This is a genomic window from Clostridium sp. OM05-5BH, assembly GCF_003481505.1.
Lineage (GTDB): Bacteria > Bacillota > Clostridia > Lachnospirales > Lachnospiraceae > Otoolea > Otoolea fessa.
On record NZ_QULJ01000001.1, the window covers coordinates 60172 to 175514 of the forward strand.

A 115343-nucleotide genomic window follows, 5' to 3' on the forward strand; every position below is an offset into this window, starting at 1 on the left:
TGATGAGCGCCATGTCGTAGGCGCTGACATAGTGTTCCTCGTTATTCAGACCGCTCGGATTTGCAAAATGCGAATCCTGGCACCCAAGCTCGGCGGCTTTTTCATTCATCAAAACAGCAAATGCATCAGCGGAGCCAGCTACGTGCTCGGCGAGTGCGTTGGCAGCCTCATTGGCTGATTTTAAAAGCAGGGCGTAGAGGCAGTCCTTGACGCTGGCAGTATCGCCTGTATCGTATCCGGCGCTGCTGCTGTTGGATTCCACGTTGTAGACCGCGCTCTCGGAAAAGGTGACTGTCTCATCGAGGGAACAGTGCTCCAGAACGATGAGGGAGGTCAGAACCTTCGTGATACTGGCAGGAGAGTAGGTTTCGTGGATGTTTTTTCCATATAAAACGACTCCAGTGTTGGCGTCCATGACGATCCCGGCATCGGAGTCAATCGAAATGTCCGACGGCCATTCAGTGGAGGCAAGCGCCTGCATCGGGGCGGCGAGCAGGGACAGCAAAAGTGTACCAATTAAAAACAAGGACAACTTGCTGCCTGTGCTGCCAGCTATTTTCGTCTTCAAATCCGGAGCAGCCGGGTGGCTGGAACTACCTGGAGAGCTGACACCTCCGGAATTTCCGGAATTTTCTGCCCCTGATTTGCCCCTGCGGTGTTCCCGCAGGATACATGCAAGGCAGAGAAGAAACAGGGCGCCGGTCATCAGGCAGAAGGTGATGCCGATCCGGGCGGCGGTGTCCATGAAAAATGGTTCCGGCACGATGTTGATCAGAAGATCGGTCCGCGGATCGAGCTGCCAGAGATCGTTGGTAAAGAAGATTTTGTGGAAAATAATAAAATATTTCGTAAAATCAGTGGAAATGATCCCGGCAAGCAGGGCGGTCACGCCCAGAAATAAAACCGTCCCGGCGCAGAGCATCCGTGGCAGCAGGTGTTTTAACGGAACCTTTAAAAGTGCCAGCAGTGCAACCGATGCCGCTGCCAGAAACAGGCAGAGGCGGCGCAGCGCCAGTCCTCCGAGAAAGAGGTTGCGGACATCCGCCATGTGCGCCTTTTCCCTGGCGTTGAAAAATTCGCGCGGCGTCCCGTCTACGACGGTGTCAATGTTCAGATCGTCGCGGCTGCCGCGCAGATACGCCATCATCTCGTCCGTCACGTAAAGCAGGTCGTCCATCTCCATATGGACATCATCGGCAACCTGGTAGCGGGTGTATTCATTTTCATAATAATGCGGCGTCCAGTAAGCGACGGCTTCCACCGAGGTGATCAGAAACATGATCATCAGACTGAAAGCACAGATAAGCCCCAGAAGCCAGCTTAAATATGTTTTTTTCTGTGTCATATAAAACCTTTCGCGGCTGTCAGATTGTGGTACAGCTGCAGCCTTTCATTTTATGTGATAAATTTGTAAAGAGGTCGTTTGTTTTATTTTCCTTGAAACGGCTCTGTATGTTAAAGTTTCCGTTTCGTTATCCAGTATAACAGTTTCGGGGAAGCATGAAAAGGCGCGAAATGGAAAAATATGTGAAATTTTTGTTACTGTTTACGGGTAGGCACTTTTGGAACCGAAAGTGCCGTAAGAAAACATGGTGGCAGCAGGAATTTGCCATATTTAAATGCGAAGCCACGGCAAATTCCGTTACTGGGCACGATGCGTGAACAGTAATAAATTTTTCGAAAGAATGGCGGGAGGGTGGAATAGGGGCTTGTCAGCTGGCGGGGGATTCCTGTATACTGGGGGAAGATGTTATAATCTGGAGCAGAAAGAGAGAGGATACGAATATGATAAAGGCAGTCATCTTTGATATGGATGGGGTCATCATTGACAGTGAAGGAATTTATCTGAATTATCTGTATGAATATGCAAAAACGAAAAATCCGGAGGTGACTCTGGAGAGTCTGCACGGGACGGTGGGGACGACGAAGCAGGACTGCTGGATGGTTGTGGAGAAGGCGATCCACAATGGTCAGACCTGGCAGGAGCTGCATGACGAGTATCTGGGGCGCTGGACGGACATTTTTAATTCGATTGATTATCTCTCGATCTTCCGCCCGGAGATTCTGGATGTGATGGATCGCCTGAAAGCAGAGGGCTTCCGGCTGGCGGTCGCATCCGCGACGAATATTGAGCAGGTGGAGCGCATTTTAAAGGAAAATGGCGTGGCGTCCCGTCTGGAGCGGATGATCAGTGCGAGTACGTTCAAGCGCAGCAAGCCGGATCCGGCGGTTTACCTCTATACGGCGGAGCAGATGGGCCTGCAGCCGGAGGAGTGCCTTGTGATTGAGGATTCGACGGTCGGCATCACGGCGGGGCACTGCGCGGGAATGACAGTGGCGGCGCTCATCGATAACCGTTTTTCCTTTGACCGGAGTCTGGCGGACTATGAGTTAAATTCGCTGGAGGAGATTGTGCCGCTGGCGGAGAAAATTCGGGATTTGAAGTAAAATTTGAGTTGAGTAAATTCAGGGATTCATTGCGGAAAGTATAATTGCGAAAGTGATGAACCATTGTACAAAGAAAATGAAAAGGAACCATGTATGTCAGGGAGAAGAATCACTGCATGTATGGTTCCTTTTTTGGCTGATTACTGCGAAACCTGCCGGATAAAGTCTCTGGAAACGTAGGCTTCCTGTCCGTTGTAGCTGATTACCGCCCATTTTTCGTCGTAATCACGGAGATATTCCACATCGGTATCTGGTGCCAGAACGCCAATCCTGTCAGTGTCGGTGGATGGTTCCGGACGGACATTGACTGTATCGGTGGTCCGGTAAACGGTCGATTCTGCGGCAACGGTCTCTGCCTCGGTTTCTGGAGCCAGCGATTCGGTGCTGACGGCTGCAGTAGAATCCGGTTTGGCATCCGTCGCAGGGCGTATCATCTTGATGATCAAAAGCAGCAGGATGATAATAATAATCAGAAGCACTGGTTTAATAATGCTTCGAAATTCAAAAGACGGACCGCCTGCATAGGCGCGCGGACGGCGTCCCCCGGAGCTGCCGGAACGTGTGCCGGCAGGTTTTCCGTTTCCAGAGCCGGCAGAGGGATGGCGGCTGTTCCCGCGGAGGCGGGAAGAAGCGGAGGTTGGAGCTGCACTTCGGGAAGCCCGGGTGGATTTTTTTGTGTCATTGTAGTCATTTGCGAAGGTGTAGACCTCCTGCGACAGAAGGTGATGCGCCTGATTGGCGTTGTAGGCGCTGTTGTCTCCCTCATGGATCGCCTTGTTGCCGATCGTGCGGATCTTGTGGTAATGTTCGCAGGTGGTCTTGCTGATTTTTCCGGCGCTGTAGAGGGCGTCGATCATCTCCAGAAGACCGGTTTCCAGAATGCCATACCGCTCGCAGAGGCATTTGACCATGTATTCAAGGGTCTGGCGGGCTTTCACCATCGCCAGGTTATAATTCTTCTGTCCGATCAGGCGCTCGGTCTCGCGGACCCCGCCGTGGATCTGTTCCCAGGTGCTCTGACCTGTGTTAGCTGTTGTTCCCATAGGCATATCCTCCTGTGTATATGATGCAGGTCCGAAACCGGCGTGCCGGCGTCTGTTCCCGGACGGATACTGACTTTTGAATGTCCGGCGAAGGGGTGAAAAGACGGCAGCCATTTCGTGACCGTATGTTTGGTTTTGTTCTAAAATTATTATAATATAATCGCTTGAATTATTCATCTATAAAATGATAAAAATTGGAAAAGTTATGAAATTCGTAAGAAAAGGACACAAAGTCGGACGGATTAGAAAGGACGGCATGGAGGAGAGTGGAGGCTGTTTATGGGCAGGCATTTTTGGAGTCGAAAGTGCCGCAAGAAAACGTGGGGGCAGCAGGAATTTGCCGTATTTAAATGCGAAGCCACGGCGAATTCCGTTACTGGGCACGTATGCGTGAACAGTAACACGGGGATCGTAAAATGGTGTGAAAATAGAGCACCTTTGCTTGCGAAATGGGGGCTTCAATGGTAAGATAAGGATAGATCCGGCGGGTAAGCCGGGGCGTCTCAACGGAATGATACGGTACGGAAGAAAGTCCATCCGGGACGGCGCAGATTGTAGACAGCAGGAGGAACGAAGATGAGATTACGCCATATACCGGGCGCAGAGCAGATGATAGAAGAAACCCCGCATGTGGTTCATGGGGCGAAGGAGAAGAAGGGAACCTGGCAGCAGATTTTTGGAAATGACCATCCGATCCGTATCGAGGTGGGTATGGGTAAAGGTCAGTTTATTTTGGAGCAGGCGTCCCGCAACCCGGATGTGAATTTTGTGGGTATTGAGAAATATTCGACGGTTCTTTTAAAGGCGATCCGCAAGAGAGAACAGATGGAACTGTCCAATATCTATTTCTTATGTGAGGATGCCAGAGAACTGGCAGAGATTTTTGGACCGGGGGAAGTAGAGCGGATTTATTTGAATTTTTCGGATCCGTGGCCGAAGGACCGACATGCGAGACGGAGACTGACCTCGCCGCCATTTATGGCAGTGTACGATCAGATTCTCCAGAAGGATGGAAGAGTCGAGTTCAAGACGGACAACCAGGATTTATTTTCCTATTCCCTGGAAGCCATCCCGGAGGCGGGCTGGCGCATCACAGAATATACCCGTGACCTGCACCACAGCGAGATGGCAGAGGGCAACGTCATGACCGAGTACGAGGCAAAGTTCTCGGCGCAGGGCAAGCCGATCTGCAAGCTGGTGGCAGTGCGGTAGGAAAATCATTACTGTACACGGGTAGGCACTTTTGGAACCGAAAGTGCCGTAAGAAAACGTGGTGGTAGCAGGAATTTGCCGTATTTAACGGTTATCTGAGCTGGCAGAGCCGGAATAAAGAAAATAAAAGCTGCATATATTTACTATAATATAAAGAAGGATGGCTGGATGCGCGGCGGTGCTTTTTGTGAGAAACCTGGACTCACATGAATGGTAACGAGGTGCGCAGAGCGTTTGCCAGAAGTCAGGAATGGATATTAAAAAGCAGCTTACACGGAAACTCATTCAGGCGACCAGCGATAAGGTGGAACTGAATAAACAGGCGTTAAAATGGAAAAAATCGATGGAAGAGGCAGCAAAGGCACTGGGAGGCGGTAAAAAGAAGCCGTCGTAAAGAGAAACAGGGCATTTCTGTTGACTGCCTGTATGGATAGAACGAAAGGAGGAAATGAGTGATGGAGATGAAGTTTACGACCGCGAATTTTGAGGAGGAGGTACTGAAATCGGAGATTCCGGTACTGGTTGATTTTTATGCAGATTGGTGCGGTCCGTGCCAGATGATGGCGCCGGTGATCGGGCAGTTGGCGGGCGAGTATGAGGGAAGAGTGAAGATTGGCAAGCTGAATGTCGATGAGAACCCGGATATTGCAGTCCAGTATAAGGTTATGTCGATCCCGACGATGATTATTTTCCGGAATGGGGAAGTATTCAGCAAGGAAGTCGGCGCTAGTTCAAAGAAAGAAGTGGAGAAGGCGATTGGGCGGGCACTGTAAAAGCTGCGTCTTTGGAGTCCGGCGTGGGGCAGTTTGAAAAGAGTCGCATCTTTGAAATCCGGCGTGCGGCAGCTCGAAAAAGCTGGCGCTTTTCCTCGCTGTCGGGCATTCGCCCTACAAAGAAAAAAAGAGATAACGGATGCTGCTTATGTGCAAGCACAACGCGTCATCCGCCATCTCTTTTTTTCTTTGCACGCCTCATTGCTAACGCACAAAGTGCCTGCCCCACAGCTCTCGGTCTGCGAAACAAGCACTTGATAGTGCGCCTTCAGGGACTCGAACCCTGGACAAATAGATTAAGAGTCTACTGCTCTACCAACTGAGCTAAAGGCGCTTATTTTGTTTCCTTGCGGATGCCTCATCCGTAAGACATGAGTTATTCTACTCCATCCAGAATAAAATGTCAACAGTTTTTTAAATATTTTTAAAAATATTTTAAAAAGCATTATTTTCGGTATTTTTAAAACAGATAAGGGTATGGGCGAAGGAGACTCAGAGGGTATATGGGATGCAGCCATGGGAGAAATGACGAGGTGGGTTTTGCACATGGGACGGTGGATAAGTCTGGAAAGAACGTCGTGGAAAGGGGATCACAGATTTGGGTGTTTGTAAAGGGAGAAAATGATTTTTGTGCAAAATTCTGATTCGAAAAAATATAGGGGAATCCTCTTCCATTTTTAATCTAATTGGTGTATGCTTAAATACGTCACGACAAACACACTATATATTGTGTTATGAAAGAAAACGAGTTCAATATTTTGTGTGTAATTCTAAAAATTACCTAAATACAAATCAAAAATAAAGCCAATCGTAAGACAAGTCGGAACGGAAAAGAATCCTGTCAGTGAAGGCATCCGGACATGAAAAATAGCCTGTCAGAAGAAGGCGCTGCTCTCATGAATGAGGAAATGAGAGTAAGCTGGGGGACGGGAAATGGATACAGATGGATGTTCGATGTATGCCATAAAAGTAGAAAGAGAAATCACAGAAACAGGAACCGGCGAGTCAATTTATAGATTATAGAAGACAAGTCATAAAACGGGCTTAAGGGTAAGGAGAGGGAACAGGGATGGAAGACACAGTAACAACCAATGTAATCAAACGAAATGGAGAAGAAGTACATTTTGACCGGGCGAAGATCGTAAATGCGATCACGAAAGCAAACGGCAATGTGGAGCGTATTCACCAGATGAACCCGTACCAGATTGAAGCGATTGCAGATACGATCGCCGAGCAGGTGCAGGAGATGCCGCACGCGGTGAATGTGGAAGATATCCAGGATATGGTAGAGACCAGCATTATGGAGATGCGTGGTTATGAGGTTGCACAGAAATATGTGCGCTACCGCTACCGCAGGGAGTTAAAACGCAAGTCCAACACGACCGATAACGGCATCCTGGCACTTTTGGACCATATTAATGAAGAAGTGAATCAGGAAAACTCCAACAAGAACCCGGTCATCAACTCGACCCAGCGTGACTACATGGCGGGCGAGGTCAGCAAGGACTTATCCAAGCGTGTGCTGCTGCCGGAGGAGATCGTCCGCGCGCATGAGGAAGGCATCATCCATTTCCATGATACCGACTATTTTGCACAGAAGGAGCACAACTGCGACCTGATCAATCTGGAGGATATGCTGCAGAATGGCACTGTGATCAGTGAGACGATGATCGAGAAGCCGCACAGTTTCTTTACGGCCTGCAACGTGACCACCCAGATCGTGGCGCAGGTAGCCAGCAACCAGTATGGCGGACAGTCCTTTACTCTGGCGCATCTGGCACCGTTTGTGGACATCAGCCGTCAGAAGCTGCGCAAGAACGTGATTGCAGAGCGCACCGAGTGCGGCGAGGCACTGGATGAGGATATCATCAACCGCGTGACCGAACGCCGTCTGCGCGAGGAGGTTAAGAGCGGCATCCAGACGATCCAGTACCAGCTTATCACCCTGATGACCTGTAACGGACAGGCTCCGTTTGTCACGGTATTTATGTATCTGGACGAAGTTCCGGAGGGACGGACCAGAGATGACCTTGCGATGATCATCGAGGAAGTGATGCTGCAGAGAATGCAGGGCGTCAAGAATGAAAAGGGCGTCTGGATTACACCGGCGTTCCCGAAGCTTATCTATGTGCTGGATGAGGACAATATTACGGAAGGTTCGAAATATTGGCACCTGACTGAGCTGGCAGCGAAATGTACCGCGAAACGGATGGTTCCGGACTACATTTCCGCTAAGATTATGAAAGAATTAAAGAAGGGCGAGGTTTACCCGTGCATGGGCTGCCGTTCTTTCCTGACGGTAGAGGATTCCCAGATGCTGCCGAACGGCAGGCATAAATTCTATGGACGTTTCAACCAGGGGGTTGTCACGATTAACTTGGTCGATGTGGCTTGTTCTTCGGAGGGAGATATGGACCGTTTCTGGCAGATTCTCGATGAGAGACTGGAACTGTGCCATCGTGCGCTCCGCTGCCGTCATGAGAGGCTGCTCGGCACGATCTCCGATGTGGCGCCGATTCTGTGGCAGAATGGTGCGCTTGCCCGCCTGAAAAAGGGTGAGACGATCGACAAACTCCTGTACAACGGCTATTCTACGATTTCTCTGGGATATGCAGGTCTGTATGAGATGTGTATGCGGATGTTAGGAAAATCCCACACCGATCCGGAGGCGAAGCCATTTGCACTGAAAGTTATGCAACGTCTGAATGATAAATGCAAAGAGTGGAGAGAGGCGGAGAACATCAGCTATTCTGTATACGGCACGCCGATGGAGTCTACGACTTATAAATTTGCAAAATGCCTGCAGAAGCGCTTCGGTATCATTCCGGGCGTTACGGATAAGAACTATATCACGAACAGCTACCATGTACACGTATCCGAGAAGATTGATGCGTTCAGTAAGCTGAAATTTGAGGCAGAGTTTCAGAAGCTCTCCCCGGGCGGTGCGATCAGCTACATCGAGGTGCCGAATATGCAGACTAATATTCCGGCAGTTCTCTCTGTAATGCAGTTTATCTACAATAACATTATGTACGCGGAGCTGAACACCAAGAGTGATTTCTGTGAGAAGTGTGGCTATGACGGCGAGATCAAGATTGTTGAGGATGAGGCTGGCAAGCTGGTGTGGGAGTGCCCGAACTGCGGCAACCGCGACCAGAACAAGCTCTTTGTCGCACGTCGTACCTGCGGCTACATCGGAACTCAGTTCTGGAATCAGGGACGTACCCAGGAGATCCGCGATCGGGTGCTGCATCTGTAGGATGTGGTGAAAGCCTCCGAGAGTACATTGGTCTAGGGGAGGAAGATATGTATTACGGAACCATTAAAAAGCATGATATTGCCAACGGTCCTGGCGTGCGCGTCAGCTTGTTTGTGTCGGGCTGCCGCCATCACTGCAAGGGCTGTTTCAATGCGGAGACGTGGGATTTCCGATATGGACAGTTATATACAGAAGAGACGGAGAAAGAGATTTTAGCGGCATTGGAGCCGGGATATATACAGGGCTTTACGCTGCTCGGCGGAGAACCGTTTGAGCCGGAAAACCAGGTGGAGCTGGTACATTTACTTCAGAAGGTGCGCGAGACGTATCCGGAGAAGGATATCTGGTGCTACAGCGGCTATCTGTGGGATCGGGATCTGGCAGCCGGCGGCGTGGTCCATACAGAGGTGACAGACGAGATGCTGTCCTATGTGGATGTGCTGGTGGACGGAGAGTTCGTGGAAGCGGAGAAGGATCTGACCCTGCAGTTTCGCGGAAGCCGGAACCAGAGGATTCTGGAGCTTAAGAGAATAGGAAGAAAATAATAAGAATGAGATAAAAAGCTGCTGCAGATCGGAAAAAACTTTCTGATCTGCGGCAGCTTTTTGCATTACAAGGGAGATACAGCAAGCATATACGTGCCTTTGTAATCCGGGGCAGGCTATCATAAGTGGATATTTTCTTCAAGGGGCATAAATAACCCACCTAAGCATCCGCATTTGTGGTAAGATGGACTTAATAGGGGGTATAGCTATGGAGTCTGGAATTCTGATGATTGTGATAGTGGTTATTGGTGTCTTTTATCCGGTATATACAGCCTGGATTTCTCTGGTGGCGGCACCGGTGTATCTAAAGATAGGTTTCCTGTTTGCGATGGCAGGAGCACTTCTCGTCATGAGAATCCTGCGGAAAGAAAAGCAGATAAAATGGATAGTTCTGATCGGCATTCTGGGGGCATATGCCTGGAGTCTGTATAGTTGGTATGACGAAGAGTGCCATTACCAGTATGCGAGAAGCGTGCATGGAGATTCGGGCAATGCTTTGATGCTGTTTGTTGGCACCTTTACATGTCTGATACCGTTGTTTTTGCTGGATGCCGAACTGACCTGGTGGATGGAGTCCCGGAAGAAAAAGAAAGAAGAGAGTCCTGAATCTGAGAAGGAAACAGAGAAAAAAGAAAACCGTCTGGCAGCAGGAATGAAAAACTGGTTTGGAAAGCATCGCCAGACTCTCTGTACGCTGCTTATCTGTGCGATGGGCTGTGGACTTCTCGTGGTTCTGCTATATCCGTATAAGTGCTGGGAGGAAGGATGTTACAATCTGGCCTTTGATGGCATATACTGTGAACAGCACAGGGCAGAGAAGATAGAAGAAAGTAAACGGGAAGAAGAGGAACGTAAAAAAAGAGAACGGGCTGAGCTGATAGAATTACAGAAGAAAAAAGAAGAAGAGGAATCCAGAAGCCATGAGGAATATCTTAAACGGATAGAAGAGGATCCCTTGTGGGAACTGAAACAACGGAGTCGTAAAAACACACCTGCGCAGAGGGGAATACCACCGGTGCAAAAGAATCTCCAGAATCCCTATGCAGCGTATGATGCAGGATATGATGATGTTATGGAAGGTGATGATTATGACTGGGATCGCTACCGCCGGGATTCAGAATATGCCGATGGTGTAGATGATGCCCTGGATGAGCGGGAAGAGTATGGACGGGATGACTGGTAAGGTATCTTGCTGGTGGACACCTTATATATAATATTCGGATAGGTTAAGCGGTACTGTCTTTTCAGAGGCGGTACCGCTTCTGTTTTTAAAAATAGGATCACCAAAAAGAGCTGTCACAAAAGCCGGTGCAAACCGTCGGTTGACAGCTCTTTTTTGGCGTGCGATCCGCACATGAAATCACTTGTTTCCGAATGTTTAATACATTCCATCGTAAGGATCTTCTTCCTCATGAACTTCAAATAGATCGCCGGGCGTACAGTCCAGTGCGGAGCAGATGCGGGCGATGGTGCTGAAGCGGATGGATTCAGTTTCATTGTCCAGAATTCGGCTGGCATTTTTATAGCCAAGCCCGGTCATGGCGATAAAACGGTATTTCGTCAGACGTTTTTCAGCCAAAAGTTTATGAATGCGAAGTTTAATCGTGACAGTTTTCAATTCGGAATTTCCTCCTTTGTATACACACAGTGTCACATTAAATATAAAGGATTTTCAATGTGCGGATAACTGGCTTAAACAATAGCTGATGTAAAGAAACTGATAGATACATTAAAAAACTGTTCACTGGTTTGTGTAAAAAAAAGAACTGCCACGCTCATGACAGTTCTTACGAAAACAAATAGATAGTAAAAAACATCAGCTGTGAATCGCCTCTAAGGCGCCTCACTCCCCCCATTCTCTTCTGCGTAAAACATCCGGTACTGCGCCGGGGTGATGCCGATCTCCTGCTTAAATACGCGGATAAAATAGGATGGGATCCGCAGTCCTACCATCTCACCGACCGACTGGATCGTGGCGTCGGAGTGGAGGAGAAGCTGGGAGGCGTGTTCGATGCGTAGTTTTTTCAGGTACTGCATCGGGCTGGCACCGTATGCCTGGTGGAAGCTGCGGATTAAGTGGGACGGGCTGTAGGAATACTGGCGCGCCAGATCGTTTAAGGAGATCTCCTCCGTGTAGTGGGCATCCAGATAGTCGCGCAGCGTCCGGGCGATGCTTTCCTTCTCGCGGCTGTAGCAGTACGGCGCATAGAGAACCTGGAGAAATTCAATGAAATCATTCTGGAGCTCAAACGGCGTCCGCACGGAGGACGGAAAGCTCTTTTTCTGTGTGTATTTGCTGAAAGAAACCAGGTTCATCCGCTGCAGGTACTTTTCCAGCTTCTCCCGGTTGGCTTCCGGCACGGTGCCGGTGCGCGGCAGGGAGAGAATGAAATTCTGCGGCGAATAGTAAAATTTCGGCGCGGCGCGCCGGGTTACGTTGTCCGGGTAAAATTCATCGGACAGGCTGTATTTGCCGTTGGTATAGAAATGCACCCAGCTCGTCGTGGTCTTTTCCTGGCAGACGCGGCTGCCGCGGTGCGGGGTATCGGGGGTAATGATAAAAAACTGCCCGGCATTCAGTTCAACGCGGAACGGATCCTGTTCGAGATATAAAGTTCCGCTGTGAACATAGATAAGATCAAAGACATTTCGGATCGTCCGGCGCTCATGGATATCGCCGGGGCGGTAAACACATCCGCCTCCGACGATAAAATAAGGAAGGGGCGGACAGTTTAAATTAATAAAATTCATGATGTATGTACTCCCGTTTAAATAAAAACAGCCACGTAACAGGAATCCTGTCTGAACCGCAGAGAAGCAAACGAAAAACAGGACAACTTTGTCAGGTTGTTAAACAAATTTAAAATATCAATTTTATTATATCAAATAGAGAGAAAAACAGCAAGAATCTGTTTGGAAAATCCCTTGTATTTGCAGAAATAAAACACTCTACTTGGGAAAATAAGAGGGGATGAATGAAAAATAAAGAAAAATCAGAGAAAAAGAAAGAATGAAATCAGGCTGATTTTGTTCTATAAAAATACGCGTATTCTTTTCTATAATATGCAAAATGTGTTAGATCGCTTTTCTACTATTTGAATGGTATACTTATAAGAAAACATACAAAAAAAGAAGTCTTTTTCAGATTATTAATAGGCGCTTACGGATAAGTGAATAATAAATCAGGAGGTTTTCTGTGAATGATAAAAAAGGAGACAAGTTTCATTGATTTGAAACAGGTAAAGATAGACGACCCGTTCTTTTCGCGGGTACAGAATGTGGTAATTCACACGATGCTTCCGTATCAGGAACGGGTGCTTCACGATGAGGTGTCCGGAATCCGAAAGAGCCATGTGATTAAAAACTTCCGCATTGCAGCGGGAGATGAGAAAGGAACGTATTACGGGCGTGTATTTCAGGACAGCGATCTGGCGAAATGGCTGGAGGCGGTGGCGTACTCACTGACCGTCGAGGCAAATCCAGAGCTGGAGGCGCGTGCCGATGCGATCATCGACCTGATCGGGCGGGCGCAGCAGCCGGACGGCTACCTGGATACTTATTTCATTGCGGCGGAGCCGGAACATAGGTGGCAGAACCTGACGGACTGCCATGAGATGTACTGTGCCGGACATATGACGGAGGCAGGTGTCGCGTACTATCAGGCGACGGGAAAGACGAAGCTTTTAGATATCTGCTGCAAGCTGTGCGATCATATCGATCGGCGGTTCGGACGGGAAGCAGGCAAAGTAACCGGCATTCCGGGACATGAGGAGATCGAGCTGGCGCTGATGCGGCTTTATCAGGCAACCGGGGAAGAGAGATACCGGAAGCTGGCGGCATATTTTATCGATGAGCGCGGGCGGGATCCGGAGTTCTTCCATAAAGAAGCGGCGGCTAGAAGCTGGAGCCGCACCGATTACATGGACAAGCAGCCGCCGTCCTACATGCAGAACCACAAGCCGGTGCGTGAGCAGGATACGGTGGAAGGACACGCGGTCCGTTGTATGTATCTTCTGACGGCGGCGGCAAACCTGGCAGCGCAGAATCACGATGAGGCGCTGATGGCAGCCTGCCGGAAGATGTGGGACAACATGGTAGACCGGCGGATGTACATAACGGGTGGAATCGGTTCCACCTATTACGGCGAGGCATTTACCGTGGATTATGATTTGCCGAATGATACCGCTTACGCGGAAACGTGTGCGGCGGTGGGGGTCTGCTTCTTCGCGAAACAGATGCTGGAGACGGATCCGGACGCGCGGTATGCAGATATTCTGGAGCGGGAGATTTACAACGGAACCATCAGCGGCATGCAGTTAGACGGAACGAAATTCTTTTATATCAATCAGCTTGAAGCCAATCCGGGCATGCCGACCAACGCATATGGCGAAGAAGAATACACACCGGAGCGGATCGGCTGGTATGACTGTGCATGCTGTCCTCCGAACCTGGCGCGTCTGATGACCTCACTTGGTTCCTATGTATGGTCTTCAAGTGAAGATACGATCTATTCCCACCTGTTTGTCGGGGGAACGGCTTCCTTTGAAACAGCGGGCGGCGTGAAGATAGCGCTTACATCGAAATATCCGTGGAACGGCTCCGTTACCTACACGGTAGAACCGGAGCAGGCGGGAGCAGAATTTACTTTGGCAGTCCGTTATCCGGGCTGGTGCCATCAGATGCAGGTGAAGGTCAATGGCATACCGGTTTCCGGGGCAGTCAAGACAGACAAGGGCTACTGGATGATCCAGAGAAGCTGGCAGCCTGGTGATACTGTTTCCTGCGAGATGGAGATGGAGCCGGAGCGGGTCTATGCACACCCGATGGTGCGGGCGGATGCCGGATGCGTGGCACTCAGACGCGGACCAATCATCTACACCTTTGAGGGCGTGGACAACGGAGAGGATCTTCAGACACTGCGGATTCCGCGGGAGGCGAAGATTGAAGTGCTTCCGTATCAGGCGGATCTGCTGGAAGGTATCGTGGCGCTGCGCGTGACGGGCTGCCGGAAGAAAGCGGCGGTTAATCTGGCGCTTTATGCAGAAGATGCGGCACCGGAAGAGGTGGTAACCCTGCAGGCAATTCCGTACTATGCATGGTGCAACCGCGGCATGACGCATATGCGCGTGTGGATGCAGGAATAGAGAGATAAAACCGTTTGTCTTATTTTATACTTCGGAGTTGAAAGAATATCCGGGCTATAAGAGAAGGAGAGAGACGTATTATATAAGAAAGAAGGGAGTACGGACATGAAGAAATATATCGGAAAACGTATCATGATTTCTCTTGTCACGCTTCTGATCATCATCCTGGTACTTTTTATGCTGCTGCAGCTGATGCCGGGATCTCCGTTCAACGATGAAAAGCTGACCGCGGATCAGATTGCGATGATGTCGAAGAAATATGGACTGGACAAACCGTTGATCGTACAGTTTTTCACGTATGTGAAGAACCTGCTGCAGGGCGATTTTGGTGTATCGTATGTTATCTCCAAGGATACCTCCATCTCGGTTCTGTTAAAGAACCGTGTGCCGGTCAGCTTTGGAATCGGACTGGAGGCAGTTTCCTTCGGTGCGGTAGTCGGACTGATTTTAGGTATTCTGGCAGCGCTCAAGAAAAATAGCTGGCTTGATACCATCTGTACTGTGATTTCAGTTCTGGGCGTCAGCCTTCCGTCCTATGTTTTTGCATTGGTTATGGCATATTTCATCGGCTACAAGGCACAGTGGCTGCCGCTTCTGTTTGACGGCAAGAGGTTCTTCGCATCGTCGATCATGCCGATGCTGGCGCTGTCGATGTTTACGGTAGCGACGGTGGCTCGATTTACGAGAACCTCCCTTCTGGAGGTGCTGGACAGCGACTACATGCTGCTTGCGGAGAGCAAGGGAATCACGGGACGCCCGCTTCTGGTGCGCCATGCACTTCGAAACGCGCTGATCCCGATCATTACGGTACTGGCGCCGCTGGTTGTCGATCTGATGATTGGTTCCCTGGTTATCGAGAAGATCTTCTCGATTCCGGGCATCGGAAGTTTAATGATTGCAGCGATTCAGTCCAACGATTACAACGTGACGATTTCGCTGGCATTTATCTACAGTGTCATGTACATTGTCCTGATGCTGGTGGTTGACGTCCTGTACGGAATTATCGACCCGAGAATCCGTCTGGCGAAGAAATCGGATTGAGAGGTGATGGCATGAAAAAACGGAGTGACGAAAAGACAGATGAGAAAATGACAGGTGGGGATGCGGCTTCCGTTCGGGAGCATGTGTTATCACCCGAAGAATATTTAAGCCAGATCGAATTCCTGGACGATGATTTTGAATTCCAGCACAAAGACGGCTTTGAACATGTCGATACAAACTTTGCAAGCCAGAGCTACTGGAAAGAGGCAATTGCACGGTTTAAGAAAAATAAGGGCGCAATGTTCAGCTTTGTCTGTATTCTGTTTCTGATTGTGATGGCGCTTGTCGGACCTCACATGAACCAGTTTACCTACGATCAGCAGATTATTACCAACCAGAACATGGCGCCGAGAGTGCCGGGACTGGAAAATATGGGTATCTTAGATGGTTCTGAGACGATCCGTACATCCACCGGAAGTAAAGAAATCAACTATTATGAGAGCAACGATCTGACCGATACCTACTACTGGTTTGGTTCCGATTCGCTGGGACGCGACCTCTGGACCAGGACCTGGAGCGGAACGCGGATCAGCCTCTATGTAGCGGTTCTGGCGGTATTCATTGACCTTGCGTTTGGTCTGACGTATGGACTTGTATCCGGATATTTCGGCGGAAAAGTCGATATGATCATGCAGCGTATCGTCGAGATACTAAACAGTATTCCGTACCTGATCACGGTTACCCTGCTTTTGTTAGTCATGAAACCGGGGCTTATGTCCATCACGTTCGCCCTGATGTTTTCCGGGTGGCTGGGCATGAGCCGAATCGCCCGCGCGGAGGTCTTAAAGCTGAAAGAGCAGGAATATGTGCTTGCTGCCCGGACGCTGGGAGCAAAGAGTTTCCGCATTATTTTCAAAGAGATTTTACCAAATATTTTTGGTCCTCTGATTACACAGACGATGTTCTCGATCCCGCATGCGATCTTTACCGAGGCATTCTTAGCCTTTATTGGGTTGGGTGTGCCGGAGCCGATGGCTTCGCTGGGTTCCCTGATTTCGAGTGGATATCAGAACTTTACAAGCCATCCGTACATGATCGTGTTCCCGTTAATTGTCATGGGACTTCTGATGCTGTGCTTTAACATGCTGGCGGATGGTCTGCGTGATGCATTGGATCCGAAGATGAAGGATATGTAGGAGGAAATGGCATGGAGAAAAAAGAAGAAATTTTACGAGTGCGGAATCTGGACATTTCCTTCGAGACGACAGCCGGAGTGGTCAATGCCGTCCGGGGCGTCAACCTGACGGTAAACCGGGGCGAGACGGTTGCAATCGTTGGGGAATCCGGTTCCGGTAAATCGGTTTCTGCGAAGGCAATCATGGGAATCCTGGCAAAGAACGGAACGATCGACCGCGGACAGATCACATTTTCATATTACCGTAACCCGGAGGAACGGGTCACCAGAGAAATTCTGCAGATGAAAAAAGAGGAAATCCGCCGCCATATCAACGGAAAACGGATCGCGATGGTCTTCCAGGATCCGATGACCTCCTTAAACCCGCTGATGCCGGTTGGGAAACAGATCATGGAAGGCATGATCTGGCATTACCATACACCGAAGGAAGAGGCATATAAGAAGGCGCTGGAGCTGATGAAGCTGGTCGGCATCACCGACGCGGAGAAGCGAATCAAAAACTATCCGCACCAGCTCTCCGGTGGTATGCGCCAGAGAATCGTCATTGCGATTGCACTGGCGTGCGATCCGGAACTTTTAATCTGCGACGAGCCGACGACGGCGCTGGACGTTACGATTCAGTCGAAGATTCTGGAGCTGATTCAGGAGATTCAGAAAAAACGGCAGCTGTCGGTTATCTATATCACGCACGATCTGGGCGTCGTTGCGAAGGTTGCCGATTATGTCAACGTCATGTATGCAGGCAAGATCGTCGAGAGCGGCACGGTCGAGGATGTATTCTACGATCCGCGCCACCCGTACACATGGGGACTTCTCTCCGCGATGCCAGATTTGGGAACGGACGACGAACGTCTTTACACAATCCCGGGCAGCCCGCCAAACCTGCTTCACAAGGTAACGGGCGATGCGTTTGCACCGCGGAATAAATATGCGTTAAACATTGACAGTCGTTTGGAGCCGCCGATGTTCAAGATATCGGAGACACACAGCGCCGCGACTTGGCTGCTGCATCCGAAGGCGCCGAAGGTCGATATGCCGCCGGAGCTTCGGGATCGAATTGAGAGAATGAAGAAAGAGGGGGGAATCGCATGAGTACAGTGACAGAGACAAACAAAAAGCCCCTTCTGGAAGTAAAAGGACTCAAGCAATACTTTCCGGTCAGCCGGAAATTTACCGTAAAAGCGGTTGAGGATGTCAGTTTTTATATCAATCCGGGCGAGACCTATGGTCTTGTGGGGGAATCCGGATCGGGAAAGACGACGATCGGGCGGGCGCTGATCCGCCTCTACGATCCGACCGCAGGACAAATTACCTTTGACGGGATGGATATTTCCGGAAAAATGAGCCGCCAGACAGAGGCGAGACTCAGAAGTGATATGCAGATGATTTTCCAGGATCCGATGGCATGTTTAAATCCGCGCCAGAAAGTAGCGGATATCATTGCACAGGGGCTGGATATCCATCACCGGTACCATTCCCAGAAAGAGCGGACCGAGATGGTGGCAGACATCCTCCACAAGGTAGGTCTGGCGCCGGAACATGCAAACCGGTACCCGCATCAGTTTTCCGGTGGTCAGCGGCAGCGTGTCGGCATCGCCCGGGCGCTTGTCATGAACCCGAAGCTGATCATTGCCGATGAGTGTATCTCGGCGCTCGATATGTCCATTCAGGCGCAGGTTGTCAACTTGATGAAGGACATCCAGGACGAGACGGGGCTTGCATACCTCTTCATCGCCCACGACCTCTCGATGGTTAAATATATTTCCGACCGCATCGGCGTTCTTCATCTGGGCTACCTTCTGGAGACGGGCACGACGGAGGAGATCTTCTCCCATCCGGTACATCCGTACACCCGAAGCCTGATTTCGGCGATCCCGAACCCGAACCCGGTGGTAGAGCGCAGCCGGATTGCACTGCACTATGATTATAAGACGAGCGGTCTGGATTACGGCGCAGGTACGATGCATCAGATTGAGGGCACACATTTTGTGCGCGGAACCGATGCAGATTTGGAAAAATGGGTGTAGATTTAAAAGAAAGCCGATGCATTCCGGCACAAAATCAACCATAATAAATGTGATAAAATGACCTGTTTAGCGGGTGATTTTATAGATGAGCCGAACCAGCAGACAACTGAGGATAGACAGCCGGGACCAGGAAATGCAGCATGAAACGGGAATGGTTTGGTTTTATTAAAAAACAAAAAAGGAGGAAGTATTATGAAGCTAAGAAAAGTAATGGCGTGGACGCTGGCTTCTGCCATGTTTGCTGGACTTTTGGCAGGCTGCGGCGGCTCGACCCAGACAACAGAGACAGCAGCGGCTGAATCTGGAAGCGAAGAGGGCGGCAGCTCGGCTGAGGGCGGCAAGGTGCTTCGCTATCAGGCAAGCACTCTGGTAGACTCCCTGGATCCGGCACTTTCCAACGACTACACATCCAGTGGTGTTATCTCCCAGTTTATGATGGGTCTGATGACCAAGGATGAGTCAGGTGCTCCGGTTTATGGCGTGGCGGAGAGTGAGGAGAAGTCCGAGGATGGTCTGACCCTGACCTTCAAGATCCGTGACGACGCAAAATGGTCCAACGGCGATCCGGTAACGGCAAACGATTTCGTTTACGCATGGAGACGAGTAGCCGATCCGGCAACTGCAAGTGATTACCAGTTCTTTATCACAACTGCCTGCATCGCAAATGCAGAAGAGGTAACAACAGGTGAAAAACCGGTTGAGGAACTGGGTGTAGAGGCAGCGGACGATAAGACATTAGTCGTAACTTTAAGCTCCCCGTGTGCTATCTTTGATTACCTGATGGCATCCGGCGCATGCTTCCTGCCTTTAAATCAGAAATTTGTAGAGAGCTGCGGCGGCAACTTTGCAACTTCCGCAGATACCCTGTTAGCAGATGGTCCGTTCAAGGTATCTTCCTATGAGCCGTCTGCCATGAAGGTAGAATTAGTAAAGAATGATCAGTTCTTCGGTGCATCCGATGTCAAACTGGATGGTGTTGAGTTCTCGATCATTACCGACAGCCAGACAGCAGCCCTTTCTTTTGAGAATGGTGATCTGGACGTTGTAACCTTAAGCGGTAACCTGGTAGAGCAGTATGAGGATGATCCGAGATTCTCAACCAGAAGTGACGGTTACAACTGGTATCTGACCCCGAACATGAAGAAAGAGGGGCTTGACAATGTAAATATCCGTAAGGCACTGGCAAAATCGTATGACAAAGAAGCGATCACAACCCGTGTTCTGAAAGATGGTTCCACACCGATGGATTACTTCGTACCGCAGGGCCTTGCAACCAATGAAAAGGGCGAAGATTTCCGTGAGGCAGCAGGCAGCGCATACGACAGCTGGACCTACGATGTAGAGGCAGCAAAAGATCTGTGGAAGACAGGTCTTGGCGAGCTTGGCAAAGATTCCTTATCCTTCACTTTAATGTGCGAAGATACTGATTCTGCACAGGCTGTTGCACAGTTCTTACAGAGCGAGTGGCAGAACAACCTGCCGGGTCTGACCATCGAACTTCAGGTACTTCCGAAGAAAGCCCGTCTGGAATACATGCAGAAAGGTGAATATGATATCGGTCTTACCCGCTGGGGTCCGGACTACGCAGATCCGATGACTGATCTGGATATGTGGATAACCGGCAGCTCCACCAACTACTCCCAGTTCTCCGATGCAGACTACGATGCAACCATCCAGTCCGCAAAGAAGGGCGATCTGGCACTCGACCAGGATGCTCGTTGGGAAGCTTTAGTTGGCTGTGAGAAGACGCTGGCAGATCAGTGTGTTCTGTTCCCGATTTACGGACAGTCTGTAGCCGTTATGACCAATCCGGATGTAAGCGGTATCCAGTACTACTCCGTAGGACTTCCTTATCTGTTCATCAATGTAGATAAAAAGTAATAAATAAAAACAGATGGATCAAAATCTGAAATGATTTTAGATTCGAAGCGGACCGCAGGGCAAGAAAATATACCCTGCGGTTCGCTTTTTTCTGTCATAGAAGTATTTAAAGGGATGATTTACACGAATCGGAAATGATGATACAATCATAGAAATGGGTAGTGTGATGCTGCCAAGGTAGAGATTATATCGATGGATGTGTGTGGTCCATTGTGAAATATGAGAATAAAAATGGATGTTAGGAGCATGAGGATTTACAGCTTAAAATGGGTTAGAGCATAAGGGAGGAAAAATGGCAGGGAAAAAACGAAACAGCAGCTTTGAAATACTGACAGCCATGCAGGAATTAAACACCCCGGCGGGAGCGCTCCAGCTGGCGCAGATCCTGCATCTTCCGTCCGCCAGCATCGGGCGGGAGCTTCTGGATTTGGAGAAAGCAGGGCTGCTTGTCAAGGTGCAGAATAAGGGGCGGATCCTGACGCCGCAGGGCGAACGCTTTCTGGAAGAAGAACGGTCACGCCGGGAGAAGATGAAGGCGGCGAATGAGCTTATCGAGGCGGCGTCGATGGAGACAGAAAGCGGTCTGGAGGATATTCTTTTAGTGCGGAAACTCCTGGAGGGATATGCGGCGGAGGCGTGTGCAGAGCGGATTGATCCGAAGGAATTGCAGAAATTAAAAGATCTGCAGGCAGACTATCTCTATGCAATCCGCCATGGAAGGGCGGGAAGCGAGGAGGATCTGGCGTTCCATCTGAAGATCGCGCATCTCTCAGGCAGTCCGTCTATCCTGCGGATGTTAAAGCTCATCCTGACCGATCAGGACGCGTATGCGCGCTTCAACCAGGCGGCAGTCCGCTCTGATGAAGTCCGGGAAAATGAACACGAAAGCCTTCTGGCAGCGATCGAAGCCAGAGACGGGGCGCTGGCGCGCCGGGAGATGGAGCGGCATCTGGAGCATGTAGGGGAGAACCTGCAGGCGTATTTTGCGGGGAGAAAGTAGGATTTGTACGGATTATAAATAAGAAAAAATTTATGCAAATCACATTTTCGATGCGGAATTTGTATGTGCAAGAATTCTGTTCTTAAATATGCTTGCGTTATCTGAAATAAAAAATAATGGTTTGCAGAATAAAATTTAAAACAGAAAAAGAAAATGAAAAAAGGATACTTAAAAATGTGAGGATTTATAGCGGATAAATAACAGATATTCATGTTTGATTATGAATCAAAAAGATATAAATTTCATATAATTGAAATCCAAGTGAACAAAATTCACGTTTAAACAAATGAAAATGAAAAATTATGAAAGCGTGTGAACCGTTATTTTTTTAAAAAATACTCGATCAAATAGTAGAAAGGAAGAATACAAATCTTCAAATAATACAACATTTGAACGGAAGTTATGCTGAAATTCTGTAAGTAAACAGATATTACAAGGGTAAAATAGCATGTTGAAAATCCCGTATTGAGGTAAAATAAGGGGCGAACAAGTGTCCTGTCGATGTAAAAAATTTCAAAATTATGAAAAATGAGATTGACTTTCGATGAAAAGCAGAGTACCATAGAGGTATCAAAACCAAAATAGAAACAATCTGTTTTTCGAGCCGAAATTGCTAAGCGGGAAACCGTATGCAGTCAGGCCAATGGGTACATCTGGAAATGGAAGTGCCTTCCGCATTTGAAAAGAAAGAGAGATTCGCTTTACATCGATGGATACGGGAAGCTGTCAGGCTTCTTGTATAGATAGGGTATATATGTGCTGACAGATAGGTATAGATATAGGTGTATCCATATCTATAGGTGCAGATGTATATACAAACTCGGATACGTTAAGCGGTACTGTCTTTTCAGAGGCGGTGCCGCTTTTCTTTTTGTGTTTCTAAGAACAGGAGGTGCGGATGGAGCCGGATATTAAAAAACTGAACCAGCTGCTTTTATCGGGAAGCTGCTGCAGTCAGGCACTTGTATCACTGGGACTTACCCTTAAGGGTGAGGAGAACCCGAGCTTTCTGAAGGCATCTGCAGCACTCTGTCTGGGAGTCAGAAGCGGGCTTACCTGCGGAGCTTTGACCGGTGCGGCGATGATGATGGCGCTCTTTGAGCCGGAAGCAGCATACAGCGAGATGATACCGGAACTGGCAGACTGGTTTCAGGAAAACTATGGTGAAATCTATGGAGGAAGTGATTGTCATTCGATTTTAGGAGATAACATGGCCAACAAGGCACTTCGGTGTCCCCAGGTGGTAGAGAATACCTACCGCAAGGCCAGAGAACTTCTGGAGGACTATGGCGTGGATCTGGCGGATCTGGCAGAGATGCTGGAAAACGCGGATGACTAAGGAATCGTAAGTATTGGGTATGATGTGGAAGGATAGTCGGAAGCATCAGGGCTCTATTTATTTTAAAGAAGGAGGACTAAGCAGCATGAAATTAAGAAAAATGATGTTGAACATCAACGGTGTTGATCGTATGTTTATGTGCGATCCGGAAAACGATAAACTGTCAGATGTTCTGCGCCGGATCGGTCTGACCGGTGTTAAGGTTGGATGTGGAACCGGTGTCTGCGGTTCATGTTCCATCATTCTGAACGGACAGGTAATCCGTTCCTGTACCAAGAAAATCAGCCAGGTAGAAGAGTATTCCAAGATTACCACCATCGAGGGTATCGGTACTCCGCAGCATCTGCATCCGTTACAGGTTGCATGGATGAACTGCGGTGCTGTACAGTGTGGTTTCTGTGTACCAGGCTTCATCGTTTCCGCATATGCTCTGTTAGAGCAGAACCCGGATCCGACCCGTGAAGAGGTTCGTGACTGGTTCCAGAAGACAAGAAACGTATGCCGTTGTACCGGATACAAACAGATTGTAGATGCAGTTATGGCTGCAGCTAAGGTTATGCGTGGCGAGTGCAGCATCGAGGATATCAAGTTCCACAATCCGGAAGATGGCAACTACTACGGAAAACCGGTTGTTCGTCAGGATGCACTTGGTAAAGTCTGTGGCCTGACCGACTACGGCGATGATCAGGCTCTTAAGATGCCGCAGGGCGTTTTATATGCAGCTATCGTTCAGCCGAAGGTTACCCATCATGCAAAGATTCTGGCTATCCATACTGAGGAAGCTGAGAAGATGCCGGGCGTTGTTAAGGTTATCACAGCAAAAGATCTTATCGCAGCAGGCGGAACTAACATCATGGCTGAGGGTCAGTTCCATGAGAGAAGTACTGTTATGACACCATCCCGTAAAGTTCTTCAGGATGAGAAGATCTATCGTTACGGTGATGTTATCGCTATGGTAGTAGCTCATACACATCGTCAGGCTCGTGCAGCAGCCGCTAAGGTTACGATGGAATACGAGCAGCTGCCAGAGTATCTGACATATCTGGATGCAGTTATGCCGGATGCTATCCGTATCCATGAGGATACTCCGAACATCTTCTGCGAGCAGCCGGTATTAAAGGGAGCAGGTCTGGAAGATGCAGAAGAGGTAAGAGACTTAATCGACAAAGCACCGCATGTAGTAGAAGGAAGCTTCTCCTCCTCCCGTGAGCCGCATCTTTCCATCGAGGGTTGTGTACTTCAGTCTTACTGGGGCGATGATGGCCTGCTGACCATTCAGTGTAAATCCCAGTGTGTATACTCCTCTATCGGACGTCTGGGTAACTGCCTTGGTGTACCGAAGGATAAATACCGTATCATCATGAACCCGACCGGCGCAAGCTTTGGATGGTCTACCAACGCAGGCGATATCGCACTGTGTGCTGCTTGTACCGTAGTTACCGGCGAGCCGGTATCCCTGTCCATGTCCTATGAAGAGCATCAGCACTTCAGCGGCAAACGCTGCCCGGCATACTCCAATGGCCGTCTGGCATGTGATAACGAAGGTAAGATCCTGGCTGCTGAGTTTGATATCGGTATGGACCACGGCGCTTACTCCTGGGGCGGTGACGACGTTATGACCAAACCGGCACGTTTCACCTTCTTCCCGTACAATGTACCGAACGTAGCAGGTCTGGTTCGTGTAGCCAACGTAAACCATGCATTTGGTACTGCTTACAGAAGCTACGGTTCTCCGCAGGCATATACACTCAGTGAACCGCTGATGGATATGATGGCAGAAGAACTGGGCATGGATCCGTTCGAGTTCCGTTATAAGAATATCTGCCGTGAAGGCGATAAGAATATCAACAGCTATGTATATCCGCAGTATCCGATGGAGAAGATCATGGATACCATGCGTCCAATCTATGAGAAGGCGGTGGCTGATGCGAAAGCAGCTGACACACCGGAGAAGAGAAGAGGCGTTGGTATCGCATGGGGCGGCTTCAACGTTACTGAGGGCGGCGGCGACAGCGCTGAGGTTGCTCTTGAGCTTATGCCGGGCAACAAGATCCGCAAATACGACACATGGCATGCAATGGGCCAGGGTGCTACAACCGGTTCTCTGGTAGTAACACTGGAAGCTCTGAAAGAAATGCATCTGACACCGGAAGATATCCAGCTGATTCAGAATGATACCAAGACCTGTCCGGATACCGGTATGGCTGGTGCCAGCCGTTCCCTGTACATGGATGGTAATGCAACCATCATCGCAGCTAACAAGCTTCTGGCAGCTATGAGAAAAGAAGATGGTACACTTCGTACCTATGATGAGATGAAGGCAGAAGGCATCGAGACCAAGTATCTCGGCCGTTACGAGACCAACACAACTCCGGGTCTGTGCCGTCTGGATCCGAATACCGGTATCGGCGACCCGACTCCGGCATTCACATACTGCCTGAACCTGGCAGAGGTTGAGGTTGATACTAAGACCGGTAAGACTACCGTTCTGAAATTCACCTGTGTTGACTTCGTTGGACGTATCGGTAATATCGATGCTGTTAACGGTCAGGCATACAGCGGTATCATGCATGGTATCGGCTTCGCCCTGAAAGAGGACTACGCAGACGTTAAGAAACATGCGAACATGTTTGGCGCTGGTACTTCCTACATCAAGGATGTTCCGGATGATATCAACCTGATTCATATCGATGGCGCTATCTCTGATGGTCCGTTCGGTTCTTCAGGTGCTTCTGAGGCATTCCAGGCATCTGGCCACTGTGCAGTTCTGAATGGTATCTACAATGCCTGCGGCGTACGTATCCATGAGATCCCGGCACTTCCGGAGAAGGTAAAAGCTGGTCTGGATGCAATCGCAAAGGGCGAGAAACCGTACGAGCCGAAGAAATACTTCCTTGGTTCCGATATGTATGAGGAACTGGAGAACATCAAAGAGAATCCGGTACAGGTAGGAACCCAGAGCTTCTACGTATCCCTGGATGATCCGACAGCTGAGCGTCCGTTCTAATCCGATTCGGAAGAGGAATGCGTGGCTGCACATGAAGCGGGCAGCTGCGGCAAGGCGTATCGCGTGATTGTAAATAAGAATTAAATAAAAGCTGCTGCGAACCTGCAGAATCTATGTTTAGAGAGGTAGGTTTTGCAGCGGCTTTTTTGTGTAATAGGAAATTCCTTGGAATTCCCTATTACGCAAAAAGGCACTAACGTGCCAATGAGGCGCACTCGCGCGAAGATGTAGGTTGTCGCAAGCGACCGCGCTCGGCGCGAGAATGTGCCAAGACATATTCTTTGGTTATGGTGTATAATAAAAAGTATTAAAATGGGCTCCTGGAATTTTTACTTATCGATTGAGGACGGGATAAATGATTCTGGGAGAGGATAAATGGTTACTGTTCACGGGTAGGCACTTTTGGAACCGAAAGTGCCGTAAGAAAACGTGGTGGCAGCAGGGATTTGCCGTATTTAAATGCGAAGCCACGGCAAATTCCGTTACTGGGCACGTATGCGTGAACAGTAACGTTAAATGCAGGAGAAAAGAAGGGAGGTCCGCCCTGTGAGCTATTTGGAAGATTTTGAGAAGACGCTGGCGGAGAAATGCCATCAGAACGAGCCGCCGTTCTGCCAGGCAGCCTGTCCGTTCCGGCTGGATATCAAGGGGCTGGAAGAAAAGTGGAAAAAGGGACGTTTCAACGCGGCGTACCGGACCTATCAGAATACGGTGGGATTTCCGGATATTGTGTCGAAGATGTGCAGCCATCCGTGCGAGAAGGCATGTCTGCGTGCGAAGCTGGACGGGGGGATCGCGATCGGGCTTTTAGAGCGGGCGACTGTCGAGTACGCGAAGCGGAAAGCACCGAATGCGTATAACCTGCCGTCGAAAGGAAAAAAGATCGCGATCGTCGGAGGCGGTCTTTCGGGGCTTGGCTGTGCACTGCGTCTCTGCAATAAAAAGTACGAGGTAACGATTTATGAGCGGGAAATGGTTCTGGGCGGTCAGGCGAGAAACCAGATGGATCCGGCGGAATTTGATGCGGAGATCGAGGCACAGTTCCAGTTTGAGGAATTTTCACGCCATCTCGGTGAAACGGTAACGGATCTGGAGGCACTCCGGGCGGACTATGATGCCGTGTATGTGGCAACTGGGGCAGATGGAGCGGACTTTGGTCTGGAAATGGACCCGGACGGCGCATTTGCAACCCGGACACCGGGCGTTTTCATTGGAGGTTCCCTGACAGGCGGCGACAGCATGAAGGCGCTGGCAGATGGGCTGGCAGTTTCGCTTGCGATCGAACGGTATCTGAAAACGGGCGGTATGAATGAGCCATTTCGAAAGGAAGGGACACTTTTAAATCTTCAAACGAATGGGATCGAGCGTGCCGATCGGGTGGTTCCGGCAAACGGGGAATCGTATACGGAGGAAGAGGCGATACAGGAGATCACGCGCTGCCAGAAGTGTTCGTGTGATGCTTGTATGCGTGCCTGTGATCTGATGCGCCTGCATGAGAAAACACCGCGCCGTTTGTATGAAGAAGTTTACATAACAATCCATCCCGGTACGTTATCGCGCGATGGTACGTGGGCGACCAGACTGATCAGCACCTGCGACCACTGCGGGCTTTGCAAGGAAGTCTGTCCGCAGCATATCGATTTCAGCCAGTTTCTGCTTGACAGTATGCGGGCAATGCAAAAAAAAGGCGCGATGCCGTGGCCATTCCACGATTTCTGGCTGCGCGACATGGCGTATGCCTCCGGAAAAGCGGGGCTTACGCGGAAACCGGAGAATGTTAAGAAGAGTTCCTATGCATTCTTTCCGGGATGCCAGCTCGCCGGTTCGGATCCGCGCTATGTGACGCGGACGTATGAGTGGCTGCGTTCCAAAAAGCCGGATGCGGCGATCTGGATGACCTGCTGCGGTGCGCCTGCCGAGTGGGCAGGCGAAGTGGACATCCACGCGGCACATCTGGAGGAAATGCGGCGGCAGTGGAGAGAGCTTGGCGAACCGACAGTGGTTTTAGCATGCCCGAACTGCCGGAAGATGTTTGAAGAATACCTGCCGGAGCTTCCGGTTGTCTTTCTGGCGGAAGTGATGGAAGAGTGGGGCGTGGAGAAAGATGCTGCTTTGGAACCGGACAATGCTGAAAAGGGTGAAATGGAAGCAGGAAGTGCCCAGCAAGCGCAGCCGTATGCCTTGTTTGATCCCTGCGCCAGCCGCTATTACCCGGAATTGCAGGAGAGTGTACGCCATCTGGCGGATGCGGCGGGGATTACGTGGGAAAATCTGCCGTATGACGGGAAAAAGGCGCGCTGCTGCGGATACGGCGGGCATATCGGGATTGCTTCTCCGAGCCACACAAGCTATATGACAACTTCCCGTGCAAAAGAGGAGGAACTGCCGTATGTGACCTACTGCGTCAACTGCCGGGAGTCCTTTGCCGGACAGGGCAAGGAGGCGGTTCATATCCTCGATCTGTTGTTTGGGTTAAATGGCGCGGGACGTCCGGCGGCGACGGTGACAGAGCGCTGGCACAACCGCCTGGCGGCAAAACGGGAACTGCTTAAGACGTATTGGAATGAGACGATCGAAGAGGAAACACATATGAAATTAGAGGTTGAGAAGGAACTGGAACGCAAATTGTCAGCGGGTCAGATTTTGATCGAAGATATGGAACAGGTCATTGAACACTGTGAGCGGGAAGACCGCGGTATCATCGACCCGGAGACGGGACATCGGATCGGGCATCTGAAGATCCAGCATATGACCTACTGGGCAGAGTACGAGGTGCTGCCGGACGGCGGTTATAAGCTCTGGAATGGCTACAGCCACCGCATGAATCTGGAAGGAGAGTGATGAGTATGCCGACGATCGATGGAGGCGGAAGAGATCAGCGGATCAAAGAGGCATTGGAAAAAAAAGTCATCTGCCGCCGGTGTCAGGTGGAAATGGTGCCGAAATCCACATTTTTTGACTATCTGGGGCACAATTTCCACACCGAGATCCTGTGCTGCCCGAAGTGCGGCGAGGTATATCTGCCGGAAGCGCTGGTAAAAGGGCGTATGGCGGATGTGGAGAGAGAGCTGGAAGATAAATAGAGGATATATAGAAGATATATAGATTAAGGGGATGCAGGAAGATGATAATGGATTCGCAGGATAGAGGCGTCCTGCCGGAAGAAATGCGCCATACATACAGTGTTTGTCCGGTCTGTTTAAAACGGATTCCGGCAAAGCGGGAAGAGCGGGACGGACAGATATATCTGGTAAAAACCTGCCCGGATCACGGGACGTTTTCCAGTGTAATCTGGAGAAATAAGCGTAAGTTTGCCGACTGGCGCGGGGAACGTCCGGCGGTGGGAGAAAATGAAAATCTAAATTGCCCGGCGGGCTGCGGTCTGTGTGCGGAGCACAGACGCGCCACCTGCTGTACCCTGCTGGAGATCACAGCGCGGTGCAATATGAACTGTACCTTCTGTTTTGCGGAGCCGGACGGGGCCAAGGATCCGTCCTTAGACATGGTAAAACGCTGGATCGACGATCTGACGGATCCGGGAAAGACACTTTTGCAGCTTTCCGGCGGGGAACCGACAGTGCGGGACGACCTGCCGGAGATTGTGGCGTATGCGAAGCAGGCGGGCTGTAAATATGTGCAGTTAAACAGCAACGGTCTGCGCCTGGCGGAGGACGAGGCGTTTGTAAAGCGTCTGGCAGATGCGGGACTTTCGTTTGTATTTATGCAGTTTGACGGCGTGGACGATGCCGTATATGAAAAACTGCGCCGCCGCCCGATGCTGGAAGTGAAAAAACGGGCGATCGAGCAGTGCGGTCGGTATGGAATCGGCGTGACGCTTGTTCCGGTCGTTGTTCCGGGGGTCAATACGGAGCAGATCGGGGACATCCTCCGGTTTGCCATTCAGCGGTCGCCGTATGTGCGGGGCGTGCATTTCCAGCCGGTCAGCTATTTTGGGCGTATCCCGGAGCTTCCGGCGGATGATGACCGCTATACGCTGGATGAACTTTTGGAGGCGGTTGTCAGCCAGAGCGGGGGGCTTATCAAAGAGGAACAGATCGCGCCATCCTGCTGCGATCACCCGATGTGTGGATTTCACGGGGATTTCATTGTGATGCCTGGGGATAAATTGATGCCGCTGACAAATTATAGTGGAAAAACCGAGACAGAACCGGAGGGCGAAGGCTGCTGCTGCGGTCCGGATCCGGCGGAGAAGAACCGTGAATTTGTCGGACGCCGCTGGGAACGGCGCGATTTGGAAGAGACGTGCTGCTGTGGAGAAAGCCAGCCGGAACCAGAAAGCTGCTGCTGTGGCGGAACTCAGCCCGAACCAGAATCCTGCTGCTGTGAAGAAGAGTCGGTTGACATAACAAATATGGAGGACTTCTTAAAGCGTGCAAAAAGCCATGGCTTCACGATCACATCTATGGCGTTTCAGGATGCCGGAAATCTCGATATCGAGCGCCTGCGCCAGTGCAGCCTGCATGTGTATAAAGACGGGAAGAAGATTCCGTTCTGTGCATACTACTTGTCTCCGATGGAAAGAGGCAGATAATAGAAGCGCAGAAAGGAGAGGTGCAAAAAATGGATACAAATGAGAGCAGTCTCTGCCGACCGGGCGGATTTGCGCTGACGAGGCAGATGTTCCAGTTTGCGGGAATTGAGATACCGGAGGCGGGAGCGGCAGAGACGGAGTCTACAGACCCTGTAGTGCCGCTTCGCGTCATCGACATCGGCTGCGGAACCGGCGGCACGATGCGAGGGCTTTCTGAGCATTTCCCAGACTGGCAGATTTCCGGCTTGGATAAGAATCCGGATGTGCATGAACCTGGCTGGATAGAGACTGGATGTGCGGAGAAACTGCCATATCCAGATCAGACGGCGGATATCATTCTGATGGAATGCAGTTGTTCCAAGGCTGCGGAACCGGCGGCGGCGCTCCGGGAGGCGTACCGGGTGTTAAAACCGGAAGGATGGCTTTTGATGAGCGATATGTATGCCCGGAAGAAAGAGCTTTTCTTAGACGGGATGCTGGGACGGCTGGAGTCTGCTAAAACAATCCGTGACCGGCTGGCGGAGGCGGGATTTGTGCTTGCAAAGATGCAGGACGCGTCGGGAACATTGGCGGAGTGGATCGGGCAGCAGATCTTCGATGGAAATCTGGAATCCGTCTGCGCGGCGCTGGGGGCGGAACGGAAGATTTTAAAAGAAGCGGGCTGCGGTTATTTTATTGCAGCGGCGCAGCCGTCCGGGTTATGGCGGACACTTTCGTATGTAAAGGAGAAAAGTCCATTTTATCAGAAGAAATTTACATCCGTCTGGGGACAGCTTGGGGAAATGGCAGGTTCCGATGTACGGCTCGCGCCGGATTCGTTTTCATGGGCGGATTTCCGCACACTTCCCCTCACAACCCCGGAGGAACTGAAAGCGGAGCCGGAAACATTTTTATGTGTTCCAGCCAAGGAGATCGCGCGGATCATCACGCTGAAAACCTCCGGCAGTACAGGGGCACCGAAGCGCCTGTTTTTTACCGAAGATGATCTGATGCAGACGGCGGATTTCTTTGAAACAGGGATGCAGTACATGGTAAAGCCGGGCGATCGGGTCACGGTTTATATGGAAGGACCGGGATTTTTTTCGATTGGAGGACTTTTAAAAGAGGGATTGGGGCGCATCCGGGTGGAGACGAAGGTTCACGGACTGATTCACGATATGGAAGCGGCAGCGCGGGACGGCGAGGGGGCAGACTGCCTGATCGGTGTCCCAAGCCAGATGTATGCGCTGGCAGCCCATGCGCCGGGACTCCGCCCGAAAACAGTGCTCTTAAGTGCTGATTATGTGCCGGTCAGCGTGCAGCGTTTTTTGGAAAGAACCTGGAACTGCCGGGTCTTTACGCACTGGGGTATGACGGAAACTGGTTACGGCGGCGGCGTACAGTGTGGGGCGCGCGCGGGTTACCATATGCGGGACCGGGACCTTTTGATTGAGATTCTGGATCCGGAGACGGGACAGCCGGTTCCGGAAGGGCAATACGGCGAGCTGGTTCTGACAACGCTTCGGCGGCGGGGAATGCCGCTTGTGCGCTATCGGACCGGCGATCTGGGGCGGATGATTGCAGAACCGTGTGCCTGCGGATGTTTAAAGCCTAGACTTGATAAGGTTGAGGGACGGCTGGATGACAGCGTCCGGCTGTCCGGCGGCAAGGTGCTTTCCATGCACCTATTAGATGAGCTTTTATTTGCCCTGGATGAGGTGGAAGATTTTCAGGCATCTTACAATGCGGCGCAGAAGCATCTGACGGTGGCTGTTATGAAGAAAGCGGGTTATGCAGATACGGTAGGAAGCAGAGTGAAAAATGTCAAAGCAGCATTAACGGAATACTTTGGGAACTGCCTGACCGTCTCAGTGATAGAAAAAGAAATTTCCCCCTATATCGGTTCGGGAAAAAGGCGGCTGATCATCGAGGAAAAATGAAAAATGAGTGGTAAAATTCAATATCATGAAAAACTTGACGATAAGTTTTAATTGCAGTATCATAAAATTAAAAATAATCGAGAAATTTTGAAAAAAATCAGTAAAATTTGACAAGAACAAGGAGAAAAAAATGAACATAGCGATTGCATCAGAGACAGAGGAGATCGACGGACTGGTGCCGGCGACTTTTAAGGAGAGTCCGTTTTTGATGATTATTGACGCGGACAAGAACCAGATTTTCCATGTCTATGGAAAACAGGATCCGGACAATCTGGTATTTGCGAAGAAGGTGGTAGAACATGACTGTGAGGCAGTCATCTGCGGACCGATCGAGAAAGAACCGTTTGAGATACTGGTAAAGGCGGGCGTGACCCGTTATCTGGGAAGCGGGCATACGGTTCAGAAGGCATATAGCTATATGAACCGTTATAAACTGGAGCTGATCCGCGATTACATCGGCGGACCGGGACCATTTGGACACAGCCATGATTTCAGCTGCGAGTGTGGGGAAGAAGAGGAACACGAGCACTAGGAAAGGATAGAATGCGGACGATTTATTTGATCAGGCATGGAAAGCCGGAATTTCCAGATGAACGGAAATATTGCATCGGGCGGACGGATCTGCCGCTTTCAGAGGAAGGGCGGACACAGATTCGGGCGCTGGGGGAGACATTTGCGGGACGCAGAATTGAAAAGATTTATACCAGCCCGTTAAAGCGCTGCCGGGAGTCAGCCGCGATCCTGCAGGAAGTGATTGACAGAAGTATTCCGATTGAGGTCGTAGATGGTCTGGCGGAGATTGACATGGGGGAATGGGATGGTCATTCCTTCGATGAAATCCGGGAACAGTTTCCAGCGGAGTATGTGGCACGAGGGGCAGATATGTACGATTTCCGACCGCCGCAGGGAGAGAGTTTTGCAGATTGTGCAGGGCGCGCCAGGACAACCTGGAATGAACTCCGGATGAAGAGCCGGGGTGATATTCTGGTGATCGGGCACGCGGGCTGGTTCCGGACATTGATCTGCGGCTGGGAGAAGCGGAAAAAGGCAGAACTTCTGCAGATTCCCTTTGGCTACGGACAGGTGTATGAAAGAAAGGATCTTGTATTTGACGCCTTGATCTCGGCGGCGGGGCGATCCTCGCGGATGGGGGATTTCAAACCGCTCATGAAGCTCGGCGCCCAGACGGTTCTGGAACGTGAGATACAGACGCTGCGGGCGTGCGGCGTACATGAAATCACGATCATTACCGGACGCCGGGCGGAAGATATACGCGCGGCGGCTGCGGGACCGGGAATCCATTTCATCCACAATCCGGCGTATGCGGAGACGAAAATGTTTGATTCCGTCTGCCTGGGGCTTTCCTATTATGAGAAAAAGCGGAAAACGGCAGGAAAAGAGACGCTGGATGGCATTTTCTTTTTCCCGGTGGATGTGCCGCTGTTTACGCCATTTACGCTGGAATATGAAAAATACCGGTTTGCGGAAGGCGATTGGGATGTCTATCTCCCGGAGTATGAGAAAACACCGGGGCATCCGCTTCTGATCCGTGCAGATGTGATCGCAAAACTGCTGCAGCATGACGGGACGATGGGGCTTAAAGGTGCTTGTGAACAGCCGGGAATCCGCCGGATTTCCCTGGATGTGCCGGATCCGGGCTGCGCGTTTGATGCGGATACCCAGGAAGAGTTTCAGAAATTGCGTGACTGGGAGAGAAAACGACCTGTCCCGGACAAAGAGGAGTGTGAACGTCTGCTTGCATGGTTCCGCACGCCGGAGGCGACGGTGCGCCATAGCCGGGTGGTTGCGGAGCTGGCCGTGAAATTGGCAGATAGAGTTCTAAAGCATAGGGCGGAAACGTGTGTGGAGATGACATACAAAAGCCCCCCAATTGATAAATATAAAATCTACGCGGCGGCGCTTCTTCACGACATCGCCAAAGCATATCCCGAACATCCGGAAACAGGGGCGAGATGGCTGCGGCTTCTGGGACATACCGGGATCGCGGATATCGTTGCGGATCATATGGATCTGCCGGAAGAAAAGCTGGGATATCTGAATGAAAGCCTGATTGTGTACCTGGCGGACAAGCAGGTACAGGGAGAACGGCGTGTAACGATCGAAGAACGGTTTGCGGCAAAACGGGAGAAATTTAAGGATAACCCGGAGGCGCTGGAGGGCGTGAAACGGCGGTATCAGCTGGCAAAGCGTGCGGAGGCATTACTGTAAAAAGGAAAAGAGGAAAATCATATGAAATTAATGAAAACAACCGAGGCAGTCGGACAGGTACTCTGCCATGACATGACGCAGATTATTCCGGACGTGACGAAGGACGCCGTATTCCGCAAGGGACATATCGTGCGTGAGGAGGACATCCCGGTACTGCTTTCGATTGGAAAAGATCATATTTATGTCTGGGAAAAGGACGATACAAAATATCATGAGGACGAGGCGGCGGACATTCTGCGCGGCATCTGCCAGAATGAGTATATGCGTGCAACCGATCCGAAGGAAGGCAAGATTGAGCTGATTGCGGAGTCGGACGGTCTGTTTCAGGTCGATGAAGAACGCCTCTTAAAGGTCAACAGCCTGCCGGAGATGATGATCGCGACCCGCCGGACGAATTTCCCGGTAAAAAAAGGTGATAAGTTAGCCGGAACCCGTGTGATCCCGCTGGTAATTGAAAAAGAAAAAATGGAAGAGGCGAAGAAGGTAGCGGGTTCAGAGCCGCTGTTAAAGCTGCTTCCGTATAAAAATAAGAAAGCAGGCATTGTGACGACCGGAAATGAAGTGTTCTATGGACGGATTGAGGATAAATTTGGCCCGGTCATCCGGGAAAAGCTTCAGGAATTTGGTGTGGAAGTTCTGGGACAGAAGATTATAGGGGACAATCCGGATAAAATCACGGAGGCAATCCAGGAATGGCTGGATCAGGGCGCCGATTTTGTTGTCTGTACCGGCGGCATGAGCGTCGATCCGGATGATACGACACCGAGCGCGATCAAGCAGACCGGAGCGGAGGTTGTCTCCTACGGCGCGCCGGTACTTCCGGGAGCGATGTTCTTGTTGGCATATACGAAGGACGGAAAGCCGATCATGGGACTTCCGGGCTGCGTGATGTATGCGAAGAGGACCATCTTTGATCTGGTGCTGCCGCGTGTGATGGCAGATGTGCCAGTGACAAAAGCGGATCTGGCGAAAATGGGCGCAGGTGGTCTGTGCTTAAATTGTCCAACCTGTATTTTCCCGAACTGCGGTTTTGGTAAATAATCGAGCCAGAGAGAGGCGATGAGGAAGCAACCGCGATGGCACAACTGCGAAATGAGAAATGGATGGCTCATGCAGTATAAAAGAGAGGAAGTGCGTGATATGAATCTGTATGGGGAGATTCTGAAAAAACTGGAAGGGACGCCGTGTCTGGCGCTCGAGAGAAGCTTTGTGGGAGAAGAGGGAAATCTCACAGATATGCGCTGTGAACTGAAAGAAGGCGCAGAGGCGTCGGAGATTGGAAAAGAAGCCCTGACACAGGGGCAGCCGGTCTGTGGGCGCGCCGGAAGCAGTTGGAATGTGGCGGAACCATTTTTCCCGAAAGAGCGCCTGATTATTCTCGGAGGCGGCCATGTGGCTCTTCCAGTGGCAGAATTTGGCGCGCGCGTCGGATTCCTGGTAACTGTGGTGGACGACCGCCTTTCCTTCGCGAATCCGGGACGTTTCCCGATGGCAGAGAAGGTGATCTGTGATGACTTTGGGCATGCGATCAAAGAACTCAAGATTCAGGAGAGCGACTATATCTGTATCGTTACGCGCGGACACCGCCACGATGCGGACTGCCTGCGGATGATTGGAAAAGGAAAAGAACCGGCGTATCTCGGCATGATTGGTTCGAGACGCCGCGTCGGTATCGTGAAACAGGAGCTTCTGGAAGAAGGTTACGATCCAGAGCGGATGAGCCGTTTAAAGAGCCCGATCGGTTTAAAGATCGGCGGTGTGACACCGGAGGAGATCGCGATCTCGATTCTGGCGGAGATCATACAGGTAAAGCGCATGGATCGGGAAGACAAACGTGTGAAAAACCGTTCCGATCTGGATTTTGATGTGCTGAAACGCCTGGCAGAGGAGCCGGATGAGCCGAAAGCAGTGGTCACGGTGATTGAATCAAAGGGTTCCTCCCCGCGCGGGGCAGGCGCGAAGATGATTGTCTACCGGGACGGACGGATTCTCGGCAGCATCGGCGGCGGCTGCAGCGAGGCGGCCGTGCTGGGCGAGGCACGTTCTCTGATCGGAAGCGGCAGGTACAAAGTAGTTCATGTAGATCTGACCGGCGAGGCGGCGGAAGATGAAGGAATGGTCTGCGGCGGCATTATGGATGTGCTGGTGGAAGACTTTGCCACGGATCGGGAACCGTGTGACCGGTAAGGAAACCGAAGCACCGGTGTATTTGGATACAAAATTTCAAATAAATGAAAAATAAAAAGATAAAAATAAAATATATGAAAAATCATCATAATAATTTCACGAAAATAGACGGAAGGGTTTGGAAAGAACAACTGGAAAATTCATAAGAATAAAGGGAAAATGCAGAAAAAAGCCACGTTATTTTTTGGTGCACATAATGACCATGTGCATTCAATAAGAATCATTGTAAAGATTGACAAAAAAAGTGCCACGTGCTACTATTTGATTAGCAAATATCATTATAATTTTCCGAAAATAACGAAAGGGTAAAAACCACATTGCTATGGCGTGAGGAATCGAAACGAGGAGGATGCCGGAAACGTGTGCGTGAAATGAGGGAGAAACCAAGATATGAGAAAAACGTGGGCACTTGTAATGGCAGCAGCGATGGCGGCAGCATCCCTGACCGCATGTTCATCCAGCAAACCGGCTGAGACAGCAGCACCGGAAACGGAGGCAGAGGCAGCTGAGACAGAAGAGACCGAAGCAGAAGCAGAGGCAACCGGCGACCAGCAGGAGATTCTGGTAGCGGCAGCAGCTAGCCTTCAGTACGTTATGGAAGACAAGATTCAGCCGGCATTTGAGAAAGAGAATCCGGACATCAAGCTGAGCTTTACTTTTGACAGTTCAGGAAAGCTGCAGACCCAGATCGAAGAGGGCGCGGATGCAGACGTATTCTTCTCCGCAGCGATGAAGCAGATGAACGCGCTGGAGGACGAGGGACTGGTTGATGCAGATTCTGTCGTAGAACTTCTGGAAAATAAGATCGCCCTGATCGTTCCAAAGGATTCCACACTGGGAATTACCGGTTTTGAGGATATCACAAAGGCAGAGAAGATTGCACTCGGCGATCCGGAGAGTGTTCCGGTTGGACAGTACGCCAAGGAAGCCTTTGAGAACCTGGGTATGTGGGATGATGTAGAGGCTAAGACAAGCTTTGGTACCAACGTAACCGAGGTTTTAAGCTGGGTAGCAGCCGGAAGCGCAGATGCAGGTATCGTATACCTGACCGATGCAACCACCAGCGATCAGTTTGACCAGGTAAAGGTTATCGGATATGCACCGGAAGGAAGCGTATCGAAGGTTATCTATCCGGTTGGTGTTGTAAGCGCAAGCACAAAGAAAGATGCAGCACAGAAGTTTGTAGATTATCTGGGAACCGATGATGCGCTCTCCTTCTTTGCGGAGTATGGCTTCACAGCAAATAAATAAGCCGGGAGTGATAACTGTCTGGGATATGCAGCTGACTGGGTGAATAGAAAGCAGGACAGCGAAGGACAGACAGTGAACCATGTATGGAATAAAATCCGCCGCAGAATACAGGGTCCGTTGAAAACCAGGTGTTCTGCGGCAGTTTTTATCTCAGTCGAGAAGACTCCCACCTCTTTAGGTGGCGTATAATAGCAAATTTGTCTCAGTGGGAGTTGGGTCTCACGGACGTTCGACTTGATTCATAGGAAAGGAGGGGAAGAAAGATGGACTGGTCTCCGATATGGATATCGATGAAAACAGCAACGCTGTCGATCATTATTACGTTTTTTCTGGGAGTCTGGATGGCGCGGCTGGTGGTATCGGCACGCTCTGAGAAAGTGAAAATGGTGCTGGACGGCATCCTGACGCTTCCGATGGTCCTGCCGCCGACGGTAGCAGGCTTCTTCCTGCTGATGATTTTCGGTGTAAAACGACCGCTCGGACAGCTGTTTCTGGAATTGTTTGGCGTCAAGATTGTATTTTCATGGGCGGCAACGGTGATCGCGGCGGTGGCGATCTCATTTCCGCTTATGTACCGGGCAGCGCGCGGCGCGTTTGAACAGGTCGATGTGACGCTTATCTATGCGGCTCGGACGCTGGGATTTTCCGAAAGCCGCATTTTCTGGAGGGTGATTCTGCCGTCGGCGATGCCGGGCGTCCTCAGCGGCGCGATCCTTGCCTTTGCGAGAGGACTGGGCGAGTTCGGTGCGACCGCGATGCTGGCGGGCAATATTGCCGGAAAGACGCAGACACTGCCGCTTGCCATCTATTCACAGGTGGCGGCTGGAAAAATGTCGATGGCATACCAGTATGTGTGGATCATCGTGGTGATTTCCTTCCTGGTCGTCGTGCTGATGAATGTGCTGTCGCGGCGGGATATGCGCGGAAGCAGCAATCATAAAAAGAAAGATAACAGTGTGGAAGCGGGCGGTCAGGATGCAAAGGTTTCGGTGGAACTGTTTGCGGACAGGGAAGCGGATGCACAGAAGGGAGGCGCGCGATGAGCCTGCAGGTGGCAATCAAAAAGAGATTTTCCGGCTTTTCGCTGGACGTATCGCTTAACACCGATGGCGGCGTCATGGGCATTCTCGGCGCTTCCGGAAGCGGCAAGAGCATGACGCTCAAGTGTATCGCCGGAATTGAGACGCCGGACGAAGGGCGGATCGTGTTAAACGGCAGGGTGCTCTTTGATTCGGAAAAGCACATCAACCTGGCGCCGCAGAAGCGGAAAGTCGGTTATTTATTCCAAAATTATGCATTGTTTCCGAATATGACCGTAGAAACCAACATTGCAGCGGGGCTTTCGGGCAGCAAGGAGGAAAAACAGGAGGCAGTTGCCCGCATGATCCGTCTCTTTAAATTAGAAGGGCTTGAAAAAAGGTATCCGTCCCAGCTTTCCGGCGGACAGCAGCAGCGTGTGGCGCTGGCGCGCATTCTCGTCTATGAGCCGGATGTGATCATGCTGGATGAACCATTTTCGGCGCTTGATTATTATCTGAAGGAACAACTGCAGTTCCAGGTGCGCGAGGTACTCCGCGGGTACACGGGCGATGTGCTGATGGTCAGCCACAGCCGGGACGAGGTCTATCGGTTCTGCGAAAAGAGCATCATCTTAAACCGCGGACAGGTGGCGATGAAGGGAGAGACGCGGGCGATTTTTCAGAAACCGGAAAATGTCACTGCGGCACGCCTGACAGGCTGTAAAAACTTCAGCCGGATCCGGCGGATCGGCGAATATGAGGTGGAGGCGCTAGACTGGGGACTCACGTTTCAGACCGAAGAAGCAGTTGCCGCGGAGCATGCCTATATCGGCATCCGGGCGCATCAGTTTTATCCGGCGCGCGGCAGTGCGAATGAATTTACGTGCGAGTGGGGGGACACACTCTGCCAGCCATTTGAGTGGGATGTTTTGCTGCGTCCGGTGGAAAATGCAGGGGCAGCGGGTGACAAAGAAAATGCACTGGAACGCGAGGTGATCTGGTGGAAGGTAGACTATAAGCAGAGTGATTCACTAAACCAGTATCAGCGCGGAGACCGCGTCCGGCTGGGAATTGCACCGGGAGATATCATGCTTTTAAAAGAAGGTTAGAATGATAGAAAAGGGGATATGTATGGCAGATGGGAAAACAGGCGCGATCATCCTGGCGGCGGGGCGGTCGGCGCACATGGAAGAATTAAAGCCGATGCTCCGGATGGGGCAGACCACGATGATACAGAGGGAGATCGACACGATCCGGCAGGTGGGGATCTCGCCGATCGTTGTCGTGACCGGGTATCAGGCAGATGTGCTGGAACGTCATATTTCACACCGTGGTGCGGTCTGTATCCGAAACAAGCGGTATGAGACATCGCAGATGTACGGCTCAATCTGCATGGGACTGCGCCATATCCAGAAAAAAGCCGATCGGGTGCTGTTGTTCCCTGCCGACGTGCCGATGATCACGGCGGACACAATCGAGAAGATGGCGCAGGCGCCCGGAAGCATGGCAGTACCGGTCTGTCAGGGAAAAAAAGGACACCCGGTCATGCTGTCGAAGGAAGTGTTTGGACATATCTTAACGTACCGGGGCGGAAAAGGACTCCGCGGCGCAATGGATGCGTGGGGCGAAGGTGTCCGGGAGATCGAGGTTGAAGATCCGGGTGTTTTACTGGACACCAACACGAAAATGGACTACGAATCGCTGCTTGCCTACGAAAAAGACAGGCAGAGGCGCGGGGAGCTGGCATTTCAGGCGTCGATTTCGCTGAGCCGCGAGGAAGAATGCTTCAGCGCGCTGACGGCGGATTTTCTGGAGGCAGTTGCTGAGAGCGGTTCAATGCTCGGTGCCTGTCAGATCCGGGATATTTCCTACAGCAAGGGTTGGAAAATGCTCAAGATCGCGGAGGCGCAGCTGGGAATCCAGTTTTTAGAGCGCCAGACGGGCGGAAGCAAGGGCGGATTTTCTGTGCTGACGCCGGAGGGAAAGGCGTTTTTAGAAAAATTCCGCCGGATGGAAGCAGCAGTGCAGGCGGCAGCAGAAGCAGCGTTTGAGAAAATCTTTCTGGAGCCGGAAGAAGAGGAAAAGGAGGATACAGATGGAAGAGAAATTAACGCATTTTGATGAAAAGGGAAATGCGATCATGGTAGATGTAACGGAAAAGAAGATTACCAGCCGGACGGCGACGGCATCCGGCAAGATTCACGTCAATGAAGCTGTCATGAAGGCGGTTCTGGAGGGAACGGTTGCCAAGGGCGATGTGTTGGGGGTGGCGCGCGTGGCGGGAATCATGGCGGTGAAGCAGACCGCACACCTGATCCCGATGTGCCACACACTTCTCATCACGAAATGCAGCGTGGATTTTGAGGTGGATGAAAAAGAGCTGACGATCAAGGCACTTTGTACTGCTAAGCTAGAAGGAAAGACCGGCGTCGAGATGGAGGCGCTGACCGGCGTCAGCGTGGCGCTTCTGACCATTTATGATATGTGCAAGGCGATCGACAAGCGGATGGAGATCGGAGAGATACATCTCGATGCAAAATCGGGAGGAAAGAGCGGGGAATTTGTGCGATGATAGACGGATACGGCAGAACGATCGACTACGTCCGGATCTCCGTGACCGACCGATGCAACCTGCGCTGTGTGTACTGTATGCCGGAGGAAGGCATCGGCAGCATTTCCCATGAAGAGATCCTGCGGTTTGGTGAGATCGAGAGGGTCTGCCAGATTCTGGCAGAGAACGGCATTCAGAAAATCAAGCTGACCGGAGGCGAACCGCTGGTGCGCCGGAGACTGCCGGAGTTAGCAGCAGCGTTAAAACAGATTCCGGGAATCAAGAGCCTGACGATCACGACGAACGGTGTTTTATTAGAAGAAATGTACGATGCGCTGGCGGACGCGGGGGTTGATTCAGTCACGATCAGCCTGGATACGCTGGATGCGTCGGTGTACCGGCAGCTCACACGCCGGGATGAGATCGAAGCGGTCAGACGCGGCCTTCGGATGGCGATCCAGAAAGGCAGGATGCAGATCAAGATAAATTGTGTGCCGGTGCTTGGGATCGAGGAGCAAAAGCTTTTAGAGGTGGCGGAACTGGCGAAAAACCATAATGTGCACGTGCGTTTCATCGAAATGATGCCGATCGGCATGGGAACGCAGTTTGCCTTTGTGAAAGAGGATGCATTGAAGCATGCGCTGGAAGAGGCATTTGGAACCTTTACCCCGTGCGGGGACGTGGCAGGAAATGGCCCGTGCCATTATTTCGCAGTCCCTGGCTTTCAGGGACGGATCGGTTTTATCAGCGCGGTCAGCCATAAATTCTGTTCCGAATGCAATCGGATCCGGCTGACATCGGAAGGATTCTTAAAGACCTGTCTCCAGTATGACAATGGGGTGGAATTAAAGACCATTCTGCGCGGCGGCGGTACCGATGAAGACCTGCGCCGGGCGATCGGACAGGCGCTTGCGGAAAAGCCGAAGGGACATAATTTTGAGAAAAAGACGGAATTTACGGATCGGGAACACCGGGGAATGTCCCAGATAGGCGGATAAGCAGGGTGTTTGTGAGGATTATGATTATGGTTTCTGCGGTGAAAGTGTGAGCCGGCGGAATGTTACAAGTGAAATATCGTATATGAAATATGAAATCGGAAAATTTATGGATAAAGAAAAGGGGAAACAATCATGGGAAAAGTAATCGCAACGTGTACCAGTGAAATCAAAGGTGTTCAGAAGAAAAATGTCCATCAGGTCTGTCTTATCGAGGACTATGGAATCGAGGGTGACGCCCATGCGGGCAAATGGCACCGTCAGGTCAGCCTTCTTTCATATGACCGGATTCAGGAATTCCGCGCGCGCGGTGCAAAGGTCGAGGACGGCGCATTCGGCGAAAATCTGGTCGTGGAAGGAATCGATTTCAAGACGCTCCCGATCGGGACAAAATTTAAATGCAACGACGTCGTGCTGGAATTGACACAGATCGGAAAAGAATGCCACCATGGATGCGCGATCTTCCAGGCGATGGGCGATTGTATCATGCCGCGCGAGGGCGTATTTACGAAGGTGCTGCACGGCGGCGTGATCAAAGAGGGAGATAATCTGGAGATTCTGGAAGAAGCGTAGGAAAGAGATCAAAGAGAGGTGGGAAACCAATGAGAGCAGCAATTATTACATCCAGTGACTCTGGGTACGCGGGAAAACGGGAGGATGTGAGTGGTCCGGTAATCGCAGAAATGGTGAGAGAGGCTGGTTATGAGGTGGTCTGGCAGAAGGTGCTGCCGGATGACCAGGCGATGTTGGAAGAGGCGATGAAGGAGATCTGCGATGAGGGAAAGGCCGATCTGCTCTTAACAACGGGCGGAACGGGATTTTCTCCGCGCGACGTGATGCCGGAGGCGACTCTGGCGGTCGCGGAACGGATGGTTCCGGGTATCCCGGAGGCGATGCGGGCATACAGCTTACAATTTACAAAGCGGACGATGTTAAGCCGAGCGGCAAGTGGGATCCGTAAACGCACGCTGATCGTCAACCTGCCGGGCAGTCCGAAGGCGGTGCGGGAGTGTCTGGAGTACATTCTGCCGCAGCTGGATCATGGATTAAAAATCCTTTTGGGGCTTGATGGGGAGTGTGCTAGAAAGTAGGGAAAGCAGCAAAAACGAAGATGGAAAAACAGATATAATATGTAAGACGATGTATGCTAATAGCGAGGACTTTCAAGTCCTCGCTATTTCAACGATGGTCAGCTTATTTGGGGCAGAATGGAATGACCACAAGAAATCTACTCCATTCAGTCATGAATGTTCAGTTCAGGAATTACTTACTCGATGCGGAGCATCCGATAGCCGATTCCGATGTGTGTTTGTATGTATTGCTGCCCGTCTTTTCCGCGTTCCAGCTTTTTGCGCAGGGTCGCCATGAACACCCGCAGAGAAGCGATATCGTTTTCCCAACTGCTGCCCCAAATCTGCTGCGTGATATAGGTGTGTGTCAGAACCTTACCAACATTTTTGGAGAGCAGGCACAGCAGCTTGTATTCGATGGGTGTCAGGTGTAGCTCTGTGCCGTCAAGATATGCGCAGCCTGCCGCATAGTCGATTTTCAGCGCACCATTCGTAAAAATCGGAGAATCCTGCACGGAGTCTGTTTTCATCATCGACAGTCTCCGCTGCGTCACCCGCAGTCGTGCCAACAGTTCGTCCACGGAAAAAGGCTTCGTTAGATAATCATCCGCCCCAGCATCCAGCGCCCCGATTTTATCGGAATCCTCTGTTCTGGCGCTGATCACAATGATCGGCATATTCGACCACGACCGGATTTTTTGGATGACTTCCACGCCGTCCATATCCGGCAGCCCCAGATCAAGCAGTACAATGTCCGGGTTGTGAGACAGCGCTTCCATCACGGCACTTGCGCCGTTTTGCGCCGAAAGATACCTATATTCGTGAGTTTTTAGTGTCATCGTTATTAAATTTCGCACCGGGGTATCATCTTCTACAACGAGGATGAGCGGCTTATTCATTTAAGTTCACCTCACTAAGTGGTATTGTAAAGGAAAAGATGCAGCCATGCGGCGAATTGTCTTTCAACGTCATTTCACCATGATGTGCATGGACAATAGTTTGACAGAGCGTAAGTCCAAGTCCAAGACTTCGGCGGCTGTCGCCAATTGGATTGCCCCCAGTAAAGAACATTTCAAAAACACGTTCCTTCAGTTCATTCGGAATACCGGGACCGTTATCGCTGACACATATTTCAGCCATATTTTCTCGCGGGATTGCCGTGATCCGGATGTTCGAGCCAACTGGAGTATATTTGACTGCGTTATTCACCAGATTGATGAGCACCTGCATGATGAGTCCTGCGTCCATCCGTGCCAGCAACAGTACGTCTCCGCAATCTACTGCGATGTGATGTTCTGCCGCTCTTCGGTCAATATGCCTGAGTGCTTCCGATATGATGTCATCCACGACCTGATCAGAAAGGTGCAGCTTTACGCTGCCGTCTACAATTTTCGTAATGGAAAGCAAGTTCTCAACCAGTCCCGTCAGCCATTGTGCATCGTCATAAATGTCCGTAAAAATCTGTTTCCGTGTCTGCTCATCCAACACGTCATAGCTGTGCAGCAGCGTATCTGCGTTGCCGGAAATCGAGGTCAGTGGTGTCCTGAGATCATGAGAAATCGAACGCAAAAGATTGGCGCGAAGTTGTTCGTTCTTTGCAAGAACGGCAGCTTCTTCCTTTTCTCTGGCATTTCGCAGGTTATCCAACGCCAGAGAGCACTCGCCGAGGATGGAGAACAGAACGCTGGATGTAAATGCGTCAGGCTGCGTTTGCTTTTCCATCGGAATCCCGACAACACCGTAAATCTGCTGCCCGGTACGGATGGCAAGATACAGCCGTTTTGCTTTTGGAAAGTTTTGCGTCGTTGCTCCGGCGCGCTTGCGGTTTTGCCAGACCCATTGAACCACGTTCTGTTCCCGGTCGGTATCTGGGATGCTGTATGGACTACTTCCGTCAGCCGGATAAATGTTCCCATCCAGCAGAGCGTTGCCCTGTGCCGGGTAAATCAGAACGTCTCGCTGCATGAGCTTTTGTATCTGCGTCGCGGTCATCCGATAGACCTCCTCCGGCGTTTCCGCCTTTTGGAGCTGTCTGTTCATATCAAAAAGGAGCTTCGTGCGATAAGCGTCCCGTGCGGATAGCTGTGCGTGGGCTTTGAGCTTGGCCGCAAGTGTACTTGTCAAAAGTGCAGCCGCGAACATGACGGCAAAGGTTATCGGGTATTTGCTGCCATAGGCTGCCAAAGACAGCCGGGGCTCCGTCAGAAAATAATTGAACAGGAGGACACTCAAAAAAGCGGACAGCACACCGCAGGTATATCCGCTGGTAAAAGTGGAAGTCAGAAGCACACCCAGCAGGTAAACCATGATGATATTGGCATTTGCAAAGCTGAGCCGCAGAAAAATCCATCCGATGACCGTCGTAACTGCCAGAATTCCGATGGTCAGAAGTAGTTCCCGGGCGGTCGGAAACGCCGGGCGGATAGTAAGCGGCTGATTTCTGCGGCAGTTTTTATAGGCTTCCACATCCGGAATAATATAAATATCTACCTCCGGTGCAAGCGTAATGAGCTGTTCTGTCAGCGTCGATTCGCTCCAGAAATGCCGCCGCTGTATGCCGCTTCGTCCAATCACAATTTTGGTCACATCAGAGAGCCGCACATATTCCGCGATCTGTGTCGCCACATCTTCACCATGCGTTGTGACAATTTCTGCGCCAAGCTGCTGCCCCAGACGCATATTCGCCTGCAAACGGACGGTATCTTCCGCGTTCATATCAGCGTCTCCGGGGGTCTGCACGTAGAGTGCGGTAAGACTGGCGCAAAATGCCTGTGCCATTTTCCCCGCCATTCGTACAATGCGTTCATTGGATGGAGACGAGGACAGGCACACAAGAATATGTTCTTTTGGTATTTCGCTTCCTTTATTCTGCACATTTTCACCCCCTCTTAAACAATATTATAGCACCAAAATGTGGAGGTTTCTACTGCGCCCAATCGGATTCGTTGTCCGGAAAAGAAATTTGCTCTGAATCATAGATCACGATTTCTACATGGGCATGACTATTGCGAAACTGAGAAAATGTTTCCTCAAGTTCGTCAGGAGAAATATTTCCGACCAGATGCACGCACGGTTCAGCCTGCTGTTGTTCAGACGATTCTTTGATGCGCTTCTGATTTTCGTCCAGAAAGCGATCCAGCCGTTTCATCAAAACCCAGCCGAACAGGAACATTAGCGCCGTCCCAGCGATCAAAACGCTATCTTCCATATACCCTCACCGTCCATTCAGATTCGGAAGCACTTTTGCAGCGCTTTGTATTCGCCCAACGCTAAAATCGTTATTTCCCCGGACAGCACCGTATCCGGCGTAATGGAAGCGTCGATTTTTCCTGAATGTTTGATGCCGAGAATGTTAATGCCATACTTTCTGCGAATATCCAGTTCACCAACACTTTTGCCGATCCACCCGGCCGGAACTTCTACTTCAAAAATGGCGTGCTGCTCGTCGATCTCTATGTAGTCGAAAATATGGTCGGCAGTGTATCGGATCGCTGCCCATTTTGCCACCTGTTTTTCCGGGTAGACTACCTGGTCGGCACCGTTGCGAAGCAGAAACTTTGCCTGCACATCACGCTCGGCACGCGACACCACGCACTTCGCCCCCAGCTCTTTCAGCAGCGAGGTGGTTTCCAGCGAGTTCTGAAAGTTACCGCTGATGGTTACGATGCAGACATCAAAATTTCCGATGCCAAGAGAGCGAAGAAACTCCGCGTTTGTACTGTCGCCAATTTGTGCATTGGTGACATATGGCAGCACATCATTGATTCGTTCCTCGTTTGTATCGACCGCCATGACCTGATGCCCCAGCTGAGAAAGCTGTACTGCAATATGCCGTCCGAAGCGGCCTGTGCCAATCAATAGAATGTTTTTCATGTGAAAAGACTCCTTATCCAATCGTGATTTTTTCCTGCGGCAGCTTTGCATTCCCCACTTTTTTGCTGGAAAATGTCGCATAAATAAGGGTAAGACCGCCGACTCTGCCCAGATACATGAGCGTGATCAACACCATTTGCGATGGAATGTGCAGCTGCGGTGTAATACCAAGTGTCAATCCCACCGTCCCGACCGCCGATGCCGTTTCATACAGGCAGGCAGACAGCGGAAGATTCTCATATGCGCTGATAAAGACAGCACCGCCAAAGAACAGCATCAAGTACATTGTCAGAATGGTCGCGGCGGTCTTGACGGCGCTGCAATCGACTCTGCGTCCGAAAAATCGGGCACTATCGCGCTGGCGGAAGGTTGCAGTGGCATTGGCAAGCAGAACCGCCAGTGTCGTTGTTTTCATACCGCCTGCTGTAGAACCTGGAGAACCGCCGATCAGCATCAAAAGGATCATTACGCCCTGTGATGCACCGGACATCGTGGAAAGATTTACCGTGTTGAAGCCCGCTGTCCTCGGCGTGACAGACTGAAAAAAGGATGCCAGCAGCCGGTTTCCGGCGGGAAGCGCGGAAAAGTCTGAAAAGAAGAAAAACATAGCAGGCAGAAAAATTAAAAAACCTGTCGTGACCAGAATCACCTTGCTCTGCATTCGGTAGCGATGAAACCGCCACTTGTTTTCAAAGATGTCATCCCACGTCAGAAATCCAATACCGCCGATCACGATCAGCAGCATAATCGTGATATTGATTACCGGGCTGTCCGCGTAGCCGGTAAGAGATGGATAGTGGTTGCTTTCTGTCCCAAGAATGTCAAACCCGGCGTTGCAAAAAGCGGATATGGAATGAAATACCGCCATCCAGATGCCGCGCCATCCATAGTCCCGGCAGAATACCGGCAGCACGGCAAGCGCTCCCAGAAGCTCAATCAGAAACGTCCCTCGCAGGATGAAGCGTGTCAGACGGACGATTCCGCCGACCTTTGGTGCTGAAATTGCATCCTGCATGGTGCTGCGCTGCATCAGAGAAATTTTTCGCCCGGACAACAGCGCAAACGATGCTGCTACGGTTACGACACCAAGACCACCAATTTGGATCAGTGCCAGAATAACCGCCTGCCCAAAGGTTGACCAGTAGCAGCCTGTATCCTGTACTACAAGCCCTGTCACGCAGACGGCAGAGGTCGCAGTAAACAGCGTTTCATTGAATGGAGTAATATTCTCTCCAGTCGTGGAGATCGGCAGCATCAGCAGTAGCGCTCCGAGTAGAATGACCCCGGCAAACCCTAATGTGATAATTTGAAAAGACGAAAGGCGGCGCTTTCGTCGAATAATCTCTTCAGGCATAAAGACAGCTCCTTATTTCTGTGATGGTCATATTATACAGCTGGAGATTTTAAGAGCGGATAAGGGAGATTTACGACGTATTAAGATTGAATAAAGATGAGGAGATGCCTTATTTCAATCGCTTTATTTGCGGAAGTGGACAATTTCAAAGAAAATGGCAAGGAGGATATGAACGATAAAATAAGGCGCCGGATCAAAGTGGGGTGCGAAGGTTGAGGGAGGAATTACGATGAAAACCCGGAAAAGTGCGCCGAGATATGAGTAGGATGCTGGAAAATATGTGTTTTTGGTTGTATACTGTGTATGTGAATAAAATCGGGGGAGTAACTATCAGAAAAGTTCGCTCGGAATCGTCTGGAAAAATTTCGGGTAAACGGAGAGGAGAAAGAGAGGGTAGAAGTTTATGAAACTGGGATTTATTGGAACGGGAATCATTACGACGTCCGTCGTGACTGGATTCTGCGAGAGCGGAATGGAGAATCTGCAGATCGTTGTATCGCCGAGAAATAAAGAACGGGCGCAGATGCTGCATGAGAAATACCCGGAGATCGTGTCGGTCGCGGCGGATAACCAGGAAGTTGTGGACCGGTCGGACTGGGTCTTTGCGGCGCTCCTTCCGAAGGCGGCGGAAGATATCTTAAAACCGCTTCATATCGGACCGGAGAAGAAGTTTATCAATCTGGTTGCAACGCTGAGCTTAAAGCGCATTGAGGAAATGTTTGGATCGAGAGAGATTCTGGCGGATGTTGTGCCTCTGACCTTCGCGGCGAACCGCTTCGGACCGGTGGTGATTTACCCGGATATCCCGGAGGTAGTCGATCTGATGAGTCACGTCGGCAAGCCGGTTCCGGTCGATACGCCGAAGCAGATCGCGATCCTTAGGAGCACGACGGGCCTGATGAGCGCTTACTATATGCTTCTGACCGTCATTATCCAGTGGTGTGAGAGAAACGGGCTGGATGAGCCATCCGCACGGGCATACATCACCGAATTTACTGGGGCGCTGTCCCGCAAGGCAGCGACGTGGGACGGGGATCTGGAAGACCTTGCCAGAGAAATGACACCGGGAGGACTGAACTGGATGGCGCTGACGCATCTGGAGGAAAAGGATGCGTATACGCCTTGGACGGAGATTCTGGGGCCGATTTTGGAGAAGGTTATAAAAGAATAGAGTCGAGGTGGAAAACTCGGGGCGCACATTTCTCACGCCCCGAGTTTTTCTTTTAATTAAAGTGTGAGTATTCTAAAAAAGTAGTTGCTTTTTTTAAGAAGGAATGATAGTATATAGAAAACACTTTAGCACGCTACCATGATAGCAAGATAAATAAAAGTGATGGGAGCTATAACGGCAGGATATAGACGAGCGGGTGATTGTCCGGCGGATTTTGTTGAGGCGGGGCGGTTGCGGCGGAAGTTGAGAGGAGATAAAGCATGAATTTAGAGATTCAGAGCCTTCGGAGGGCGGAGGCGGCGACGCTTCGGCTGAGAGGTCTTTATGAGAGCTATGGATACCGCAAGTACCGGATGGGGCGGTTTGAGGAATACAGCCTGTATGCAGCGAATAAGAGCTTCCTGTTAGGCGAAAATGTACCAACATTTACGGATCTGGACGGACGCTTGATGGCTCTCAAGCCGGACGTGACGCTGAGCATCGCGAAGAACACCAAGGCAGATAAAAATACGTGCGAGAAGGTCTATTATCTGGAGAGTGTGTATCGTGAGAGCAAGGAAAGCCACACTTACAAAGAGATCAGCCAGATGGGACTGGAGTGCATGGGCGGCGTGGATGACTGCGTGATCGCGGAGGTGCTGGCGCTGGCGCTCAAGAGTCTGGCGGATTTTGAGACGGACTATGTGCTCAAGATTTCTAACATGGATTTCGTGGTGGGACTGATGGAAGAGCTTCCGGTCAATGCCGAACAGAAAGATATCATTTTAGGGCTGATCCGGACGAAAAACCGCAGCGGATTGGAAAAATTGTGCGCGGATCTGGCACTGCCGGAGGGCGATACAGAGAAATTGATGAAGGTTTCCGGGCTGTACGGAGAGTTTGGGCGGGTGCTGGCAGAGGCAGGTGCGATCGCGGATACGCCGAAAATGAAGGAGGCGGTTGCACTTTTATCCCGCCTGTATGAGGTTCTGGAGGCGATGGGACTGGGCGGACAGCTTGACAAGGTGCGGCTGGATTTCTCGATGATCAATGACATTGAATATTATAACGGTATTATTTTCCAGGGATTCTTAGATGGTCTGGCACGCCAGGTTCTTTCCGGCGGCCAGTACGACGGTATGATGGCAAAATTAGGAAAGAAAGCCGATGCGATCGGATTTGCCATCTATTTGAAAGAGCTGGAGCGCCTGCCGGAAAAGAGCATCCGCTACGATGTCGATGCGCTGGTACTCTATGAGCCGGATGTCGATGTAGTGCGCCTGTGCCAGGCGGTTGAAAGCCTGCGCCGTCAGGGACTGCGCGTGCGGGTGGAGAAAGCTGTGCCGGAGGATCTGCGTTACTGCTATCTGTACCGGTATGACGGACGTCTTTCCCTGGAAGAGGACCGGGAAAATGCCTTTCAGGAGAATGGAAAGGAGGGCGCGAGATGTTAAACATAGCACTGCCAAAGGGAAGACTGGGCGATCAGGTGTATGAGCTTCTGGCGTCGGTCGGATATGACTGCAAGAGTATTTACGACGAAAATAGAAAACTGGTGTTTGAGAACCCACAGACGGGTGTCCGCTACCTGCTCGTAAAGCCGAGTGATGTGGCAATCTACGTCGAGCACCATGCGGCAGACGTCGGAATCGTCGGAAAAGACATTCTGATGGAGAGCAACCCGGATGTATACGAGCTTCTCGATCTGGGACTTGGAAAATGCCGGATGTGCGTGGCTGGAAAAGAGGATTACGTCGAGGACAAAGACCGACCGGTGCGCGTGGCAACGAAATTTACGAATATTGCGAAAGAGCATTACGCGAAGCTGGGACGCGATATTGACATTATTAAATTAAACGGAAGCATTGAGCTGGCGCCGATTCTGGGACTTTCGGACGTCATCGTGGATATTGTCGAGTCGGGCAGCACGATCCGTGAAAATCACCTGAAAGTGCTGGAAGAGTTCCTGCCGATCAGCGCCCGTTTCATCGCCAACAAGAGCAGCTTTGAGTTTAAAAACAAGCAGATCACCGAGATGGCGGAGAAGCTGAAGGGTGCGGTGGAAGCACACCAGAAGAAAAAGGAACAGGAAAAGAAAGAAAAAGAAGCGAAAGAGAAAGCGGAGAAAGAAACCGCAGCAGAAGATAAAAAGGAGGCGTAGGCAGATATGAGCCGTTTTTTGAGCAAAGCAAGCGAATCACTTCTTCCGTATACACCGGGTGAGCAGCCGCAGGGACGGAAATTTATCAAGCTGAACACAAACGAATGCCCGTATCCGCCAAGCCCGAAGGTTGCGGAGGCGATTCTGGCGGGGTATGAGGAAAATTCTTCTAAAATTATGCCGCTGGAACTTGCAAATTTACGCCTTTATTCGGATCCGGAAGAGCGCGTCCTCATCGAGGCGATCGCCGATCACTACGGCGTGGGAACAAACCAGGTCATTGCGGGCAATGGTTCCGACGAGATTTTAGGTTTTGCATTCCGGGCATTCTGCGACCAGAACGCGCCGCTTCAGTTCGCGGATCTGACGTATGGCTTTTATCCGGCACTCTGCGGGCTCTATGGAATCCCGTTCAAGGTAGTTCCGCTGGAGGAAGATTTTACATTAAATATCGAACCGTATAAAAATTGCGGAAATAATGTGATCATCGCTAATCCAAACGCCCCGACAGGCATGAACCTGCCGCTTTCTGCGATTGAGGAAGTAGCGGCGTCCAACCCGGACCGCGTTGTGATGGTGGATGAGGCGTATGTGGATTTCGGCGGCGAATCGTGTGTATCACTGCTTCCGAAATACGAAAATCTGGTGATTATCCAGACCTTTTCCAAATCCCGCAGCTTAGCCGGCGCGCGTGTCGGATTTGCCATCGCAAACCCGGAACTCATCGCGGATATGAACCGGATCAAATACAGTTTTAACCCGTACAACGTCAACCGCCTGTCGATTCTGGCTGGCGCGGCGGCGATGCGCGACTGGGACTACACGAAAGAATGTACCGGGCGCATCTGCAAAACGCGTGAAAAAACGACCGAGGCGCTCCGGGCACTTGGATTTACTGTGCTGGATTCGAAGACCAACTTCATTTTTGCCAAGAGCGGCGATATGCCGGGAAAAGTCTATTTTGACGGACTGCGCGAGGCAGGAATCCTGGTAAGACGCTGGGACAGCGAGCGGATCAAAGATTACGTCCGCATTTCCATCGGATCCGAGGAAGAGATGGAAACGTTTGTTGAGGAGACGAAGAAGCTGGTGGAAGCGGCGAGAAGTGCAGTTGTAAGATAGGCTGGAATTCAATAGGTTCACGCATTTACTGTGGGAACCGTATGAAAATGCTGGCAGCATGGTTTTTATAGATGGGGCAGCTGTGAATAAGAAAGGAAGGCTGGCAAAAATGTCAAGAGAACGCAAGATTTCATTAGAACGAAACACGGCAGAGACGAAAATCAGCCTGTCGATTGATTTAGATGGAACGGGAAAATATCAGGTCGATACGGGCTGCGGATTTTTAAACCATATGCTGGAGCTCTTTGCCAGACATGGACGGTTTGATCTCACATTGAAATGTGACGGAGATACGCAGGTCGATTACCATCATACGACAGAGGACATCGGAATCGCCATGGGACAGGCAATTTTAGAGGCGCTGGGCGACAAAAAGGGAATCCGTCGCTATGGAAGCTTCCTGCTTCCGATGGATGAAACACTGGTGATGACGGCCCTCGATTTAAGCGGACGCTCCTATCTGGTCATGGATGTGGACATCCCGACCGAAAAAGTGGGCGATTTTGATACCGAGCTTGTAAAGGAATTTATGACTGCACTGTCCTCCAACAGCCGGATGACGCTGCATTTCAAGATGTTTCACGGAGAAAACAGCCACCATATCATCGAGGCGATGTTTAAGGGACTGGGACGCGCGCTCGGCGAGGCGGTGTCGATTGACGAGAAGTACCGGGACGAGATTCCATCGACAAAAGGGGTATTATGATCTAAGATAAAAGTAAGCATAACAAATCTATTTAATGGGTTTATAATGATTCAGCAGGTTCCTGCGTTGACTGCGGGAACATACATGAATTGATATAGGAGGCTGCAAATGATAACAATTATTGACTACGGCGTGGGAAACCTGTTTTCCCTCAGTTCCTCCCTCAGTTACCTGGGACTGGAAAATAAAGTCAGCCGCGATCCGGAAGATTTAAGAAAAGCGGATCACATCATTTTACCGGGCGTCGGCGCGTATGGCGATGCGATTGCGAAGTTGCGCGGATCCGGAATGGCAGAGCCGCTGCTGGATGAAGCAAAAGCAGGCAAACCGATCATGGGAATCTGCCTCGGAATGCAGCTTCTCTTTGATAAAAGCTATGAATACGGCGAGCATCAGGGTCTGGGACTGATTCCGGGCGTGATGGCAGACTTAAAAGAAGACATTCCGGCAAACCTAAAAGTGCCGCACATGGGCTGGAACAGCCTGCATCTGACGGAAAAAGGAAAGAAACATCCACTGTTTAAATACAGCAAAGAGGGCGATTACGTCTACTTTGTCCACAGCTTCTATGGAAAAGATTGTGATGAGAGTCTGCTGGCAACCTCGGAGTACGGCATTCCGGTCACGGCGTCCGCGGCAAATGAAAATGTCATGGGCTGCCAGTTCCATCCGGAGAAGAGCGGGGAAGTGGGACTGCGGATTCTGAAGGCGTTTTCGGAGATATAATTAATAGAAAAACAAGAAAGGTAACTGTTTTTTCAGGCTTGTAGATTGGATTTAAACAGTTATGGAGAGGAAACGGACATGGAGCTATTTCCGGCGATTGATTTGCGGGACGGCAAGGCGGTGCGCCTGGTGCAGGGCGATTATAACCAGATGACAGTATTCAGCGACCGGCCGGAAGAGGTGGCGCTGGGATTCAAGGAGCAGGGCGCGAAAAACCTGCATGTGGTCGATCTGGACGGCGCGAAAGACGCGGCGCTGGCAAATTTTGACACGATAGAGAAGCTGATTAAGACAACGGGATTATTTGTAGAAGTCGGCGGCGGCATCCGCAACGAGGCATCCATCGACAAATACCTGTCGCTCGGAGCCGGACGCGTGATTCTCGGCACGGTGGCGGTCACAAATTATCCATTTGTCGAAGAAATGGTCCGCAAATACGGCGATAAAATTGCAGTCGGTGTGGACGCGAAGGACGATTTTGTGGCGACTCACGGGTGGCTTGAGACGAGCGAGGTAAGAGGCGTTGACTTCTGCCGCCGCCTGCGCGATACGGGAGTGAAAACGGTCATTTACACCGATATTTCCCGCGATGGAAAGATGCAGGGAACGAACCTGGAGCTTTATAAAGAATTATCGCAGATTGAAGGGCTGGATATCGTGGCGTCCGGTGGAATCAGCAGCCTCAAGGAGATTGAGATCTTGAAAAAAGAGGTGTATGGTGCGATTTTAGGAAAAGCGCTGTATCTGGGTGCGATTGATTTAAAGGAAGCACTGAAATATTCCGTTTAGGAGAAGCGCCGTATAAAAAGCGGCAAAAAATCATTCGAATCATTCGAATCGTTCGAATGAATAATCAGAAAAAGAAATCAGGAGGGAACGGCATGATTTCAAAACGTATTATTCCGTGTCTGGATGTAAAGAACGGGCGTGTCGTGAAAGGCGTCAACTTCGAGGGAATCCAGGATGTGGCGGATCCGGTCGAGATGGCAGAATTTTACAACCAGAGCGGCGCGGACGAGCTGGTATTTTATGATATTACGGCAAGTGTAGAAGGAAGAAAAATCTTTACCGACATCCTGACTGAGGCGGCAAAACGGGTTTTCATCCCGCTGACGGTCGGCGGCGGCATCAGCACGCTGGATGATTTCGACCGTGTTTTAAAATGTGGCGCGGACAAGGTCAGCGTCAACAGCGGCGCGATCAAAAATCCGGAGCTCATCACCGAGGCGGCACACCGCTACGGCGATCAGTGTGTGGTGCTTTCGATGGATGTTAAACGTGTTGGAGATGAATACCACGTATTTAAGCAGGGCGGGCGTGTCGATACAGGCATTGATGCGCTGGAATGGGCAGAATCCGGCGTCAGACGCGGCGCAGGCGAGCTGGTGGTCAACAGTATCGATACGGACGGTGTGAAGCAGGGATTTGACATTCCGATGCTTTTGGAGATCGCGAAGCGTGTCGATGTGCCGATTATTGCATCGGGAGGCGCGGGAAAGAAAGAAGACTTTTTAGACCTCTTCCAGTATCCGCAGATCGACGCGGGACTGGCGGCGAGTATTTTCCACCGGAAGGAAGTAAATATTAAGGAACTCAAGCAGTATTTGGCGGAGAATGGGGTGGAGATGCGGTTGATCTAAATCGTATAGATTTCCCAAAAGTTTGAGGGCGGCGCATTTTCTCGGAAGTGGCGGTGGTATATGTCATCGGAAGGAAAAGATGGCTGGTTTGAGGGCGGTGCTTTTTCGTGAGAGGGACGGAAAACAGGCATCCAGAAACTTCCGAAAAACGCTTTCGCTCTTGCGCCTACGCAGCGGTGCTAAGTTCGAAAAGACCTCACTAAGCACCGGCGTATGCGATGTTTTCTACAGTTTTTGGATGCCTGTTCTCCTGTGGAGCACGAAGGAGAGCGTCGGCGCTGCGCTGATCGTACGAAAACATGAGCCAGCAGGCAATTTTTAATGGAATTTTGCGCGTGACTGTGAAGGTACTGAACTGTTACGATGTAATTAAAATTTTAAGTGGTAAGGCAGGATAAAAATATGAGTGAGAATATCAACGAGATTGCAGGCGTAGAGCCGTCGTTTAAGATTGATGAGTTAAAGTTTAATGAGAAAGGTCTGATTCCGGCGATTGTGCAGGATCATTATAGCAAGAAGGTTCTGATGATGGCTTGGATGAATAGGGAGAGTCTGGAGATCAGCCTTCGTGAGAAGAAAACCTGTTTTTACAGCCGCAGCCGTCAGGAACTCTGGAGAAAGGGTGAGACGAGCGGGAATGTGCAGCATATTTCCAGTATTTATGCGGACTGCGATAAGGACACCTTGATTGTCGAGGTTGTCAAGGAAGGTCCGGCGTGTCATACGGGCGCGGAGAGCTGCTTCTTTGATCCGGTTTACCAGAACGAGGAGATTACGCCGTTTTCCTATGAGGGACTTTACGACCTCATTATGGGACGTAAGACGAATCCGAAGGAAGGAAGCTACACCACCTACCTGTTCGACAAAGGTCTGGACAAGATTCTGAAAAAGGTCGGCGAGGAATGCACCGAAGTTATCATCGCGGCAGCGAAGAAAGACAAGGACGAAACGATCTACGAGCTGGCAGATCTGTGTTACCATGCGATGGTTCTGATGGCAGACGCGGGCATCAGCGTGGAAGATGTGACGAAAGAGCTGGCGAAGCGGCATGTGGTGGATCATAAGGTGAAGCAGGAGTATATGCGGTAGAAAGCTCTTTTAAGTTTTTGGAGAGTGACGAATATAGTAGAAGGTAAGAATGGGCTATTGCGGATGCAGGTGTTTGCAATAGCCTATTTTTATACGAAAATTATATATATTAAGTGTATGGAATGCCTGGAGAATCAGGTTAAAAATAGGAGTGCAGAAGGAAAAAATGAAATTTGTGAAACAGCAAATGACAACAGATGCTGTTTCGCAAAATATAAGAAAAATGATATGGTCCTTTTTAATGATATGTGCACTCAATTTTAAATTTACAATGTAAAAAACATAGTTTTTACGAGAATGGACGTAAATAAGAATCAAATTTTGAGCACATTGAGAATCAAATTAAGTTTAAGTCTTGACGAAGTGGATGGTAGATGCTATACTAGACGTGGATTTAAGGAGGGAGATTCTCAGATGGCACAGTCGGCTGAAAAAAATATAAAGGAAAGAAGTTCACTGTATCCCATGTTTTCTATTAAAGAAATTGTGGATTTCATTAATGAAATTGTAAAAATCGGTGGAAAGCGTGTATCTATCAATACTATTGCAAGTGTTCTTGGATTTAGCGTGAAGACAAATTCCTTTCGGGCAAAGATTAGTACTGCAAAGCAGTTTGGATTGATTCGAGGTTCAAATGGAGCGGTTGAACTGACAGAACTTGCCAAGCGGATTGTCTATCCGGTTAATGAATTAGATACCAGACGCGCTATCGTAGAAAGCTTTTTATCGGCTCCGCTATATCGTAAGATCGTGGAAAGATATGAAAACCAGGCCCTTCCTAGTCAAGATAAGCTTAGTAATATACTTCTTTTAGAATACAATCTAACGAAAAGCGCTAAGGATATTGCCGCTGCGAAATTCATTGAAAATGCAGAGCAGGTAGGAATACTGAAAAACGGCATTATTCTTTTGGAATCAGATGAGAATGATATTGACTCCTTTGAGGATGAAAGTTCTTCTAAAGATTCTAAAGAGGTTAGTGAAAATAGTACCGCTGAATCCAAAGAGGAAGTTCTGACGTCGATGGAGCCGTCGGCGTATTGTTTTACAATACCAACACTTTCTGGTTCTGTGGCAAAGGTTATCATTCCCCAGAATGTGACCGAAAAAGATTTAGATTTCATCACACTTTACATTGAAAACATGTTACCCACTTTTATTTCCAACTTAAAAGAAGAGTTGGAAAAATAAAAGCAGACCACCCATAGGTGTTCTGCCTCTTGAATCTGTGTTGCAGCACAAATTCTGCCGACGAGTATGCCGGGATACGTATTTACATTTTTAAATGTATCATACTTTGTCGGGGATTTCAAGAGGAACCTTCAAAAAAGGAGGTGACCGCCTTATGGATAAGGAATATGTCTTAGTATATACTCCATATATTACTCGTAAGGGCGTGCGCATCTGGGCTTCACAATATGGCCTCAAGGTGTTCTGCCTGCGAATCCCTCGCGAAAAGTATCGCGGCTAATTGATGATCAAGATTCTATTCCGGCATAGAATCTTGATTTTTTTTGTAATTGAGAGAGACGGATAGAGTAATTATGAAACATAAAATCAATAAAATAACGGAAAAATCACAAAAATGTTGATATAAAAATCAGAAATTTGTATATTATATAAAAAGGAGATACAAAACATGTTGGTGCAATTTAAAATGAAAAACGTTCTTTCCTTTAAAGAAGAAACGATTTTTGATATGACAGCAATCAGCGCTTATAAAGAGCACCGTCGAACCTGATTGATATAGATACCAAGGAAAAATTCCTGCGGGTAGCAGCTATTTATGGCGCCAATGCCAGCGGAAAGTCCAATTTCGTGTGGGCACTACAGCTTTTTCGGCGGATTGTTTCCCAATCTTTGAACAATGTTGATGACGGAGCTGAGTCCGTACTCAAAAAATGCAGTAAACCATTTTCTTTTGAAGAGAACAAAGGTAATTCAGAATTTGAGATTGTACAGATTCTGCGGGACGAGGAGTATCAGTATGGGTTTGAGTACAATTCTGAGAAGATCGTGATGGAATGGCTGTACAGAAAGAGTTTAAAGACAAACCGTAAAGTGACGATTTTTGAGAGGACGATGCAAAAAGTAAATTTAGGGGTGTACGTTAGAAAAAAATGTGAAGCTTATAAAGATCAAATTCCACCAGAGACATTATTGTTATCTTTCTTTAATAAACTCAAGTTAAAAACAGATATTTTTAAAACGGTTTATTCAGGAATTACAGATGTACTGGTTTTTATGTCGGATGACTATGAAGATACAAGGTTTTTAGATGCTCTTTTACCTAAGGTAATTGATGGAAAAAAGGAAAAGTTATTAGAGTTTCTTACCGCAATAGATATTGGAATAAAGGATATTACTTATAAAGAAAAAGAAACGCTGTTTTTTACATTTCATAAAGGGGCGGATGGGGAATTATATCCTTTGAATTTATACGATGAGTCAGAAGGTACAATCAAGAGTATCATGCTTTTTATCCATGCACATATGGCAATTATCAATGATTATGTACTGGTGATGGATGAGCTAAATGTAAAATTACATCCATTGTTGTTAAAATTTTTTATTGATTTATTTTATGATAACAATTCAATGGCTCAGCTGATTTATACTACACATGATACGACATTAATGGATAAAAAATTCTTCCGAAGGGACCAGATTTGGTTTGTACAGAAAGACGAGCTGGGACATTCGGAATTATGTGCGCTTTCGGACTTTAAGGTGCGTTCCGATGCATCATTTGAAAAGGATTATCTGGCGGGGGTATATGGAGGAATTCCATTTCTTAAGGAGTTTTCCTTGAAAGAAGGTGAGTAAGAAGAGTATGTGTCAGCTGTGTAATGGCAACCGCATGGTTTTATAAGGCAGAATTAGTGCGGTATTATGGCAATTTTCTTGTGTTTTCTGTATGGAAATGTTACAATTAAATTGGAGAGCATTTCATTTTACAGTTACAAGGGGGAGTTATTATGAAACGTTTTAAAAAGTTTGGAACCGCGCTTTTATCCTGTATGATGCTGACGGCATCTTTCACAACAGTCTCAAATATGACGATGATTACAGCTGAGGCGCATCAGGGACGAACCGATGCACAAGGCGGTCATCATGACTACAAGAATAAGAGCGGTCTGGGAAGTTATCATTATCATTGTGGCGGCCATGAGGCACATCTTCATCCAAATGGAGTCTGCCCGTATAAGAATGGGGCTGTTTCGAATGGAAATACGTCCGGTCAGACGCAGACTCAGACACAGGCACAGTCCGCAGGTAATCAGAATCAGGTAGCGGAACAGATGAACATGTATCAGCCGGTGTTTGATGCAAATTATTATTATATGAATAATCCAGATTTGCAGTCGGTCGTTGGCTTAGATTCGCAAAAGTTATTTGAGCATTTTTATACGTGCGGTATGGCAGAAGGACGCAGGGCATCGGAGAATTTCGATGTCAGTGTATATAAGGCAAATAACCCGGATTTGGCGGCAGTGTTTGGAGACGATTTGAAGGCTTACTATACACATTATGTGCAGAGTGGGCAGTTGGAGAACCGGGTTTGCAAATAAAAATAGGTGATGGAAGAGAAAAGCCATGCGGTTATGTAATAAAGCCGCATGGCTTTCTATTTTCGCTTTTCTAAAACCAACTTCCGCATCCTTTGTTTCATGGAAGACCAAAACGGGGGCGGGAAAACGGTCCTGTTTTAGAGTTTAGAGAAATCTGAAAGCATATCTATAAAAGTTAAATGTCCTTGTTTCTTTTCAAAGTGATGCTTTCCGGTATGAAAAACATTTAAAGCATATATGGTTAAACCTATTTTTTTCATGGCATTGGCCTCCGAGGTAATATTTATAAATCTGTAATTTGTAAATGCTAACAAGCTAATTATAGAACTTATGTTCTGTAATGTCAACTGAGTTCGCTATCAGTCCGATATGTATTTCTAAGTAAATGTAGAATTTTGCCTTTGTACCCTTTATTTTAAATCAACTCCCGCAAGAAAAAAGCAATCTTCGATCCTCGATTTACCATATACTCCAGCACCATCTGAGTCTTCAAAGCCAGTTTTACATCATTTCTGAAATTCATGTGATGGCGTGATACAAAGAGACCGACGTACTCTTCCATATAATATAAGGTTTGCTGATAAAGCGGTAACCGGCAGTCAGGATCACGCGTGACTAGTTTATACATCCAGTTGATTCCGTTTTCAATGTAAGGTTCCTGCCCAACGGTATAGAGCAGCCGGGAAATCGCATAGAACAGGGCTTTGAGACTTCCTGATTTGTCGATAAAATCGTCAAAGAAAGCCGCTTTTTCTTCTGGAAGGAAAGCGCATCGGTGAACGCCGGATCTCCAGGGAGAATTGCCAAATAAATAGCTGATAATCACTTTGTCCAGTCCATAAGGATGGCGGTCAGCAAAAGAAACCTGTGGTTTGCTGCTTAATGCAAGAAAGTGAGGTTTCAGTAATTCCCATACATTCCAGAAAGTATCTGTCTTCCCACTGATATCCTGCATCCGGATAAGTTCAGTGAGCAGATATTCTGGGTTATCATTTCGAGCCAAATCTGCATATTGGAAAAATGCATTGATCAGACCTGCCTGTTCTGCCTGCTCACAATGGAGCAGAATATCTGCCAGCCAGGAAACATAGTTTATTGTATATCCAGAAAGTTCCCTGCGTTCGGCGCGCAAATCCCTGTTATCTGTAAAAACAAGTTCCATGACAAGATCTTTCGTTGCATCCGCGAATTTAAATGCCTCTGCTGCTTGGGGAGAGATCAAGGAAAGAAGCGTGAAAATTGTTATATTCTGGAGCTTGGAAAAATCAAAGTCGGTTATATCAACTGAGTCTTTCGCAAGCGCACGGGCAATCACATCCTCATTCCGCTTGAAAAAGTCATCGCTGGAAAATGACTCATTTTTCAAAAGCGCGTCTTCATAAGAATCGGCGAGGAGTGAAAACAGATACAGGAAATGCCATGCAGCATTCTGGCTGTGCACCCAGATGGTTGACGCGATTCCGTTCACGATACGGCTGTTGTAACTCCAGTCATTCAGTGCCAATTTAAGAAGCAGGCACAGAGGATTTTCGTCATTTATGGCGTTTATATTATCTTCATTGCTTAAAAGAACCAGTCCAACGGCAATCGCATCGATTCCATTTTCAGCCTGAACGATTTCAAAGTGAGAAGCGTGTGCAAATAAATCAGCAATAGAGAAAATGATACATTCGCATAATGTCCGATCTTCATGTGACAATGTTTCCTTAAAATCCCGAAGTAAAACAGCACTGGTGTAAGATGCGATCGCGGTAAAGCGGTGCACGATCACAGATATATCGTCGGAAGAGAGTTCCTCATTGCGAACTTCAGGGTCCATATATGCCCAGATTTCGTTCAGCTCTGAGCAAATGGTGCGGACATTCTCATACTTTTTATATTCCCGGAATTTAACATCATGGTGGAATTTATAATCGCTCCATAACTGTAAATCCATATATTTCAGATGAGGTTCATAGGCGGCGGCGCTCTTCTGGCTTAATGCTTTCATGTCTTCTGTAAAATCAGGGAGAACCGTACAGAGTGTCTGCCCGTGCTCATTTTCCCGAACATCAACAATTTCCTGATAACGCCGTAAATCCATCCGGTAATAGGCAAATTTGTCATTGGATGACCAGGTATCGATATCGGCAGCCGCTCGGTCAATCGCCTGATACAGCGTTTGCTTCCGCAATTCGAAGGCTTCTTTTGATAGACCGCTGGCGTTTGTTTGATACGATAAAATAACCTCTTCCAGCCGCTTTTTTCTGAAGGGAAGGCGGTTACTCTCCAGCCGTTCTTTTTCAAGAAGATCTTTTCCGGACAACAAAAAGGAAGCTGAGGATTCGGCGGTAAACCGATGTGAATCCAGATGAAACAGCTCTTTTGTGCGAAGAAGCTCGCAGACAATCTCAAATAGTTTATCTGGATAAGCTTCTGCGGCGCTGACGATCACGGAAGTTAACATAACATTGCAGGACTTTTGCAGGATATAGCGGCAATAATTAACAACAATATGAGTTTCTGAATGCTCGATAACCGTAAGAAGCCATTTTTCAAATCCCATCAAGAGACTAATCAGAAGATTTGGACCAACCGAAGTTCCGCGGTACATCTTCCAGAGTCGGTCAGATGCAATTTGTTCTACAGGTATATTGTTTACATAAATAGTAATGTTTGTACATTCCCCATAATCCTCATTTAAAGATGAATGTGCGTAGGAATTACCAGCTTGATTGCAAAAATCAATTAACCAATCAGTTACAAGATTTTGTTCGGCTTGCAGCAATGGGATAATTGGTGTTGCATAAGCGCTTGCGGTTTGATACCAAAAGTCCAGATGAGGATTTAAACCGAAATCTTCTTCAACATCAGGATGGGCGTAATGGGTACGAAGAGTCATATTGGAGCGAACCCACAATTTTGCCATCAGATGAAGCGCGATTTCAGGCATTGCAGCTGGAACCATTCCATAATGATAAATATCCGATACAGCACATTTTGCCAGGTCCGTATACATACGGGGAAGAGGAGGATGATTTTCATCGCCTGTTTTTTCATCTATTACCATTTGAAAAAGAGATTTTAAGGGTTCCTGAATCATCCATGCAGAATTTACCAATACATCCTGCAGCTTTTCTACCTGCCCTTTTTCAAAGGTATAACGCAGATCCTTGTCGTTGGCTATTTTTTGAAACAAAAATACCCCGATTTCTCCGGCCATGCGGGTGTTTTCTGATTTGGCATGAGCGAGGTGTTTGGTCCAGGAATCCAGTACCTCGATGATGATGGAGATCAGGCTTTCATCCCAAAGAATAGTCTCTTTTTGCTCCAGCAAAAATGCAAACAAAGCCTGCCAGGCATAGCCGGATGGCTTGGAAAGGCGAAACGGAATCAGATTTCCAGTACTCCAGTATTGCTCCCAGTTCTCTGCGGCGCGGCAGCAGGTGTTGATTAAAATGGCAAGTTTTCGTAACAGCTCATAGTTGTTTGCAGCCATCTTTTGTGTCAGCTTTTGATAAACTTCTTTTAAAGATTCCGTGCTGATAACCGTTAAGAGAATCTCATCTTTCCATATCCGCTCTACCTGTTCGCAGTCGAGAAGGTGGAAAATAAGCTCCTGCTGGGTTGGAACAGCGGCAAAATCAGCCAGCCATCCGCGAAATAGCTTTCGGATGCGGAGAGAAGGGTGGAAATCGGCAAAAAACTGCTCATTCAGGGTATCATGACGGTAGCGTTCAGTAAAAATATGACCGACAACCAACTCTTCAAATACATCATGGCTGTGCAAATATCTTCTGGCATCGTCGCTCTGGAACAGCACACCACTTTTCTCCAGCTCAGAAAGTGCCTCGGAATCATCCTCTGCGAGAATCTCATAATAATAAATCTCATTTTGAAGCATTTTCGTGGTCAAAGAAATAAGAGCCGTTTCCCTTCTGGTTGGCAGATTGTCCCTCCGCTTCCGGTTGTTACGGATGATATCATTCCAGATCTTTTCCTCAAATGCCTCACGGTTCAAAGAACGCATCGATTCATCCTCAAGGTTTTCCAGAGCCAGATATAAGCCCAGATAGAAAGGCGCACAGAGCAGATCCAGTAACCGCTTATCCTGTGGCAGCTGAAAACCATAGGTATGGGATAGAGTGGACAGCTTATCTAGGTTAATTGGTTCGACCTGGTAGGTCTGAACCTTGCTGCCGTGTAATAGAGAGTTTTGAAAAGAATCCCGGTACGCGGTTCGGAGTGTCAAAATGATTTTCCATCCAGCGGCTATAAAGCGGTTCAGGATATCCTCAAACGTTTCCTGATATTCACAAATAAAAAACTTTTCGGCTGCATCGATATAGAGCACACGTGTGACAGCCATTTTGTATACATCGATCACTTCATCCAAATTTAATTCGCCATAACGCGTCAAAAAATTTAGTATATCATTCACATCCAGATCGGTGCTTTTAAAGGCAAGGAACGCGCAGTCACCTGTAAGTTCATTTGTAAGCTGTTTTACCAGAGCCGATTTTCCGGAACCGGCAGCTCCGTCAATGAGCAAAACGGACATAGCTGAGTTTAGAAACGATCTAAGGTTCAGCTGTGTATGTTCCAGCGTAATATCGTTTTCTTTGTATCTTACACTGGTGTGAATATGATCAAATATTTCTTTTTTGTGTTTTTCAAGATTTTCACAGCAGGTCTGTACGGCAGAGTCCACCTGAAAAAACACATTGCGGCAAATGGTAAGCTGCTTATCCTGCATCAGCTGCGCTTCCAGATTGCTGGGAACCCGCCAGACAAGTTCAGTGCCAAGCTCTTCAGCGACCGCTTCCACTTTTTTCTGATAGGAGGGCATGATATCGTCCTTTTTAGAACTGGGAGAAAATTCACGGCTGATATAGAAATAGAGTGTTGTAATACCCGGATATCTCTGTGCGGCTCCCTTGACAGCGTCGATCAGTTCCTGTTCTTTGGAAGACATGGTAACACTGTCCGCATAGTATTTCGACTGGAAACCAATATAGCGATCGCCCACATGAATGGGATTTGTCTCAATATGGGGCTGGTTGAAGTAGCGGAAAATACCGTAGGGCTGCTGGAACTCATGGCAGAAGAGGTAGTATGTGAGGGATTCGAAGGCGTGTTGGGGATTGGTGGAGTATTTGTAGTTAAATGCGGTCCAGTTGACGGATGTTTGTGGGATCATGGGTGAGAGCCTCCTTTGGGTGGTGTGATAAGGGTATTGTAGCATAGGGGAGAGGGAAAGGGAAATGGGAAAAGCGGAGATTTGATGGAGTTATTGAAGGAATCAATGATTATGTGGATTTTCAAACAAGTAATATTGCGGATGTAGAAAAAGAATTTCATTGTGCAGTTGACGATTACCTTATATTTTGCAGTGAAGTTGGAAAGGAACCGGAAAGGGAATATAAAGGCACTTTTAATGTCAGGATTAAGCCAGAATTACATAAAAAACTGGCTTTTAAAGCGTTAGAAGATGGCGATTCTTTAAATAAAGCGGTAGAAAAAGCAATTGCTGTTTATTTATCGTATGGCAGAGCAAATGATATAAATAAAGATATAAAAAGAAGTTTATGTGTTGAAAAGGAGTATTGTAATGGCGGCTAATAAGAAAAATAATATTAATGTTGATAGACCAATAATTCAATCAAGTGGATACAATGGAAGTGAGCCTGTACGTATTTGTCCGAATTGTAATAAGCCAAAACCAATCAGCGAATTTGGTTTCCGTAAAATGGGAAATGGTCAAATTAGAAACCAGTCCTGGTGCAAAGACTGTAGATAAAGCGGGGTGAAAACTCCGCTTTTATCTTAAATTTAAGAATTTCCTAAACATTCCTTCCCACAAACTTCTATTGAATCCCCCCACAAACCGTAGTATAATAAACTAGACTTCGCATAGGCACAAATCCTCTAAAATCAGGGCGTGCCGGATGCGGACGCATGAAAGCGCGTTAAGAGGCGCAGAATAAGAATCAAAAGCACATGGAGTAAGCTGCCTGTGATCAATGTCATGGTCAGATGAAAGATGGAACATAGGATGGATCGAGATCGAATCCGGGCAGCCAGAAGGCGGCTCCGGGATGGCGAAGCATACCCATTGTGCACCTGAAAGCAGAGAAAATGCAAAGGAGAGTGCGATATGTGGTATGTGATCCAGACACAGACAGGCAGGGAACAGGAGCTGACAGAATGCATCGAACGCGTTTTGAAAGGAAATGGGTACCGCGCCTGTTTTGTGATTGAGCAGGAATGCGTCTGGCGCAATGCCGGGGAACTTTTGGAACACCAGAAACCGCTCTTTCCATCCTATGTTATCGCGGACACCGACACGCCGGAGGAATTCTTTCTGGCGTTAAAGCGGGTCCCGAAGCTTTCCAAACTCCTGCGGACGGACTGTGAATTCTGGGCGATCCGGGAGGAAGAGAAGAAACTGCTCTGCCAGATGATGGAGTTGGATGAATGTCTTGTCCGCCGCTCCTTTGTTACCCTTGACGAAGACGGCAACATCCTAACCGCCCAGGGACCATTATCCTTCTTCCTGGACAAGATTGTACGCAAGCGCATCCGTAAGCGGATCGTGACGGTGGAGGTTGAGCTTCTGGGAGAAAAGCGCAGGATAGAACTGGGAATCTGTCTGCCGGAAGATAAGTAAGATAAAGAGAAGGGACAGACTGTAAAAATAGAACCCTAAATTATAAAATTAAATAAAAAGGAAGGAACCAAAACACAAAAGCATGAATCAATTTGAGCAATACAAGCGCCTGATCAAGCTGGGATTTGCCCTGATATTGGTTGCGCTTCTGACAGGACTCTATGGCGTCATCTGGATCAATTGGTACAACAAGATTATCTGGGCGCCGTTCTTCCGCAGGGGTAACTGGATGATGATATTCATCTATGGACTCCTGCTTATTTTCTTTATGCAGCTGTACGGCGGATTTAAGATAGCGCTCCTGAAACGGGGCAATCTGATCTACTCGCAGATACTGGCGGTGGTAGTCACCAATATCATTACGTATTTCCAGATCAGCGTGCAGGATAAGAAATTCACGGCACCGGCGCCACTGGTGGTCAATCTGATAGGGGCGGTTGTCATCATCCTCGCGTGGACGATGACATTTCTCTGGCTGTACCGGGGCATGTTCCCGCCGAGAGAGCTGCTGCTGATCTCCGGCGATCACTCAGATTATCATTTGATTGAAAAAATGAATGCGCGGGAAGATAAATACATAATCAGCCAGATTGTCAGCTACCACGAAGAACCGGAACGCATCAAAGCGGAGATCGCCAAATACGACAGTGTGATTGTCGGAGATATACCGGCGCATGAGCGAAACTATATCATCAAATATTGTTTCGGCCAGAATATCCGGACATACAGCGTCCCGAAAATATCGGATATTTTACTTCGCAGTTCGGTGGAACTAAATCTGTTTGATTCGCCGCTGCTTTTATCGCGGAATAATCAGGGACTGCAGATTGAGCAGGAAATTATGAAACGGATCATCGACATCGTCGGATCACTCATCGGAATCGTTATCACGATTCCGATTTTTTTGATTGTAGGAATCTGTATTAAGATGACCGACGGCGGTCCGGTGATTTACCAGCAGACGCGCCTTACAAAAAACGGAAAGAAATTCCAGATATATAAATTTCGTACCATGGTGCAGAACGCGGAAGCAGATGGAAAGGCACGGCTGGCAAGCGAGGACGATCCGAGAATCCTGCCGATTGGCCGCCTCCTTCGTGCAACCCGCCTGGACGAGCTGCCGCAGATTTACAATATTCTGAAAGGCGATATGTCCATCGTGGGTCCGCGTCCGGAGCGCCCGGAGCTGGCGGCAGAGCTGGAAAAAGAGATTCCAGAATTTTCCTTCCGCCTGCAGGTCAAAGCCGGACTGACCGGTTATGCCCAGGTATATGGAAAATACAACACAACCCCTTATGACAAGCTGAAGCTGGATTTGACGTACATACGGAACTATTCCGTCCTGGAAGATCTGAAGCTGATTATCATGACGCCGAAGATCATGCTGATGAAAGAGAGTACGGAAGGGGTAAAAGAAGAACAGGAGCCGACAAACGGAAAATAAAACATGGAAAAACAAGCAGATATACGCATTTTGATTGCCTGTCATAAGCCAACATATGTGCCGAAAAATCCCCTTTTTTATCCGATGCAGGTGGGAACGGCTCTGACAGACCGGCGGCTGGAAGGAATGACATACCATGACAATGAGGGCGATAATATATCCGAAAAAAATCCAGATTATTGCGAACTGACAGCCCAGTACTGGGCGTGGAAACATTTGGATTGCGATTATTACGGATTTTTCCATTATCGCCGTTATCTGACCTTTCGCAACCTAAGCCCGGTGACTGCGAAAGGGAAAATAATAGGAAAACGTCATATCCCATATATAGAATTAGATTCCGTATGGGAAGATCTGACGCCATATTGGATCGAGGAAGACTGGATGTGCCGCCAGATCGAACAATACGATCTTCTGACCGTGTATCGCGAACGAATCAATACAACGGTTTACCGGCAATACTGTCAGTATCATGATGGAAACAATCTGGATCAGATGCTGGCACTTTTAAAACGGATTTATCCGGAATATGCAGATGCGGCGGACGCATATATGCATTCCAAAGAAATCTATTATATGAATATGTATATCATGAAAAAAGAGCTGTTCCAGAAATACATGGAATGGCTTTTTACGCTTTTAAGCGCCTTTGAAGCAGAGAGAAAAGAAGCAGACAGGCAGAAACAGGAGCCGAGACTGATTGGGTATCTGGCGGAGCGCCTGTTCGGCATCTTTTACTTATATCAGAGAAACAGGGGGGCGAAGTGTGCGGAACTTCCCTATCTGAAATTCTATCATACCGAACCGGGAAAGGAGGAAAGCACATCCAATATACGGGAATTCAGGCTAAAACCGACAAAAATCAAAATTAAAATAGACATGCGCAGATTAAACCGTTTGTTTCCGGCAGGAAGCCTGAGACGGGTTCTGTTGCGCGGGCTTTTTTTGAGATAAAAGCGAGAAGAGAGAAAGGAAAAACATATGAATTTGTTCTTAAGGCGATTGGGCGGATTTTATAAATACCGCTTTCTGATGCAGCAGCTTGTCACAAAAGACATTAAGCTGAAATACCGCAGAAGTTTTCTTGGATACCTTTGGAGTATTTTGAATCCGCTGATGGTTATGGTTATCATGGTAATCGTATTTTCCAATATGTTCCGGTCGGATATTACCAATTTCCCGGTATACCTGATTATCGGACAGACCCTTTATAACTTTATGAGTGAATCAACCACACAGGCGATTTTTTCCATCATTGGAAATGCGTCCCTGCTTAAAAAGACGTATGTACCGAAATATGTATTTACCGTCTCCAAAATCACAAGTTCCTTTGTAAATATGATATTTGCTCTGGGGGCACTTATTATCGTATTTATCGTGTGCCGGGTAGTCCCGAATGTATTCTTCCTGTTCATTCCGGTGATTCTTTTGCAGGAATATCTGTTCTGCCTGGGACTGGGAATGCTGTTAGCACAGGGATGTGTATTCTTCCGTGATATCCAGCATATTTACAATGCAGTACTGACCGCATGGATGTACCTGACCCCATTATTTTATCCGATCACCCTGCTTCCGGAGGCACTGCAGAAACTGGTTATGACCCTGAATCCGATGTACTTCTATATCACGCAGTTCAGACAGATCGTTCTGGAATGCCGGATGCCAGATTCGTATCTGATCATCGCCGGATTCGTGGCAGCAGGTATCGCACTTCTGGTCGGAGTGGGCGCGTTCTTAAAGACGCAGGATAAATTTATCTTATATATCTAGGAGGCAGAAATGGCATCGGACAAAGATACAATCATAAAAGTAACCAATGCGGCGGTCCGTTTCAATATGGCTTCCGAGCGCATCGATAACTTAAAAGAATATTTTGTAAAACTAATCAAACGGGAGCTCATGTTTCAGGAATTCATGGCTCTGAAAGATATCAATTTTGAAGTAAAACGCGGGGAAGCATGGGGCCTCATCGGAACCAATGGTTCCGGAAAATCAACCCTGTTAAAACTGATCTGCGGCATCCTGAAGCCGTACCGGGGCACGGTAGAGGTAAAGGGAAGTATCGCACCCTTGATCGAGCTGGGCGCCGGATTCGACGGCGAACTGACGGCGACGGAAAACATCTATCTGAATGGCGCCGTTCTCGGTTACAGCAAAGAATTCATGGATGCACACTACGATGAGATCGTCGAATTTGCAGAACTCAAAGACTTCATGAATATGCCGATCAAGAACTACTCCTCCGGTATGGCAGCCCGTCTGGGATTTGCTATCGCCACGATCGTGCAGCCGGAGATCCTGATCGTCGATGAGGTGCTGGCCGTCGGAGATGCGGCATTCCAGGAAAAATGCCAGGAGCGCATGCATCATATGCTGGAAAATGGAACGACACTTCTCTTTGTCTCCCATACGATGGCAACCGTGCGTCAGCTCTGCGACCATGCAATCTGGCTGAACAAGGGAAATGTGGTTATGCAGGGCGAGGCAGAGAGCGTCTGCGATGCTTATATGGAAAGCCTGAATCTGCCGGAAAACGCATAAAAATCCCGCAAAATGCTGTAGATGAAAGGAATGTAATATACATGGAAAAACAAGCAGGACAGAACCCGGATATCCGGATCTACGTGGTCTGCCACAAACCGGCCTATGTGCCGGAAAACCCATATTTATACCCGATTCAGGTAGGAACGGCACTCTCCGGAAAAAAACTTCCGGGGATGCTGCATGACGATGAGGGAGACAATATTTCCGAACGGAATAAGACATACTGTGAGCTGACGGCACAGTATTGGGCATGGAAAAACGAAGAGGCGGATTACTATGGATTTTTCCATTACCGCCGCTATCTGGCATTTGATCCGTCTCTGAACAAAGACGATGGATGGGGGAATATTGCCTATGACCGCATCTCAGAAGAAGCGATCGAGGAAATGAAACTTCAGCCGGAGATTATGCGCGATCTGATCACAAAATATGACGTGATCAGCGTCCGCGGACGCCGGTATCCGCGCATTAAGACAGAAGGAAAAACGATGGATGTATACCATGAATATGGCATGGTTCCTTTCCAGCACCGGAAAGATCTCGACATTACCCTGCAGATTTTGAAAGAAAAATATCCGGCGTTTGCACAGACAGCAGATTCGTATATGCAGTCCGAAAACGCCCATGAGTGCAATATGTTCATCATGAAAAAAGAGATCTATAAAGACTACTGTGCATGGCTCTTTGACATCCTTTTTGAGACAGAAAAGCGGATCGACAGTACCTGGTACAGCGTGGAAGAATACCGGGTGATGGGATATCTGGCAGAACGCCTTTGCGGCATCTACTATGAGTGGCTGAAAACCCAGCCGGGAATCCGGGCGGGAGAATTGCCGAAAACCCTGTTCAAAGAGACAGCGCCGAAAGCGGTTCTGGAGCCGGTTTATCCGGCAGGCGTGCCGATCGTGCTGTCTGCCAACGATAAATTTTCACCGTATCTTGACATCATGATCCGCTCGGTGATTGTGAATGCCTCACCGGAGAGAGAGTATGACATCATTATTCTGTACAACGACATTTCTGAGAAAAATCAGCATCTGATTTCCATGGCAGCTAGGGACAAACAGAATATATCGATTCGTTTCATCCGAGTATGTGAATACTTCGATGCGGGCAAATTATTTGTCGATCAGCACTTGTCCGTAGAGACATATTACCGCCTGATCATCCCGGAAATCATGCCGAATTATCACAAGATTCTCTACCTGGACTGTGATATGGTAGCCGATCATGACGTAGCAGAACTGTATGATTTCGACCTGAACGGAGCTGTGATCGGGGCAGCAAAAGACATCGATGTGGCAGGACAGCTGAATCTGAACCAGAACAACTGGCAGACCTATGCGACCGAGATATTGGGTCTGGATAGCCCGTATGACTATTTCCAGGCAGGTGTCCTGATTCTTGATCTGGACGGACTCCGCAGGACGATGAGTTCAGAAGATATGATTCAGATGGCACTGACCCATTCCTATCGCTGTCACGATCAGGATATCCTGAACATCGTGTGCAAAAACAAAGTAACTTACCTGCCACAGCAGTGGAACACGCTGATGGACTGGCAGGAGATTGGACGCAGCCGTATGGATATTCTCAAGATGGCGCCGAGACAGCTCTATGAAGCATACACACAGGCGAGAAAACGCCCGTATCTGATCCATTTCGCTGGATACCAGAAACCTTGGGATGTGGTGGACTGTGATTTTGCGGAATATTTCTGGGAGTATGCGAAGCTGTCGCCGTATTATCCGATGATCCTGAGAAAAACGAAACGATGCCTGATGGATGAGAGAGAAGCGGAACTGTCAAGAATCGCAAGGATGGAGCAGAACGCGGGCATCCGGAAGATTGCCAATAAGGTGCTGCCGATTGGGAGTCGGAGGAGAGAGTGGGTTAAAAGAATTATAAAGTGATATGCTCATAGAATAATGATGATTAGGAGAGAGTATGAAAATGAAATTTGATTATACAAAACAGCCAGGATTAAATTTATGGGAACGACCATTGAAAATGGATCAAAAACCGTTAATCTCTATTATTACAGCTTTTTATAATGCCGGAGCTTATTTTGAACAGACATACAACTGTGTGATGAATCAGACATTTCCATGGTTTGAGTGGATTATTGTGGATGACGGTTCTACGGATGACAGTTCGTTGCGCTTATTAGAAAAGTTAGCGTCAAAAGATCCTAGAATAAAGATTTTGCATCAAAATAACATGGGACCAAGTGCGGCACGAAATAACGGTATCAATGCAGCAACGACAGAATATGTCTACATATTAGATGCAGATGATTTAGAAGAGCCAACGAGTTTGGAATATAATTATTGGGCATTGATGAAGAACCCTAAAAAAAGTTGGTCATTTACGGCATCTACGGGTTTTCAAGAAAAAGAATATTTATGGGATGTAAGATTTGATCCAGAAGGAATGAAAACACAGAATACATTAAGTGTTTCTGCATTGATTCGTAAACAGGATGCACTTAGTGTTGGGGGGTATACGATAAAAGAAGAAGCGTTTGATGAGGATTGGCATTTTTGGTTAAAATTGATGGCTAAAGGCTATTCATGCGTGCAGTTGCGTAATGAATATTTACATTGGTACAGAATTCTTAATAGTGGAAGAATGGCATCTATTCATACGGATAATCAAAAGAAGGAAAGAAATAAGAAGATTATTTCTGAACAAGCCGCATTCGTGATTAATCCGAAAGATCCGATCATCTATCCGATTACTACATATGAAGAATTTGCTAATATAAATGAATCTAAAGATGTAGAAAGTATTTATAAAGAACATAAGAAGATTCATGTATTATTTGTACTTCCGTGGCTAGTGATGGGAGGAGCCGATAAATTTAATTTAGATTTGATAACTAGATTAGATAAGAGCAAATTTGAGGTTAGTATTATAACGACATTGGAAAGAGATAATGATTGGTTGCAGAGATTCAGAGAAGTAACGCCTGAAATCTTTAATTTGCCAAATTTTTTATCTCCTAATGATTATCCGGAATTTATTGATTATTTTATTAAAAGTAGAGAAATAGATATATTATTTGCGAGTAATTCAACCGAGGGATATTATTTACTGCCATGGATTCGTAAAAACTTTCCGCATTTAGCAATTGTGGATTATGTTCATATGGAGGAATGGTATTGGAGAAATGGCGGACATGCCAGAAGTAGCGCGATTATGGGGGAAATTGTTGAAAAAACATATGTTTGCAATAGTGTAACGAGAGATGTTATGATTCAACAGTTTCACCGAAATCCAGAATCTGTAGAAACAGTACATATTGGAATTGATGAAGTGCAATTTGATGCAAGTAAGGTGCGTTCAGGCATATTATATGAGGAATTAGGTATTTCTGAAAAACGTCCGATTGTACTATTTATCTGTCGCCTTCATCCACAAAAACGTCCATTTTTAATGTTAAAAATAGCGAAACAGGTGCAAAAGAAAATTAAAAATGTTGCATTTGTAGTTATTGGTGATGGATCACAAAAAGAAGAATTAATATCAGCTACAAAAACAATGGAGTTAGATAATACGGTTTATTTTTTAGGCTCTAAAAATGAAGTACGACCGTATTATAAAGATACCAAAGTTACGCTTATATGCAGTATTAAAGAAGGATTAGCGTTAACAGCATATGAGTCCTGTGCAATGGGAGTCCCAGTAGTTAGTGCAGACGTAGGAGGCCAAAAAGATCTAATAGATAGTTCGGTAGGAAAATTAATTCCATTTATGCTGGATGAGGATAAGCATTTTGATTCAAGAGATTTTTCTGATAAAGAAATAAACGCATATACAGATGCGATTGTAGAGATTTTATCCGATGAAGAAAAATGGAAGGAATTATCTTTGAATTGCAGAAACCGAATTGAACAGAAATTTACGATAAAGGAAATGGTTCAATACTTCGAAAATGAATTTCAAAGGCTTATTCAAGATGAAACATTATTGAAGCAGAGAGAAGAAAAATCTGAATGCTTGAGAAAGTTAGGAATGTTGGCAGATGAAATATACACAGAAGTCTTAATGGAGCACGAAGAGAATCATGCAGAGAGTTCCCATTATTATAAAGAAGATTTAAATGATAATATAAAAAATATTATTAATCAAGACAGAGAAATTTTGGAACGCCATGAAAAGTCGATTAACCATCAATGGGAGATTCAAAAATGGCATGAGGAAAGAATCAAACGGCTTGAAAATGGGACAATCAAGGGAATTATAAAGAGAGTATTAAGAAAAGTGGGATTGCTGCAAAAGTAGTTCATTCGGCAAGATATATCACATTCAAGCTGTTAGTAGCTGCCCGTACAAAGAAGAGTTCTATGATACCCTTTTTGCGATAGGTAAGCTGAAAATACAGCTGGAATAGCAACTGTTAACGAACCTTGACAGCCTAATAATTTCTCAGAACCAGTCACAGGAATTTTATGCCATTTTTCTGACAAATTGAGGGAAGTTATAGCTACAGGGATTATTTTTTCGATTCGTGGTGCAATCTTTAGGTTAGAAGTTGCTCCATGAATAATTCAGGATTATTAATTATGTTGATACTTGAGGCAAATACTAGGATAGTGAAAGGAAAGCACAAAATGGAGGGATTAAAAAATAGAAATTTTAATTTCTATTATGAAGTGGGATTTTCTATTCTACTTTTTTTAGTAACTATAGTTTGGTTGTCGACATTCTTTTTTATTTTAGGAGTGCCTATTAAGGCATTTATTATTCCTATTTCCTTTATGGTATCCGTTTGGTTAGCTGTTTATATTGGAAGAATGGATGCGCGACAAGGGATTTTTTTGTTTAGTATCGTTATAAGTATTATCTTTATATGCGCAGCAAACTCTACGTATGTGTATGATTTTTCGTATGACGGAAATACATACCATAAGACGACAATTGGTTTGTTAAAAAATGGATGGAATCCTATATATCAAAGCTTTGAAGATGCAGCGTTAACATTGAGGATTATTCCGGATAATTATGTTTGGCCAATTTGGTATGATCATTATCCTAAGGCTAGTTGGATTATTGGTGCGGCATTTTACAAATTTTCTGGTAATATTGAAATGGGAAAATGCATGAATGTGCTAATTGTTCTTGCTGCCGGTTTTATGTTATTAGGGCGTTTAAATGAGTATCAGTTATTTAATAAATATATTCGCCCTATATTTTCAGTTTTAGTAGTAATAAATCCAATAACACTTCCACAAAGCCAGTCATATTACAATGATGGAATGATGCAGATGCTAATTTATATAACGATTCTATCATTAGTAAACCTTACTGTTCATAAAAGAAAAGAAAAATGTCGACAAGATTGGTTAGCAATATTTATGGCAATTCATCTGGGCTTAAATATAAAATATTCAGGCCTTATTTTTTTGGGAGTATATTGTGCGGGATTTTATTTTTATTGGCTGATCAGCGATTTAGTAAATAAAAATGGAGATGTTAAAAAAAATTTTATTGATTCATCATTATTTTATGTCCTTGCTGTTGGAAGTGCAATTTGCTTTACAGGAAGTACTTCATATATTCGTAATCTGATTTATCATAAGAATTTGCTATATACAATGGTGGGAAAAGATAAGATAGAAATCATTGCTTCAATGCTTCCAGATTCATATGCAAATAAGCCATATGTTTTACAGTTCATTTGTTCACTTTTCTCGCATGCAGCTAATATCAGTGCAGGTTCAGAATTGAAACCATCTTTAAAATTACCCTTTGCATTTAATGTGGCTGAAATAGAAACAGGAAGTTTGTTTGATTTACGAATAGGTGGATGGGGACTTTTATTCAGTGGTATTTTTCTGATTAGTTTATGTGTATTGATTTTGGAGTGTGTGCATGATTATAAGAAAAAACAAAGAAAAGATATTTGGAAAATTTTACTTTTTGTAATAGCCTTGACTTTTATACAAACTATTTTTGTACCAGGATTGGCATGGGCTAGATATTTTGCACATCTATTTATTGTTCCAACGTGTGCCACGGGGATATTATTATATAAAAAGAACAGGAAAGAATTCTTTTTGGGATGTATGGTGCTTATTTTATTAATATTAAACTTAGTGAATTTTTCTTATTATAATTTTGAGCGTATTAATATTTCTCAGAAATCTAGATTGGAATTGGATCATTTAAGTAAGCTGAGCGAAGTTAATCCAGTATTAATTCATTTGAATGGAGGAGAATGTATGCAAGGTTATTTGTTTAATTTGATGGATGCCAATATTAATTATATTGTCGATTCAAATATGGAGGATGGAACAACAATTTTTAACTGGCGTATCAATTATAAAGAAACCTTGTAAGAATATAAAAGATACTTAGAGTATGATTCTAAATATTTTTAAGTATGGGCTGAGAAGTTTTGGATTAGGTTCAAATAGTAAGTCTAATTAATTTATAAAAGAATATATTTATGCGGCCGATAAGTTATGATGCTTGTCGGCTGTAATTCGATTAAAGAAAAATATATTAAAAGGTCATGAAGAAATGTTCTTAGGTGTAGAAATGAGTAAAAAGGTCGGATAGAGGAAGGATATATGGAGAGGTTGAAAGAGGTAAGGTTAAATGAGACAATTTTTAGCAGAGCAGAGCAGAGCAGAGCAGAGCAGAGCAGAGCAGAGCAGAGCAGAGCAGAGCAGAGCAGAGCGTAATAATTATATAGATTTTTTGCGAGGAATCGCATCTATCGGAATCATTGCGATACATACAGCTTTTTGGGCAGGGCAAAGCTATACACCAGAATGGTTCTGGAATCTAACCTTGTTGTTAGATGTCCCGTTTTTCTTCTATTTATCTGGATGGGCATCAAGTTATAAAAAAAGTGATATAAAAAAAACTTGTAAAAGTATACTTGACATATGGTGTAAATGGATATTTTTTGTTTCAGTGGTATCGGTGTTTTGTTTTTTTTCGCATTTTTTTCCGTTTTCTTTTGAAGGAGTATCTGATATTAAGGATCTTTTTCAAAATTATATGTTTAATGTTAGCATACCAGGATTCTGCGTTGTAGCTGGTTCAATATGGTTTTTGCCATGTTACTTTGTTTTGATTTTTGTGAATGCAATAATTATGACGATACTAGAAGGCTTTGCTGGAACGACCGAGAATAAAAAAACATATATGTGGATACTGATAGGTGTATTTATTTGGATATCATATGGTCAATATTTTTTTGGTTTAGATGTTCAATATTTCCTCTTTTACAGTTTTTTTTGGATGCTGGGAATGAATAAAATGGGAAAAGCCAAGAACGTGCGTCAATTGCTGATGCTTTTGTCCTTACTAGCACTGGGTACGATGTTTTCATCGTATTTACAAGGGTTACCTTTATATGACTTACAATCGGCAAAATTTCCACCATCAATAAAATACGGGTTTGCTTCTTTGATTACAATCGTATTAGCTAAGTATTTTGAAGGACGATATAGCGTAAAGAAAAATTTTATCGAGCATATTGGAAAAAATGCAATTTATTATTATTTTGCACAAGGAATTGGTAGTTCAATTAATTATTATGTGGTAGGCATGGTTAATTTAAATAATTGGTTATTTAAATGGATATTAGCTTATGGCGTAAATTTTCTCGTTACAATACTTATTGCTGAAGCACTCTCATTCATGTATTCAAAATTAATAATAAAGCGCATATATAGTGGACTTTTTGTAAACAATTAATTGATGGTTTTATAAGGTGGATGCATCATATTGAAATATTTGTTATTGATTTATTTATAATGATGGAGTTTATAAAGTTGAAATTTCTCTAATTTGGGTCCTTACTCTCATAATTGAGGAATATGTATATAGAAAATTGTTTATTATTACGTTTTAGGGAGAGAATAAGTGTTGAAAAAATATATAAAACTACTTCGCGTAAAGCACTACATAAAAAATTTGTTGATTTTTATTCCTATGTTTTTTGGCGGTGTATTTTTTGATTTTAGCAAATTAACAGCTGGGATGGTTGGCTTTTGGTGTTTTTCTTTTATTTCTTCAGCAATTTACATATTAAATGATTTGAAGGATATAGAGAAAGATAGAAAGCATCCTATTAAGAAAAATAGACCATTGGCTAGTGGGCAAATAAAACCCAGAGTAGCGATAGTTATTATGAGTTTATGTATAGGTGTATCGTGCGTGCTATCATTTTATTTGGATAACTTTCGTTCGTTTGTTTTGCTTATATCATATTTGGGGTTAAACGTTGCATATAGCATGGGCTTAAAGAATAAGCCTATTATTGATATTGTAATATTAGCAGCAGGTTTTGTGATTCGGATTTTTTATGGGGGAATGATTACGGGTGTCTCTATATCAAAATGGCTTTATTTGGTAATTACATCGGGAAGTTTATATATGGGACTTGGAAAACGGCGCAATGAGATGAAAAAACAAACAGATACTAGAGATGTTTTAAAGTACTATAATGTTGATTTTTTAGATAAAAATATGTATGTATGCGTGGCATTAACAATTGTATTTTATGCGTTATGGACATATGAAATGCCAAATGCGCAAATTAGTTGGACTATTCCAATATTTATAATTTTGTTAATGAGTTATAGCCTAGATGTGGAAGGAAATTCGGATGGAGATCCTGTAGAGGTGATTTTACATGATAAAATTTTGATAGGGATTTTGATCCTATATGCATTATTTATTTTTGGATTATTATATGTGGTGTGAAAATTATGAATGTATATGATTTTGATAGAACGATTTATGATGGAGATAGTACAATAGATTTTTATTTATATTCTATAAAAAAACATCCGGTAATTTTAAGGTGTTTGCCACGACAACTTATTTCTATAATAAAATATAAACTTAAACTTATTAATAAGACAGAGATGAAAGAAGGTTTTTATGTTTTTTTTAGAATGATACCAGATATTGATTACGACATTGATATGTTTTGGAATAAAAATGAAAATAAAATTTGTAGATGGTATATGGAAAAAAAGATGGTTGATGATGTAATTATATCGGCATCTCCGGAAATATTATTAACAGAGATTTGTAAACGACTAGGAATAAAATATTTGATTGCGTCTAAAGTTGAAAAAATAACAGGGAAGTACTATGGGGAGAATTGTTATGGAAAGGAAAAAGTAGTACGTTTTCAAAAGCGGTTCCCTAATGAAAATATCGATGAGTTCTATTCGGATTCATATTCAGATGAACCGTTGGCAAGAATTGCAAAAAAAAGTTATCTTGTCTCTAAAACATCTAAGAAAATTTGGTATATAAATTGATGTATAAATAGCTTCCTGTATAATTCAAAGTGTAGAAAGTAAATGATTTTACAAAAATAGATACCTAAGTTAAACTTTTATTGCTGACCGGCCAATTAGCTACGTAACTCTTTTTACTGTGGAATAGCTAATATTGGCTGTTTTTTATTGACACTATGTTCAATTATGCATATACCATTTACACTTTCATTTATAGTTACAATAGGAGTTATTTTATCCTTATCATATGTACATATGAAAGTGATGGATAGGATTATAAAATAAAGCAACAGATAGATAATGTTATATATGTGATGGAGGAGAAAGACATGGATGCGACTCTTATTATTATGGCTGCTGGTATCGGCTCACGGTTTGGAACAGGCATTAAGCAGCTTGCAAAGATGGCTCCAAATGGAGAGATTATCATGGATTTTTCAATCTATGATGCGAAAGAAGCTGGATTTACAAAGATTGTTTTCGTGATCCGGAAAGCGATTGAGCAGGAGTTTAAAGAGATAATCGGAGATCGCTTATCCAGGTTTATGCCGGTGGAATATGTGTATCAGGAGTTGGATGATCTGCCGGAAGGCTATGAGGTTCCGGCAGGAAGAGTGAAACCATGGGGAACCGGTCAGGCGATTTTAGCTTGTAAAGATGTGGTAAAGGAACCATTTGTGATTATCAATGCGGATGATTATTACGGAAAAGAGGCATTTATGAAGCTTCATGAGTTCTTGATTTCCGAGAATGAGAATAAAGAGAAGATGAACCTTGCCATGGCTGGATTTTCTTTGAAGAACACGCTGAGTGAGAACGGAGCTGTAACCAGAGGTGTCTGTGTGGCAGATGCAAATGGATATCTGGAGAAAGTGATTGAGACAACGGGAATTCAGATAGTGGATGGAAAAATACAGTGCGATAATGCGGAAGTCAGCAAATGGATTACATCAGATACAATGGTATCTATGAATATGTGGGCGGGATATCCGGATTTTTTGCGGTATATAGATGAAGGATTTGCCAGATTCCTTGATACATTAGGGGAAAATTCAGAGAAGAAAGAATATCTTCTCCCGAATATTGTGGCGGAATTGCTGGAAAAGAATTTGGCGGCTGTAAAAGTCCTGAATACATCGGATAGATGGATTGGTATTACATATAAGGAAGATATAGAACCGGCACAGGAGAAGTTTCGATTTATGATGAAATCTGGCATATATCCGATGCAGTTATGGGAGTAGTAATGTATAAAAAATTAAGAAGGTTTAGATTATGAATTTTTTTGAGAAGTTGAAATTATTAAAAAAGAATAATGCTACTGAAATGAATTACAAGATGTTATTTCAAAACATTATAAAGGGTATATATCTGTCCGTATTTTTGATAATAATTTTAATTTGTGTTTTTTTCCCTAAGATTGAATATGCAAATAAATCTCTTTGTGCGAATTTTTTGTCGCCATGGGTGCTAATGTTTTTGGGAACGATTTTTTTTGCTGTAGTATATACTGTGGCAAATTGTTTTAACTTTAAAAACAGTAAAAAAACTATGATAGTCGTTTCGATACTGTTTTTCTTTTTGAACCTTTTTTGTGTGTATAATTATTATTTTTATACAGGGTGGGATTCTTCCGAATTAATAAATTTTTCTAATTCATATATACACCATCAAAATGCAAATGATTATCAATGGTATTTTTCAAGATACCCTAATAACCTGTTTTTGGCAGAAATTTTCTCTATAATCCGATTTGTGGCACATAATATAGGATTCCATGATTATGAATATTTTGCTATTTTGACAGTTCAATGTTTTTTAAATGCCGTAACAGGCTATTTATTATTTCATATAATTAAGTATTTATTTGATGATACAAAAATTTCGCTGTTTGGGTATGTTGTTTATGTTCTTTTGGCTGGAATATCTCCATGGATTTCTATACCGTATTCGGATTCTATGGCATTGATATTTCCTACGTTGATTTTATATCTTTATATTCATAATAAAAAGAAGAATTCTATGTTAGTGTGGTTCTTCATAGGTCTTTGTTCAACGGTGGGATATAAAATAAAACCTCAAACATTTATCGTTTTTATTGCAGTTATTTTAGTTGAAACATTTTGCGTTGCAGGAAAGAGAGAATTGAAAAAAAGTTTCTTGAATGATTTGATTGCTATTTTTGGCGCTTTCATGGGGCTGTGTATAATTAAAGTTGGAATTTCGGCGATGAATTTTCCGGTTGATAAAAACATGTCTTTTGGAATTGCACATTATTTTATGATGGGTATGAATCCTGCTGATATGGGAAATTTTTCTGATAAGGATGTTGAATTTTCTGCATCATTTTCAACTTGTGCAGAAAGAAACGCAGCAGATTTGTATGTGGCAATTAATCGTATTAAAAATATGCATGTACTAGGCTTGGTGCAGCAATTTGCGCGAAAAATATTATCCAATTATTATAATGGTACATTTAGCTGGGCTGCAGAAGGTGGATTCTTTTTGGAAGTATTTCCTCCGAAAGCGACACCAATATGTGAGTTTTTGCGTGGTTTGTATTATACGGGACAATATGGAGACATCGGAAAATACTATATTTTATGGTCAAATTTTGAACAGATGATATGGTTGACAATTATATTTTTAAATGTGTTTGCATGGCATGCAACTAAAAACAATCGTGTATGTGTGATTATGTTAAGCATCTTAGGGCTGACACTGTTTGAATTAATTTTCGAAGCACGTGCAAGATATTTATTCACATATATTCCACTATATATTATATTGTCTCTCTATGGATTCCAATATATAAGATCAAGATTAAATACTTTTAGAGAACGATATAAAAGATCGGAAAGGTAAAATTTAAAATGAATACCATATTATACATTATTATTCCTTGTTACAATGAGGAAACAGTTCTTCCAATTACATCAAAGATGTTTTTGGATAAGCTGACTTCTTTGATTCAGTCTAATACGATTTCTAACAGCAGCCGTATCCTTTTTGTGAATGATGGAAGTAAGGATAAGACATGGGAAATCATTTGCAATCTGGCAAAACAAGATGAACATTTTATAGGAATCTCTCAGAGCCGTAACCGAGGCCATCAAAATGCGGTTCTTGCGGGTTTGATGGAAGCGAAAGATAAATGTGATATTACAATTTCCATTGATTGTGATGGTCAGGATGATATTAATGCTATGGACGAGATGGTGGAGCAGTATAAGCAGGGATGTGAAATTGTCTATGGCGTCAGAAGTAAACGTGATACAGATACATTTTTTAAACGTTTTACAGCAGAAGGATTTTATAAACTTTTAAACTGGATGGGTGCGGAGGTTGTCTATAATCATGCGGATTATCGCCTTGTCTCAAGTCGGGTGTTAAAGGAGTTTGCTAATTTCAAGGAGGTAAATCTTTTTTTGCGTGGGATGTTTCCGCTGGTTGGCTTTAAGAGCACAAGTGTTTATTATGAGCGTCATGAAAGAATTGCAGGAGAAAGCCATTATCCATTAACGAAAATGTTGAGCCTTGCGTTTGATGGTATTACGAGCTTGAGCATAAAACCTATTCGAATTATTACAGCGCTTGGTACGGTGATTGCAGGACTCAGTTTTCTTGGAGTTATTTGGTCGATCGTGATGCGTTTCATGGGAAATGTAGTTGCCGGATGGTCGAGCATGACATGTATTATTTGCTTGATTGGCGGAGTGCAGCTGGTTTGTCTAGGGATTTTAGGTGAATATATCGGAAAGATTTATATGGAAGTCAAGCATCGGCCGAGATATATTATTAGTGAACGGACAGAAGTAAAAGATACTTCTAATTCACATAAGAAGGTTCACTATTAAGTCTGGGGGGTGCCTGAATGGAGAGACAGGAAATGGAAGGAAAGCAGCGCAGGAAGGCTCTTCTGGTTACCCATGTCAGCGGCTTTGTCCCGCAGTTTGAGATGAACAATGTCCATATTTTACAGAAAATGGGATACGAGGTTCATTATGCCTCAAATTTTCATACGCCGTCCTATGGAACGGATAATCACCGTCTGGATGGAACCGGGATTATCTGTCACCAGATTGATTTTGTACGGAGTCCGTTTGATAAGCGGAATTTTCAGGTGTACCGTCAGATGGTTGAGCTGATGCGCCGGGAAAATTTTTCGCTGGTGCACTGCCACACACCGATGGGAGGTGTGATGGCGCGCCTGGCGGCCCATGCGACGGGGACTGGCCCGGTGATTTATACGGCGCATGGATTCCATTTTTTTAAAGGGGCGTCGTGGAAGAACTGGCTGTTTTATTATCCGATGGAAAAGTTTTTATCGAGGTATACGGATCAGCAGATCTGTATTAACCGAGAGGATTATGAACTTGCGAAACGGAAATTCCATGCGAGGTATGTGGATTATGTGCCGGGTGTGGGGATAGAGGAAGATAATTTTTTTAAAATGGGGGAAAAGGAACGTCAAAAGAAGAGAGAGAGTCTGGGCGTGCCGCCGGGACGGGTAGTGCTTTTGACGTCCGGGGAGATGATTCCGAGGAAAAATCAGGAAGTGCTGTTTCGGATGCTGGCGAAGCTGAAGGATTCGGAAAAGGAGTCAGTTTTATCGTTGGAACGAAATGAAACGGCAGATGAGCAGGAGGATGCTGGAACAGGCAGGCGAGTTGAGAGATGCAGCTATGAACGGCTGCATCTTTTATTATGCGGACATGGCGAATTGAAGGAGTATTTGCAGGATCTGGCAGCGCAGCTTGGGATAGCGGATCATATATCATTTTTGGGTTATAGGGAAGATATGGCGGAGATTTTTGGTGCTTCGGATATCTTCCTTTTTCCGTCTTTCCAGGAAGGACTGCCGCGTGCGATGCTGGAGGCGATGGCGAGCGGACTGCCGGTGGTTTGTTCGGAGATCCGGGGCAATACGGACCTGATGGGAGAGGAGTGGACTTTATCTGAGGATGGAAGCCAGAAAATCTGTCCGGGCGGAATGATGATTGAGAAGATGCAGGATGAAGAAGTCTGGGCGCGGGCACTTTTGTATATGCTGGAACATATGGATGAATGGGACCGGATGGGCGAGGTGTGCAGAAAGCGAAGCCGTCTGTTTGGCCTGGATGCAGTGGGGGAAAAGATGGAGAAGATTTACAAGAGACTGCTGGGAAGAGAGTCGGAGAGAGGATAAAGGAGTCATGAAGGAGAAGATGGTATTTGCGCCAGCCAGCGTATTGTTTTTATTGTTTGTTTTTTTGAAACAGTTTTATCTATTTCCTTCGGGAGGAATGGGAGCGGCGGATGTTTGTCTGCTGCTCTCTTTTTTTATTTTACTGGCTGGATGCTTGAAAAAGAAGGAACGAATCGGACGGGTTCGGGAAGATGGTTTTTTCTATGTGTTTTTGCTGTTTGTGATAGGGATTAATGCATATTATGGTATACGGCTGGGGCGGAATGAGTTTTTCCGGTATACGTTTTTCTGGATTTATAATGCCTGTGCGATATGGACGTTTCGGAAGCTGGTGGATCAGGAGAATGAAACGTTTTTATTGTGGATGAACCGGGTGGTGAAGGTAAATATCGTTTTGCAGCTTCTGGTATATGCATCGGGCCATGGACGGATTTTTCATGAATACTGGGGCGCGGTGCGGTACCAGGGAACGTTTAATGATCCGAATCAGCTGGCGTTTTTCTTATTTATGATGGTGCTGCTTTTGTACCTGTACCGGTGTCGGTTCGGCGATCGGAGCTTTCTTATTTTTTACTTGCTGGCTTTACCGGTGCTGGCGGCATCGAAATCGACGGGAATTCTGCTGGGCTTTCTGGTTTTTACCTTGCTGGCAGGAGCGCATGCACTCTATCTGGAGGGATGCAGGAGAAAGGTTCCGTCGAAGGTGTGGATCGTGGGAATCTGTGGTGGATTTCTTTTGTTGGGCGTGTTTTTGTGGTGGATATGGCCAGCGGCGGATTTCGATGTGAAGACCGTGGATTACAATATGCTGACCCGGATTCAGGAGAAGATCTGGAAAGTTGCACATGGCGGACTTTTGGGACTGTTTCTGGATCGCGGCATGGAGAAGCTGGTGCTTTACCCACAATACCTGTTATACGGCGCAGGCGAGGGCGGATTTGACCGTTTCACGCTGACCAGCCAGATCAATGAGATTCATTGCTGCCTGTTCAGTGTATTATTCTGCTATGGAATAATCCCGACGGTTTTCCTACTTATCTGGCTGGTCCGGAATCTGCGGTATATGAATGCGGCGATGATGTGTGCGGTGGCAGGGATTTTGGCGGAGAGTTTCTTTTTGGTGAATTACCGGCAGCCGATGTTTTGGATGATTTTGGTGTATGGGAGTGTGATAAGGGAGAAGGAGAGTGAAGGTAGGCTTTTTTCTTAACAAATGTGGTTAGGAAAAAAATTTACATTTGGAAATATTTAAAATTTGCTGCTCCTAGTTGATTTTTTTTGAGGATTGAAATTAGCAATAAACTTAAAATAACTCGAAAACTTGACTTTTAACATTGGCTAAGTTAAAATGAAAAAAATTGAGTTAAAAAGGGGAATGGGAAATATGCTTACAAGCGTATTCGGGATTTCTACAAAATATGAAGCATGGAATCATCAGGATTCTTTGCCTGTTTATATTGCAGGGAGTTATAATTTTCACACAGCATATATTGGAAACAGACGCTGTATAATGCTTACTCCGACAGAAGAACTTGCCACACTTCCGGCATTGAAAAAACAGATTACAAAAATACAGCAGATTGATAATGTACCAGTCGTATTTGAACTTGCGTCGGTATCTAATTATCGAAGAAAAAGCCTTATAGAAAATAATATACCGTTTATTACTGATAAGCAGGTCTTTCTTCCTTTCATTGGGACAATGCTTTCTGATGAGAAAGAACCCCAAAAGCTGACAGATAAGTTTGTTTGCTCAACACAGCAGTTGTTTTTGTTTTATCTGTATAGTAAGAAAAAACGATTGTATATTTCAGAAGCCGGAAAAGTACTTCCATTTACAGCAATGACCTTGACCAGAGCAGTAAAGCAGTTGGAAGCGACGGATTTGTTTCTTGTAGCAAAAGACGGTGTCAACAAGTTTATTGAGTCAAAATATAACAGAGATGAATTATTTGAAAAAGCAAAAGTATATTTGACAACACCTGTCCGCAAAGCAGGATATATAGATAAGACGCAAGTTACAGAAAATATGGTTTTTGCAGGGGGAACGGCACTTTCTGAAAAAACAATGCTAAATCCAAGCCGAGTTGCTACCTATGCAATCAGTGAGAAGGATTATGATAAAACTTTACTGACCGATGAATTGATAGACCCAGATAAGCAGGTAAGACTTGAATTATGGGCATACAACCCGAAACAATTTTCAGAGGATAACAGTGCTGACGATATTTCCATTGTTTTATCTTTTGGAGATACAAACGATGAGAGAATTGAAGAAGCAGTAGATGAATTGCAAGAAAGAAGGTTGAAGGAGTAATGGTCAGCGGATTTACAAAATTTAAGGAAAGATTTCAGGGTTTTGAAAATCAATATGTTATCATCGGCGGGACAGCTTGTGATTTGATTATGGAAAATGAAGAATTACCGTTTCGTGCTACAAAAGATGTAGATATTGTATTGATTGTCGAATCCATAACAGCAGAGTTCGGCAGGCAGTTCTGGGAGTATGTCAAGGAAGCAGGATATGAGCATTTGAATAAAAGTACCGGAAATGCACAGTTTTATCGTTTCACATCTCCGAAAAGCAAAGAATATCCATATATGATAGAAATATTTTCCAGAAATCCGGATTTTCTTATATTGGAAGATGATGCAGTTCTCACACCGCTTCCGATAGACGATGAAATCTCCAGCTTGTCGGCAATCCTTTTAAATGAAGCGTATTATGAATTGCTAAAAACCGGACAATTGATGGTTGATGGCATTCCGGTATTAAGTCCGACTTGTCTGATACCATTTAAGGCGAAAGCGTGGCTGGATTTAAAGGAACGCAAGCTGAATGGGGAGCAGGTTGACAGCAAAAATATAAAGAAACATAAAAACGATGTGTTCCGATTAGCACAGTTAATCACAGCCAATACAAGGCAAGTTCTCAGTCCGGAAATAGCAGAGGATATGAAAAAGTTCTTATCTGAAATAGCTGATGAAACAGTGGATTTAAAGTCCTTGGGTATAAGAGGAACAGATAAGAAGAAAATGACAGATATGTTGTACCAGTGTTATGGGTTGAAGGATAATACATAGTAAAAGTGTTCTTGAAGATTTTGGACTCGCCCTGAGAGGGGAGGGTGCGGACATTTTCTTGGACAGGTTAAACAGCCAATCCAAGTCTACGTCTGTACTCCATAGGACTCATGTATCCTAATGGAGTATTAATAAGGTATTGTGTCCAAATTGAGAGTTTGTTTTGGGGAATGCTTGAAGCTGACGGGATATTCTTGTTTAAATTGTCGTTGTATGTTATAAATAAACCACAAGCATAACAACACGTGACAAGGAGAAAACCAACATGTACGATTATTTAATAGTAGGCGCCGGTCTCTACGGTGCCGTATTCGCCCATGAGGCGAAGAAAGCGGGCAAGAAGGTTCTGGTAATTGACCGCCGCCCGAATATTGCAGGAAATGTGTATACAGAGCCGATGGAGGGCATCCAGGTTCACAAGTATGGCGCGCATATTTTCCATACGAATAATAAAGAGGTCTGGAGTTATGTGAACCAGTTCGCGGAGTTTAACCGTTTTACAAACTCCCCGGTGGCGAATTACCACGGCGAGCTGTATTCCCTGCCGTTCAATATGTATACGTTCAACAAGATGTGGGGGGTCGTGACTCCGCAGGAGGCAGCGGCGAAGATCGAGGAACAGCGCAAGGCAGCAGGCATCACGGAGCCGAAGAATTTGGAGGAGCAGGCGATCAGCCTGGTTGGCACGGATATTTATGAGAAGCTGATCAAGGGCTATACACAGAAGCAGTGGGGAAGAGAGTGCAAGGATCTTCCATCCTTCATCATCAAGCGTCTTCCGGTTCGTCTGATCTTTGACAACAACTATTTCAACGCCCTGTATCAGGGAATCCCGGTGGGCGGCTATACGAAGATGGTTGCCAATATGCTGGACGGCATCGAGGTTCGCCTGGAAGAGGATTATTTTGAGAATAAGGCTGATTGGGATGCGATGGCAAAGAAAGTAGTTTACACCGGCGCGATCGATGCGTATTTTGAGTATTCGTTGGGCGTTCTGGAGTATCGTTCTGTGCGCTTTGATACTGAAGTGCTAGATATCCCGAATTTCCAGGGCAATGCGGCAGTGAACTATACAGATGCGGAGACTCCGTGGACGCGTATTATCGAGCATAAATGGTTTGAGTTTGGTAAGGATGCCGATGGCAATGATCTGCCGAAGACGGTCATCAGCCGTGAGTACAGTTCGGAGTGGAAGTTAGGCGATGAGCCGTACTATCCGGTCAATGATGCGAAGAATGGTGCTCTGTATGAGAAGTACAAAGAGCTGGCCAAGAAGGAAGAGAAGGTAATCTTTGGCGGCCGTCTGGGCGAGTATAAGTATTATGATATGGATGCGGTGATTGCTTCGGCGTTGGAGCTGGTGAAGAAGAAGCTGTAGGAGAATTTTTGATTTTTATCCGGATCGGCGGATGGTTTCGGAATCATGAAATGGATGGGAAGCTATCTGCTGATTCAGATAAAATGGTGAAATGAAAATTGCAAATTTTTAAATTGCTAAAAAATTGTAATTTCGCTTGAATCTTACGGATTATAATGTTATATTATATATAAAGGATGCCACCGATAGACGGTTTGGTTCCCTAGTGATTAAGACAAGAAAATAGCCGCAATCGTGTCAGGATGGGCGGCTATTTTTTGCGCTTTTTTCTACATCTTTGCCAAGTGAATATCCGGCTTTGAAGCAAGTTGCGCCGAAACTCAAAATCGCTAGTACAATTCCAATGATTTCCATATGGCATCCCTCCTCTCAGGTAGATTCCCTTGCAGGTATCTATGTAATCAGAGGGTACGCAGCCCTCTGAAAGAGGACCAAGCCGCCTACCGTGTTATGGTGGCATCCATAGATTGATTGTATCACATTTCTTTTAAATTCGAAAGTTTTTTGCACTGTTTAAATAAAAAAATGCACATATTATTTTTGCGTTGGCATCAATTTCTCCAAATCCTCCATCATTCTCCCCAAATCCCGTTCCACCACCTCATACACCAGTACATCCGGCTTATTTTCGTTCAAAAATTCCGGCTCGAATGCCTGCCAGTGATAGAAATCGGTATGCGCGAAGTATTTCGGCAGTCCTGCTAACAGGGCGGTTCCGAAGGAGTCACGGTAGATCGTGATGCGTCGCGGGTCGGGCGCCTGGTCTGCTGAGATGTGGGCGATGTTGCCATTGTCGGAGGCGCTGTCGTAGTGGATGGTTACGTTGTTTCGATACCCGGATACATCTGCTTTGGTATCGTCGCACATGGATTCTGGCATGTGGAACAGGTTCGCCAGATCGCCCGGATCGCGTGGCTCATAGGTGACAGTGACGTCCTCGATCGGCGTGGAGGTGCCGCCAGCGGCATCGATGATCTGCCCGGAGACGAGAAATCCGGCAGCATCGTTCCAATGGGTGTCGGTTTTGAAATACCACTGATAGTCCCGGCGGTTTTTGAGCTCCGGGTATGGATTGACAACTGGGACATTTGTGTGTATTTCCAGATAATCGAGCAGTTCACTGCGGCGGGTAGGTCCGTCCGGTGCGGTGAAGCCATCCGGGAGGAATTCGCTGTATACACCTTCTTTGTTGGGCGCACACAGGAAGATAAATTCAGTTCCCTGTTTTTCCCAGGCATCGTGAACGGTCTGGAGTTTTTCGGCCAGCATACGAAGTTCCCCGGCGGAAAAACGGTTGGTGCCGAGGAAGTCCTCGACAGAGCTTCCGAGCGTGTAAAAGTACCAGCCATCTTTTCCGGTGATGACGTCCTGCGAGTCTCCGAACTGGAATAAGGAGAGGTTTAAGCGGGCGTTCAGGCTTAAGAAGCGGTTGCGGAACGCCGCGTGGTCGTTGATCCAGTCCTCAACACCGGATGGAAAGGTATCGATGGTTTCCAGCGACAGAGTTGGAAATGCCGCCAGACTGCGGTTTTCGCCGGTGCCCTCATCGGCTGTGGTTTTCAGGATAGGAAACAGCAGGTTGGGGGAGAGGATGCAGGCGAAGAAGACTGCGATCATGATATGAGTGCGTTTCATAGGATAAAGTCCTCAATTCATAAATTTTTATTCATTTCTTGAATTTTCCGTAGTGTTTATGGTTTCATTGATAGCATTTTCGGAAGATTCGCCGTTTACCTCTTTTTGAATAGTAGCTTCTTCCGGTATATTTGTTTTTTTCAGTTCATCGTCCTTTTTCGGCTTTTCAGCCGCTTCGGAAGCATCGGTTTCTTCTATTATTTCTGCGTCCTCCACCGCCTTCTCCGTCGTTTTCTCCACCAAATCAAACGTTACCTGCGCCTTAAACAGATCCCCATCGATATACAAACTAAACTGCCCGTTCTGCAATTCCGTCAGATCTTTGGCGATCGATAGTCCCAGCCCGCTTCCCTCGGTGGTGCGGGCGACGTCGCCGCGCACGAAACGTTCGGTCAGCTCGTCGGCACGGATGTTGAGCGGATTGGCAGATATATTTTTGATGGTGAAGACTGCCTGGCCAGCAGTACCGGTTTCTGGATTTCCGGGAACGCGGGCGAGGTCTACGTAGACGCGGCTGCCCTCCATCGCATATTTGCAGACATTGTTGTACAGGTTTTCAAGTACGCGCCACAGGCGGCGTCCATCGGCGCGGATCATCAGCGGTTCCCGCGGGGCATTGATGATGAGCTGCAGATGTCTGGCATCCAGTTTTTCTTCAAATTCGCCGTTGGTCTGAAATGCCATCTGGACGAGGTCAATGTCGGTAAATTCAAGCTTCACATTGCCGGAGCTTGCCTTGGATGCCTCGACGAGGTCTTCAATCAGTGTTTTGAGACGCTGTGATTTCTGGTCGAGCACATCAAGATAGGCGTTGATCCGCGCATCTTCAATATGTTCCCGTTTCATTAGGTTTACATAATTTATAATCGAGGTCAGCGGCGTTTTGATGTCGTGTGAAACGTTGGTAATCAGGTTGGTTTTGAGGCGTTCGCTCTTCATTTTCTCCTGAAGGGCGGTTTCAAGACCGGAACTGATGTTGTTGAGTCCCTCTGCCAGCGTGAGCTCCGGACCGTCAAATTCATCGAGATCAAGCTGATAGCTGGTCTCCCCGGCGGAGAGCTGGCGGACGGCATCGCGGATGGATTCCTGTTCGCTTGCCTGCCGGAACAGTATGTAAAAGATCCACAGGTTAAACAGCAGAAATACCAGCACAGTCAGACCTGTCAGCAGGTAAACAACGTATAAATTTGCATACACGCGGTCCCAGAAATACCAGGCAAGGCTGATAAGCGCTGTGTTGATTGCAAGATAGAGAACAAATCCGATGCCTAGGCGGCTGCGGAAGTTCTGCCGTGTTTTGAGGATCAACATTTTCTTCTGAATCCGGCAGATCAGGCTGGAGGTCCACAGGGTACCGGCGCGGTAGCGGCGCAGGAGGCTGAAAAAGAGCAGCAGTCCGCCCAGATACAGGACCAGCGCCTGCAGGCTGTGATCGGAGAAGTACCAATACTGCGATGGAATGACCAGATGCAGGATGCGGATGAGAATCAGGTCGCTTACAACCAGGGCGATCGCGGTCATGGCGGCAAAAAAGACGATGCCGGTTTCAGTGCCGCTCTTGTCGAAGCCGTGCAGCGTCACGTCGAAGCTGCGGTAACTCTGGTAGCCGGACACCCGGAACAGAAACAGGAAGCTTAAAAGCAGTCCGATCGTTGCAAAGATTGTCAGTGCAAATCCGGTCAGATACAGGTGCTGCCGGTGCAGGTATGCGGTATGCGTGCGCGCGTAAAGGTCAGTGACTGGATAATTTGTATCGATTCCGATCAGCAGATAATAGTCGCTGCCGGTGTACGGGTTATTGGATGCCAGTGCGGAAATGCTGCTGAGCGGGATCGCTTTCATGTTGGTGTCGTAGAAAACGGAATTGCCCGGCAGGTACGCGTAGCGCCCGTATTCCTTGACATTTTCCGGTGTCAGGGAATCGGTGTTTGTAAACTGGGTTGTTTCGCTCTGATCCGAATCTGGCTCCGTGTACTGGATTTTAAAATGCAGGTTGGATGGATTGGCGACGAAACGGTTATACACTGTGTAATAACGATGCAGTGTGTCCATGATCTCGACCGCCGCATCCTCCAATGTGCTGCGCTTCCGGCTGGCAGAACGGTAGCTGTAGATCCGCTGCGGCTCTTGAACCGACCATTCGACGTAGCCTTCGCGGCTCTTGACGCCGTCTGCCGGTTCAGAAACCTTCTGGCAGTTAAAGTCGTCGTCGAGCTGGTACCCCATGGATTCCAGATAGGAAATCAGGGAGGACAGGGAGAAATTTTCGGTCTCGCTTGGTCCAAAGGTCATTTTGAGCATCCGGCGCGAGAGGTCGATCGAGCTGTCGGCACCGAAGACGTCCTGATATTCCATATATAGGAAGATATCGTTCAGATCGTTATTAAATTGTGTGTTAAATTCCGCGGTGTCCTCATAAGGAACCGAGCCAATGCCGGTCAGCCCCAGCCCGAAATTTCCATTGATATACATGAGGCTGATACCGATGAGTCCCAGAATCAGGAAAAACAGATGCGCGAGGCTGGCGATCCATTTCTGGATCTGCATCGGAATATGTGAGAGTTTTGTCATAAATTTTGCAACTCCTAACTTCTGTTAGATGGATGATTCACATTTTTACTGCTTCTCAATTTTATATCCAACACCCCAGACAACCTTCAGATAGCGCGGCTCCCTCGGGTTAATTTCGATCTTTTCGCGGATATGGCGGATATGAACCGCAACTGTATTGTCCGCGCCGATCGCCTCCTCATTCCAGATCGCCTCGTAGATCTGGTCGATGGAGAAGACTTTTCCGGCGTTTTTAACGAGCAGAAGCAGGATGTTGTACTCGATCGGTGTCAGCTTGATGAGTTCGCCGTCCACGGTTACTTCCTTATTTTCATCGTTGATCTGCAAGCCGCCGCATTTGAATACGTGGTTGCCCATCTGATTGTTCATATTTCCCAGCTGCGTGTAGCGGCGGAGCTGAGATTTCACGCGGGCGACCAGTTCCAGTGGGTTAAACGGCTTCGTGATATAATCATCTGCCCCGATATTTAAGCCCAGAATCTTGTCCGCATCCTCAGACTTCGCGGAAAGAATAATGATCGGGATGCTGCTGGTTTCACGCACCTTCAGCGTCGTCCGGATGCCATCTAACCCTGGCATCATAACGTCCAGAATCATCAAATTCACGGTGTGCGTTTTTAAAAGTTCCAGTGCCTCCGCGCCGTCATATGCCTTGATAACCTCAAATCCCTCACCGGTTAAGTATATGTCAATCGCTTCCACGATCTGTTTGTCATCGTCACATACAAGAATACTCTGCATAGCAACTCCTCCTTTTAATAGGGTAATATATAGATAATATAGTATACAAATTTCTGTATAGATACAATAAAGATACCTATGTCTTATAATTATACAACGAAAAAGGAAACCGCGGTATCCTAATTTTTATGTATTTCAAGTGATGCGTATTTCAGGAGAAGAGCCGCCCCCAATCTGTAGGAAACATCACTCGCGCCGGCACTTAGCGAGGTTTTTTCGAGCTTAGTGTCCGCTGCAGCGAGTGCAAGAGCGAGAGCGTTTTCCGGAAGATTGGGGGCGGCTCTTCTCTGTCCGGGTTGCGTCTTCTCACCAGAATCCTGCCGTTCATTTACAAGTTATCCTTGACAAACCCCAGATTCTCCGCTACACTCTAAATTAATTTGAATATCAAACCATTTGAAATTAAAACTATCTTTTATAGAAGAAGCGGAGTTAAACGAGAAAATGACAGCTAGAATCATTGGAATCGGCGCGTATGCGCCGGAGCAGGTTGTGACGAATCAGGATTTGACGAAATTTCTTGATACAAATGATGCCTGGATCCGGGAACGGACGGGTATTGGAGCCAGACATATCTCGACGAGCGAGGGAACCTCGGCGTTGGCGACAGAGGCGGCGAAGCGCACGATCGCGGACGCGGGCATTTCTCCGGAGGAGATTGAGATCGTGATCGTGGCGACGTCTTCCCCGGATCGGGCGTTCCCGAGTGCGGCGGCGGATGTACAGGGAGCCATCGGGGCGAAACATGCGGTGGCGTTTGACATCACGGCGGCATGTTCCGGATTTATTTACGCCTTACATATTGTGCAGGGATTTATTCAGGCGGGCATCTATAAGACGGCGCTGATCATCGGAGCGGAGACGCTGAGCAAGGTGTTAGACTGGACGGACCGCAGTTCCTGCATCCTATTTGGCGATGGCGCGGGCGCGGCGGTTGTTCGGGCGGACGAGACGGGTGTGGTGAAGACGCTGGTCGGCAGCGATGGAACGAAGAACGACGTTCTGTACTGCCAGGCGAGAAGTCTTGAAAACTGCCTGACGGGCGGCAGACCGGAGCTTGGTTTTATGCAGATGGACGGTCAGGAGGTGTTCAAGTTTGCGGTTAAGAAAGTACCGGAGATTGTGAATGCGATTCTGGAGGAGACCGGAACGGACCGCGAGGCGGTACAGCATTATCTGCTGCATCAGGCGAATATCCGGATTCTGGAAGCGGCGTCCCGTCGTCTGAAGGTTCCGATGGATAAGATTCCGGTCAATATCGAGCGCTACGGCAATACATCGGCGGCTTCTATTCCGATTCTCCTGGATGAAATGCACCGGGACGGACGATTAAAACGCGGCGATACGCTGGTGATGGCAGGTTTTGGCGCGGGTCTTACCTGGGGCGCGGCATTGATGACCTGGTAGGTGTTACTGGGCACGTATGCGTGAACAGCAACTGGTAGGTGCCTGGAGAAGCAAAAAATATATAGCAAAACTAATGTACATTATTCTATTTTTTGATAAAATATAAGAACAGTGATTGCATTTTTGCGGTCACAAAAAGAAAATTCATTTAAAAAGGAGATTGAAACGATGTTAGAGAAAATGAAAGAAATTATTGCAGAGCAGCTGAGCGTAGACGCAGATTCCATTACCGAGGCTTCCTCTTTCAAGGATGATCTGGGCGCTGATTCCCTGGATCTGTTTGAATTAGTTATGGCTCTGGAGGATGAGTACTCCGTAGAGATCCCGGCAGAGGATCTGCAGAACCTGGCAACGGTAGGCGATGTTATGAACTACTTAAAAGAAAAAGGTGTAGAGGCATAATGAAAACAAAGATCACAGAAATGTTGGGGATTGAATACCCGATTATTCAGGGCGGCATGGCATGGGTGGCAGAACATCATCTGGCAGCAGCCGTTTCTGAAGCTGGCGGTCTGGGCTTAATTGGCGGCGCCAATGCACCAGGTGAGGTTGTCCGCGAGGAGATCCGCAAGGCGAGAGAGCTGACAAAGAAGCCGTTTGGTGTCAATGTCATGTTGATGAGCCCGTATGCGGATGACGTGGCAAAGGTAGTTGTGGAAGAAGGCATCAAGGTCGTAACGACCGGCGCCGGTATTCCAGGCAAATACATGGGCATGTGGAAGGAAGCCGGCATTAAGGTAATTCCGGTTGTCGCTTCGGTTGCACAGGCACGTCTGATGGAGAAGAGCGGCGCAGATGCAGTCGTTGCAGAAGGCATGGAGTCCGGCGGACACATCGGCGAGGCGACGACGATGACGCTCGTTCCGCAGGTGGTTGATGCGGTTTCGATTCCGGTGATTGCAGCCGGAGGTATCGCAGATGGACGCGGGATTGCGGCGGCATTTATGCTGGGCGCAGAGGCGGTCCAGATGGGAACCCGCTTCGTCGTATCTAAGGAATCCATCGTAAGCCAGGCTTACAAGGACAGAGTCATCAAGGCAAAGGATATTGATTCAACCGTAACCGGCATGAGTCACGGACATCCGATCCGCTGTCTTAGAAATAAGATGACGAGAGAGTATCTGAAGTTAGAAAAAGAGGGACGCCCCTTTGAAGAACTGGAGTATTTAACTCTTGGTACACTTCGGAAAGCAGTCATGGAAGGCGACGTGGACAACGGAACTGTCATGGCTGGTCAGATTGCAGGTATGGTGAAAAAAGAGCAGACCTGCAAGGAAATGATTGAAGAAATGATGGCCCAGGCGGAGGCGCTTTTGGGCAGAAAGTAGAGAGTGAGTGTAACGCTATGAGCAAAATTGCATTTATTTTTCCGGGTCAGGGCGCACAGACCACTGGCATGGGACAGGATTTTTATCAGGAAACGGAAACGGGACGCGGGATGTTTGAGAAAGCAAGTGAGATCCTTGGATTTTCAATGACCGATCTTTGCTTTGATCCAGAGCAGACGGACCGTCTGAATATCACGGAGTATACGCAGCCGGCGATGGTAACCGCCAGCCTTGCGATGATGCGTGTATTCATGGAACGTACCGGAATCCGCCCGGATGTGGCTGCGGGTCTGAGCCTGGGAGAATATCCTGCAATGGCAGCTGCAGGCGTTATGTCTGACGAAGATGCCATCCGTACCGTGCGGCAGAGGGGTATCCTGATGCAGGGCGAAGTCCCGGTTGGTCAGGGCGCCATGTCTGCCGTACTGGCGATGGATGCAGAGAAGATCGAAGAGGTGATCGCGCCGATCGAGGGTGTGCAGATTGCCAACTATAACTGCCCGGGACAGATTGTTATCTCTGGTAAGACAGAGGCGGTTGCCGAGGCAGGAGAGAAATTGAAGGAAGCGGGCGCAAAACGCGTTCTTCCGTTAAAGGTAAGCGGACCGTTCCATTCCAAGATGTTAGTGGGAGCTGGCGAGAAGCTTGGAAAGGTACTTGATACCGTTGAGATTCATACACCGGAGATTCCGTATATTGCGAATGTGACGGCAGATTATGTGACCGATGCAGCCGATGTAAAGCCGCTTCTGATGAAGCAGGTTTCTTCCTCCGTCCGCTGGGAGCAGACGATCCGGAAGATGTTAGCAGACGGTGTGGATACATTTATTGAGATCGGACCGGGTAAGACCCTGACTGGTTTCATGCGTAAAATCGACAAAAACGCGAAGGCGTTCAATATAGAGAAACTGGAAGATATCGACAAAGTAAAGGAGGCGCTTGGATGTTAAATGGAAAAGTAGCAGTTGTGACAGGTGCCAGCCGCGGCATTGGCCGTCAGATCGCTATTTCGATGGCGAAAGAGGGCGCTGTGGTGATCGTCAATTATAATGGCTCTGCGGCAAAAGCAGAGGATGTCGTAAAGGAAATTACCGAGGCGGGCGGACAGGCGGAAGCCGTTCAGTGCAATGTTTCGGATTACAGCGCGGCGGAGGTGTTCTTAAAGGACATTATCAGCCGCTATAAGAGAATTGATATTTTAGTCAACAACGCGGGCATTACCCGTGACAATCTTCTGATGAAGATGAGTGAGGAAGAGTTTGATGCCGTCATCGATACGAACTTAAAGGGCGCATTTAACTGCATTAAGCACGTATCCCGCCAGATGTTAAAGCAGAAGGGCGGACGCATCATCAATATTTCCTCTGTTTCCGGCGTGATGGGAAATGCGGGACAGGCAAATTACTGTGCGTCCAAGGCGGGCGTGATCGGACTGACCAAATCCGTGGCAAGGGAGATTGGAAGCCGTGGTATCACGGTCAACGCGATTGCACCGGGATTTATTGATACGGAAATGACCGCCGTTCTTCCGGACGATGTGAAGAAGGCGATGGGCGAGCAGATTCCGTTAAAACGTTTCGGTACGACCGAGGATGTAGCGCAGGCAGCCGTATTTCTGGCTTCTGACCGCGCAGCTTACATCACAGGACAGGTTCTGTGCGTGGACGGCGGTATGGCGATGTAGGGAAAAGGTGCTTTACAGATAGGCACTTTTGGAACCGAAAGTGGCGTACGATAACGTAGTGGCAGCGGATTTTGCCGATTTGGAATGCGAAGCATCGGCAAAATAGTGTCGCAGTTTGCACAACGTGTGAACTGTGACGATAGAAAGGCAGGTTTTTAGATGGGAAATAAGACACGTGTAGTAGTAACCGGTCTGGGAGCGATCACTCCGATTGGAAATGACGTAGCAAGCTTCTGGCAGGGATTAAAGGATAAAAAAGTCGGTATCGCGCCGATCACATATTTTGATACAACCGATTATAAGGCAAAGCTGGCAGGCGAGGTGAAGGATTTTGATCCGAAGAAATACATGGATCCGAAGGCGGCGAGACGTATGGAGCCGTTTTCCCAGTATGCGGTAGCGGCAGCCGGTGAGGCGATCGCACAGGCGGGTCTGGATATGGAAAAAGAGGATCCGTTCCGCGTGGGAACCAGCATCGGTTCCGGTATCGGAAGCTTACAGGCGATGGAACGTGAGCACAAAAAAATGCTGGAAAAAGGACCGAACCGCGTGAACCCGCTGCTCGTTCCGATGATGATCAGCAACATGGCAGTCGGCAATGTGGCAATGCATTATGGTTTAAAGGGCAAATCCATCAACGTGGTAACTGCCTGTGCGACCGGTACGAACTCTATCGGTGAGGCGTTCCGCTCGATCCAGTACGGCGAGGCAGACGTGATGGTAGCCGGTGGTACCGAGTCTGCGATCACACCGCTCGGTATGGCAGGTTTCGCGGCTCTGACGGCTCTTTCTACCAATGATGACCCGGAGACGGCATCCCGTCCGTTTGATAAGGACCGCGATGGTTTCGTCATGGGCGAGGGCGCTGGTATCGTAGTTCTGGAGTCCTTAGAGCACGCGCAGAAGCGTGGCGCAAAGATTCTGGCAGAGGTAGTCGGCTACGGCGGAAGCAACGATGCATTCCACATCACTTCCCCGGCAGAGGATGGAAGCGGCGCAGCGTATGCGATGGAGATGGCGCTCAAGGATGCAGGTATCGCACCGGAGAAGATTGATTACATCAATGCACATGGAACCAGTACACACCATAACGATCTCTTCGAGACGATGGCAGTGAAAAAAGCGCTGGGCGACCACGCTTACAAGGTAAAAATTAACTCCACTAAGTCGATGATTGGACATCTTTTAGGTGCAGCGGGCGGTGTTGAGTTTATCGCCTGCGTGAAATCCATTGAGGATGGATTTGTACACGCAACCGCAGGTTTAAAAGAGGCAGGCGAGGGCTGCGATCTGGATTACACGATGGGCGAGGGTGTTCCGATGGATATCCACTATGCCCTGACCAACTCCCTGGGATTTGGTGGTGTCAATGCCAGCCTGGTAATCAAGAAATTTGAGGACTAAATATAATTTGAGGATGTTTTTGTGTGGATGATTGAATGATTGGAAGCAGCGCACTGGAGCTGGCGGAAGAGACTTGCAGCATACAAAAATGATGTCTGGGAAAGCGAAAGAGGTAACTGAAATTATGATGGGAATTAAAGAGATCCAGGAGATCATCCCGCACCGTCATCCGTTTCTTTTGATCGACTGTATCGAGGAAGTGACACCGGGCGAGGGTGCGGTTGGATATAAAAATGTAACATACAACGAGCCGTGGTTTGCAGGTCATTTTCCGCAGGAGCCGGTCATGCCGGGCGTCCTGATCGTGGAGGCGCTGGCGCAGGTCGGCGCGGTTGCGATTTTAAGTGAAGAAGGAAATAAGGGCAGGACGGCATATTTCGGGGCAATCAACAACGCAAAATTCAAGAAAAAGGTAGTTCCGGGCGACAAGTTAAAGCTGGAGTGCCATATCATCAAGAGAAAAGGACCGGTCGGCATCGGAAGTGCGACGGCAACCGTCGATGGCAAGCTGGCTGTTTCCGCAGAGCTGACGTTTATGATTGGCTAATAAGTGAGGTTGAATAAGAGATGTTTAAAAATCTGTTTAAGAAATCGTATACTTCGATCAATACAAACGACCACGGTTCTGCCGGCGTAAGCCGTGCGGAGAGCGCGAAAGCAGATAAAAGGGCGGCAGAGGCAGCACAGGAAAAACCGGAGAAGATTCCGAGCCGTCCGACGGCGATGACGCCGGAAAGTCTGCGTTCTTTATGGCGTAAGTGTAATAAATGTGAGAAACCAATTCTGGTGCAGGATGTCAAGGACAACCTGTATGTGTGCCCGCGCTGCGGCGGATATTTCCGGATGCATGCGTACCGCCGGATTGAGATGCTGATCGATGAAGGTACCTTTGAAGAGTGGGATAAGGAGATGTCTGTGGTCAATCCGCTTGCATTTCCGGGCTATGAGGGCAAGGTTGAGGCAGCCAGAGAGAAAACTGAGTTAAATGAGGCGGTTGTCACTGGTAAGGGAAAGATTCACGGTTATGAGACTGTGATTGCGGTCTGCGACTCCCGTTTCCTGATGAGCAGCATGGGTCACAACATGGGAGAGAAGATTGCTCGTGCGGTAGAGCGTGCGACCGAGGAACGGCTTCCGGTTATCATCTACGCGGCTTCCGGCGGCGCGAGAATGCAGGAGGGCATGATCTCCCTGATGCAGATGGCGAAAACTTCCGCAGCCTTAAAACGTCATTCCGAGGCGGGACTTCTCTACATAAGCTTTATGACAGATCCGACCACCGGCGGCGTAACGGCAAGCTTTGCGTCCCTGGGCGATATCATCCTGGCAGAGCCGGGAGCGCTGATTGGATTTGCGGGTCCGCGTGTCATCGAGCAGACGATCGGCCAGAAGCTCCCGGAGGGCTTCCAGAGAGCCGAGTTCCAGCTGACACACGGTTTTGTGGATCAGATCGTGGAAAGAAAAGATCAGAAGCGTGTTCTGGGACAGATTTTGAAGCTTCACAGCCAGGAGCATGGCTGGGAGAAATGGAACGACGAGGCGGAGAACCACACAGAAGCGGCATCTGCATCCAAGGCAGAAAAAGCAGCTTCTGTGGCGGAAGGCAAGTTAAAGAGCCGGAAAGCACCGTTCTCCGGTATCATGCGCCAGAAGACCTTAAATAAGATCGCAGGTCGAGAGAGAGACGCCTGGGAGGCAGTACGCCAGTCCCGTAGCGCCGGACGTCTGAACGCCAGCGATTATATCCGGATCCTGTTTGACGATTTTACCGAGTTCCACGGCGACCGGTATTATGGCGATGATATGGCGGTCATCGGCGGTGTGGCATCCTTCTATGGAATGCCGGTCACGGTCATTGGACAGGAGAGAGGTAAATCCCCGAAAGACAGCATGAAGCACAACTTCGGCATGCCGTCTCCGGAAGGATACAGAAAGGCGCTCCGTCTGATGAAACAGGCGGCGAAATTTAACCGTCCGATCATCTGTTTTGTCGATACGCCAGGTGCATTCCCGGGTATGGAGGCAGAGGAGAGAGGCCAGGGCGAGGCGATTGCCCGCAACCTCTTTGAGATGTCGGATATGAAGGTGCCGATTCTGGCGATTATCACCGGTCAGGGCGGCAGCGGCGGCGCACTGGCGCTGGCGGTTTCCAACGAGGTATGGATGATGGAGAATGCGACCTACTCGATCCTTTCTCCGGAGGGCTTTGCTTCGATTCTGTGGAAAGATGCCAAGAGAGCCAGCGAGGCGGCGAAGGTCATGAAGATGACGGCAGAGGATCTGTATGAGCTTGGCATGATCGAGCGCATTATCTGCGAGGATGAGCCGGCAACCGATGACAACATCGAGGAGATCGGACGCATCATCGACCGCCATATGCGTGAGTTCTTCCAGTCCTGCGCGGAAAAGACACCGGATGAGATCGCGGAGCAGCGGTATGAACGTTTTAGAAAAATCTAAAAAATAGATATTGAAAGGGGGTTGCCGCGCGGCGGTCCCCTTTGTGAATATAGGAGATCGTATGAGTACAATTTTATCACAGTTAAAACCGCTGAAAATTGGTGATCTGACGGCGAAGCTTCCGATCATCCAGGGCGGTATGGGGGTTGGCATCAGCCTGTCCTCGCTGGCAGGAGCCGTGGCGGGGGCTGGCGGCATCGGCATTATTTCCACTGCCCAGATCGGTTTCCGGGAGCCGGATTTTGCCGAACATCCGCAGGAGGCAAACCTGCGCGCGATCGGTTCAGAGTTACAGAAGGCGCGCGCGATCGCGAAGGGCGGCATCGTGGGCTTTAATATCATGGTGGCAACGAAAAACTATGCGGAGTACGTTAAAACGGCGGTCAAGGCGGGCGCTGACCTGATCATATCGGGCGCAGGACTTCCTGTTTCCCTGCCGGAGTATGTGAAAGGGACGGCGACGAAGATTGCGCCGATCGTTTCCTCCGTTAAGGCGGCGACGGTCATCTGTCGGATGTGGGACCGCAAGTACCAGACCGCACCGGATCTGGTGGTCGTTGAGGGACCTCTGGCGGGCGGACATCTGGGATTTGACCGTGAGAAGCTGACCGAGCTGGAGGTAGACACGCCGCACGCAGCCGAGACATTCCATCAGGCGGAATATGACGAGGAAGTGCGGGGAATTATCGCGCTGGTTAAAAAATACGCGCAGAAATATGGCAAATCGATTCCGGTTGTGACGGCTGGCGGCATCTACGACCATGCGGATGTGATGCACCAAATGGAGCTTGGCGCGGACGGCGTGCAGGTGGCAACCCGTTTTGTGACAACCGAGGAATGCGATGCACCGATGGCATATAAGCAGGCATATCTGGATGCGAAGGAAGAGGACATCGTGATTGTCAAAAGTCCGGTCGGCATGCCGGGACGTGCGATCAAGAATGCGTTCTTAAAAGAACTGGAAAAAGGAAGACAGGCAGTGACACACTGTTACCAGTGTCTGGAACACTGTGATCCGGCGAAGATCCCATACTGCATCACGCAGGCACTCGTCAATGCCGCCCGCGGTGATGAAGATCATGCTCTGATTTTCTGCGGCGGAAATGCGTGGAGAGCAGAGAAGATAGAGACGGTTGAGGGCGTGATGCGGGCGCTGTGCGAAGGGTAGGATAGATTTTGGCAGGGTTCAGGGATGAGCCAAGATGAAATTTGCAAATAGTTCAGTGTAAAATGCAAAAATATAAAGAGAGGGCTTGCAAAATGCAGCCCTCTTTTGTGTATCCAATCATCCCCTAAAACGATTTAAACAAGCATAAATCTCCTGCACGCGCGGCATTGCCAGTCCCATGGCGGCATATGAAGCATCGCTGAACACAGAGAGCCCGTCTGCTTCATAGGCTTTTAAGAGTGTGGCAACCGTTTCCTGTACGGTGCAGCGCTCCAGAAGGCCTTTTTCCAGGCAGTAGCGCACCATCTGGGCAAGTGCGGCGGTCTGCTCGCTGTCGGCAAGCTGTTCGACGAAGCGCAGATCGACCGGCTCTTTGGCAACCTGGAAAGAGTGTTTGTCGTGGACACGGACTTTGATACGCGTGTTCCGGTCGGAATTTCGATCAGCTTCGCGGCGTCCTCCGCGACCGCGTTCAAAGCGTCCTGCATCGGAGGCGCTGCCGCCGCGATTGCCAAACCGTCCAGAACGACTGCTGTTTTCGCCCTCTTCCTGAGATTCACCGCCTGCTTCTGCGCGGCTGTCGCCAAAATTCAGCGCCATCGCGCCCACAGCCCGCCCTGTTCCGCCAGCCGCCAGCTTCCGTCCAGCCGTCGGGAGCTTGAACCCAGGCGCCTGGATGGCGGGTTTGGAAGCCTCCTGTTCGCAGGCATTTTTTACCATCTCCGTGATATCAAACGGGCGGTATGCATCCATCTGGATAATAGTGTCTGCGATGAAGAAGTAGGCGCCGGAGCTTCCAGCTACGAGGACGGTGGAGATGCCTGCCTGCTTGTAGAGATCGCGGGCGCGTTCGATGAACGGGGTGATCGGCTCTTTATCGCGGCTGACGATGCGCTGCATCAGGTCGTCCCGCAGCATGAAGTTGGTAGCGGAGGTGTCCTCGTCGATCAGGAAAGCGCGGGCTCCTGCTTCAATGCTTTCGATCACGGCTGCCGCCTGGGAGGTACTGCCGCTGGCATCGGCGGTGGAAAAGTAGGTGGTGTCTTTTTTGTTCGGCAGATCCCGGATAAAGAGGGAAATATCAACGTGGTTGATGCTGCGTCCATCCTCGGCGCGCAGCTTGACTGCGGTTTCATCGGTGATGACATATTCACGTCCATCCCCCGGAATGTGGTTGTAGACGCCGGATTCCAGCGCTTTTAGCAGTGTGGATTTGCCGTGGTAGCCGCCGCCTACGATCAGGGTGATGCCGCGGTGGATTGCCATGCCGGAGATCGGACCGTGTCCCGGAAGATTCAGAGTGATTCTTAAGGAATCTGGAGAATGGAACGCCACACTGCCCTTCATCGGACGGTCGGAGACGCCGGTTTCACGCGGCAGGATTGAGCCGTCTGCGACGAAGGAGACGAGGTCCAAGCGTTTCAGCTCATTGCGGATAAATTGCTGGTCGTCTGCCAGCGTGATGCGTTTTTTGATTTCGGCGTTGTTCTGGCGGCGGTAGAAAAAGACGTTTTCGACACAGCCTGGAAGAAAATCAAAGAAAATCCGGATCAGTTCACCTGAGTTGATGGTGCGCCCGAATGCCGGGAAACCAACCTCAAAACGGGCTGTAATCTCATTTCTCCCGATCTCGCAGGCGGTCCGGGAGAGGACCTCCTGACCGGGGCGGCTGGTGGCGATCAGACCACTTTTTCCAGAACCTTTTGCCTTGAAAGAAAGACGACCGATTTCACGGGAAAAACAGCGGAGCAGGTAATCTTCAAGCGCTGTTTTTTTCCACGGCGTATCAAAGAGTTCTGCCGGAAATCCGGCTTTCGCGTGGCGGACCTGGACACTGACCTTGGAAGGAGATGCAAACGGGTCACCCTGTACATGGTCGATGGATAAAATATACGTATTAAAATCATAAGCGCCGCGCACATCCTTGTAAGCCGGATAGCTTTTGTGATCGATGGAGGTGAGGAGACGCTTTAAATCTGCGGATTGTTTCATTCTGAATACCTCGTTTTCATAATATTAAATCATATTTCAATGCCTTCACGGTTTTTGGCAGGAGAATCCATATAAAATGACCTTTTTCAAAGAATGTCTGTCATGTGAAGGAGATGATAGTTCTTATTTTAAAGATCCAAATTCTGAAATGCAAGCGGAATGGACGAAAAGAAACGATATAATTGTATCTATTTATGATGGTGTATATTTGGCGTCTTTTTATACTTGTCTGAGTATAAAATGTTCTGAGCGTACCATATGACAGCAGGGAGGTAGATGCATGTTAAATGCACTCTGGGCGTTTATGATGCTTACGGGGCTTGGCTGGGCGGCGGTGCATGGGACGCTGGGGGCGGTGACGGAGGGAATGCTTGCAGCGGCGGGGGATGCAGTCTCGCTGGGAATCACGATGCTGGGGGTGATGGCGTTCTGGACGGGAATTTTGGAGATCGGACGGCGGGCGGGGCTGATTGAGCAGTTGTCGGCGGGGATGCGGCCGGTGCTTCATTTCCTCTTTCCACGCATTCCAGCGGGTCATCCGGCGCTTTCTTCGATGGCCGCCAATATGATTGCCAATATGCTGGGGCTTGGCTGGGCGGCGACCCCGGCGGGGCTTACGGCGATGAAGGAGCTGGAAGAACTGGAGGAGGAACGGAGAGCGGCGGGGGATCCGGCGGCGGTCACACAGGGAACGGCGAGCGATGAAATGTGTACGTTTCTGGTCGTAAATATTTCATCGCTGCAGCTCATTCCTATCAATATGATTGCCTACCGGAGCCAGTACGGATCGGCGCACCCGCTGGCAGTGGCCGGTCCGGCGTTCCTGGCGACCTGTGTCAGCACGCTGGCAGGAGTGGCGGTGTGCCGCGTGATGTGCAGGAGAAAGCAATATAAATCAATAAAAAAGGATGGCTGGAAATAGAAAACGCAATTTGGCGTCATGTAGGGGAAAAATTTCACACAAAAAACAAATTTATCCCCTATAATGCCCTTGTTAAAATAAGGGGCTCTGGAAACAGATCCGTTATCATAGAACGCGGATTCAAACCATACATATAAAACAAGTATAGACACGGGAGCCGTCAAATGCGCTGCATCAATTACCTCTCTGAATACCTGGTTCCGGTTGTTTTGTTTTATATCGTTGGGTTTGCGGTGCTTCAGAAACGCCCGGTTTTTGATGATTTTATCGAAGGGGCGCTTGCGGGGCTTAAAACGGTGGCTGGAATCCTGCCGACGCTGGTGGGACTGATGGCGGCGGTCGGCGTGCTTCGGACCTCCGGTTTTCTCGATTTCCTCTCCGGGGTGCTGGCGGGACCGGCGGCATTTCTGCATATACCGGCACAGGTGGTTCCGCTGCTTCTGGTGCGTCTGGTGTCCAGTTCGGCGGCGACGGGGCTGCTCTTAGATATTTTTAAAACGTATGGACCCGATTCGCGGCTCGGCATGATGGTGTCGGTTCTTGAGAGCTGCACGGAGACGGTTTTTTATACGATGAGTGTCTACTATCTGACCGTGCGGATCTCAAAGACGCGATGGACGCTTGCGGGGGCGCTGATTGCAACGTTCGCGGGGCTTGTGGCGAGTATCTTATGTAGTGCTATGGTAACTGTTCACGGGTAGGCACTTTTGGAACCGAAAGTGCCGTAAGAAAACGTGGTGGCAGCAGGAATTTGCCGTATTTAAATGCGAAGCCACGGCAAATTCCGTTACTGGGCACGTGTGCGTGAACAGTAACAAGTGCTATGGTATAAGAGAAGATGTAAGAAATTTGCTAGTTGTCTTGCCGCACAGAATATTGTATAATCGGTAGGGTAAATTGCCGTTTTGCGCGCTGAAACCAAGGATGAGAGGGAAAACTGTGGGAAATTATGAGACGCTGAATGAGCTTCTGGTGACGCTGTTCCGCGATGTGATGGACATAGAACAGAAGGTAATCATTACGCCGGAGTTTAAAGACATCACGAATAACGATATGCATGTGATCGAAGCGATCGGGATTGGTGAACCGAAAAATATGTCATCGATTGCCAGAGAACTGTCCGTTACGGTGGGAACGCTCACGATTGCCATGAACAGCCTGGTCAAAAAAGGCTATGTGGAACGAAGCCGGGGACTCGAGGATCGGCGGGTCGTATATATTTCTCTTTCAGAGCGGGGCAGAAAAGCGTATGGGCATCACGCCCGGTTCCACCGGGAGATGATCGAGAGCCTGACAAGCGATCTGTCGGAAGATGAGATGCAGACGTTAGTAAAGGCGCTGATGAAGCTGAATCAGTGGTTTAGGAGTAAGGATGGGCAGCGGTAAAAAATGGATGTAGTCTGCACTGGATGGAAACAGGTGTGAAAGACAAAAACGGTTGCGAAAACCGTGAAGCAACTGCTGCGAGGAGAATACAAGGAGGTACATTATGAAGAAATTTATGGTAATGGCAGCTGGTCTTATGATGGCAGCTGTTCTGGGCGCATGTGCGCCGACGGCAAGAAATACAGGAGAAACCAGCGAACATGGAACTGCCCCGGCAGGTGTGGCGCAGCAGGAGACTGTAGACGGCGTGGCTGAGAAAGAAAGCATGGTGGTAACGGATGCAGATCCGACGGTAACGGTTTGCGTATATTCTGTAAAATCTGATAAGAGCGGCTTAAAACAGAATATGGATGGCATTGACGGCGATGAGCTGGATGCACAGGAACTGCTTGATAAGATGGCAGAGGTGGGCGTCATTGAAGAGGGAATCACCGTGGATAAATTTGAGCAGAAGGACGGCGCCCTGACGCTGGATCTCTCCTCCTTAAAGGAGTCCTCTGACAAGCTGGTTGTCATGGCCATTGCCAATACATTTATCCAGAACTACGAGGCAAAGACGCTGGAGTTGAGCGTAGCAGGCGAGAAGATCGGCGACGGTCCGATGAGCTTTGAGAAGAATTACAAGAAAGTAAACTAAAGCATGAAAATGCGAAAAGAGCGGGATCCCTGAAGTCTGCGGATGCATACAGGGAGATACCGCTCTTTTTCTCTTATACGTGTAATTTCTCCGTCATCAGCCATGTTTGAAAATACGGTTTGATGACCCGGAAGGAAGCGCCGTCCATGTTCAGGATGAACTGGTGGAAGCTCTTGGCGTTGAATTTGTTTCCAAGTACCTCCTCGGCTTCCTGGCGCATGGTCAGGATTTCCAGATAGCCGGTATAGTATTTCAGGTAATTGCCCGGATTATCAATGATTGCCAGGTATATCTCGCGCGCGGATTCCGGATCCGTAAATCCGTAGGAATTTTCCAGATAACTGGTGGTTGTGGCGAGATCCCAGCCATCATAGTGGATGCAGATGTCGAGAAGCGCGTACAGCCCGTAGCTGCTGGCTTCGCTGCAGCGCATCAGCGGTTTGACCGCTTCCGGCAGTCCGTTGTCGAAGGAGTAGGCGTACAGTTCGCTGTAGAGTCCCCAGCCTTCGTTGTAGCCGCCGCAGGCAAGAAGCCGCCGTACCGGAACCGGCTCCCGGTCATTGAAATAAGCCGACTGGTAGAGATGCCCCGGATAGCCCTCGTGCGCCAGCATGGTGTAGAGGTTCTGCTCAGTGCTTGCTTTTTCGTTGATGTAAATGGTGTTGGAACCGTCGGAATCGATCGGCGGTACGAGGAAAAACGCCGGGGACAGGGAAGATTCCAGAGCTTCCGGGACGTATTTGAGTGTGTAGGAGGTATCTGTAAGCGCCGGGAAATCATCCTGAATCTGCGTCTGTAAATTCTGAAGGATCTCATCCGGATCGGAGAGTGTGATGGCAGAGTCGGTCATCTGCCGGACGAGTTCCGGATGTTCCTTTAAGCGGACGCGGATTTCGGATAAATCTGCCTGCATCTGCTTCTCAATCCGCGTTTTGAGCGCATCGACCGAAGAATCTGTGCCGGTCAGCGCCGCCGCAAGATAGGCATAATACTCCCTGCCGTGTTCGTAGGTGCTAAGTCCTCCTGTCTCCGGATGGGAGCCCTTGAGCGATTCCAGTGCTTTAGAGAGATTTGTATATGCCGGGATAAAGTGTTCCTTTAAAATGGTCAGATGTTTTGCTTTGTAGGACGCCTTTTCTGCATCGCTTAAGCTCTCAACCGCATTTAAGCGGGAGGCAAATGTTTCCGTCAGCAGGCTGTTTTCCGGGCGGATGAGGTAGCTTTTACAGGATTTTAAAATCCGGTCGATGGTGTCGTCGGACGGTGCGAGACCGGCGTCTGCCTGCGCCTGTTCATACGCTGCGAGCTGCTTGTAATATGTGTCGATCTGCGAAAGCAGTGCCAGGTAATGGTCGATGTCGGCACGGTTGTAAAATGTGTATTCGGCTAATAAGGTCGGAAGTTCCGCCTGCGTGCCGATCAGGGCGCTTAATGGCTGATTGTAGAGTTCCAGTCCCTTCGAGCCGGCTTCCGTCTCCAGTGTGTCCTTCATCATCCGGTAGGTGAAGAGCTGGTCGGAGGTCAAGAGAGAGGTATCGAAGGAAGAAAGTTCCTCAAGAACGGCCGCGTTTTCCTCGGAATCTTTTTGAAGCTGTTCCAGGGAATATTCTGGAAATTTCATCTCCGGTTCGGTGATACCGTAATTTTCCGGATTCCGGACAAGAAAATGAAGGGAGAGCGGATCGTCCTGCACGCTTTCCTGAAACTGGTGTGCCAGAAACGCATCAAAACGCGCCTGTTCGCTGGCAGCATCGGACGATGCATTGGAAGGAGAACCAGTCTGCCCGGAAGCGGCGTAGGATTCGGCGGGGGTTCCTGAGCCGGAAGAACCAGCGCATCCGGAGAGCGTCAGGGCAGCAGCTGCAGCGATCGCGAGCGCTGTGCGCGGCAGGGGCGGGAAGGAAAAGCGTTTCTGCATAATATAATACCTCCAAAACAAATATATATGTCTGCAAGTATACCATACTTGACAAAGGGATGCAAAACAGATAGACTTAATCTATATATTTATATATGAAGAAAAGGCAGAGAAAAGAAGGTGGCTTGCCTTTAATCGCAGATGGAAGACCATGGGCGGTTAGAGGCTTTTTTTGTGAAGAACACAATTTAAAGCGCAATTTTAATAAGGAGGGCATGATAAATGTGTCAGAACTGTAAGAAACCTTACTATATAACAACTGCGATTGCCTATACATCGGGCAAACCGCATATCGGAAATACCTATGAGATCGTGCTGGCGGACAGCATTGCGCGCTACAAGAGAGCGCAGGGCTACGATGTGCGTTTCCAGACGGGCACCGATGAGCATGGTCAGAAGATCGAGTTAAAGGCAGCTGAGGCTGGCATCACGCCGAAGCAGTTTGTCGATAACGTGGCGGGTGAGATCAAGACGATCTGGGATCTGATGAATACATCCTACGACAAATTTATCCGCACCACTGATGAGGATCATGAGGCGCAGGTAAAGAAGATTTTCAAGAAGCTCTATGATCAGGGCGATATTTACAAGAGCTGCTACGAGGGACTTTACTGTACCCCGTGCGAGTCCTTCTGGACCCAGTCCCAGGTCGTAGACGGCAAATGCCCGGACTGCGGACGTCCGGTACAGCCGGCGAAGGAAGAGGCGTATTTCTTCCGTATGAGCAAATATGCGCAGAGACTCATCAATTATATCAATGAGCACCCGGAGTTCATCCAGCCGGTTTCCCGTAAAAATGAGATGATGAACAACTTCCTGCTTCCGGGTCTGCAGGATCTGTGCGTCTCCCGTACTTCCTTTAAATGGGGTATTCCGGTTGATTTCGACCCGAAGCACGTTGTATATGTATGGCTGGATGCACTGACCAACTATATCACTGGTCTTGGATATGACTGCGACGGCGAGAGCGGCGAGCTGTTCAAGAAATACTGGCCGGCAGACCTGCATCTGATTGGTAAGGATATTATCCGTTTCCATACCATTTACTGGCCGATCTTTTTGATGGCACTCGACCTGCCGCTTCCAAAGCAGGTATTTGGTCATCCGTGGCTGTTACAGGGCGACGGCAAGATGAGTAAATCCAAGGGAAATGTGATTTACGCCGATACACTGGTTGATTTCTTTGGCGTGGATGCAGTCCGCTACTTCGTTCTGCATGAGATGCCGTTTGAGAACGACGGCGTTATTACCTGGGAGCTGATGGTAGAGAGACTGAACTCGGATCTGGCAAATATCCTCGGCAACCTCGTAAAGAGAACGGTATCGATGACGAACCAGTACTTTGGCGGTGTGGTAGCCGACAAGGGCGTGACGGAGCCGGTGGACGAGGATCTGAAGAAGGTAGTGCTGGAAGCAGTCCGCAAGGTCGATGAGAAGATGGATAAGCTGCGTGTTGCCGATGCGATCACCGAGATCTTCAATATTTTCCGCCGCAGCAACAAATACATTGACGAGACAACCCCGTGGATTCTGGCAAAGGAAGAGGACAAGCAGGATCGTCTTGCGACTGTTCTCTACAACCTGGTTGAGTCTATCACGATCGGTGCGTCCCTGCTTGAATCCTTCATGCCGGAGACCTCGGAGAAGATCTTAAAAGAATTAAATACCGTAAAACGTGAACTGCCACAGATGGATGAATTTGGCCGTTATCCGTCCGGAAATAAGGTGACTGAGGAGCCGGAGGTTCTCTTTGCCCGCCTGAAACTCGACGATGTGATGAAGAAAGTCAAAGTTATCCAGGAAGAGCAGAAGAAGGCAGTTGCTGCAAAGGCAGAGCCGGAGAAGGAAGAGGACGAGAAAGCCGAGGGCATCGATATCGAGCCGAAGGCAGAGATTACCTACGATGATTTTGCAAAACTGCAGTTTCAGGTTGGCGTGATCCTCTCCTGCGAGGCTGTTCCGAAGTCCAAGAAGCTTCTCTGCTCCCAGGTTCAGGTCGGAAGCAAAGTGCGCCAGATCATCAGCGGCATCAAGCATTCCTACTCCCCGGAGGAGATGGTCGGCAAGAGAGTCATGGTTGTGACCAACTTAAAACCGGCGAAATTGGCAGGTCTGCTCTCCGAGGGTATGATTTTGTGTGCCGAGGATGCAGACGGAAAGCTGTCACTGATGACAACGGAGAAAGAGATGCCGGCGGGTGCGGAGATCTGCTAAGAAAAAAAGGAATATAACTTATATGATATTTGATACACACGCTCATTACGATGATGAGGCGTTTGACGGGGACCGGGAAGAACTTCTTTCCGGTCTGGCAGCAGGCGGGATCGGCACGGTCGTCAATGTCGGCGCGGATATGGCAAGTACGAAGACGACGATTGCCCTGACGGAAAAATATCCGTTTATCTATGGGGCAGCAGGTGTCCATCCGAGCAGCACGGCGGAGCTTGACGAGGAAAAATTTGCCGAACTCCGTGTGCTGGCACAGTCCGGGAAGATCGTGGCGATCGGCGAGATCGGTCTCGACTATTACTGGGAAGAGCCGGATCATGAGACTCAGAAGAAATGGTTCCACCGCCAGTTAAATCTGGCGCGGGAATTAAAACTTCCAGTCATCATCCACAGCCGCGACGCGGCGAAGGATACGCTCGATATCATGAAGGAAGAGCACTCCGGGGAGATAGGCGGTGTGATTCATTGCTTCTCTTATGGAAAAGAGATGGCGGCAGAGTATTTAAAGATGGGCTTTTACTTAGGCATCGGCGGCGTACTGACCTTCAAGAACGCGAAAAAGCTTCTGGAAGTAGCCGAGATGGCGCCGCTCGACCGTCTGGTACTCGAAACCGACTGCCCCTACCTCGCTCCGGTTCCCAACCGCGGCAAACGCAACTCCTCACTGAACCTGCCATATGTGGCGGAAAAGCTGGCAGAAATCAAGAAATGTACACCGGAAGAGATCGTCCGTGCGACTGAAGAGAATGCGCGGAGGCTGTACCGGTTAATGTAAAGAAGAGAGGAGGAATCTGGCTGGGTGGTGTCTCGGTCAGGTTCCGGACTCCGGGAAAGGATTTTCGGAATGGATCTTGGAAACCCGAAGAATACAATCGAAGTAATACAGAAATACAATTTTGCCTTCCAGAAAAAATTCGGTCAGAATTTTCTGATTGATACGCATGTGCTGGACAAGATTATCTCAGCGGCGGGCATGACCAAGGAGGACACCGTCCTGGAAGTCGGTCCTGGCATCGGTACGATGACACAGCGCCTTTCACAGGCGGCAGGACAGGTCATCGCCGTGGAGATCGACACAAACCTGATTCCGATCTTAAAAGATACGCTTCAGGACTGCGAAAATGTAACTGTTATCAATGAAGATATTTTAAAGATTGACATAAAAAAAATGGCGGAAGAGAAAGGCGGCGGACGTCCGGTTAAGGTCGTGGCGAACCTGCCGTACTATATCACGACCCCGATCATCATGGGGCTGTTTGAGAGCGGTGCGCCGATCGAC

At 47.8% G+C, this 115343-nt stretch carries 98 protein-coding genes, 1 tRNA gene and 1 riboswitch (2 of these 100 only partly in view); of the genes, 82 read left to right on the top strand and 17 right to left on the bottom strand.

Annotation, left to right across the window (positions count from 1 at the left end; translation table 11 throughout):
- Window positions 1-1345, bottom strand: partial view of a TIGR01906 family membrane protein gene (locus DXB70_RS14590; RefSeq protein ID WP_347559571.1) — the 5' portion only. It extends 1025 nt beyond the left edge of the window; the window shows 1345 of its 2370 coding nt (coding positions 1-1345); the start codon lies at window positions 1343-1345; its stop codon lies beyond the left edge, outside the window.
- Between the two features lie 440 nt (window positions 1346-1785).
- Here DXB70_RS14590 and DXB70_RS00310 point away from each other — a divergent pair, with 440 nt between their 5' ends.
- The gene (locus DXB70_RS00310) at window positions 1786-2448 is read left to right on the top strand and encodes an HAD family phosphatase (protein WP_107000922.1); all 663 of its coding nucleotides are present in this window, start codon (window positions 1786-1788) and stop codon (window positions 2446-2448) included.
- 140 nt (window positions 2449-2588) lie between these two features.
- Here the strand turns inward: DXB70_RS00310 and DXB70_RS00315 are convergent, their stop codons facing one another.
- The gene (locus tag DXB70_RS00315; RefSeq protein WP_118468986.1) at window positions 2589-3491 is read right to left on the bottom strand and encodes an SH3 domain-containing protein; all 903 of its coding nucleotides are present in this window, start codon (window positions 3489-3491) and stop codon (window positions 2589-2591) included.
- A 576-nt stretch (window positions 3492-4067) separates the two neighbouring features.
- Between DXB70_RS00315 and trmB the strand changes: the two genes are divergently transcribed.
- From trmB to trxA, 3 genes are all read left to right on the top strand, one after another.
- Window positions 4068-4703, top strand: a complete 636-nt coding sequence (gene trmB / locus DXB70_RS00325) for a tRNA (guanosine(46)-N7)-methyltransferase TrmB (RefSeq protein ID WP_022359132.1) — start codon at window positions 4068-4070, stop codon at window positions 4701-4703.
- Between the two features lie 250 nt (window positions 4704-4953).
- Window positions 4954-5097 carry a hypothetical protein gene (locus DXB70_RS14060; protein WP_181357206.1) on the top strand — a complete coding sequence of 48 codons (144 nt, stop codon included), beginning with the start codon at window positions 4954-4956 and terminating at the stop codon, window positions 5095-5097.
- A 61-nt stretch (window positions 5098-5158) separates the two neighbouring features.
- On the top strand, window positions 5159-5476 hold the full coding sequence (gene trxA / locus DXB70_RS00330; RefSeq protein ID WP_022359131.1) for a thioredoxin: 318 nt from the start codon (window positions 5159-5161) through the stop codon (window positions 5474-5476).
- Window positions 5477-5737: 261 nt separating this feature from the next.
- Here the strand turns inward: trxA and DXB70_RS00335 are convergent.
- Window positions 5738-5810 (bottom strand) — tRNA-Lys (locus DXB70_RS00335).
- A 735-nt stretch (window positions 5811-6545) separates the two neighbouring features.
- Here DXB70_RS00335 and nrdD point away from each other — a divergent pair.
- The 3 genes from nrdD to DXB70_RS00350 all read left to right on the top strand — a co-directional run bounded on the left by nrdD (window position 6546) and on the right by DXB70_RS00350 (window position 10463).
- Window positions 6546-8735, top strand: a complete 2190-nt coding sequence (gene nrdD, locus DXB70_RS00340; protein ID WP_022359130.1) for an anaerobic ribonucleoside-triphosphate reductase — start codon at window positions 6546-6548, stop codon at window positions 8733-8735.
- A gap of 47 nt (window positions 8736-8782) precedes the next feature.
- Window positions 8783-9280, top strand: a complete 498-nt coding sequence (gene nrdG / locus DXB70_RS00345) for an anaerobic ribonucleoside-triphosphate reductase activating protein (protein WP_118672473.1) — start codon at window positions 8783-8785, stop codon at window positions 9278-9280.
- A 208-nt stretch (window positions 9281-9488) separates the two neighbouring features.
- The gene (locus DXB70_RS00350; RefSeq protein ID WP_118524693.1) at window positions 9489-10463 is read left to right on the top strand and encodes a hypothetical protein; all 975 of its coding nucleotides are present in this window, start codon (window positions 9489-9491) and stop codon (window positions 10461-10463) included.
- Window positions 10464-10658: 195 nt separating this feature from the next.
- On the opposite strand, the gene DXB70_RS00355 is transcribed toward DXB70_RS00350, so the two are convergent.
- Complete coding sequence (locus tag DXB70_RS00355; protein WP_022359127.1) at window positions 10659-10898, bottom strand: helix-turn-helix transcriptional regulator; 240 nt, start codon at window positions 10896-10898, stop codon at window positions 10659-10661.
- A gap of 215 nt (window positions 10899-11113) precedes the next feature.
- Window positions 11114-12031: an AraC family transcriptional regulator gene (locus DXB70_RS00360; RefSeq protein ID WP_117796802.1), complete on the bottom strand. Its 918-nt coding sequence runs from the start codon at window positions 12029-12031 to the stop codon at window positions 11114-11116.
- A 449-nt stretch (window positions 12032-12480) separates the two neighbouring features.
- On the opposite strand from DXB70_RS00360, the gene DXB70_RS00365 reads away from it, so the two are divergent.
- From DXB70_RS00365 to DXB70_RS00485, 25 genes are all read left to right on the top strand, one after another.
- On the top strand, window positions 12481-14424 hold the full coding sequence (locus DXB70_RS00365) for a beta-L-arabinofuranosidase domain-containing protein (protein ID WP_118523832.1): 1944 nt from the start codon (window positions 12481-12483) through the stop codon (window positions 14422-14424).
- Window positions 14425-14529: 105 nt separating this feature from the next.
- Window positions 14530-15465, top strand: a complete 936-nt coding sequence (locus DXB70_RS00370) for an ABC transporter permease (protein ID WP_118524694.1) — start codon at window positions 14530-14532, stop codon at window positions 15463-15465.
- Between the two features lie 11 nt (window positions 15466-15476).
- Entirely contained in the window at window positions 15477-16601 is a 1125-nt protein-coding gene (gene opp3C, locus DXB70_RS00375) for an oligopeptide ABC transporter permease (RefSeq protein ID WP_243099860.1), read from the top strand.
- Window positions 16602-16612: 11 nt separating this feature from the next.
- Window positions 16613-17692 (top strand): ABC transporter ATP-binding protein, encoded by a 1080-nt coding sequence (locus DXB70_RS00380; RefSeq protein ID WP_022359122.1) that lies wholly within the window; start codon window positions 16613-16615, stop codon window positions 17690-17692.
- Window positions 17689-18627, top strand: coding sequence for an ATP-binding cassette domain-containing protein (locus DXB70_RS00385; protein ID WP_022359121.1), 939 nt, complete (start codon window positions 17689-17691; stop codon window positions 18625-18627). Before DXB70_RS00380 ends, DXB70_RS00385 begins: the two co-directional genes overlap by 4 nt.
- Window positions 18628-18819: 192 nt before the next feature.
- Window positions 18820-20508 carry a peptide ABC transporter substrate-binding protein gene (locus DXB70_RS00390; protein ID WP_243032089.1) on the top strand — a complete coding sequence of 563 codons (1689 nt, stop codon included), beginning with the start codon at window positions 18820-18822 and terminating at the stop codon, window positions 20506-20508.
- A gap of 292 nt (window positions 20509-20800) precedes the next feature.
- On the top strand, window positions 20801-21508 hold the full coding sequence (locus DXB70_RS00395) for an FCD domain-containing protein (RefSeq protein ID WP_118672474.1): 708 nt from the start codon (window positions 20801-20803) through the stop codon (window positions 21506-21508).
- A gap of 585 nt (window positions 21509-22093) precedes the next feature.
- Window positions 22094-22213, top strand: a riboswitch (molybdenum cofactor riboswitch).
- Window positions 22214-22406: 193 nt separating this feature from the next.
- Window positions 22407-22847 (top strand): C-GCAxxG-C-C family protein, encoded by a 441-nt coding sequence (locus DXB70_RS00400; protein ID WP_118672475.1) that lies wholly within the window; start codon window positions 22407-22409, stop codon window positions 22845-22847.
- Window positions 22848-22932: 85 nt separating this feature from the next.
- A complete protein-coding gene (locus DXB70_RS00405; RefSeq protein WP_022359117.1) occupies window positions 22933-25854 on the top strand; it encodes a molybdopterin cofactor-binding domain-containing protein in 2922 nt (973 codons plus the stop codon).
- 546 nt (window positions 25855-26400) lie between these two features.
- Window positions 26401-28695, top strand: coding sequence for a pyridine nucleotide-disulfide oxidoreductase/dicluster-binding protein (locus tag DXB70_RS00410; RefSeq protein WP_182435345.1), 2295 nt, complete (start codon window positions 26401-26403; stop codon window positions 28693-28695).
- A gap of 5 nt (window positions 28696-28700) precedes the next feature.
- Complete coding sequence (locus DXB70_RS00415) at window positions 28701-28937, top strand: DVU_1557 family redox protein (RefSeq protein WP_022360474.1); 237 nt, start codon at window positions 28701-28703, stop codon at window positions 28935-28937.
- Between the two features lie 47 nt (window positions 28938-28984).
- Window positions 28985-30406 carry a radical SAM (seleno)protein TrsS gene (gene trsS / locus DXB70_RS00420; RefSeq protein WP_243099861.1) on the top strand — a complete coding sequence of 474 codons (1422 nt, stop codon included), beginning with the start codon at window positions 28985-28987 and terminating at the stop codon, window positions 30404-30406.
- A gap of 29 nt (window positions 30407-30435) precedes the next feature.
- Window positions 30436-32325, top strand: a complete 1890-nt coding sequence (locus tag DXB70_RS00425) for a DVU_1553 family AMP-dependent CoA ligase (RefSeq protein ID WP_118672477.1) — start codon at window positions 30436-30438, stop codon at window positions 32323-32325.
- Window positions 32326-32455: 130 nt separating this feature from the next.
- Window positions 32456-32857, top strand: a complete 402-nt coding sequence (locus tag DXB70_RS00430) for a NifB/NifX family molybdenum-iron cluster-binding protein (RefSeq protein WP_022360477.1) — start codon at window positions 32456-32458, stop codon at window positions 32855-32857.
- 11 nt (window positions 32858-32868) lie between these two features.
- On the top strand, window positions 32869-34554 hold the full coding sequence (locus DXB70_RS00435) for a DVU_1551 family NTP transferase (protein ID WP_118672478.1): 1686 nt from the start codon (window positions 32869-32871) through the stop codon (window positions 34552-34554).
- A 21-nt stretch (window positions 34555-34575) separates the two neighbouring features.
- Window positions 34576-35595, top strand: coding sequence for a molybdopterin-binding protein (locus DXB70_RS00440; protein WP_118468950.1), 1020 nt, complete (start codon window positions 34576-34578; stop codon window positions 35593-35595).
- A gap of 69 nt (window positions 35596-35664) precedes the next feature.
- Window positions 35665-36741, top strand: a complete 1077-nt coding sequence (locus DXB70_RS00445; RefSeq protein WP_182426660.1) for an XdhC/CoxI family protein — start codon at window positions 35665-35667, stop codon at window positions 36739-36741.
- Between the two features lie 390 nt (window positions 36742-37131).
- Window positions 37132-37992, top strand: a complete 861-nt coding sequence (gene modA, locus DXB70_RS00450) for a molybdate ABC transporter substrate-binding protein (RefSeq protein ID WP_118468947.1) — start codon at window positions 37132-37134, stop codon at window positions 37990-37992.
- Window positions 37993-38255: 263 nt separating this feature from the next.
- Window positions 38256-39035 carry a molybdate ABC transporter permease subunit gene (modB, locus tag DXB70_RS00455; RefSeq protein ID WP_118672479.1) on the top strand — a complete coding sequence of 260 codons (780 nt, stop codon included), beginning with the start codon at window positions 38256-38258 and terminating at the stop codon, window positions 39033-39035.
- Complete coding sequence (locus DXB70_RS00460) at window positions 39032-40120, top strand: sulfate/molybdate ABC transporter ATP-binding protein (RefSeq protein WP_118672480.1); 1089 nt, start codon at window positions 39032-39034, stop codon at window positions 40118-40120. Before modB ends, DXB70_RS00460 begins: the two co-directional genes overlap by 4 nt.
- 1 nt (window position 40121) lies before the next feature.
- Window positions 40122-41132, top strand: a complete 1011-nt coding sequence (locus DXB70_RS00465; RefSeq protein WP_118672481.1) for an NTP transferase domain-containing protein — start codon at window positions 40122-40124, stop codon at window positions 41130-41132.
- Complete coding sequence (moaC, locus tag DXB70_RS00470) at window positions 41107-41583, top strand: cyclic pyranopterin monophosphate synthase MoaC (protein ID WP_022360485.1); 477 nt, start codon at window positions 41107-41109, stop codon at window positions 41581-41583. The genes DXB70_RS00465 and moaC overlap by 26 nt, the downstream gene beginning before the upstream one ends.
- Entirely contained in the window at window positions 41580-42560 is a 981-nt protein-coding gene (moaA, locus tag DXB70_RS00475) for a GTP 3',8-cyclase MoaA (protein ID WP_118626960.1), read from the top strand. Before moaC ends, moaA begins: the two co-directional genes overlap by 4 nt.
- A 132-nt stretch (window positions 42561-42692) precedes the next feature.
- Window positions 42693-43130: an MOSC domain-containing protein gene (locus DXB70_RS00480; protein ID WP_022360487.1), complete on the top strand. Its 438-nt coding sequence runs from the start codon at window positions 42693-42695 to the stop codon at window positions 43128-43130.
- Window positions 43131-43159: 29 nt separating this feature from the next.
- A complete protein-coding gene (locus DXB70_RS00485; protein ID WP_117796574.1) occupies window positions 43160-43648 on the top strand; it encodes a MogA/MoaB family molybdenum cofactor biosynthesis protein in 489 nt (162 codons plus the stop codon).
- A 176-nt stretch (window positions 43649-43824) separates the two neighbouring features.
- On the opposite strand, the gene DXB70_RS00490 is transcribed toward DXB70_RS00485, so the two are convergent.
- From DXB70_RS00490 to DXB70_RS00510, 5 genes are read right to left on the bottom strand one after another with little or no spacing between them, the layout of a single operon-like run.
- The gene (locus tag DXB70_RS00490) at window positions 43825-44526 is read right to left on the bottom strand and encodes a response regulator transcription factor (protein WP_022360489.1); all 702 of its coding nucleotides are present in this window, start codon (window positions 44524-44526) and stop codon (window positions 43825-43827) included.
- Window positions 44519-46501 (bottom strand): DUF4118 domain-containing protein, encoded by a 1983-nt coding sequence (locus DXB70_RS00495; RefSeq protein WP_118672482.1) that lies wholly within the window; start codon window positions 46499-46501, stop codon window positions 44519-44521. The genes DXB70_RS00490 and DXB70_RS00495 overlap by 8 nt, the downstream gene beginning before the upstream one ends.
- A 49-nt stretch (window positions 46502-46550) precedes the next feature.
- A complete protein-coding gene (locus DXB70_RS00500) occupies window positions 46551-46835 on the bottom strand; it encodes a hypothetical protein (protein WP_147353121.1) in 285 nt (94 codons plus the stop codon).
- Window positions 46836-46852: 17 nt separating this feature from the next.
- Window positions 46853-47500 (bottom strand): TrkA family potassium uptake protein, encoded by a 648-nt coding sequence (locus tag DXB70_RS00505; RefSeq protein WP_022360492.1) that lies wholly within the window; start codon window positions 47498-47500, stop codon window positions 46853-46855.
- Window positions 47501-47513: 13 nt separating this feature from the next.
- Window positions 47514-48854, bottom strand: coding sequence for a potassium transporter TrkG (locus DXB70_RS00510; protein ID WP_118471655.1), 1341 nt, complete (start codon window positions 48852-48854; stop codon window positions 47514-47516).
- Between the two features lie 403 nt (window positions 48855-49257).
- On the opposite strand from DXB70_RS00510, the gene DXB70_RS00515 reads away from it, so the two are divergent.
- The 13 genes from DXB70_RS00515 to DXB70_RS00580 all read left to right on the top strand — a co-directional run bounded on the left by DXB70_RS00515 (window position 49258) and on the right by DXB70_RS00580 (window position 61020).
- Window positions 49258-50025 (top strand): NAD(P)-binding domain-containing protein, encoded by a 768-nt coding sequence (locus tag DXB70_RS00515; protein WP_022360494.1) that lies wholly within the window; start codon window positions 49258-49260, stop codon window positions 50023-50025.
- Window positions 50026-50285: 260 nt separating this feature from the next.
- The gene (locus tag DXB70_RS00520) at window positions 50286-51458 is read left to right on the top strand and encodes an ATP phosphoribosyltransferase regulatory subunit (RefSeq protein WP_118672483.1); all 1173 of its coding nucleotides are present in this window, start codon (window positions 50286-50288) and stop codon (window positions 51456-51458) included.
- On the top strand, window positions 51452-52165 hold the full coding sequence (gene hisG, locus DXB70_RS00525) for an ATP phosphoribosyltransferase (protein WP_022360496.1): 714 nt from the start codon (window positions 51452-51454) through the stop codon (window positions 52163-52165). Before DXB70_RS00520 ends, hisG begins: the two co-directional genes overlap by 7 nt.
- A gap of 6 nt (window positions 52166-52171) precedes the next feature.
- Window positions 52172-53287: a histidinol-phosphate transaminase gene (hisC, locus tag DXB70_RS00530; RefSeq protein WP_118468925.1), complete on the top strand. Its 1116-nt coding sequence runs from the start codon at window positions 52172-52174 to the stop codon at window positions 53285-53287.
- Between the two features lie 109 nt (window positions 53288-53396).
- Window positions 53397-53993, top strand: a complete 597-nt coding sequence (gene hisB / locus DXB70_RS00535; RefSeq protein ID WP_118672484.1) for an imidazoleglycerol-phosphate dehydratase HisB — start codon at window positions 53397-53399, stop codon at window positions 53991-53993.
- Window positions 53994-54101: 108 nt separating this feature from the next.
- Window positions 54102-54719: an imidazole glycerol phosphate synthase subunit HisH gene (hisH, locus tag DXB70_RS00540; RefSeq protein ID WP_022360499.1), complete on the top strand. Its 618-nt coding sequence runs from the start codon at window positions 54102-54104 to the stop codon at window positions 54717-54719.
- A gap of 78 nt (window positions 54720-54797) precedes the next feature.
- The gene (hisA, locus tag DXB70_RS00545; protein WP_118672485.1) at window positions 54798-55508 is read left to right on the top strand and encodes a 1-(5-phosphoribosyl)-5-[(5-phosphoribosylamino)methylideneamino]imidazole-4-carboxamide isomerase; all 711 of its coding nucleotides are present in this window, start codon (window positions 54798-54800) and stop codon (window positions 55506-55508) included.
- Between the two features lie 92 nt (window positions 55509-55600).
- The gene (hisF, locus tag DXB70_RS00550) at window positions 55601-56359 is read left to right on the top strand and encodes an imidazole glycerol phosphate synthase subunit HisF (protein WP_117796566.1); all 759 of its coding nucleotides are present in this window, start codon (window positions 55601-55603) and stop codon (window positions 56357-56359) included.
- A 402-nt stretch (window positions 56360-56761) separates the two neighbouring features.
- Window positions 56762-57448 (top strand): bifunctional phosphoribosyl-AMP cyclohydrolase/phosphoribosyl-ATP diphosphatase HisIE, encoded by a 687-nt coding sequence (gene hisIE, locus DXB70_RS00560; RefSeq protein WP_118628383.1) that lies wholly within the window; start codon window positions 56762-56764, stop codon window positions 57446-57448.
- Window positions 57449-57862: 414 nt separating this feature from the next.
- On the top strand, window positions 57863-58639 hold the full coding sequence (locus DXB70_RS00570) for a hypothetical protein (protein ID WP_117796563.1): 777 nt from the start codon (window positions 57863-57865) through the stop codon (window positions 58637-58639).
- A 154-nt stretch (window positions 58640-58793) separates the two neighbouring features.
- Entirely contained in the window at window positions 58794-58919 is a 126-nt protein-coding gene (locus DXB70_RS14505; protein WP_270224331.1) for a hypothetical protein, read from the top strand.
- Between the two features lie 311 nt (window positions 58920-59230).
- Window positions 59231-60274, top strand: a complete 1044-nt coding sequence (locus DXB70_RS00575; RefSeq protein WP_347559575.1) for an ATP-binding protein — start codon at window positions 59231-59233, stop codon at window positions 60272-60274.
- A gap of 152 nt (window positions 60275-60426) precedes the next feature.
- On the top strand, window positions 60427-61020 hold the full coding sequence (locus DXB70_RS00580; RefSeq protein ID WP_118471639.1) for a YHYH domain-containing protein: 594 nt from the start codon (window positions 60427-60429) through the stop codon (window positions 61018-61020).
- 137 nt (window positions 61021-61157) lie between these two features.
- Here the strand turns inward: DXB70_RS00580 and DXB70_RS14510 are convergent, their stop codons facing one another.
- Both DXB70_RS14510 and DXB70_RS14065 read right to left on the bottom strand, forming a co-directional pair.
- The gene (locus DXB70_RS14510; RefSeq protein WP_270523436.1) at window positions 61158-61280 is read right to left on the bottom strand and encodes a hypothetical protein; all 123 of its coding nucleotides are present in this window, start codon (window positions 61278-61280) and stop codon (window positions 61158-61160) included.
- 155 nt (window positions 61281-61435) lie between these two features.
- Window positions 61436-66199 carry a hypothetical protein gene (locus DXB70_RS14065; protein WP_182448395.1) on the bottom strand — a complete coding sequence of 1588 codons (4764 nt, stop codon included), beginning with the start codon at window positions 66197-66199 and terminating at the stop codon, window positions 61436-61438.
- 113 nt (window positions 66200-66312) lie between these two features.
- Between DXB70_RS14065 and DXB70_RS00590 the strand changes: the two genes are divergently transcribed.
- From DXB70_RS00590 to glf, 21 genes are all read left to right on the top strand, one after another.
- Complete coding sequence (locus DXB70_RS00590; RefSeq protein WP_243099865.1) at window positions 66313-66621, top strand: type II toxin-antitoxin system HicB family antitoxin; 309 nt, start codon at window positions 66313-66315, stop codon at window positions 66619-66621.
- Entirely contained in the window at window positions 66611-66799 is a 189-nt protein-coding gene (locus tag DXB70_RS00595; protein WP_117796560.1) for a hypothetical protein, read from the top strand. The genes DXB70_RS00590 and DXB70_RS00595 overlap by 11 nt, the downstream gene beginning before the upstream one ends.
- Before the next feature lie 357 nt (window positions 66800-67156).
- Window positions 67157-67669 carry a transcription termination/antitermination NusG family protein gene (locus DXB70_RS00600; RefSeq protein ID WP_118471636.1) on the top strand — a complete coding sequence of 171 codons (513 nt, stop codon included), beginning with the start codon at window positions 67157-67159 and terminating at the stop codon, window positions 67667-67669.
- A gap of 82 nt (window positions 67670-67751) precedes the next feature.
- Entirely contained in the window at window positions 67752-69113 is a 1362-nt protein-coding gene (locus DXB70_RS00605) for an exopolysaccharide biosynthesis polyprenyl glycosylphosphotransferase (protein ID WP_118471634.1), read from the top strand.
- Window positions 69114-69116: 3 nt separating this feature from the next.
- Window positions 69117-70067: a DUF4422 domain-containing protein gene (locus DXB70_RS00610; RefSeq protein WP_118471632.1), complete on the top strand. Its 951-nt coding sequence runs from the start codon at window positions 69117-69119 to the stop codon at window positions 70065-70067.
- A 27-nt stretch (window positions 70068-70094) separates the two neighbouring features.
- On the top strand, window positions 70095-70883 hold the full coding sequence (locus DXB70_RS00615) for an ABC transporter permease (RefSeq protein ID WP_118672488.1): 789 nt from the start codon (window positions 70095-70097) through the stop codon (window positions 70881-70883).
- 9 nt (window positions 70884-70892) lie between these two features.
- Window positions 70893-71654: an ABC transporter ATP-binding protein gene (locus tag DXB70_RS00620; RefSeq protein ID WP_118471628.1), complete on the top strand. Its 762-nt coding sequence runs from the start codon at window positions 70893-70895 to the stop codon at window positions 71652-71654.
- Window positions 71655-71695: 41 nt separating this feature from the next.
- A complete protein-coding gene (locus DXB70_RS00625; RefSeq protein ID WP_118672489.1) occupies window positions 71696-73570 on the top strand; it encodes a DUF4422 domain-containing protein in 1875 nt (624 codons plus the stop codon).
- A gap of 97 nt (window positions 73571-73667) precedes the next feature.
- Window positions 73668-75944: a glycosyltransferase gene (locus tag DXB70_RS00630; protein WP_279221329.1), complete on the top strand. Its 2277-nt coding sequence runs from the start codon at window positions 73668-73670 to the stop codon at window positions 75942-75944.
- 329 nt (window positions 75945-76273) lie between these two features.
- Window positions 76274-78001, top strand: coding sequence for a hypothetical protein (locus DXB70_RS00635; RefSeq protein ID WP_147354030.1), 1728 nt, complete (start codon window positions 76274-76276; stop codon window positions 77999-78001).
- A 262-nt stretch (window positions 78002-78263) separates the two neighbouring features.
- Complete coding sequence (locus DXB70_RS00640; protein ID WP_118672492.1) at window positions 78264-79373, top strand: acyltransferase family protein; 1110 nt, start codon at window positions 78264-78266, stop codon at window positions 79371-79373.
- Between the two features lie 171 nt (window positions 79374-79544).
- Window positions 79545-80384, top strand: coding sequence for a decaprenyl-phosphate phosphoribosyltransferase (locus tag DXB70_RS00645; protein WP_118672600.1), 840 nt, complete (start codon window positions 79545-79547; stop codon window positions 80382-80384).
- A 5-nt stretch (window positions 80385-80389) separates the two neighbouring features.
- Window positions 80390-80953: an HAD-IB family phosphatase gene (locus DXB70_RS00650; RefSeq protein WP_118672493.1), complete on the top strand. Its 564-nt coding sequence runs from the start codon at window positions 80390-80392 to the stop codon at window positions 80951-80953.
- A 308-nt stretch (window positions 80954-81261) separates the two neighbouring features.
- On the top strand, window positions 81262-82176 hold the full coding sequence (locus tag DXB70_RS00655; RefSeq protein ID WP_118672494.1) for a sugar phosphate nucleotidyltransferase: 915 nt from the start codon (window positions 81262-81264) through the stop codon (window positions 82174-82176).
- 31 nt (window positions 82177-82207) lie between these two features.
- Window positions 82208-83797, top strand: a complete 1590-nt coding sequence (locus tag DXB70_RS00660; RefSeq protein WP_107000863.1) for a hypothetical protein — start codon at window positions 82208-82210, stop codon at window positions 83795-83797.
- A gap of 8 nt (window positions 83798-83805) precedes the next feature.
- Window positions 83806-84789 (top strand): glycosyltransferase family 2 protein, encoded by a 984-nt coding sequence (locus tag DXB70_RS00665; RefSeq protein WP_107000862.1) that lies wholly within the window; start codon window positions 83806-83808, stop codon window positions 84787-84789.
- A gap of 17 nt (window positions 84790-84806) precedes the next feature.
- A complete protein-coding gene (locus DXB70_RS00670) occupies window positions 84807-86120 on the top strand; it encodes a glycosyltransferase family 4 protein (protein WP_118293319.1) in 1314 nt (437 codons plus the stop codon).
- Between the two features lie 7 nt (window positions 86121-86127).
- Window positions 86128-87330 carry a hypothetical protein gene (locus DXB70_RS00675; protein ID WP_107000860.1) on the top strand — a complete coding sequence of 401 codons (1203 nt, stop codon included), beginning with the start codon at window positions 86128-86130 and terminating at the stop codon, window positions 87328-87330.
- A gap of 138 nt (window positions 87331-87468) precedes the next feature.
- Window positions 87469-88437 carry a MarR family transcriptional regulator gene (locus DXB70_RS00680; RefSeq protein ID WP_233430220.1) on the top strand — a complete coding sequence of 323 codons (969 nt, stop codon included), beginning with the start codon at window positions 87469-87471 and terminating at the stop codon, window positions 88435-88437.
- Complete coding sequence (locus DXB70_RS00685) at window positions 88437-89204, top strand: hypothetical protein (protein WP_107000858.1); 768 nt, start codon at window positions 88437-88439, stop codon at window positions 89202-89204. The genes DXB70_RS00680 and DXB70_RS00685 overlap by 1 nt, the downstream gene beginning before the upstream one ends.
- 265 nt (window positions 89205-89469) lie before the next feature.
- The gene (glf, locus tag DXB70_RS00690; RefSeq protein WP_118672495.1) at window positions 89470-90582 is read left to right on the top strand and encodes a UDP-galactopyranose mutase; all 1113 of its coding nucleotides are present in this window, start codon (window positions 89470-89472) and stop codon (window positions 90580-90582) included.
- A 534-nt stretch (window positions 90583-91116) separates the two neighbouring features.
- Here glf and DXB70_RS00695 read toward each other — a convergent pair.
- From DXB70_RS00695 to DXB70_RS00705, 3 genes are read right to left on the bottom strand one after another with little or no spacing between them, the layout of a single operon-like run.
- Window positions 91117-92217, bottom strand: a complete 1101-nt coding sequence (locus DXB70_RS00695; RefSeq protein WP_118672496.1) for an alginate O-acetyltransferase — start codon at window positions 92215-92217, stop codon at window positions 91117-91119.
- Between the two features lie 27 nt (window positions 92218-92244).
- The gene (locus tag DXB70_RS00700) at window positions 92245-94788 is read right to left on the bottom strand and encodes a HAMP domain-containing sensor histidine kinase (protein ID WP_118471600.1); all 2544 of its coding nucleotides are present in this window, start codon (window positions 94786-94788) and stop codon (window positions 92245-92247) included.
- A 45-nt stretch (window positions 94789-94833) separates the two neighbouring features.
- Window positions 94834-95529: a response regulator transcription factor gene (locus tag DXB70_RS00705; RefSeq protein ID WP_022360531.1), complete on the bottom strand. Its 696-nt coding sequence runs from the start codon at window positions 95527-95529 to the stop codon at window positions 94834-94836.
- 444 nt (window positions 95530-95973) lie between these two features.
- Here DXB70_RS00705 and DXB70_RS00710 point away from each other — a divergent pair, with 444 nt between their 5' ends.
- From DXB70_RS00710 to DXB70_RS00750, 9 genes are all read left to right on the top strand, one after another.
- Window positions 95974-96936 carry a beta-ketoacyl-ACP synthase III gene (locus tag DXB70_RS00710; protein WP_118672497.1) on the top strand — a complete coding sequence of 321 codons (963 nt, stop codon included), beginning with the start codon at window positions 95974-95976 and terminating at the stop codon, window positions 96934-96936.
- Between the two features lie 168 nt (window positions 96937-97104).
- Window positions 97105-97338 carry an acyl carrier protein gene (gene acpP / locus DXB70_RS00715; RefSeq protein ID WP_022360533.1) on the top strand — a complete coding sequence of 78 codons (234 nt, stop codon included), beginning with the start codon at window positions 97105-97107 and terminating at the stop codon, window positions 97336-97338.
- Window positions 97338-98264: an enoyl-[acyl-carrier-protein] reductase FabK gene (fabK, locus tag DXB70_RS00720; RefSeq protein ID WP_022360534.1), complete on the top strand. Its 927-nt coding sequence runs from the start codon at window positions 97338-97340 to the stop codon at window positions 98262-98264. Before acpP ends, fabK begins: the two co-directional genes overlap by 1 nt.
- A 17-nt stretch (window positions 98265-98281) precedes the next feature.
- A complete protein-coding gene (gene fabD / locus DXB70_RS00725) occupies window positions 98282-99214 on the top strand; it encodes an ACP S-malonyltransferase (protein ID WP_118672498.1) in 933 nt (310 codons plus the stop codon).
- Entirely contained in the window at window positions 99208-99948 is a 741-nt protein-coding gene (fabG, locus tag DXB70_RS00730; RefSeq protein ID WP_118471598.1) for a 3-oxoacyl-[acyl-carrier-protein] reductase, read from the top strand. Before fabD ends, fabG begins: the two co-directional genes overlap by 7 nt.
- A gap of 159 nt (window positions 99949-100107) precedes the next feature.
- Window positions 100108-101352 (top strand): beta-ketoacyl-ACP synthase II, encoded by a 1245-nt coding sequence (gene fabF, locus DXB70_RS00735; protein ID WP_107000851.1) that lies wholly within the window; start codon window positions 100108-100110, stop codon window positions 101350-101352.
- Between the two features lie 124 nt (window positions 101353-101476).
- The gene (fabZ, locus tag DXB70_RS00740) at window positions 101477-101899 is read left to right on the top strand and encodes a 3-hydroxyacyl-ACP dehydratase FabZ (protein WP_022359380.1); all 423 of its coding nucleotides are present in this window, start codon (window positions 101477-101479) and stop codon (window positions 101897-101899) included.
- Window positions 101900-101919: 20 nt separating this feature from the next.
- Window positions 101920-103812, top strand: a complete 1893-nt coding sequence (accD, locus tag DXB70_RS00745; RefSeq protein ID WP_117796539.1) for an acetyl-CoA carboxylase, carboxyltransferase subunit beta — start codon at window positions 101920-101922, stop codon at window positions 103810-103812.
- A 61-nt stretch (window positions 103813-103873) separates the two neighbouring features.
- Complete coding sequence (locus DXB70_RS00750) at window positions 103874-104980, top strand: nitronate monooxygenase family protein (protein ID WP_107000849.1); 1107 nt, start codon at window positions 103874-103876, stop codon at window positions 104978-104980.
- 117 nt (window positions 104981-105097) lie between these two features.
- Here DXB70_RS00750 and DXB70_RS00755 read toward each other — a convergent pair whose 3' ends face one another.
- A complete protein-coding gene (locus DXB70_RS00755) occupies window positions 105098-106972 on the bottom strand; it encodes an ABC-ATPase domain-containing protein (protein ID WP_118468870.1) in 1875 nt (624 codons plus the stop codon).
- A 280-nt stretch (window positions 106973-107252) separates the two neighbouring features.
- Between DXB70_RS00755 and DXB70_RS00760 the strand changes: the two genes are divergently transcribed.
- The 4 genes from DXB70_RS00760 to DXB70_RS00775 all read left to right on the top strand — a co-directional run bounded on the left by DXB70_RS00760 (window position 107253) and on the right by DXB70_RS00775 (window position 109917).
- Complete coding sequence (locus tag DXB70_RS00760; RefSeq protein WP_117796537.1) at window positions 107253-107894, top strand: nucleoside recognition domain-containing protein; 642 nt, start codon at window positions 107253-107255, stop codon at window positions 107892-107894.
- Window positions 107895-108058: 164 nt separating this feature from the next.
- Window positions 108059-108595: a hypothetical protein gene (locus DXB70_RS00765; RefSeq protein ID WP_022359373.1), complete on the top strand. Its 537-nt coding sequence runs from the start codon at window positions 108059-108061 to the stop codon at window positions 108593-108595.
- A gap of 238 nt (window positions 108596-108833) precedes the next feature.
- Complete coding sequence (locus DXB70_RS00770; protein WP_022358468.1) at window positions 108834-109280, top strand: MarR family transcriptional regulator; 447 nt, start codon at window positions 108834-108836, stop codon at window positions 109278-109280.
- A 103-nt stretch (window positions 109281-109383) separates the two neighbouring features.
- Window positions 109384-109917, top strand: a complete 534-nt coding sequence (locus DXB70_RS00775) for a GerMN domain-containing protein (RefSeq protein ID WP_118672499.1) — start codon at window positions 109384-109386, stop codon at window positions 109915-109917.
- A gap of 73 nt (window positions 109918-109990) precedes the next feature.
- On the opposite strand, the gene DXB70_RS00780 is transcribed toward DXB70_RS00775, so the two are convergent.
- Window positions 109991-111835 (bottom strand): DUF885 domain-containing protein, encoded by a 1845-nt coding sequence (locus DXB70_RS00780; protein ID WP_118672500.1) that lies wholly within the window; start codon window positions 111833-111835, stop codon window positions 109991-109993.
- 222 nt (window positions 111836-112057) lie between these two features.
- Between DXB70_RS00780 and metG the strand changes: the two genes are divergently transcribed.
- The 3 genes from metG to rsmA all read left to right on the top strand — a co-directional run.
- On the top strand, window positions 112058-114049 hold the full coding sequence (gene metG, locus DXB70_RS00785; protein WP_118672501.1) for a methionine--tRNA ligase: 1992 nt from the start codon (window positions 112058-112060) through the stop codon (window positions 114047-114049).
- Between the two features lie 22 nt (window positions 114050-114071).
- Window positions 114072-114839 carry a TatD family hydrolase gene (locus DXB70_RS00790; protein WP_118672502.1) on the top strand — a complete coding sequence of 256 codons (768 nt, stop codon included), beginning with the start codon at window positions 114072-114074 and terminating at the stop codon, window positions 114837-114839.
- Window positions 114840-114908: 69 nt separating this feature from the next.
- A protein-coding gene (gene rsmA, locus DXB70_RS00795) for a 16S rRNA (adenine(1518)-N(6)/adenine(1519)-N(6))-dimethyltransferase RsmA (RefSeq protein ID WP_118522242.1) crosses the window boundary here: on the top strand, window positions 114909-115343 show its 5' portion. Its footprint extends 423 nt past the window's final position; the window shows 435 of its 858 coding nt (coding positions 1-435); it begins with the start codon at window positions 114909-114911; the stop codon falls past the right edge of the window.

Bases quoted from the DNA above. Each gene is read 5' to 3' on its own strand.
- DXB70_RS00605 (WP_118471634.1), top strand. From the start codon at position 67,752: ATGAATCAATTTGAGCAATACAAGCGCCTGATCAAGCTGGGATTTGCC.
- DXB70_RS00615 (WP_118672488.1), top strand. From the start codon at position 70,095: ATGAATTTGTTCTTAAGGCGATTGGGCGGATTTTATAAATACCGCTTT.
- DXB70_RS00380 (WP_022359122.1), top strand. From the start codon at position 16,613: ATGGAGAAAAAAGAAGAAATTTTACGAGTGCGGAATCTGGACATTTCC.
- DXB70_RS00705 (WP_022360531.1), bottom strand. From the start codon at position 95,529: ATGCAGAGTATTCTTGTATGTGACGATGACAAACAGATCGTGGAAGCG.
- DXB70_RS00490 (WP_022360489.1), bottom strand. From the start codon at position 44,526: ATGAATAAGCCGCTCATCCTCGTTGTAGAAGATGATACCCCGGTGCGA.
- trsS (WP_243099861.1), top strand. From the start codon at position 28,985: ATGGATTCGCAGGATAGAGGCGTCCTGCCGGAAGAAATGCGCCATACA.
- DXB70_RS00675 (WP_107000860.1), top strand. From the start codon at position 86,128: ATGAAGGAGAAGATGGTATTTGCGCCAGCCAGCGTATTGTTTTTATTG.
- metG (WP_118672501.1), top strand. From the start codon at position 112,058: ATGTGTCAGAACTGTAAGAAACCTTACTATATAACAACTGCGATTGCC.
- DXB70_RS00430 (WP_022360477.1), top strand. From the start codon at position 32,456: ATGAACATAGCGATTGCATCAGAGACAGAGGAGATCGACGGACTGGTG.
- DXB70_RS00750 (WP_107000849.1), top strand. From the start codon at position 103,874: ATGAGTACAATTTTATCACAGTTAAAACCGCTGAAAATTGGTGATCTG.
- glf (WP_118672495.1), top strand. From the start codon at position 89,470: ATGTACGATTATTTAATAGTAGGCGCCGGTCTCTACGGTGCCGTATTC.
- modA (WP_118468947.1), top strand. From the start codon at position 37,132: ATGAGAAAAACGTGGGCACTTGTAATGGCAGCAGCGATGGCGGCAGCA.
- DXB70_RS00710 (WP_118672497.1), top strand. From the start codon at position 95,974: ATGACAGCTAGAATCATTGGAATCGGCGCGTATGCGCCGGAGCAGGTT.
- nrdG (WP_118672473.1), top strand. From the start codon at position 8,783: ATGTATTACGGAACCATTAAAAAGCATGATATTGCCAACGGTCCTGGC.
- DXB70_RS00390 (WP_243032089.1), top strand. From the start codon at position 18,820: ATGAAGCTAAGAAAAGTAATGGCGTGGACGCTGGCTTCTGCCATGTTT.
- DXB70_RS00505 (WP_022360492.1), bottom strand. From the start codon at position 47,500: ATGAAAAACATTCTATTGATTGGCACAGGCCGCTTCGGACGGCATATT.
- DXB70_RS00685 (WP_107000858.1), top strand. From the start codon at position 88,437: ATGGTCAGCGGATTTACAAAATTTAAGGAAAGATTTCAGGGTTTTGAA.
- DXB70_RS00395 (WP_118672474.1), top strand. From the start codon at position 20,801: ATGGCAGGGAAAAAACGAAACAGCAGCTTTGAAATACTGACAGCCATG.
- DXB70_RS00485 (WP_117796574.1), top strand. From the start codon at position 43,160: ATGAGAGCAGCAATTATTACATCCAGTGACTCTGGGTACGCGGGAAAA.
- DXB70_RS00500 (WP_147353121.1), bottom strand. From the start codon at position 46,835: ATGGAAGATAGCGTTTTGATCGCTGGGACGGCGCTAATGTTCCTGTTC.
- hisG (WP_022360496.1), top strand. From the start codon at position 51,452: ATGTTAAACATAGCACTGCCAAAGGGAAGACTGGGCGATCAGGTGTAT.
- DXB70_RS00425 (WP_118672477.1), top strand. From the start codon at position 30,436: ATGGATACAAATGAGAGCAGTCTCTGCCGACCGGGCGGATTTGCGCTG.
- DXB70_RS00445 (WP_182426660.1), top strand. From the start codon at position 35,665: ATGCAGTATAAAAGAGAGGAAGTGCGTGATATGAATCTGTATGGGGAG.
- DXB70_RS00440 (WP_118468950.1), top strand. From the start codon at position 34,576: ATGAAATTAATGAAAACAACCGAGGCAGTCGGACAGGTACTCTGCCAT.
- DXB70_RS00700 (WP_118471600.1), bottom strand. From the start codon at position 94,788: ATGACAAAACTCTCACATATTCCGATGCAGATCCAGAAATGGATCGCC.
- DXB70_RS00370 (WP_118524694.1), top strand. From the start codon at position 14,530: ATGAAGAAATATATCGGAAAACGTATCATGATTTCTCTTGTCACGCTT.
- DXB70_RS00580 (WP_118471639.1), top strand. From the start codon at position 60,427: ATGAAACGTTTTAAAAAGTTTGGAACCGCGCTTTTATCCTGTATGATG.
- DXB70_RS00655 (WP_118672494.1), top strand. From the start codon at position 81,262: ATGGATGCGACTCTTATTATTATGGCTGCTGGTATCGGCTCACGGTTT.
- accD (WP_117796539.1), top strand. From the start codon at position 101,920: ATGTTTAAAAATCTGTTTAAGAAATCGTATACTTCGATCAATACAAAC.
- DXB70_RS00415 (WP_022360474.1), top strand. From the start codon at position 28,701: ATGCCGACGATCGATGGAGGCGGAAGAGATCAGCGGATCAAAGAGGCA.
- DXB70_RS00465 (WP_118672481.1), top strand. From the start codon at position 40,122: ATGATAGAAAAGGGGATATGTATGGCAGATGGGAAAACAGGCGCGATC.
- DXB70_RS00620 (WP_118471628.1), top strand. From the start codon at position 70,893: ATGGCATCGGACAAAGATACAATCATAAAAGTAACCAATGCGGCGGTC.
- DXB70_RS00670 (WP_118293319.1), top strand. From the start codon at position 84,807: ATGGAGAGACAGGAAATGGAAGGAAAGCAGCGCAGGAAGGCTCTTCTG.
- DXB70_RS00775 (WP_118672499.1), top strand. From the start codon at position 109,384: ATGAAGAAATTTATGGTAATGGCAGCTGGTCTTATGATGGCAGCTGTT.
- DXB70_RS00350 (WP_118524693.1), top strand. From the start codon at position 9,489: ATGGAGTCTGGAATTCTGATGATTGTGATAGTGGTTATTGGTGTCTTT.
- DXB70_RS00385 (WP_022359121.1), top strand. From the start codon at position 17,689: ATGAGTACAGTGACAGAGACAAACAAAAAGCCCCTTCTGGAAGTAAAA.
- fabK (WP_022360534.1), top strand. From the start codon at position 97,338: ATGAAAACAAAGATCACAGAAATGTTGGGGATTGAATACCCGATTATT.
- trxA (WP_022359131.1), top strand. From the start codon at position 5,159: ATGGAGATGAAGTTTACGACCGCGAATTTTGAGGAGGAGGTACTGAAA.
- DXB70_RS00435 (WP_118672478.1), top strand. From the start codon at position 32,869: ATGCGGACGATTTATTTGATCAGGCATGGAAAGCCGGAATTTCCAGAT.
- DXB70_RS00660 (WP_107000863.1), top strand. From the start codon at position 82,208: ATGAATTTTTTTGAGAAGTTGAAATTATTAAAAAAGAATAATGCTACT.
- DXB70_RS00520 (WP_118672483.1), top strand. From the start codon at position 50,286: ATGAATTTAGAGATTCAGAGCCTTCGGAGGGCGGAGGCGGCGACGCTT.
- opp3C (WP_243099860.1), top strand. From the start codon at position 15,477: ATGAAAAAACGGAGTGACGAAAAGACAGATGAGAAAATGACAGGTGGG.
- fabG (WP_118471598.1), top strand. From the start codon at position 99,208: ATGTTAAATGGAAAAGTAGCAGTTGTGACAGGTGCCAGCCGCGGCATT.
- DXB70_RS00665 (WP_107000862.1), top strand. From the start codon at position 83,806: ATGAATACCATATTATACATTATTATTCCTTGTTACAATGAGGAAACA.
- moaA (WP_118626960.1), top strand. From the start codon at position 41,580: ATGATAGACGGATACGGCAGAACGATCGACTACGTCCGGATCTCCGTG.
- DXB70_RS14510 (WP_270523436.1), bottom strand. From the start codon at position 61,280: ATGAAAAAAATAGGTTTAACCATATATGCTTTAAATGTTTTTCATACC.
- modB (WP_118672479.1), top strand. From the start codon at position 38,256: ATGGACTGGTCTCCGATATGGATATCGATGAAAACAGCAACGCTGTCG.
- DXB70_RS00460 (WP_118672480.1), top strand. From the start codon at position 39,032: ATGAGCCTGCAGGTGGCAATCAAAAAGAGATTTTCCGGCTTTTCGCTG.
- hisC (WP_118468925.1), top strand. From the start codon at position 52,172: ATGAGCCGTTTTTTGAGCAAAGCAAGCGAATCACTTCTTCCGTATACA.
- hisB (WP_118672484.1), top strand. From the start codon at position 53,397: ATGTCAAGAGAACGCAAGATTTCATTAGAACGAAACACGGCAGAGACG.
- DXB70_RS00680 (WP_233430220.1), top strand. From the start codon at position 87,469: ATGAAAAAAATTGAGTTAAAAAGGGGAATGGGAAATATGCTTACAAGC.
- DXB70_RS00640 (WP_118672492.1), top strand. From the start codon at position 78,264: ATGAGACAATTTTTAGCAGAGCAGAGCAGAGCAGAGCAGAGCAGAGCA.
- DXB70_RS00630 (WP_279221329.1), top strand. From the start codon at position 73,668: ATGGATCAAAAACCGTTAATCTCTATTATTACAGCTTTTTATAATGCC.
- DXB70_RS00790 (WP_118672502.1), top strand. From the start codon at position 114,072: ATGATATTTGATACACACGCTCATTACGATGATGAGGCGTTTGACGGG.
- DXB70_RS00315 (WP_118468986.1), bottom strand. From the start codon at position 3,491: ATGGGAACAACAGCTAACACAGGTCAGAGCACCTGGGAACAGATCCAC.
- DXB70_RS00595 (WP_117796560.1), top strand. From the start codon at position 66,611: ATGGCGGCTAATAAGAAAAATAATATTAATGTTGATAGACCAATAATT.
- DXB70_RS00650 (WP_118672493.1), top strand. From the start codon at position 80,390: ATGAATGTATATGATTTTGATAGAACGATTTATGATGGAGATAGTACA.
- DXB70_RS00360 (WP_117796802.1), bottom strand. From the start codon at position 12,031: ATGAATTTTATTAATTTAAACTGTCCGCCCCTTCCTTATTTTATCGTC.
- DXB70_RS00755 (WP_118468870.1), bottom strand. From the start codon at position 106,972: ATGAAACAATCCGCAGATTTAAAGCGTCTCCTCACCTCCATCGATCAC.
- DXB70_RS00365 (WP_118523832.1), top strand. From the start codon at position 12,481: ATGATAAAAAAGGAGACAAGTTTCATTGATTTGAAACAGGTAAAGATA.
- trmB (WP_022359132.1), top strand. From the start codon at position 4,068: ATGAGATTACGCCATATACCGGGCGCAGAGCAGATGATAGAAGAAACC.
- fabD (WP_118672498.1), top strand. From the start codon at position 98,282: ATGAGCAAAATTGCATTTATTTTTCCGGGTCAGGGCGCACAGACCACT.
- DXB70_RS00635 (WP_147354030.1), top strand. From the start codon at position 76,274: ATGGAGGGATTAAAAAATAGAAATTTTAATTTCTATTATGAAGTGGGA.
- DXB70_RS00695 (WP_118672496.1), bottom strand. From the start codon at position 92,217: ATGAAACGCACTCATATCATGATCGCAGTCTTCTTCGCCTGCATCCTC.
- DXB70_RS00570 (WP_117796563.1), top strand. From the start codon at position 57,863: ATGGCACAGTCGGCTGAAAAAAATATAAAGGAAAGAAGTTCACTGTAT.
- DXB70_RS00760 (WP_117796537.1), top strand. From the start codon at position 107,253: ATGTTAAATGCACTCTGGGCGTTTATGATGCTTACGGGGCTTGGCTGG.
- DXB70_RS00765 (WP_022359373.1), top strand. From the start codon at position 108,059: ATGCGCTGCATCAATTACCTCTCTGAATACCTGGTTCCGGTTGTTTTG.
- nrdD (WP_022359130.1), top strand. From the start codon at position 6,546: ATGGAAGACACAGTAACAACCAATGTAATCAAACGAAATGGAGAAGAA.
- moaC (WP_022360485.1), top strand. From the start codon at position 41,107: ATGGAAGAGAAATTAACGCATTTTGATGAAAAGGGAAATGCGATCATG.
- DXB70_RS14505 (WP_270224331.1), top strand. From the start codon at position 58,794: ATGGATAAGGAATATGTCTTAGTATATACTCCATATATTACTCGTAAG.
- DXB70_RS00310 (WP_107000922.1), top strand. From the start codon at position 1,786: ATGATAAAGGCAGTCATCTTTGATATGGATGGGGTCATCATTGACAGT.
- acpP (WP_022360533.1), top strand. From the start codon at position 97,105: ATGTTAGAGAAAATGAAAGAAATTATTGCAGAGCAGCTGAGCGTAGAC.
- DXB70_RS14060 (WP_181357206.1), top strand. From the start codon at position 4,954: ATGGATATTAAAAAGCAGCTTACACGGAAACTCATTCAGGCGACCAGC.
- fabF (WP_107000851.1), top strand. From the start codon at position 100,108: ATGGGAAATAAGACACGTGTAGTAGTAACCGGTCTGGGAGCGATCACT.
- DXB70_RS14065 (WP_182448395.1), bottom strand. From the start codon at position 66,199: ATGATCCCACAAACATCCGTCAACTGGACCGCATTTAACTACAAATAC.
- hisIE (WP_118628383.1), top strand. From the start codon at position 56,762: ATGAGTGAGAATATCAACGAGATTGCAGGCGTAGAGCCGTCGTTTAAG.
- DXB70_RS00480 (WP_022360487.1), top strand. From the start codon at position 42,693: ATGGGAAAAGTAATCGCAACGTGTACCAGTGAAATCAAAGGTGTTCAG.
- hisA (WP_118672485.1), top strand. From the start codon at position 54,798: ATGGAGCTATTTCCGGCGATTGATTTGCGGGACGGCAAGGCGGTGCGC.
- hisF (WP_117796566.1), top strand. From the start codon at position 55,601: ATGATTTCAAAACGTATTATTCCGTGTCTGGATGTAAAGAACGGGCGT.
- fabZ (WP_022359380.1), top strand. From the start codon at position 101,477: ATGATGGGAATTAAAGAGATCCAGGAGATCATCCCGCACCGTCATCCG.
- hisH (WP_022360499.1), top strand. From the start codon at position 54,102: ATGATAACAATTATTGACTACGGCGTGGGAAACCTGTTTTCCCTCAGT.
- DXB70_RS00600 (WP_118471636.1), top strand. From the start codon at position 67,157: ATGTGGTATGTGATCCAGACACAGACAGGCAGGGAACAGGAGCTGACA.
- DXB70_RS00515 (WP_022360494.1), top strand. From the start codon at position 49,258: ATGAAACTGGGATTTATTGGAACGGGAATCATTACGACGTCCGTCGTG.
- DXB70_RS00400 (WP_118672475.1), top strand. From the start codon at position 22,407: ATGGAGCCGGATATTAAAAAACTGAACCAGCTGCTTTTATCGGGAAGC.
- DXB70_RS00510 (WP_118471655.1), bottom strand. From the start codon at position 48,854: ATGCCTGAAGAGATTATTCGACGAAAGCGCCGCCTTTCGTCTTTTCAA.
- DXB70_RS00405 (WP_022359117.1), top strand. From the start codon at position 22,933: ATGAAATTAAGAAAAATGATGTTGAACATCAACGGTGTTGATCGTATG.
- DXB70_RS00780 (WP_118672500.1), bottom strand. From the start codon at position 111,835: ATGCAGAAACGCTTTTCCTTCCCGCCCCTGCCGCGCACAGCGCTCGCG.
- DXB70_RS00625 (WP_118672489.1), top strand. From the start codon at position 71,696: ATGGAAAAACAAGCAGGACAGAACCCGGATATCCGGATCTACGTGGTC.
- DXB70_RS00610 (WP_118471632.1), top strand. From the start codon at position 69,117: ATGGAAAAACAAGCAGATATACGCATTTTGATTGCCTGTCATAAGCCA.